General features: G+C 57.3%; 114 protein-coding genes, 7 tRNA genes and 1 pseudogene (1 of these 122 cut by a window edge). 55 read left to right on the top strand and 67 right to left on the bottom strand.

Annotated features, from left to right (window positions below):
* Nucleotides 1-203: 203 nt before the first annotated feature.
* Nucleotides 204-773 carry an outer membrane protein gene (locus tag ACN0TA_RS07565; protein WP_417581382.1) on the bottom strand — a complete coding sequence of 190 codons (570 nt, stop codon included), beginning with the start codon at nucleotides 771-773 and terminating at the stop codon, nucleotides 204-206.
* A gap of 482 nt (nucleotides 774-1,255) precedes the next feature.
* Here ACN0TA_RS07565 and ACN0TA_RS07560 point away from each other — a divergent pair, with 482 nt between their 5' ends.
* Together ACN0TA_RS07560 and ACN0TA_RS07555 are read left to right on the top strand one after the other, a co-directional pair.
* Nucleotides 1,256-1,882, top strand: coding sequence for a helix-turn-helix domain-containing protein (locus ACN0TA_RS07560; protein ID WP_417581379.1), 627 nt, complete (start codon nucleotides 1,256-1,258; stop codon nucleotides 1,880-1,882).
* A gap of 576 nt (nucleotides 1,883-2,458) precedes the next feature.
* Nucleotides 2,459-3,592 (top strand): hypothetical protein, encoded by a 1,134-nt coding sequence (locus ACN0TA_RS07555; protein ID WP_417581377.1) that lies wholly within the window; start codon nucleotides 2,459-2,461, stop codon nucleotides 3,590-3,592.
* 48 nt (nucleotides 3,593-3,640) lie between these two features.
* Here the strand turns inward: ACN0TA_RS07555 and ACN0TA_RS07550 are convergent.
* Nucleotides 3,641-3,714 (bottom strand) — tRNA-Cys (locus tag ACN0TA_RS07550).
* Nucleotides 3,715-3,987: 273 nt separating this feature from the next.
* On the opposite strand from ACN0TA_RS07550, the gene mobA reads away from it, so the two are divergent.
* The 6 genes from mobA to ACN0TA_RS07520 all read left to right on the top strand — a co-directional run bounded on the left by mobA (nucleotide 3,988) and on the right by ACN0TA_RS07520 (nucleotide 6,934).
* Nucleotides 3,988-4,599: a molybdenum cofactor guanylyltransferase gene (mobA, locus tag ACN0TA_RS07545; protein ID WP_417581375.1), complete on the top strand. Its 612-nt coding sequence runs from the start codon at nucleotides 3,988-3,990 to the stop codon at nucleotides 4,597-4,599.
* A gap of 73 nt (nucleotides 4,600-4,672) precedes the next feature.
* A tRNA-Asn gene (locus ACN0TA_RS07540) sits at nucleotides 4,673-4,747 on the top strand.
* Between the two features lie 92 nt (nucleotides 4,748-4,839).
* Nucleotides 4,840-6,093, top strand: a complete 1,254-nt coding sequence (locus tag ACN0TA_RS07535; RefSeq protein WP_417581373.1) for a hypothetical protein — start codon at nucleotides 4,840-4,842, stop codon at nucleotides 6,091-6,093.
* Nucleotides 6,093-6,251 (top strand): hypothetical protein, encoded by a 159-nt coding sequence (locus ACN0TA_RS07530; protein WP_417581371.1) that lies wholly within the window; start codon nucleotides 6,093-6,095, stop codon nucleotides 6,249-6,251. The genes ACN0TA_RS07535 and ACN0TA_RS07530 overlap by 1 nt, the downstream gene beginning before the upstream one ends.
* Before the next feature lie 150 nt (nucleotides 6,252-6,401).
* Nucleotides 6,402-6,686, top strand: a complete 285-nt coding sequence (locus ACN0TA_RS07525) for a hypothetical protein (RefSeq protein WP_417581369.1) — start codon at nucleotides 6,402-6,404, stop codon at nucleotides 6,684-6,686.
* Nucleotides 6,686-6,934: a hypothetical protein gene (locus ACN0TA_RS07520; protein ID WP_417581367.1), complete on the top strand. Its 249-nt coding sequence runs from the start codon at nucleotides 6,686-6,688 to the stop codon at nucleotides 6,932-6,934. Before ACN0TA_RS07525 ends, ACN0TA_RS07520 begins: the two co-directional genes overlap by 1 nt.
* 1,254 nt (nucleotides 6,935-8,188) lie before the next feature.
* Here the strand turns inward: ACN0TA_RS07520 and ACN0TA_RS07515 are convergent.
* Nucleotides 8,189-8,434: a hypothetical protein gene (locus ACN0TA_RS07515; protein WP_417581365.1), complete on the bottom strand. Its 246-nt coding sequence runs from the start codon at nucleotides 8,432-8,434 to the stop codon at nucleotides 8,189-8,191.
* 89 nt (nucleotides 8,435-8,523) lie between these two features.
* Here ACN0TA_RS07515 and ACN0TA_RS07510 point away from each other — a divergent pair, with 89 nt between their 5' ends.
* Nucleotides 8,524-8,946 carry a Rha family transcriptional regulator gene (locus tag ACN0TA_RS07510; RefSeq protein WP_417581363.1) on the top strand — a complete coding sequence of 141 codons (423 nt, stop codon included), beginning with the start codon at nucleotides 8,524-8,526 and terminating at the stop codon, nucleotides 8,944-8,946.
* 315 nt (nucleotides 8,947-9,261) lie between these two features.
* Complete coding sequence (locus ACN0TA_RS07505; protein ID WP_417581361.1) at nucleotides 9,262-9,810, top strand: recombinase family protein; 549 nt, start codon at nucleotides 9,262-9,264, stop codon at nucleotides 9,808-9,810.
* 370 nt (nucleotides 9,811-10,180) lie between these two features.
* Here the strand turns inward: ACN0TA_RS07505 and ACN0TA_RS07500 are convergent, their stop codons facing one another.
* On the bottom strand, nucleotides 10,181-11,017 hold the full coding sequence (locus ACN0TA_RS07500) for an IS5 family transposase (RefSeq protein ID WP_417581359.1): 837 nt from the start codon (nucleotides 11,015-11,017) through the stop codon (nucleotides 10,181-10,183).
* A 1-nt stretch (nucleotide 11,018) separates the two neighbouring features.
* Here ACN0TA_RS07500 and ACN0TA_RS07495 point away from each other — a divergent pair, with 1 nt between their 5' ends.
* From ACN0TA_RS07495 to ACN0TA_RS07465, 7 genes are all read left to right on the top strand, one after another.
* On the top strand, nucleotides 11,019-12,380 hold the full coding sequence (locus ACN0TA_RS07495) for an AAA family ATPase (RefSeq protein ID WP_417581357.1): 1,362 nt from the start codon (nucleotides 11,019-11,021) through the stop codon (nucleotides 12,378-12,380).
* Nucleotides 12,377-13,228: a hypothetical protein gene (locus ACN0TA_RS07490; protein WP_417581355.1), complete on the top strand. Its 852-nt coding sequence runs from the start codon at nucleotides 12,377-12,379 to the stop codon at nucleotides 13,226-13,228. The genes ACN0TA_RS07495 and ACN0TA_RS07490 overlap by 4 nt, the downstream gene beginning before the upstream one ends.
* A 324-nt stretch (nucleotides 13,229-13,552) precedes the next feature.
* The gene (locus tag ACN0TA_RS07485; RefSeq protein WP_417581353.1) at nucleotides 13,553-14,446 is read left to right on the top strand and encodes a siderophore-interacting protein; all 894 of its coding nucleotides are present in this window, start codon (nucleotides 13,553-13,555) and stop codon (nucleotides 14,444-14,446) included.
* Between the two features lie 141 nt (nucleotides 14,447-14,587).
* Nucleotides 14,588-15,628 carry a TerC family protein gene (locus ACN0TA_RS07480; protein ID WP_417581351.1) on the top strand — a complete coding sequence of 347 codons (1,041 nt, stop codon included), beginning with the start codon at nucleotides 14,588-14,590 and terminating at the stop codon, nucleotides 15,626-15,628.
* Nucleotides 15,629-15,732: 104 nt separating this feature from the next.
* Nucleotides 15,733-16,926 carry an MFS transporter gene (locus ACN0TA_RS07475; RefSeq protein WP_417581349.1) on the top strand — a complete coding sequence of 398 codons (1,194 nt, stop codon included), beginning with the start codon at nucleotides 15,733-15,735 and terminating at the stop codon, nucleotides 16,924-16,926.
* Nucleotide 16,927: 1 nt separating this feature from the next.
* Nucleotides 16,928-17,362, top strand: a complete 435-nt coding sequence (locus ACN0TA_RS07470; protein WP_417581347.1) for an SRPBCC family protein — start codon at nucleotides 16,928-16,930, stop codon at nucleotides 17,360-17,362.
* A gap of 74 nt (nucleotides 17,363-17,436) precedes the next feature.
* Nucleotides 17,437-17,826 carry an ArsR/SmtB family transcription factor gene (locus ACN0TA_RS07465; RefSeq protein ID WP_417581345.1) on the top strand — a complete coding sequence of 130 codons (390 nt, stop codon included), beginning with the start codon at nucleotides 17,437-17,439 and terminating at the stop codon, nucleotides 17,824-17,826.
* Between the two features lie 64 nt (nucleotides 17,827-17,890).
* On the opposite strand, the gene cysN is transcribed toward ACN0TA_RS07465, so the two are convergent.
* Nucleotides 17,891-19,786 (bottom strand): sulfate adenylyltransferase subunit CysN, encoded by a 1,896-nt coding sequence (cysN, locus tag ACN0TA_RS07460; RefSeq protein WP_417581343.1) that lies wholly within the window; start codon nucleotides 19,784-19,786, stop codon nucleotides 17,891-17,893.
* Nucleotides 19,787-19,853: 67 nt separating this feature from the next.
* Nucleotides 19,854-20,771, bottom strand: a complete 918-nt coding sequence (gene cysD, locus ACN0TA_RS07455; RefSeq protein ID WP_417581341.1) for a sulfate adenylyltransferase subunit CysD — start codon at nucleotides 20,769-20,771, stop codon at nucleotides 19,854-19,856.
* A 187-nt stretch (nucleotides 20,772-20,958) separates the two neighbouring features.
* Here cysD and ACN0TA_RS07450 point away from each other — a divergent pair, with 187 nt between their 5' ends.
* From ACN0TA_RS07450 to cls, 3 genes are all read left to right on the top strand, one after another.
* On the top strand, nucleotides 20,959-22,359 hold the full coding sequence (locus ACN0TA_RS07450; protein ID WP_417581339.1) for a cryptochrome/photolyase family protein: 1,401 nt from the start codon (nucleotides 20,959-20,961) through the stop codon (nucleotides 22,357-22,359).
* 156 nt (nucleotides 22,360-22,515) lie between these two features.
* The gene (locus ACN0TA_RS07445) at nucleotides 22,516-23,562 is read left to right on the top strand and encodes a cysteine synthase A (RefSeq protein ID WP_417581337.1); all 1,047 of its coding nucleotides are present in this window, start codon (nucleotides 22,516-22,518) and stop codon (nucleotides 23,560-23,562) included.
* Nucleotides 23,563-23,574: 12 nt separating this feature from the next.
* The gene (gene cls / locus ACN0TA_RS07440; protein ID WP_417581335.1) at nucleotides 23,575-25,014 is read left to right on the top strand and encodes a cardiolipin synthase; all 1,440 of its coding nucleotides are present in this window, start codon (nucleotides 23,575-23,577) and stop codon (nucleotides 25,012-25,014) included.
* Between the two features lie 10 nt (nucleotides 25,015-25,024).
* Here the strand turns inward: cls and ACN0TA_RS07435 are convergent, their stop codons facing one another.
* The 5 genes from ACN0TA_RS07435 to ACN0TA_RS07415 all read right to left on the bottom strand — a co-directional run bounded on the left by ACN0TA_RS07435 (nucleotide 25,025) and on the right by ACN0TA_RS07415 (nucleotide 30,579).
* Entirely contained in the window at nucleotides 25,025-26,101 is a 1,077-nt protein-coding gene (locus ACN0TA_RS07435; protein WP_417581333.1) for an amino acid ABC transporter substrate-binding protein, read from the bottom strand.
* Nucleotides 26,102-26,298: 197 nt separating this feature from the next.
* Nucleotides 26,299-27,090, bottom strand: coding sequence for an amino acid ABC transporter ATP-binding protein (locus ACN0TA_RS07430; protein WP_417581331.1), 792 nt, complete (start codon nucleotides 27,088-27,090; stop codon nucleotides 26,299-26,301).
* Nucleotides 27,091-27,093: 3 nt separating this feature from the next.
* Nucleotides 27,094-28,233 (bottom strand): amino acid ABC transporter permease, encoded by a 1,140-nt coding sequence (locus tag ACN0TA_RS07425; protein ID WP_417581329.1) that lies wholly within the window; start codon nucleotides 28,231-28,233, stop codon nucleotides 27,094-27,096.
* A 4-nt stretch (nucleotides 28,234-28,237) separates the two neighbouring features.
* Nucleotides 28,238-29,443 (bottom strand): amino acid ABC transporter permease, encoded by a 1,206-nt coding sequence (locus tag ACN0TA_RS07420; RefSeq protein ID WP_417581327.1) that lies wholly within the window; start codon nucleotides 29,441-29,443, stop codon nucleotides 28,238-28,240.
* 116 nt (nucleotides 29,444-29,559) lie between these two features.
* Nucleotides 29,560-30,579 (bottom strand): amino acid ABC transporter substrate-binding protein, encoded by a 1,020-nt coding sequence (locus ACN0TA_RS07415; protein ID WP_417581325.1) that lies wholly within the window; start codon nucleotides 30,577-30,579, stop codon nucleotides 29,560-29,562.
* 244 nt (nucleotides 30,580-30,823) lie between these two features.
* Between ACN0TA_RS07415 and metC the strand changes: the two genes are divergently transcribed.
* Nucleotides 30,824-32,014 (top strand): cystathionine beta-lyase, encoded by a 1,191-nt coding sequence (gene metC / locus ACN0TA_RS07410; RefSeq protein WP_417581323.1) that lies wholly within the window; start codon nucleotides 30,824-30,826, stop codon nucleotides 32,012-32,014.
* Here metC and ACN0TA_RS07405 read toward each other — a convergent pair.
* Nucleotides 31,990-32,784, bottom strand: coding sequence for a phosphatase PAP2 family protein (locus ACN0TA_RS07405; protein WP_417581321.1), 795 nt, complete (start codon nucleotides 32,782-32,784; stop codon nucleotides 31,990-31,992). The two genes, metC and ACN0TA_RS07405, sit on opposite strands and share 25 nt — an antisense overlap.
* A gap of 102 nt (nucleotides 32,785-32,886) precedes the next feature.
* Between ACN0TA_RS07405 and ACN0TA_RS07400 the strand changes: the two genes are divergently transcribed.
* From ACN0TA_RS07400 to ACN0TA_RS07390, 3 genes are all read left to right on the top strand, one after another.
* Nucleotides 32,887-32,963: transfer RNA gene (locus tag ACN0TA_RS07400), tRNA-Pro, on the top strand.
* 26 nt (nucleotides 32,964-32,989) lie between these two features.
* Complete coding sequence (locus tag ACN0TA_RS07395) at nucleotides 32,990-33,295, top strand: ETC complex I subunit (RefSeq protein WP_417581319.1); 306 nt, start codon at nucleotides 32,990-32,992, stop codon at nucleotides 33,293-33,295.
* Between the two features lie 23 nt (nucleotides 33,296-33,318).
* Entirely contained in the window at nucleotides 33,319-34,068 is a 750-nt protein-coding gene (locus ACN0TA_RS07390; protein ID WP_417581318.1) for a sulfite exporter TauE/SafE family protein, read from the top strand.
* Here ACN0TA_RS07390 and ACN0TA_RS07385 read toward each other — a convergent pair.
* Together ACN0TA_RS07385 and ACN0TA_RS07380 are read right to left on the bottom strand one after the other, a co-directional pair.
* Nucleotides 34,065-34,772: an anti-sigma factor domain-containing protein gene (locus tag ACN0TA_RS07385; RefSeq protein ID WP_417581316.1), complete on the bottom strand. Its 708-nt coding sequence runs from the start codon at nucleotides 34,770-34,772 to the stop codon at nucleotides 34,065-34,067. The genes ACN0TA_RS07390 and ACN0TA_RS07385 overlap by 4 nt on opposite strands.
* Nucleotides 34,769-35,320 carry a sigma-70 family RNA polymerase sigma factor gene (locus ACN0TA_RS07380; RefSeq protein ID WP_417581314.1) on the bottom strand — a complete coding sequence of 184 codons (552 nt, stop codon included), beginning with the start codon at nucleotides 35,318-35,320 and terminating at the stop codon, nucleotides 34,769-34,771. Before ACN0TA_RS07380 ends, ACN0TA_RS07385 begins: the two co-directional genes overlap by 4 nt.
* A gap of 188 nt (nucleotides 35,321-35,508) precedes the next feature.
* On the opposite strand from ACN0TA_RS07380, the gene ACN0TA_RS07375 reads away from it, so the two are divergent.
* Nucleotides 35,509-36,300, top strand: coding sequence for a DUF4394 domain-containing protein (locus ACN0TA_RS07375; protein WP_417581312.1), 792 nt, complete (start codon nucleotides 35,509-35,511; stop codon nucleotides 36,298-36,300).
* Nucleotides 36,301-36,360: 60 nt separating this feature from the next.
* Here ACN0TA_RS07375 and ACN0TA_RS07370 read toward each other — a convergent pair whose 3' ends face one another.
* The 9 genes from ACN0TA_RS07370 to ACN0TA_RS07330 form a co-directional block, all read right to left on the bottom strand.
* Nucleotides 36,361-37,506, bottom strand: coding sequence for a Gfo/Idh/MocA family protein (locus ACN0TA_RS07370; RefSeq protein ID WP_417581310.1), 1,146 nt, complete (start codon nucleotides 37,504-37,506; stop codon nucleotides 36,361-36,363).
* Between the two features lie 12 nt (nucleotides 37,507-37,518).
* Nucleotides 37,519-38,574 (bottom strand): sugar phosphate isomerase/epimerase family protein, encoded by a 1,056-nt coding sequence (locus ACN0TA_RS07365; protein WP_417581308.1) that lies wholly within the window; start codon nucleotides 38,572-38,574, stop codon nucleotides 37,519-37,521.
* Nucleotides 38,575-38,782: 208 nt separating this feature from the next.
* Complete coding sequence (locus tag ACN0TA_RS07360; protein ID WP_417581306.1) at nucleotides 38,783-39,919, bottom strand: Gfo/Idh/MocA family protein; 1,137 nt, start codon at nucleotides 39,917-39,919, stop codon at nucleotides 38,783-38,785.
* Nucleotides 39,920-39,928: 9 nt separating this feature from the next.
* Nucleotides 39,929-40,675 (bottom strand): sugar phosphate isomerase/epimerase family protein, encoded by a 747-nt coding sequence (locus tag ACN0TA_RS07355; protein ID WP_417581304.1) that lies wholly within the window; start codon nucleotides 40,673-40,675, stop codon nucleotides 39,929-39,931.
* 11 nt (nucleotides 40,676-40,686) lie between these two features.
* A complete protein-coding gene (locus tag ACN0TA_RS07350) occupies nucleotides 40,687-41,781 on the bottom strand; it encodes an ABC transporter ATP-binding protein (protein WP_417581302.1) in 1,095 nt (364 codons plus the stop codon).
* Between the two features lie 5 nt (nucleotides 41,782-41,786).
* Nucleotides 41,787-42,731, bottom strand: coding sequence for a carbohydrate ABC transporter permease (locus ACN0TA_RS07345; protein ID WP_417581300.1), 945 nt, complete (start codon nucleotides 42,729-42,731; stop codon nucleotides 41,787-41,789).
* Nucleotides 42,731-43,666, bottom strand: a complete 936-nt coding sequence (locus ACN0TA_RS07340; RefSeq protein ID WP_417581298.1) for a carbohydrate ABC transporter permease — start codon at nucleotides 43,664-43,666, stop codon at nucleotides 42,731-42,733. Before ACN0TA_RS07340 ends, ACN0TA_RS07345 begins: the two co-directional genes overlap by 1 nt.
* Before the next feature lie 173 nt (nucleotides 43,667-43,839).
* The gene (locus ACN0TA_RS07335; RefSeq protein ID WP_417581296.1) at nucleotides 43,840-45,081 is read right to left on the bottom strand and encodes an ABC transporter substrate-binding protein; all 1,242 of its coding nucleotides are present in this window, start codon (nucleotides 45,079-45,081) and stop codon (nucleotides 43,840-43,842) included.
* Between the two features lie 308 nt (nucleotides 45,082-45,389).
* A complete protein-coding gene (locus tag ACN0TA_RS07330) occupies nucleotides 45,390-46,679 on the bottom strand; it encodes a DEAD/DEAH box helicase (protein ID WP_417581294.1) in 1,290 nt (429 codons plus the stop codon).
* 433 nt (nucleotides 46,680-47,112) lie between these two features.
* Here ACN0TA_RS07330 and ACN0TA_RS07325 point away from each other — a divergent pair.
* Both ACN0TA_RS07325 and ACN0TA_RS07320 read left to right on the top strand, forming a co-directional pair.
* Nucleotides 47,113-47,189 (top strand) — tRNA-Arg (locus ACN0TA_RS07325).
* Between the two features lie 770 nt (nucleotides 47,190-47,959).
* A complete protein-coding gene (locus tag ACN0TA_RS07320) occupies nucleotides 47,960-48,187 on the top strand; it encodes a hypothetical protein (protein ID WP_417581292.1) in 228 nt (75 codons plus the stop codon).
* An 8-nt stretch (nucleotides 48,188-48,195) separates the two neighbouring features.
* Here ACN0TA_RS07320 and ACN0TA_RS07315 read toward each other — a convergent pair whose 3' ends face one another.
* Nucleotides 48,196-48,384 carry a hypothetical protein gene (locus ACN0TA_RS07315; RefSeq protein ID WP_417581290.1) on the bottom strand — a complete coding sequence of 63 codons (189 nt, stop codon included), beginning with the start codon at nucleotides 48,382-48,384 and terminating at the stop codon, nucleotides 48,196-48,198.
* 297 nt (nucleotides 48,385-48,681) lie between these two features.
* Here ACN0TA_RS07315 and ACN0TA_RS07310 point away from each other — a divergent pair, with 297 nt between their 5' ends.
* A complete protein-coding gene (locus ACN0TA_RS07310) occupies nucleotides 48,682-49,116 on the top strand; it encodes a universal stress protein (RefSeq protein WP_417581288.1) in 435 nt (144 codons plus the stop codon).
* A 39-nt stretch (nucleotides 49,117-49,155) separates the two neighbouring features.
* Here the strand turns inward: ACN0TA_RS07310 and ACN0TA_RS07305 are convergent, their stop codons facing one another.
* Both ACN0TA_RS07305 and ACN0TA_RS07300 read right to left on the bottom strand, forming a co-directional pair.
* Nucleotides 49,156-49,626, bottom strand: coding sequence for a DUF192 domain-containing protein (locus ACN0TA_RS07305; RefSeq protein ID WP_417581286.1), 471 nt, complete (start codon nucleotides 49,624-49,626; stop codon nucleotides 49,156-49,158).
* A 34-nt stretch (nucleotides 49,627-49,660) separates the two neighbouring features.
* On the bottom strand, nucleotides 49,661-50,287 hold the full coding sequence (locus ACN0TA_RS07300; protein WP_417581284.1) for a cold-shock protein: 627 nt from the start codon (nucleotides 50,285-50,287) through the stop codon (nucleotides 49,661-49,663).
* 233 nt (nucleotides 50,288-50,520) lie between these two features.
* On the opposite strand from ACN0TA_RS07300, the gene ACN0TA_RS07295 reads away from it, so the two are divergent.
* The 7 genes from ACN0TA_RS07295 to ACN0TA_RS07265 all read left to right on the top strand — a co-directional run bounded on the left by ACN0TA_RS07295 (nucleotide 50,521) and on the right by ACN0TA_RS07265 (nucleotide 54,584).
* Complete coding sequence (locus ACN0TA_RS07295) at nucleotides 50,521-50,937, top strand: VOC family protein (RefSeq protein WP_417581282.1); 417 nt, start codon at nucleotides 50,521-50,523, stop codon at nucleotides 50,935-50,937.
* Between the two features lie 109 nt (nucleotides 50,938-51,046).
* A complete protein-coding gene (locus tag ACN0TA_RS07290; RefSeq protein WP_417581280.1) occupies nucleotides 51,047-51,511 on the top strand; it encodes a YcbK family protein in 465 nt (154 codons plus the stop codon).
* 95 nt (nucleotides 51,512-51,606) lie between these two features.
* A tRNA-Glu gene (locus ACN0TA_RS07285) sits at nucleotides 51,607-51,682 on the top strand.
* Between the two features lie 154 nt (nucleotides 51,683-51,836).
* A tRNA-Glu gene (locus tag ACN0TA_RS07280) sits at nucleotides 51,837-51,911 on the top strand.
* 144 nt (nucleotides 51,912-52,055) lie between these two features.
* Nucleotides 52,056-52,289: a hypothetical protein gene (locus ACN0TA_RS07275; protein WP_417581278.1), complete on the top strand. Its 234-nt coding sequence runs from the start codon at nucleotides 52,056-52,058 to the stop codon at nucleotides 52,287-52,289.
* An 83-nt stretch (nucleotides 52,290-52,372) separates the two neighbouring features.
* Nucleotides 52,373-53,764, top strand: coding sequence for a dipeptidase (locus ACN0TA_RS07270; protein ID WP_417581276.1), 1,392 nt, complete (start codon nucleotides 52,373-52,375; stop codon nucleotides 53,762-53,764).
* A 67-nt stretch (nucleotides 53,765-53,831) separates the two neighbouring features.
* Nucleotides 53,832-54,584: an SDR family NAD(P)-dependent oxidoreductase gene (locus tag ACN0TA_RS07265; protein ID WP_417581274.1), complete on the top strand. Its 753-nt coding sequence runs from the start codon at nucleotides 53,832-53,834 to the stop codon at nucleotides 54,582-54,584.
* A 33-nt stretch (nucleotides 54,585-54,617) separates the two neighbouring features.
* Here ACN0TA_RS07265 and ACN0TA_RS07260 read toward each other — a convergent pair whose 3' ends face one another.
* The 6 genes from ACN0TA_RS07260 to recJ form a co-directional block, all read right to left on the bottom strand.
* Nucleotides 54,618-55,568, bottom strand: a complete 951-nt coding sequence (locus tag ACN0TA_RS07260) for an ABC transporter substrate-binding protein (RefSeq protein ID WP_417581272.1) — start codon at nucleotides 55,566-55,568, stop codon at nucleotides 54,618-54,620.
* Between the two features lie 35 nt (nucleotides 55,569-55,603).
* Entirely contained in the window at nucleotides 55,604-56,452 is an 849-nt protein-coding gene (locus ACN0TA_RS07255; RefSeq protein ID WP_417581270.1) for an ABC transporter ATP-binding protein, read from the bottom strand.
* Nucleotides 56,453-56,466: 14 nt separating this feature from the next.
* Nucleotides 56,467-57,519 carry a FecCD family ABC transporter permease gene (locus ACN0TA_RS07250; RefSeq protein WP_417581268.1) on the bottom strand — a complete coding sequence of 351 codons (1,053 nt, stop codon included), beginning with the start codon at nucleotides 57,517-57,519 and terminating at the stop codon, nucleotides 56,467-56,469.
* The gene (locus ACN0TA_RS07245; RefSeq protein ID WP_417581266.1) at nucleotides 57,516-58,565 is read right to left on the bottom strand and encodes an iron chelate uptake ABC transporter family permease subunit; all 1,050 of its coding nucleotides are present in this window, start codon (nucleotides 58,563-58,565) and stop codon (nucleotides 57,516-57,518) included. Before ACN0TA_RS07245 ends, ACN0TA_RS07250 begins: the two co-directional genes overlap by 4 nt.
* A 92-nt stretch (nucleotides 58,566-58,657) precedes the next feature.
* On the bottom strand, nucleotides 58,658-59,890 hold the full coding sequence (locus ACN0TA_RS07240) for a class I SAM-dependent methyltransferase (RefSeq protein WP_417581264.1): 1,233 nt from the start codon (nucleotides 59,888-59,890) through the stop codon (nucleotides 58,658-58,660).
* A 130-nt stretch (nucleotides 59,891-60,020) separates the two neighbouring features.
* The gene (gene recJ, locus ACN0TA_RS07235; RefSeq protein WP_417581262.1) at nucleotides 60,021-61,811 is read right to left on the bottom strand and encodes a single-stranded-DNA-specific exonuclease RecJ; all 1,791 of its coding nucleotides are present in this window, start codon (nucleotides 61,809-61,811) and stop codon (nucleotides 60,021-60,023) included.
* A 179-nt stretch (nucleotides 61,812-61,990) separates the two neighbouring features.
* Here recJ and ACN0TA_RS07230 point away from each other — a divergent pair, with 179 nt between their 5' ends.
* The gene (locus tag ACN0TA_RS07230; RefSeq protein WP_417581260.1) at nucleotides 61,991-62,524 is read left to right on the top strand and encodes a hypothetical protein; all 534 of its coding nucleotides are present in this window, start codon (nucleotides 61,991-61,993) and stop codon (nucleotides 62,522-62,524) included.
* A 137-nt stretch (nucleotides 62,525-62,661) separates the two neighbouring features.
* Here ACN0TA_RS07230 and glpX read toward each other — a convergent pair whose 3' ends face one another.
* The 4 genes from glpX to argC form a co-directional block, all read right to left on the bottom strand.
* Nucleotides 62,662-63,633: a class II fructose-bisphosphatase gene (gene glpX / locus ACN0TA_RS07225; RefSeq protein WP_417581258.1), complete on the bottom strand. Its 972-nt coding sequence runs from the start codon at nucleotides 63,631-63,633 to the stop codon at nucleotides 62,662-62,664.
* A gap of 3 nt (nucleotides 63,634-63,636) precedes the next feature.
* The gene (locus tag ACN0TA_RS07220) at nucleotides 63,637-64,950 is read right to left on the bottom strand and encodes a homoserine dehydrogenase (protein WP_417582088.1); all 1,314 of its coding nucleotides are present in this window, start codon (nucleotides 64,948-64,950) and stop codon (nucleotides 63,637-63,639) included.
* 278 nt (nucleotides 64,951-65,228) lie between these two features.
* Nucleotides 65,229-66,443: an LL-diaminopimelate aminotransferase gene (locus ACN0TA_RS07215; RefSeq protein ID WP_417581256.1), complete on the bottom strand. Its 1,215-nt coding sequence runs from the start codon at nucleotides 66,441-66,443 to the stop codon at nucleotides 65,229-65,231.
* A gap of 175 nt (nucleotides 66,444-66,618) precedes the next feature.
* Nucleotides 66,619-67,671, bottom strand: a complete 1,053-nt coding sequence (argC, locus tag ACN0TA_RS07210) for an N-acetyl-gamma-glutamyl-phosphate reductase (protein ID WP_417581254.1) — start codon at nucleotides 67,669-67,671, stop codon at nucleotides 66,619-66,621.
* Nucleotides 67,672-67,800: 129 nt separating this feature from the next.
* Between argC and ACN0TA_RS07205 the strand changes: the two genes are divergently transcribed.
* Nucleotides 67,801-69,087, top strand: a complete 1,287-nt coding sequence (locus ACN0TA_RS07205; RefSeq protein WP_417581252.1) for a glycosyltransferase — start codon at nucleotides 67,801-67,803, stop codon at nucleotides 69,085-69,087.
* Between the two features lie 59 nt (nucleotides 69,088-69,146).
* Here the strand turns inward: ACN0TA_RS07205 and ACN0TA_RS07200 are convergent, their stop codons facing one another.
* The 5 genes from ACN0TA_RS07200 to ACN0TA_RS07180 form a co-directional block, all read right to left on the bottom strand.
* Nucleotides 69,147-69,908, bottom strand: a complete 762-nt coding sequence (locus tag ACN0TA_RS07200) for an ABC transporter permease (protein WP_417581250.1) — start codon at nucleotides 69,906-69,908, stop codon at nucleotides 69,147-69,149.
* Entirely contained in the window at nucleotides 69,905-70,852 is a 948-nt protein-coding gene (locus ACN0TA_RS07195; RefSeq protein WP_417581248.1) for an ABC transporter ATP-binding protein, read from the bottom strand. The genes ACN0TA_RS07200 and ACN0TA_RS07195 overlap by 4 nt, the downstream gene beginning before the upstream one ends.
* Before the next feature lie 117 nt (nucleotides 70,853-70,969).
* Complete coding sequence (gene rpsI / locus ACN0TA_RS07190) at nucleotides 70,970-71,449, bottom strand: 30S ribosomal protein S9 (RefSeq protein WP_417581246.1); 480 nt, start codon at nucleotides 71,447-71,449, stop codon at nucleotides 70,970-70,972.
* A 1-nt stretch (nucleotide 71,450) separates the two neighbouring features.
* Nucleotides 71,451-71,915 carry a 50S ribosomal protein L13 gene (gene rplM / locus ACN0TA_RS07185; RefSeq protein WP_417581244.1) on the bottom strand — a complete coding sequence of 155 codons (465 nt, stop codon included), beginning with the start codon at nucleotides 71,913-71,915 and terminating at the stop codon, nucleotides 71,451-71,453.
* Between the two features lie 175 nt (nucleotides 71,916-72,090).
* Complete coding sequence (locus tag ACN0TA_RS07180) at nucleotides 72,091-73,248, bottom strand: COX15/CtaA family protein (protein ID WP_417581242.1); 1,158 nt, start codon at nucleotides 73,246-73,248, stop codon at nucleotides 72,091-72,093.
* Between ACN0TA_RS07180 and ACN0TA_RS07175 the strand changes: the two genes are divergently transcribed.
* On the top strand, nucleotides 73,247-73,453 hold the full coding sequence (locus ACN0TA_RS07175) for a DUF2842 domain-containing protein (protein WP_417581240.1): 207 nt from the start codon (nucleotides 73,247-73,249) through the stop codon (nucleotides 73,451-73,453). The genes ACN0TA_RS07180 and ACN0TA_RS07175 overlap by 2 nt on opposite strands.
* Before the next feature lie 29 nt (nucleotides 73,454-73,482).
* On the opposite strand, the gene ACN0TA_RS07170 is transcribed toward ACN0TA_RS07175, so the two are convergent.
* Nucleotides 73,483-74,454: a polysaccharide deacetylase family protein gene (locus tag ACN0TA_RS07170; RefSeq protein ID WP_417581238.1), complete on the bottom strand. Its 972-nt coding sequence runs from the start codon at nucleotides 74,452-74,454 to the stop codon at nucleotides 73,483-73,485.
* 85 nt (nucleotides 74,455-74,539) lie between these two features.
* The gene (locus tag ACN0TA_RS07165) at nucleotides 74,540-76,567 is read right to left on the bottom strand and encodes a GumC family protein (protein ID WP_417581236.1); all 2,028 of its coding nucleotides are present in this window, start codon (nucleotides 76,565-76,567) and stop codon (nucleotides 74,540-74,542) included.
* Nucleotides 76,568-76,710: 143 nt separating this feature from the next.
* Between ACN0TA_RS07165 and ACN0TA_RS07160 the strand changes: the two genes are divergently transcribed.
* The 4 genes from ACN0TA_RS07160 to ACN0TA_RS07145 all read left to right on the top strand — a co-directional run bounded on the left by ACN0TA_RS07160 (nucleotide 76,711) and on the right by ACN0TA_RS07145 (nucleotide 81,265).
* Entirely contained in the window at nucleotides 76,711-77,265 is a 555-nt protein-coding gene (locus ACN0TA_RS07160; protein ID WP_417581234.1) for a polysaccharide biosynthesis/export family protein, read from the top strand.
* Nucleotides 77,266-77,268: 3 nt separating this feature from the next.
* Nucleotides 77,269-78,390 (top strand): glycosyltransferase, encoded by a 1,122-nt coding sequence (locus ACN0TA_RS07155; protein ID WP_417581232.1) that lies wholly within the window; start codon nucleotides 77,269-77,271, stop codon nucleotides 78,388-78,390.
* A 161-nt stretch (nucleotides 78,391-78,551) separates the two neighbouring features.
* Complete coding sequence (locus ACN0TA_RS07150; protein ID WP_417581230.1) at nucleotides 78,552-79,997, top strand: undecaprenyl-phosphate glucose phosphotransferase; 1,446 nt, start codon at nucleotides 78,552-78,554, stop codon at nucleotides 79,995-79,997.
* Nucleotides 79,994-81,265 carry an O-antigen ligase family protein gene (locus ACN0TA_RS07145; RefSeq protein WP_417581228.1) on the top strand — a complete coding sequence of 424 codons (1,272 nt, stop codon included), beginning with the start codon at nucleotides 79,994-79,996 and terminating at the stop codon, nucleotides 81,263-81,265. Before ACN0TA_RS07150 ends, ACN0TA_RS07145 begins: the two co-directional genes overlap by 4 nt.
* On the opposite strand, the gene ACN0TA_RS07140 is transcribed toward ACN0TA_RS07145, so the two are convergent.
* Nucleotides 81,262-81,429 carry a hypothetical protein gene (locus ACN0TA_RS07140; protein ID WP_417581226.1) on the bottom strand — a complete coding sequence of 56 codons (168 nt, stop codon included), beginning with the start codon at nucleotides 81,427-81,429 and terminating at the stop codon, nucleotides 81,262-81,264. The two genes, ACN0TA_RS07145 and ACN0TA_RS07140, sit on opposite strands and share 4 nt — an antisense overlap.
* Before the next feature lie 235 nt (nucleotides 81,430-81,664).
* Between ACN0TA_RS07140 and ACN0TA_RS07135 the strand changes: the two are divergent.
* The 6 genes and pseudogenes from ACN0TA_RS07135 to ACN0TA_RS07110 form a co-directional block, all read left to right on the top strand.
* Nucleotides 81,665-82,215 (top strand): annotated as a pseudogene (locus tag ACN0TA_RS07135) (aldehyde dehydrogenase family protein); the annotation flags it as partial.
* Between the two features lie 104 nt (nucleotides 82,216-82,319).
* Nucleotides 82,320-83,996 (top strand): Na/Pi cotransporter family protein, encoded by a 1,677-nt coding sequence (locus ACN0TA_RS07130; RefSeq protein ID WP_417581224.1) that lies wholly within the window; start codon nucleotides 82,320-82,322, stop codon nucleotides 83,994-83,996.
* Nucleotides 83,997-84,129: 133 nt separating this feature from the next.
* The gene (locus tag ACN0TA_RS07125) at nucleotides 84,130-84,291 is read left to right on the top strand and encodes a Thivi_2564 family membrane protein (RefSeq protein ID WP_417581222.1); all 162 of its coding nucleotides are present in this window, start codon (nucleotides 84,130-84,132) and stop codon (nucleotides 84,289-84,291) included.
* 122 nt (nucleotides 84,292-84,413) lie between these two features.
* Nucleotides 84,414-84,578 (top strand): hypothetical protein, encoded by a 165-nt coding sequence (locus ACN0TA_RS07120; protein ID WP_417581220.1) that lies wholly within the window; start codon nucleotides 84,414-84,416, stop codon nucleotides 84,576-84,578.
* Between the two features lie 313 nt (nucleotides 84,579-84,891).
* Nucleotides 84,892-84,968 (top strand) — tRNA-Pro (locus ACN0TA_RS07115).
* A 104-nt stretch (nucleotides 84,969-85,072) separates the two neighbouring features.
* On the top strand, nucleotides 85,073-86,047 hold the full coding sequence (locus ACN0TA_RS07110) for a phosphotransferase enzyme family protein (protein WP_417581218.1): 975 nt from the start codon (nucleotides 85,073-85,075) through the stop codon (nucleotides 86,045-86,047).
* A gap of 3 nt (nucleotides 86,048-86,050) precedes the next feature.
* Here ACN0TA_RS07110 and ACN0TA_RS07105 read toward each other — a convergent pair whose 3' ends face one another.
* The 10 genes from ACN0TA_RS07105 to ACN0TA_RS07060 all read right to left on the bottom strand — a co-directional run bounded on the left by ACN0TA_RS07105 (nucleotide 86,051) and on the right by ACN0TA_RS07060 (nucleotide 94,080).
* On the bottom strand, nucleotides 86,051-86,809 hold the full coding sequence (locus tag ACN0TA_RS07105; protein WP_417581216.1) for an ABC transporter ATP-binding protein: 759 nt from the start codon (nucleotides 86,807-86,809) through the stop codon (nucleotides 86,051-86,053).
* Nucleotides 86,806-87,771, bottom strand: coding sequence for an iron chelate uptake ABC transporter family permease subunit (locus tag ACN0TA_RS07100; RefSeq protein ID WP_417581214.1), 966 nt, complete (start codon nucleotides 87,769-87,771; stop codon nucleotides 86,806-86,808). Before ACN0TA_RS07100 ends, ACN0TA_RS07105 begins: the two co-directional genes overlap by 4 nt.
* Nucleotides 87,764-88,723 carry an ABC transporter permease gene (locus ACN0TA_RS07095; protein ID WP_417581212.1) on the bottom strand — a complete coding sequence of 320 codons (960 nt, stop codon included), beginning with the start codon at nucleotides 88,721-88,723 and terminating at the stop codon, nucleotides 87,764-87,766. Before ACN0TA_RS07095 ends, ACN0TA_RS07100 begins: the two co-directional genes overlap by 8 nt.
* 100 nt (nucleotides 88,724-88,823) lie before the next feature.
* Entirely contained in the window at nucleotides 88,824-89,750 is a 927-nt protein-coding gene (locus tag ACN0TA_RS07090; RefSeq protein WP_417581210.1) for a siderophore ABC transporter substrate-binding protein, read from the bottom strand.
* Between the two features lie 133 nt (nucleotides 89,751-89,883).
* Nucleotides 89,884-90,384: a MerR family transcriptional regulator gene (locus ACN0TA_RS07085; RefSeq protein ID WP_417581208.1), complete on the bottom strand. Its 501-nt coding sequence runs from the start codon at nucleotides 90,382-90,384 to the stop codon at nucleotides 89,884-89,886.
* Nucleotides 90,385-90,407: 23 nt separating this feature from the next.
* Nucleotides 90,408-90,719: an integration host factor subunit alpha gene (locus ACN0TA_RS07080; protein ID WP_014130317.1), complete on the bottom strand. Its 312-nt coding sequence runs from the start codon at nucleotides 90,717-90,719 to the stop codon at nucleotides 90,408-90,410.
* Nucleotides 90,720-90,803: 84 nt separating this feature from the next.
* Nucleotides 90,804-91,781: a beta-ketoacyl-ACP synthase III gene (locus ACN0TA_RS07075; RefSeq protein WP_417581205.1), complete on the bottom strand. Its 978-nt coding sequence runs from the start codon at nucleotides 91,779-91,781 to the stop codon at nucleotides 90,804-90,806.
* Nucleotides 91,778-92,845 (bottom strand): phosphate acyltransferase PlsX, encoded by a 1,068-nt coding sequence (gene plsX, locus ACN0TA_RS07070; RefSeq protein ID WP_417581203.1) that lies wholly within the window; start codon nucleotides 92,843-92,845, stop codon nucleotides 91,778-91,780. Before plsX ends, ACN0TA_RS07075 begins: the two co-directional genes overlap by 4 nt.
* Nucleotides 92,846-93,016: 171 nt before the next feature.
* Nucleotides 93,017-93,556, bottom strand: a complete 540-nt coding sequence (locus ACN0TA_RS07065) for a YceD family protein (RefSeq protein ID WP_417581201.1) — start codon at nucleotides 93,554-93,556, stop codon at nucleotides 93,017-93,019.
* Nucleotides 93,553-94,080: a ubiquinol-cytochrome C chaperone family protein gene (locus ACN0TA_RS07060; RefSeq protein ID WP_417581199.1), complete on the bottom strand. Its 528-nt coding sequence runs from the start codon at nucleotides 94,078-94,080 to the stop codon at nucleotides 93,553-93,555. The genes ACN0TA_RS07065 and ACN0TA_RS07060 overlap by 4 nt, the downstream gene beginning before the upstream one ends.
* Nucleotides 94,081-94,233: 153 nt before the next feature.
* Between ACN0TA_RS07060 and ACN0TA_RS07055 the strand changes: the two genes are divergently transcribed.
* Nucleotides 94,234-94,680: an outer membrane protein assembly factor BamE gene (locus ACN0TA_RS07055; RefSeq protein ID WP_417581197.1), complete on the top strand. Its 447-nt coding sequence runs from the start codon at nucleotides 94,234-94,236 to the stop codon at nucleotides 94,678-94,680.
* Between the two features lie 93 nt (nucleotides 94,681-94,773).
* Here the strand turns inward: ACN0TA_RS07055 and ACN0TA_RS07050 are convergent, their stop codons facing one another.
* The 11 genes from ACN0TA_RS07050 to ACN0TA_RS07000 all read right to left on the bottom strand — a co-directional run bounded on the left by ACN0TA_RS07050 (nucleotide 94,774) and on the right by ACN0TA_RS07000 (nucleotide 103,508).
* Nucleotides 94,774-95,976, bottom strand: a complete 1,203-nt coding sequence (locus ACN0TA_RS07050; protein WP_417581195.1) for an MFS transporter — start codon at nucleotides 95,974-95,976, stop codon at nucleotides 94,774-94,776.
* A gap of 17 nt (nucleotides 95,977-95,993) precedes the next feature.
* Complete coding sequence (gene nusB, locus ACN0TA_RS07045) at nucleotides 95,994-96,485, bottom strand: transcription antitermination factor NusB (protein ID WP_417581193.1); 492 nt, start codon at nucleotides 96,483-96,485, stop codon at nucleotides 95,994-95,996.
* Nucleotides 96,486-96,488: 3 nt separating this feature from the next.
* Nucleotides 96,489-96,971 carry a 6,7-dimethyl-8-ribityllumazine synthase gene (gene ribH, locus ACN0TA_RS07040; protein WP_417581191.1) on the bottom strand — a complete coding sequence of 161 codons (483 nt, stop codon included), beginning with the start codon at nucleotides 96,969-96,971 and terminating at the stop codon, nucleotides 96,489-96,491.
* 59 nt (nucleotides 96,972-97,030) lie between these two features.
* Nucleotides 97,031-97,636, bottom strand: coding sequence for a riboflavin synthase (locus ACN0TA_RS07035; RefSeq protein ID WP_417581189.1), 606 nt, complete (start codon nucleotides 97,634-97,636; stop codon nucleotides 97,031-97,033).
* Between the two features lie 3 nt (nucleotides 97,637-97,639).
* Nucleotides 97,640-98,734, bottom strand: a complete 1,095-nt coding sequence (gene ribD, locus ACN0TA_RS07030) for a bifunctional diaminohydroxyphosphoribosylaminopyrimidine deaminase/5-amino-6-(5-phosphoribosylamino)uracil reductase RibD (protein ID WP_417581187.1) — start codon at nucleotides 98,732-98,734, stop codon at nucleotides 97,640-97,642.
* Entirely contained in the window at nucleotides 98,731-99,201 is a 471-nt protein-coding gene (gene nrdR / locus ACN0TA_RS07025; RefSeq protein WP_417581185.1) for a transcriptional regulator NrdR, read from the bottom strand. The genes ribD and nrdR overlap by 4 nt, the downstream gene beginning before the upstream one ends.
* 4 nt (nucleotides 99,202-99,205) lie before the next feature.
* Entirely contained in the window at nucleotides 99,206-100,504 is a 1,299-nt protein-coding gene (gene glyA / locus ACN0TA_RS07020; RefSeq protein ID WP_417581183.1) for a serine hydroxymethyltransferase, read from the bottom strand.
* A gap of 108 nt (nucleotides 100,505-100,612) precedes the next feature.
* Complete coding sequence (locus ACN0TA_RS07015) at nucleotides 100,613-100,810, bottom strand: DUF6898 family protein (protein WP_417581181.1); 198 nt, start codon at nucleotides 100,808-100,810, stop codon at nucleotides 100,613-100,615.
* Nucleotides 100,811-100,834: 24 nt separating this feature from the next.
* Entirely contained in the window at nucleotides 100,835-102,106 is a 1,272-nt protein-coding gene (locus ACN0TA_RS07010; RefSeq protein ID WP_417581179.1) for a L,D-transpeptidase family protein, read from the bottom strand.
* Nucleotides 102,107-102,357: 251 nt separating this feature from the next.
* A complete protein-coding gene (ldtR, locus tag ACN0TA_RS07005; RefSeq protein WP_338607073.1) occupies nucleotides 102,358-102,858 on the bottom strand; it encodes a transcriptional regulator LdtR in 501 nt (166 codons plus the stop codon).
* 260 nt (nucleotides 102,859-103,118) lie between these two features.
* Nucleotides 103,119-103,508: a hypothetical protein gene (locus ACN0TA_RS07000; protein WP_417581176.1), complete on the bottom strand. Its 390-nt coding sequence runs from the start codon at nucleotides 103,506-103,508 to the stop codon at nucleotides 103,119-103,121.
* A 148-nt stretch (nucleotides 103,509-103,656) separates the two neighbouring features.
* Between ACN0TA_RS07000 and hemB the strand changes: the two genes are divergently transcribed.
* Nucleotides 103,657-104,664, top strand: a complete 1,008-nt coding sequence (hemB, locus tag ACN0TA_RS06995) for a porphobilinogen synthase (protein WP_417581174.1) — start codon at nucleotides 103,657-103,659, stop codon at nucleotides 104,662-104,664.
* The gene (locus tag ACN0TA_RS06990) at nucleotides 104,657-105,169 is read left to right on the top strand and encodes an RES family NAD+ phosphorylase (RefSeq protein ID WP_417581172.1); all 513 of its coding nucleotides are present in this window, start codon (nucleotides 104,657-104,659) and stop codon (nucleotides 105,167-105,169) included. Before hemB ends, ACN0TA_RS06990 begins: the two co-directional genes overlap by 8 nt.
* Here the strand turns inward: ACN0TA_RS06990 and ACN0TA_RS06985 are convergent, their stop codons facing one another.
* On the bottom strand, nucleotides 105,170-105,577 hold the full coding sequence (locus tag ACN0TA_RS06985) for a MerR family transcriptional regulator (protein WP_417581170.1): 408 nt from the start codon (nucleotides 105,575-105,577) through the stop codon (nucleotides 105,170-105,172).
* A gap of 67 nt (nucleotides 105,578-105,644) precedes the next feature.
* Here ACN0TA_RS06985 and ACN0TA_RS06980 point away from each other — a divergent pair, with 67 nt between their 5' ends.
* From ACN0TA_RS06980 to ACN0TA_RS06965, 4 genes are all read left to right on the top strand, one after another.
* On the top strand, nucleotides 105,645-106,286 hold the full coding sequence (locus ACN0TA_RS06980) for a cation transporter (RefSeq protein WP_417581168.1): 642 nt from the start codon (nucleotides 105,645-105,647) through the stop codon (nucleotides 106,284-106,286).
* A gap of 85 nt (nucleotides 106,287-106,371) precedes the next feature.
* Nucleotides 106,372-106,896, top strand: coding sequence for an RDD family protein (locus tag ACN0TA_RS06975; RefSeq protein WP_417581166.1), 525 nt, complete (start codon nucleotides 106,372-106,374; stop codon nucleotides 106,894-106,896).
* A 175-nt stretch (nucleotides 106,897-107,071) separates the two neighbouring features.
* Entirely contained in the window at nucleotides 107,072-107,830 is a 759-nt protein-coding gene (locus tag ACN0TA_RS06970) for an arginyltransferase (protein WP_417581164.1), read from the top strand.
* Entirely contained in the window at nucleotides 107,831-108,844 is a 1,014-nt protein-coding gene (locus ACN0TA_RS06965) for an endonuclease/exonuclease/phosphatase family protein (protein WP_417581162.1), read from the top strand.
* A gap of 145 nt (nucleotides 108,845-108,989) precedes the next feature.
* On the opposite strand, the gene parC is transcribed toward ACN0TA_RS06965, so the two are convergent.
* Nucleotides 108,990-110,810, bottom strand: the 3' portion of a protein-coding gene (gene parC / locus ACN0TA_RS06960) for a DNA topoisomerase IV subunit A (protein WP_417581160.1). Its footprint extends 435 nt past the window's final position; only the last 1,821 of its 2,256 coding nucleotides appear in the window; its start codon lies beyond the right edge, outside the window; it ends in the stop codon at nucleotides 108,990-108,992.

The following is a 110,810-nucleotide window of genomic DNA, read 5'->3' as shown; positions in this document are numbered from 1 at the left end:
GTTGATCTGACTTCATATTGCCCAATCCTCGCCTGATTCCAATCCCTCCAACCCCTAAAACACCTCAAATCGGCACAATATTGCCATCAAATACCCTCGCTGTTGCCTTTCTGGCACAGGCAGTTCGGTAACCTTAGTAAATCGTATACAAAAAACGGCCCCGCGCTGGCGGGGCCGTTCGGAAATCGGTCCGTATGGATCGACTAGAAGTGGAAGTTCGCACCAATCTGGAACTTGTGGATGTCGCTCGATGTCGCATCGTTCGACTGATCCCAACCATAGAGGTACTGACCACGGATCGAAATGTCGTCGGTGGCAGCGTATTCGAGACCACCGCCGGCGAGAACGTGATCGCCTGTGCCGTTAGCAGCATCGAAGTCGGTGCCGTAACCGACAGCGCCGTATGCGAGCAGTTCTTCTGTGACCAGAACACCACCACGGGCCAGAGCCGAACCGTAAGCGTACATGTCCGGATCATCAAAGACGCCGTCGAGAGCAACTTCAGCACCGACCAGGAAGAAGTCGAACTGAGCGTTCACACCGGCCTGGGCACCAATTGTCCAATCGGTCGAGTCGGCATTGATGTCATTGGCGGCGCCAACGTTCGCACCAGCATAGAAACCGTTCCAGTCAAAGCCGCTACCTGCGTCATAGACAGGAGCGGGCGCCGGAATGGCTGGTGCTGGAATGCCGATGGCGTCAGCAGCGAATGCACCGCCGAAAGCGGTAGTGGAAATAACTGTAGCGAGAGCCACTGTCTTGAGCGAGTTCATGTTTGTTCTCCTTTGTACCGGCTGTGTGCAACTAATGGGTGCCGGTGAGCACTGGTTCCGATCCGAGAGCGCCAATTGGAAAGGCAGGACCGGGAGTGTTGCCCTGCTGCCACAACTGCGCCGAACGAGGTTCCGCACCAATGCGATGGGTCGGAATGTCGTTTCCGAGTGCGGACGAAGTGGGGCCACCTCGTGGCAGGATTAGGGCAAGCGCCCAATGTTGCTCAAATGCCACGTAAATATAGTTAAGCATCCGTAAACATTGTACTTTTCTAAACGGCGTCTATTCCCTTTCAAGCCCCGGATGGCCTGGGCTTTGGCCATTCCGACCCACCTGCAAGTTGGCATTGGCACTTATCGACCTCGGTAGCTTCATCTGCGCCTGTTTTTGATATCCCGTCGCGACGGGAACGATTCTGGTGGCACCTGGACGGCGAGAAAGTGCTACCGATTGTGTCGGGCCAGGCTCTTGGAGGGATGAAATGAACCGCGCAGAAGGAATCGCACAATCGCTGCAGGCTGCCAAAGTGGGTGCACTTATCCGCGCACGACGCCACGACTTGCGTATGACATTGCAAGCTCTGGGACAGCAGGCAGGCGTTTCAGTCGGCTATCTCAGTCAGGTGGAACGTGACCAAGCGTCCCCTTCCCTTTCCACATTGGCGTCGATCGCCCGCGTACTCGGCGTGCGGGTCGATTACTTTATTGCCACCCCCAGTGCCCAGGATTCCCTGACAAGAGCCGGCGAGCGCATGCGTTTTTCGGTCAATGATGCGCTCGTCAGCTACGAGCAACTTCATGCCGAGTTTCCCGGTAATGTGTTGTCATCGTTTCTCATTACCATCGCTCCGGGATATCGTTCGGAGGCCGCCCATCACGAAGGTGAGGAGATCGTCTATGTGGTCGAGGGCCATCTCACCCTGTGCATCGACGGGCAAGATACCGTGGTCGGGCCGGGCGATAGCCTGCATTTTCGCGGCAATCGCAGCCATAGTTGGTCCAACGAAACCGAGAGCCCGGTACGGCTGATGTGGTCGGGAACGCTTACAATGTTTCGCTCTAGCTCTGACGGGTCGGCCCTTCAAACGGCCGTTACCCGCGACGCCTGAATTCCATGTCCGAAAGCAATAAAGTCATCGCCCTTATTAGGGTTGGATGGCGCGTGTTGCCCCAATATCGGTAATCCACATTTCCAGAAGGTTGGAGATTTTGGCTTATTCGAGCCGCATGCGAGATCGGCCAATCTTAGATCTCGGCCGAGCCAGCCGGGTGAAAAAACCAGGCCTTGGGAACCGGGGCCGCCCACTGTCCAGCAGCCATTGGCTTAGCCTTTGGCCCGCCCCATTTGAATGCGGCGGCGTACGAGCCTAATTGGCCATGACAACAGACCGAGAGCGAGAAGCGCCGCCGCTATAAAAACGATGCCTGCCAACAACAAAGTACCGAGAATGACGGCAGGGATTGAATTGGCCTTGGGTATTTCCGCTGCGGGGGCATATGCGTGAAGGGGTGCAATTATTGTTGTCGTTTTCATCTTCGCACTTTCAATGGGCGGCCATTACTGAACGCAGCACACAGCGCACATGTTCCGCCGCCACCCGTTCCTTGATGCGCCACAAAGATTGACCAATACCGTCAAGTTGGTCAGCCTTGGTTGCGCTAGCATTACGCAAAGGGCGAACAGGATGTTTCATGCTTGGACGAAGCCGACCGGATTGGCCATCTGTGCCATATTGGCGACAGCGAGCCACGCGCTTTGCCAGGGCATCTATTATGGGCAGCGCGAATGGGATGGACCGAACAACGGCTTGATGAACATTTCGACTTTCGTTTTCCGCGATATCAATGCCAGTGGAAGCTACGATCTGGGTGATCGCGTCTTTGCCAATATCGCTGTCGAAATGCTTGCGCCTTCCGGTGTGGTTGCCGTCGCGCGCACCAATATCGGCGGCTATGCCAATTTCAACGCATCGGTTGCGCTCGCCGGAGCAGAAATTCCAGGCGAAGGCGCCTACAGCTTCCGCGTGGTACCGCCACCGGGCTGGGCCGTCACAACAGGCAATGGCGAGCAGAGCGTTTCAATATCGGGCCTGGCGGGGGCGCCAGGCGATCTTGTCGCCGATTCTGTGCCGCAACCTGTCGGGTTGGCAGCCATACCCGAAATTCGAGGGCGGCAGGACGAAGGCGACACGATTATTGCATCGAACGCATCGGGACACACCGTTCAGGCTCAAGCCGCCGAGGATGGCGTCTTTCGTATTCCCGCATCCCCTGGCCCCTGGACCATCGGTAACAGGGCGATCGAGGTGGGACACATACCGATCGTCTTGCCCGGGGACTGGTCTGCGGAAGGTCGAACACAAGGATCGACGAAGACGCTGGGGTTCGACGATCTTTTTGTCGGCGATGAGATCTTAAAGGTGCCCAATGGCTACGGAGGTTTACAGTGGGAAAACTGGGTCGCTGTTCACGCCCGCTTCTATGAGGGCGAAGGCTATATCAACACCGCCGTCTCAGATGAGTATGTCGCCTATACAAGCTCGGGACACCCCACTGCAGTCTTGAGCGACGTTCCCTTCGACTTCCTTGGCGGTTATTTCGGCGTGGCCTGGAGCAGCGCAGAAGGCGAAATATTACGCATTCGCGCCTGGCGCGACGGTGCATTGATTCACAGCGATAGGTTCGCTCTATCGGCCTATGGGCCCGTCTATTTTGCCGCCGACTACAAATCGATCACACGCCTCGAATTTGCTACCGAGCATTATTGGCAGGCCGTCGCTGACGATTTGCGTTTCGTGACCACAGAACGGGCGCAATAGCGAGAGCGCTGCAGCGCCCTGCAAGGCAGAATCGACAAGTTTGGGAAATGGAGGCCTCGACCGGAATCGAACCGGTGTGGACGGATTTGCAATCCGCTGCGTCACCACTCCGCCACGAGGCCTCTAGCCGCGGCTTTTAGAGCAATCCCCGGCACTTGGGCAAGACCGTAACTTCACAAACGCCAATTTTTTGCGCTGCCTGCTGCACAGGCGCCGGCCTTTGGAGAAGAAACGGCCAATACAATATCGCCCGCAGTTGGGTGTGCAGCAAATCCCGACTGGCGAGGTCGATCAACGCAGGCGCTACCATCTAAAATTTGTAAAAATCCGGGGTGGCGCAACCGCGGGGACTTATGTCCCTTATGTGCTGGCGATTGAATTTTCGGGACAAGGGCATGGAAATCGTTGGACTGATTCTCGCTGGCGGCGAGGGCCGACGGCTGGGCGGTGTGCGCAAGAGCGCGCTCAGAATCGGCAATCGGGCGCTGATCGATTGGGTCGCAAATTCGCTCGGGCAAACATGCCGTCAAATCCTCGTATCGAGCGGTTCCTGGCCAGCGTCGAGCGAATCGGAGTTCGTTTGTGTGCCCGACGCGCAAGGCGGAATTACCGGTCCGACAGCGGGGCTGCTGGCCGGCGCTTTATGGGTGAAGCAGCACGCCCCCGATTCGCTGATGCTTTCGGTGTCGGTCGATACGCCGTTCTGGCCCGTCGGTTTTGCCGACCATGCAGAGCCACTGCTCGGCCCTGCGACTCATTGTGTTGTGAGCGCCTATGAAAATCGAGACTACCCTACCAACGCCCTATGGAGACCCAAGCCGCTTATTGCGCATCTTGAGGGCATCCCCCCCGCTCCACGCGGTCCGCGGATCCGCGACGTTCAGGCGGCACTAGGCGCGCGCTGGCTCGATTACGGACCGATGAGCACTGAGAACCCCTTTGTCGGCGTCAACAAACTGGACGATCTGCTTGTCCTTTCGGGCCGTCTCGCACATATGCAGACATGAAAGGCAAATGGGGGGTTGGCAAGCGCCACCAAATTGGCTAGATCATCGCCACCTGCCAAGCAGGGCTACACGTTCCCCGGTAGCTCAGTGGTAGAGCAACCGGCTGTTAACCGGTTGGTCGCTGGTTCGAATCCGGCCCGGGGAGCCAATAGCCCGCCTAAAAGGCCTTAATTCCCAGAGTTTCAAGGGTTTTCGCTGCCCCCGAGGTACACTTAAAGGTACACCGAGGGGTACACTGACGTGATTATGGACGTGCCATATCTACAGCAGCGCGGGAATAGTTGGCGGTATCGCCGTAAGGTGCCACCTGCCCTCAAATCAGCTCTTGGCAAGGGCGAACTCGTTTTTCCTCTGGGAAGTACCAAGGCGCTCGCACTGAGCCGCTACGGCCAAATCCACAAGCAAGCAGAAGCGATCTTGGCACGGGCGGCACAGCCTGTGGAAAACGCATCCCCTACCGCTCTCGACCTATATAAACATGCCCTGTCGATTGCAGCGTCTTTTGGATTGAGTAACGACTGGACGGGGCGCGGCGGACCAGACGACCCGGAGGACCTTGCACGGGACGTCATCGCTGAGGATATCTTAGCGAAATACCAGCGTGATGAGGATGATCATCCAATCGGGGTCAGTCAGTCTGATAAGGCCTTGCTTCAGGTTCTGGCGCGAGGTGCCGAACCTGCGAAGCCGAAGGCAACCCTCGAAGATGCTCGGCGGGTCTACCTCTCTGAGAACATTAAGGATGACAAGAAGGCGAAGCTCCAGCTCGACAATATTTTCAAGCTCATCAGTCCTGTTCTCACACCAGAGCGTCCGCTTGCCAGCATAAGCCGTGCCGATGCCCGCGCCGTACGTGATTGTCTGCTCGATGGGCGCACGATTGAGTCCGCCAAGCGATACCTCAACACTGTACGCTCCATGCTGAACGTAGCGATCAGAGAACTTGAGCTGACCGGAAAAGTCCATAATCATTTCCTCAGCTTACCTGTGGGCAATAAGGAGCAAGCCACACCGGGCAACAAAAACAGAGACTCCTTCACTGAACAGGAGCTTGAGAAGACCCGCGCCCGGGTTCTTTCGATGGCACGGACTGACATTCAGCTCATATGGCGCATTCTGGAAATGACGGGATGCCGCCCAAGCGAAGTCGCAGGATTGCGGGTGGAAGACGTCTATGTACGCCACGCTATTCCACACATCGATGTCGAATGGCATGAGGTCAGGCGAGTAAAAACACTCTCTTCCCGACGCAAGGTGCCCCTGTTGGGTGACGCGCTCATGGCCGCGCGGGAAGCAGTTGCCCTCGCTGGTTCCAGCAAAGGTCTGTTCTCTGCCTATTTCCGTGAGGGCGGGCCGGACAGCTTTCGGCGGCGTTGGGGAAGCACGTACGTGCCTGCGTACCTCGTAAAAAGATTGTCCCCTACTCGCTACGTCATCGCATTGACGACAGACTGGAGTTGGCCAAGGTCCAGCCCTACACCGTTGATCTCGTGATGGGGCACACAGCTGGAAAGTCAGGCGAAACCTACGGCGGTGAATATGCTCGCCTTCTCCTCGCTCAGGAAGCGCTAGAGGCCGCACTTGCGCCGGAGATAACGGCCAAGCTGAAAGCCATTTCCGAATTCACCGAAGACTTCAACAGCCAGCTTTAGGAGCCCTTTGGCGGGCGCATGGGGCGGCGTTAAGCGCAGCTGGTAGCTCATCCCAGCGCGACGACTTCACGACTCCCACGCGTCCCCCTGAGGGCTCACCTCACGCTTCCCGAAAGCGGGCAGCGCCACCGCGAAACTTAGGGGCTTTCCATGCGCGGTCTTATCTCTTTTCTCTCCGGTCTGGTCTTCAACGTGCGCGAGGACTTTCGGGAGTTCGCCAGCCGCCACTTCAGCAATGGCCTTGGCGGGTCCACTTCGGGCATCTTCATTCGGCTCCCATTTACCCGCGTCAGCGCCTTTATCGAGTGGCGCGAAGTCAGCATCGGGATTGGTCACGGGCGCACCGGACAGCGTGACTGGTCATTCTACCTTGGGCGTGTCCAGGGCGTACTCTCAATTGAGCCGAAAGTTGGCACAACGCTCGGGAGGTCGTGATGGAAGTTAAGATCGCCGCGACCCTCGTGATGATGATCATCGGGCCTGATACTTCATCAGTCGCCATCGACCATCTCCAGTTCTCATCGCTGCAGGCATGTGAAAGCGCCGAAGGGGTGCTGGGTGTAGTGGAGGAGCCTTCCAGCGCCCAACGTAGGGCTGAGCTTCAAGCTCTATTCGAGGACATCGGGGCAGAATACCGACCTTTCCCGGGAGGCATATATACGGTCTGCCTGAGCGACCCGTGACGGTCGACACATAAGGATGCACTGGCAACCGGCTCTGGAGGGCGGCCTCATGCTGCCCGCCGAGGCTCACCGGGGCGAAGGCGCTGGAGTTCGCGTGTCGATCATCTGGCCACGGTCACGTGTATCGAGCGGCCCGTCGAGCCGGTACCGTGTATTTCGACCCAGACGAGAGCCTCTCCACTCATGATGTCACGGGCGGCTTGGGGGGTGATTGTGCCTCGATTTAGCATCCCCTCCATGATCGCCCTATTGGCATCCGAGCCAAAGAAGCTGTCCCATTGGTCAAGTGGGTCACGATACCCAAAGCGATGCTAGTTGGCCCGGTCCTGCCTTAACACCTGCCACGGATTGGCAAGCGGGACGCCACCGGAATTGAAAAGGTCCCTATAGGTGATCTGGGCAAAGTACCCCTCCAGCACCCGGTCCTGCATTGGCAACGACCGAATGGTTGACTGAGACGATGCCGGGCTGCTGAACGCGAGGCAGCATGCAAGGGCGAGGCTGGCTATAAACGGTTTCATGTGTCCCCCAAGTATTTCGACGATGCTATCACGAAGGGGCTGTGTTGCCGTTTCACAATTCTATCAATTTGTAGCTTCTTCGGCTGGGTGTTTCGGGCCACAGAAAGCCTTCCTATGACGACCACCTTCAAGCCCCTCGACGTTACCTCCGAGAGTGGGCTCCGGGCATTCGATTTCGCTAGCCTTGAGCTGCGCGTCCTGATGATGGACGGCGAGCCGTGGTTCGTGGGGGCTGATGTACTGCAGGGGATGCCGCTACGTGATTTACCGTCCTCGTCTACATATAGTAGACCTCACCCTCGGAAAAGCACCACATTCTGTATGCCAATTACCCCTCACAGTAGGAGGCCCCCGGGTGGTTACCTTAGGGTTATGTGGGGGTGAGCTGAGGTTTGCCCTGTGGTCCTTGAAGTGGACTGAAGTTTCACCCACCACCACCATTCCCCTCGATCATATTCTCATGCGCTCAGGGAGGGGGTCATAACCTTGGCCCTCCTTGATAAGCTGGTTCTTATAGAGCTGGTCAGGTCACCGCCCGGTCCTTCTTAAGTCGTCCCCTTAAGGGTGCCCCAAAGGTACACGGAATAAAAATTACCAAAAATGTGAGACGGCAAGATCGAATAACCAGACCGAGCACCCCCCCTCGGGGTGCCTCTTGGTGGAAATGATGGGGCTCGTGGTGGTCTTTTCCAACAGGGTCTCCCCCATGCCGCGTTTCCCCTTTGGTCGTGGCCTAGTTTTCAGCCAGCTTCCGAACCGCTCTGCCAATCTCAGCTAGTGTTCCTAGCGCCAGTGCAAAGACTATGACGAAGGCAGCTTGGTCTATCACTTCGCCAGAAGACGATGACGTGGTGTATCGAGCAAGCGCCTGCTCATAGGGTCCGATGACTCCAGTTGCGATTGCAAAACCTAGTGCAAGCCGGAACAAACCCAATACGAGGGCCAGCATGGCCAAGATGCGCGATATGTTTGAAAACAAGGTCCCCTCCCTCAATGCCAAACTGGCGAATGACCTCCTCTAAAGGGTACGGTCAGCCTCTTGTCAACTGAGGTGCCCGACCACGGGACATGACCAGCACCTCCCTCACTCAACCCGTAGTCACCTCTATGCGGGGCAAGGAGACCACCAACAGTCGCCACGTAGCGGCGCTGTTCGGGAAGCGTCACGCGGACGTGCTGCGGGCCATCGACGGGGTCGAATGCAGCGTCCCCTTCAACGAGCGCAATTTTGCGTCGGTTGATTATCGGGATGGCAAGGGCGAGATGCGCCGCTCAGTGGACATGACCAAGGACGGCTTCGTGTTCCTCGTCAGGGGCTTCACGGGCAAAGAGGCGGCTCAACGTGTCCGCAGAGGCTGCTTTGGCTGCGCGTCTCCGTATTCCGCTTCAGCAATCGCCGCTGAAATCCCGAGACGAAGCAACTGGTTCTTAGGTGACGCGAGCTTTACCAAGCCTATGATGTCATCGGTCGCTAGCTCGATTTCCAAGTAAACACCAGCTCCCTTCACACCCTCTTCGGCGCTGATCACCACCTTGCCGTCCTTCAGGTCAAGACCCAAGAATTTCAAGGCTTTCCCGCCCGATTTCGCACGTCGCTGCCTTGAGAAACCTTCCATCTTCCCCACCAATTCTCGTTAATTCGTTGGATAGTAGCGGAATCTTTCTTCCCAAACCAGTCTCGTCCCATAAGGTATACCCACAAGGGACATCGGCTTGCCTGTCCTTTTTGTCCGAATAGGATTGACTTTCGATTTATCGGACGGTATTCCGATTTCCTCTAAGACCTTTTCGGACACAGGTTCTCACATGAAAATCGGTTACGCCCGCGTCTCATCAACTGGCCAGAACGAAGCTGCCCAAGTGGACATCCTCACCCGCAATGGAGCGGAGGAGATGTTCATCGACAAGGCCAGCGGCACCAGCCGGGATGGTCGTCCCAAGCTCGCTGAGGCTATCCGCTTTGCTCGCAAAGGGGACGCCATAGTGGTGACCCGCCTAGACCGCCTAGCGCGTTCTGTGGGCGATCTCCAAGCCATCGCTCAGGAATTGGAGGGCAAGGGTGTAGACCTCATTGTCACCGAACAGCAGATAGATACCTCGACGGCTACAGGAAAGCTGCTGTTCAACATGCTGGGGGCGATTGCGGAGTTCGAAACCGACCTTCGGAAAGAGCGGCAGCTTGAAGGAATTGCCAAGGCAAAGGCTGAGGGCCGCTATAAGGGACGGCCCGCAAGCGTTGACGGAGATGCCATACGGGCCGCGCTGGCCGCTGGTGATAAGCCGGCTGTGGTGGCCAGGAGGTTCAATGTAGCGCGGTCGACGGTTTACCGCGTGGCATCCGACGCACCAGCTTAAGGCGGTGTGTCTATAGCCTTTTGCAGACATCCATTTGGACCCTCCACACAACCTGCGGACCGTCGCAAAAATGAAGGTCGACGTTAATATCTGATCGATCAGGCTCGTCGACTGGGGAGAACCCCCGTAATGGCTAGACGGATGTAGCCCGATCGATCTACAGTTTTCGTCTGACCAGTTTAGACAAAGCGTGATCGATTGGTTGCGCTCATCGTTTTTGGCCAACATCTAATCGGGGGGCGACATGGCTGAAACCGCAGCGGGCGAAGCAGGGATTGGTAGTGTTCGTCTGTCGACATTTGAAATCGAAAATCTATACGGCGAATTTTCGTATTTCATTCCGCTTAACCTAAGAGCCCGACTCGAAACTCTATGAGCAATTGCAATGCCTTGCGATGCGCCTTGTGAGAATTCGAATGTGTGCGATGAAGATCCATGCTTGGGCGCTAGCGACGGATCTCTCCCAGTCTTTGGCCAAGCGCCGACAGCGTCCCAACCATGCGAAGGTGCGTTCTACGACCCATCGGCGCGGCAAGAGCTCAAACCCCTTGGCAGTATCGGAGCGTTTGACGATCTGCAGGTCCCAGTGGCCTATCTTGGCCAGTGAACCGCGTAGTTTGGGGCCAGCATAGCCGCCATCGGCAAAGACATGGCGCAGCCACGGAAAGCTCGAACGGATCGATTGGAGCACGGTGGCAGCACCATCTCGATCCTGAACGTCGGCACTGTGGACGACCAGCCCCACCATCAAGCCGAGCGTGTCGGTGACGATATGGCGCTTGCGACCCTTGATCTTCTTTCCTGCATCATAGCCCCGGATGCCGCCGCTTTCGGTCGTCTTGACGCTTTGGCTGTCGATCACCCCCGCTGAGGGTGAGGCCTCTCGCCCTTCGATCTCGCGGGCGACCATCACCAGGTGGTGGTTGATGATGGCGAGCAAACCGGTGTCACGCCAGTCATAGAAATAGCGCTGCACCGTCGAGGGTGGCGGGAATTCTCCAGGCAGCAGGCTCCATTGGCAGCCGCTCGAAGCCATATAGAGCACAGCATCCATCACGGACCGCAAATCAGTGGTTCGTGGCCGGCCGATAGACCGTGCAGGTGGCATCAAGGGCACGATGATCGCCCATTCATGGTCGGTAAGGTCACTTGAATAACGACGCCCACGTCGCGCATACTCGCGTCGGGCAGTTTCGGTCCAGGCCATTGTGTTCTCCGTTCAGTCTCACAACCGAACTGAATCACAACCTGCTGAAACTGCTCAACTCTTTTCGGGTTGGGCTCTAAAGAGCCACGTTACGGCATTGATCGCCCCTAACGGAAGCGGAAAAACTATTTGCTTGAGATTGATTGACGCGCTTTTTCACAGCAACTGGTCAATATTCGAGGCAACTGATTTTCGCCGATGCGTGTTTTGTTTCACAGATGGCAGCGTGATCACAATCACCAAAAACGCCCATCAGCCCGATTTAATCAGTGACGAAGCCCCACGCAGCGTAAGTGTTAATTTTTCCCGTCCTGACGCCAAACCTATTAATTGGCGACCATCGGTACCAGAAATTCCGCTCTCGATGATCGAGCGGTACATCCCACATGTGACCCGCATTTCAAGCAGCTTGTGGGTCGATACCCGAACTGATCAGCGATTTACTGCTAGTGAGCTACTGCAAGTCTATCGTGAGTATCTTCCATCCAAGATGACACGCCGCCCTACGGGCGATCGCAACGCCACGATCGAAAAGTTTATCTCACAGATGAACTGTAAACTGATCGAAACGCAGCGTCTTTTCATTTTCAATGACTTAGAGGAGGAGCGGTACGGCAGTGCGAGCCGAAGACGCCCTCTACTGTATGCAATTTCCCAGAAGGCTGAGGCGCTGAGGAAGATCATTTCCGATCAGATCAATCGGTACGCAGTGATGTCTCAGTCACTCGACCGGTCGTTTCCTCGGCGTGTAATAGCGTCTCAAAGCGGCTATGATGTTGTTGACGTAGAAGGGGAACTGCGGTCGCTCGACGCTCGCCGTCAAGAACTGACAGAAGTTGGCATCCTGGATGTCGAGAACGACATGGCGATGGGACTGCCTGCAGCGCCCGTAGAAGGAGCCATTGCTCAGGTTCTTCGCGTTTACATCAAGGACAACAAAGAAAAATTAGCCACCCTCGACGAGCTTTACAACAAAATCAATTTGTTCAAAGGACTAATGGCATCGCGATTTGGGAGAAAGAATGTCGTCGTTAACAAGACTAAAGGTATAAAAGTTGAGTTTGAAGGAAGAGATGTCCCCATCGAGGCGCTTTCGAGTGGAGAGCAACATCAACTGGTTCTATTCTTCGAACTTCTTTTTCAGATCGGCAAAAATTCTCTCATATTGATAGACGAGCCAGAGATTTCTCTCCATGTAGCGTGGCAGAAGAAATTCATTTCCGATCTAATGAATATCATTGAATTAAATAACTTTGACGTTGTCCTCGCCACGCACTCTCCACAGCTAATCGGTAGATGGGCGGACCTAGTGGTAGAGCTAGGTGATGTCGAAGAAGGTGGCCTAGGCGGTGCCACCAGATGATATCTATTGCCCAACACCTTGACCCTGAAGATATTTTTGCCGAAATTCGTATGGAGCGACAGGCTCACAGGGGCGCGTTTCTTCTGCTTGAGGGCATCACCGACATACGTAGGTTCTCGAAGTTCCTCGTTGAGGATTGTTCAACGGTGAATTGCTGGGGCAAGCCGAAGCTGCTGCGAGTACTTGAGCTAGTTGATCACTATGACTTCGCTGGCGCGCTTGCATTGGCTGATGCGGACTTCGATCGATTTACCAATGATCTCCAACATTCCGCAAATCTCATATATTCAGAGACACACGACTTCGATCTTGACTGCATTCGATCGGGCGCTTTTTTCGCATACTTGGAAGAAGCAGGAGATCATGAAAAAATTGCGGCCTTGGGTGGTGCACAGGCGGTGCTGGAATTTGTTCTTGAGGCACTGCATCCCATTTCGTGTGCGCGCCTCTGCAATCGCAGAGGAGTAATCACATGCTCCCTATCTGACTTGGAATGGGACCCTTGCTACAGTCCCTTTAAAGTAAACCGTGGTATGTACGCCGCCAAAGCGCTAAAGAAGACCGGATTAACTCGGGAGGCTGTAGAGGCAATGCTTAGTGTCATGGCTGCAGAAGAGGAGGAAAACCACGATCTCTGGCAAATCACCAACGGGCACGACTTCTGTGTCGCGCTCGGCATTTCCTTGAGGGAAGCGTTGGGGTCAAGGGGTAAACAGCAAACTACGGGCCAAGAAGTGGAGATGCACCTCCGATTGGTATACCAGTTTCATCACTTCGATACAGGCGCAGTTGCGGCGGCAATTCGCGAGTGGGAGGCACAATCTGAGACGTTCCGTATTCTTCAATGAGTGAAGCTGTTGACACAGAGGTACACCAAAGCTAACGCTAGAGGTACACCAAGCGTGTAAACGTGATTTGGGGCAGCTCCCCTACCCTCTTGGAATACAAGAACTTTTCATGGGTCACGGCATTCGGTTCGGTCTTTCAATCACACCGGCCCGGGGAGCCATTTTTCTTTTTCTCGATAGTCGCTGTTGGCGTGCCAAAATATGTTGGCCCGCCCCTCTTGCGCCGCGCCCGAAAGGGAATCTTTGTCGGCGCATAATTGTTGACTAATACACTCATGATAAATTATGGCCATTGCGTAAGACGCCAAGGCGCCGGAGACCGCAATGGAAAAAATGTTTTACGATGTGACGCTGCTTGACCGGCAGGTTCTTACGCCGGGAATGGTGCGGCTGACATTTGGGGGCGAGGGTTTGCGCACGTTTCGCTCGACCGGGATCGCCGACGAATATCTGCGGCTGTTCTTTCCGAATTCCGAGACCGGAAAACTACACCTACCCCACATTTCGGACGATGGCCGCTGGACTTACCCCGACGGGCAGGATTCGATCTTGTGTTCGACCTACACAGTCAGGCGCTACGTCGAAAACGGCGATGATATCACCATCGACATCGACTTTGTCGTTCATGCGGGTGGACTGGCCAGCGAATGGGCACAAAACGCCCCATTGGGCGCTCACATAACCATCAACAAACCACGCGGGCTTTACGACCCGCCAAGCGACCTCGCCTGGCAATTGCTGGTTGCCGATGCGACGGGCCTGCCCGCGTTGTCTCGTATTCTCGAACAGACGCCGCAGCATGTGCAATCACGGGTATTCGTGGAAGTGGCCCAGGCGCAGGACGAGCAGATCCTGCCTCTCCATGAAGCGGCGACGGTGACTTGGCTGCATGGGTGCGGCAACGGCGTGGCGCCCAGCCGCCTCGAAGAGATCGTGCGCTCAGTGCCCCTGCCAGCCACGCCCGGCTATGTGTGGGTGGCAGGCGAGCAAAAGGTCGTGCGCGGCATCCGAAAATTCGTGCGCAAGGAACTTGGGTTTCCACCCCAGCGCTACGAGCTGATCGGGTACTGGATTGCCAATAGCGAGGATTGGGAAGCCAAGTGGGAGGCGCTCGACCCCGCAATCAAGGCGAAGATCGATGCAGGGTGGGATTCGGGGCGCGACCGGGAAACACTCATGGACGAATACAACGAAACGCTCGAAAAACACGGCCTTTAGGCACGGACCACGGCTGCCCTTTTAACCGCGCAAAAAAGGGCGTATATCTTGCCGCGCAGTGCCGGGCCCCTCTGGCGTAGCGCCTTTGATCGCTACGTGATGTCGGAACTGCTCCACTTTTACATGGAGAAGGTCCCGGCGATGGAAAATCTCGCTTCGTTTATGTCGACCCCGTTCCTGGATACACCTGCCTGGTTCTGGGTTGTTTTCATCGTGATCGTCCTGGCGATCATGATCTTCGATCTCGGCTTCCTGCATAAGGAGCAAAAAGAGATCAGCGCCAAAGAGAGCTTTGTTCTCTATGGTTTTTATGTCGCGGTTGCCGTGGCATTCGGTGGATGGGTGTGGATTGTGCGCGGCGCGGATGCCGGGCTGGAATATTTCACCGGCTATATCATCGAGCAGTCGCTTGCGATGGACAACATCTTCGTCATCGCAACGATTTTCGCGTTTCTGGGCGTGCCCCGCATCTATCAGCACCGCGTGCTGTTCTGGGGCATTATCGGAGTGCTGCTATTCCGGGCCATCCTTATCGGCGCGGGTGTTGCACTGGTCCGCTCATTTGAGCCGATCCTGTTCCTGTTTGGCGGCTTTCTCATCTTCACCGGGGTGAAAATGTTCACCAAGGTCGAAGAGGGCGAGGACATCGAGAACAACAAGATCCTCAAATTCCTACGCAAGCATTTCCGGATCACGCCGCAGTTTCACGGCAACAAGTTCGTCGTTGAAAAACCGCACCCCAAGACAGGGAAGCTCGTGCTCTGGCTTACGCCGCTGGCAGTTGCCCTGCTGATGGTCGAAATCGTCGACGTGATCTTCGCCGTCGATTCGGTTCCGGCGATATTTGCGATCACGCAGGATCCATTCATCGTCTACACGTCAAACGTATTTGCCGTTCTAGGACTACGCGCCCTGTTCTTTGCACTTTCGGCAGCCATGGCACGCTTCAGGTATCTTCAGACGGCACTGGCCATCGTTCTCATTCTGGTGGGGATCAAGATCTTCCTCGTGCCGCTGCATATCCATATCGACACGCTGCTGTCGCTCATCGTGACCATCTCGATCCTTGCTTCAGGCGTCGTCTACTCGCTCTGGAAAACGCGCAACGATCCGCCACTGGAGGAACAGGTGGACCATGTTGAGGCGCAAGACCTCAAGAGCGATAACCCGACCAACCTCTAGACTTAACGTCCGGCTCGCTTGACGAACCAGCGGGCCGGACGTAACGCTTCTGGAAAACGGGCGCGGCGTCGACACCCACGCCGCCTACTTTCCGGAATTGTTCAATGACTGCGACGACTGCGGCACATCCGCCCGCGCGACAGACCGCGTCCATGTGGGTCCTGTTCGCAATCAGCTTTTCGCACATGCTCAACGATTTGATGCAGGCGTTGCTGCCGGCAGTGTATCCGTTGCTCCGCGAAATCTATGCGCTCGACTTTACCCAGATCGGCTTGATCACGCTGGTCAATCAGCTCACTGCGTCCCTTCTGCAACCAGTTGTCGGCCACTACACCGACAAATACCCAAAACCGTTTTCCCTGCCGATCGCCATGTGTTCTACCCTCACCGGGCTGGTGGTCCTTTCCATAGCGTCGAGCTTCCCCATGCTGCTGCTCGCAGCGGCGTTGATCGGCGTGGGATCTTCGATTTTTCATCCAGAATCGTCTCGCGTGGCGCGCATGGCTTCGGGCGGCAAGCTCGGTTTTGCCCAGTCCCTGTTTCAGGTCGGCGGGAATGTGGGGACGGCAATCGGGCCGCTTTTGGCAGCGTTCATCATAATCCCGCGCGGCCAGGGCAGCGTGCTATGGTTCGCGATCGTGGCGCTGACAGCGATTGCCGTACTGTTTGCTGTGAGCACCTGGTATGCAGGTCAAAACCGGTTGCAAAAGCCCCAGCCCGCGGCCTCACGGTACGCCGCACTGTCGCGCAACCAGTTGCTCGGTGCCTTCGCCATTCTTGCTGTACTGGTGACCAGCAAGAACGTCTATATGGCGTCGATGACCAGCTTTTACGCTTTTTTTCTTATTGAGAAATTTGGTCTGGAGGCCTCCACGGCCCAACTCTACCTGTTCGTGTTTCTGGGCGCTGCGGCGGCCGGGACTTTGATTGGAGGACCTGTCGGAGACCGGTTGGGCCGCAAGGTTGTGATCTGGGTTTCGATCCTTGGCCCCCTTCCCTTTACGCTGGCCCTTCCCTATGTCGGGCTGGAGCTTTCGATTGTTCTGACGGCGATAATCGGCTTCGTCCTTGCGTCGGCGTTTTCGGCCATTCTCGTTTACGCGCAGGAACTTTTGCCGGGGCGCGTGGGCATGGTCGCTGGCTTGATGTTCGGCTTTGCCTTTGGCATGGCTGCTCTCGGAGCCGCCGTGTTCGGCGTTGTCGCCGACGCAACAAGCATCATTTTCGTATTTCAGCTTTGCTCTTTCCTGCCGCTGGCCGGACTTCTCACTGCATTGCTGCCCAAAACGGGAGACTGACATGACCGATCAGGCCGAAAAGTCCATTACGCTTTCACGCACCATAGCGGCACCGGCTGACGAGCTTTTCGCAGCCTGGACCGACCCGGCCCTGCTTGAACAATGGCAGGCCGAGCACGTCGAGTTCGAGCCGTTCGAGGGCGGCAAATTCCGCTTCGAGACGTCTGACGTCGACGAACCTTCGGTGAACCATGTCATCACCGGGACGGTTGCGAGTTATGAGCAGGATCGCAAGCTGGTCGAGCTTTGGCACATGGAAGGCGAGGACGCCGAACATGACAGCACGCTGATTGTCACGTTCCGACCGGTCGATGACACCAGCACCGAGATCACCATCGTTGAAATCGCCGAAGCGCATGGCGATCCCGAGTCGCGGATATTTTCGATAGAAGCCTGGCACGAGGCGCTGAATGAGCTGGCTGAGCTGCTTGAGTAGATTTCCACAAGGTTTCCGGCGCGAGAGCACCAGATTGTCTTGCGCGCTGCGCCTGAGTGTATAAATCGGCGCTTATGGACATTTTTGCTGTCGTTGCCGACCCTACCCGGCGCAAGATGATCGATATGCTGGTCGCTGGCGAGTTGCCGGCGGGTTCCTTTGTGGCTGCATTTCCCAACGTCACCCAACCAGCGATATCCCAACACCTCAAGGTGCTGCGCGATGCGGCGGTCGTGACGGTAAGACCCGACAAGCAGCGCCGTCTCTATGCGCTGGTCCCCGACGCCCTCAAGCCGTTACGGGACTGGGCCACGCCCCCGGCCCCTGCGGCTGAACACGCCGCTCATCCAGAGCCGGTCGAGAATATGGCGGTTGTACCTGAGCCCAAGGCCCGCCAGACCAAGGCGCGCCCGAAACCAAAGCCTGTTCCTGAGCCTGAACTGACCCTCGACCTCTTCGGCTGAGCCAAGCTTATCCGCGCCGATACGCCACGCGCGGCATTACGCGCCCGACGCCCCGTACATTGCCTTATGCGATCCGTTTATAGATCTCATCGGCCATCTGCTCGGGAGACTTGTGACCGCCGCTGAGGGTGATGTCGGGGTTTTGAGGCGCTTCAAACGGGCTGTCGATGCCGGTGAAATTGGTGATCTGACCGGCGCGGGCCTTGGCGTAAAGGCCCTTGGGGTCACGCGCTTCGCAGATTTCGAGCGGGGTATCGACATAAGCTTCGATGAAGGCAATGTCGCCGGCCACTTCGCGCGCCAATCGACGCTCGTTGCGGAAGGGGGAGATGAACGAAACCAACACGATCAGCCCCGCATCGGCCATGAGCCTTGCGACCTCGGCAACCCGGCGGATATTTTCCACACGTGCAGCGTCTGTGAAACCCAGATCCTTGTTCAGACCGTGCCTGACATTGTCGCCGTCGAGGATATAGACATGCCTTCCCTCCGCGGTCAGACGCTTTTCCAGAAGGTTGGCGACAGTTGACTTGCCGGAACCTGACAGGCCGGTGAACCAGACGATCTGGGGTTGCTGGCCTTTTTGCTGCGCACGCACCTCACGATTGACGTCGAACGTCTGGTAGGTGAGGTTTCGGGCGCGCTGCAAGCCGTAGCTTATGGTGCCAGCCCCCAAGGTAAGATTGTTGATCCTGTCGATAAGGATGAAGCCGCCGGTCAGCCCGTTCGTCGCGTACGGATCGAACGCAATTGCTTTGTCGGTGGCAAGTGTCAGCGTGCCCACTTCATTGAGGTCAAGGCGCTTGGCCGCTGATTTTTCAAGCGTGTTCACATTGGTCTTATGCTTGAGATCGGTAATGATGGCAGGAACCATCTGCGAACCGATCTTGAGCAGATACGAGCGCCCCGGATAGGCGGGTTCATCGGCCATCCAGACGATTTCGGCCTGGAACTGGTTTGAGAAATCGGGAGTATGGCCGGGATGAGACAGCATGTCGCCGCGCGAAATATCGATCTCGCGATCGAGCACCAGCGTAACAGCCTGCCCGGCAATTGCGTTCTGATGATCGCCATCCATTGTGACTATACGCGCAATTTTTGCCGGTTTGCGCGAAGCGGCGACCAGTACCTCTTCACCCACCGAGACTGTGCCCGAGGCAATAGTGCCGGAAAAGCCGCGGAAGTCGAGATTTGGCCGGTTGACCCATTGCACCGGAAAGCGGAACGGAGCCTGGGTGGTATCCTCGTGGACAACTATCTCTTCGAGATAGGGCAACAATGGCGCGCCTGTGTACCAAGGCGTCCGCTTGGAGTTTTCGACAATGTTGTCACCGCGCAGCGCCGAGATGGGTACGGCGGCGAGTGAAGCAAAACCCAGATCCTTGGCAAACGCTGTATATTCGGCGACGATCCTGTCGAACACCTCTTGCGAATAGTCCATCAAGTCGATCTTATTGATCACAAGCACCACATGTTTGACCCCGATCAGGGACAAAATGAAACTGTGGCGGCGGGTTTGGGTCAAAAGCCCCTTGCGTGCGTCGACAAGCAAAAGCGCCAGATCGGCGTTGGAGGCTCCGGTCGCCATATTCCTTGTGTACTGCTCATGACCGGGCGTATCGGCGACGATGAACTTGCGCTTCTCAGTAGAAAAGAACCGATACGCCACGTCGATGGTGATGCCCTGCTCACGCTCGGCGACCAGTCCATCGACCAGCAGCGAAAAATCGATACCCTCATCGCCCACATGGCGGTTGCGGCTGTCGTTCTTGAGTGTGGCCAACTGGTCATCGAGGATCAATTGGCTGTCATAGAGCAGCCGCCCGATGAGGGTGGACTTGCCATCATCAACCGAGCCACAGGTGAGAAAGCGCAACAGCGACTTGTCGGTCTGCTGGGAGAGCCAAAGCCCGATATCGGTATCGGCGGTGGGAAGGGACGCTGCTGTCAAACTCGACATTATCGTTCTCCCCGTCTCGCGTTCACCAACCGCGAAACAAGTTTCCACTCTTGCTGCGAACGCTCCATCAGAAATACCCTTCCTGCTTTTTCTTCTCCATCGAGCCGGCCTGGTCGGAATCAATCAGCCGTCCCTCGCGCTCGGACGTCCGGGAGGCCTGCATCTCCATGATGATTTCGGGAAGGGTCGCCGCCTGGGACGGGATGGCGCCAGTCAGTGGATAACAGCCCAGCGTTCTGAACCGCACGACCTCTTGAGTGGGCACTTCGTCCGCCTCAAGCCGGAAGCGACTATCATCCACCATAATCTTTGTACCCTGGCGTTCGACAACAGGGCGCGGCCGCGCGAAATAAAGCGGTACTATGGGGATGTCCTGGTCGTAGATATAGGTCCAGATATCGAGTTCGGTCCAATTGGACAGCGGGAACACGCGCATGGATTCCCCAGGATTGAGTCGCGTGTTGAACACTCGCCAAAGCTCTGGACGCTGGTTTTTGGGATCCCAGGCATGGTTTGCATTTCGATGAGAAAAAATGCGTTCCTTGGCGCGGCTTTTCTCTTCATCGCGACGAGCGCCACCGATCGCCGCGTCGTACTGCCCAGCACCAAGCGCCTGCCGCAGAGCCTGAGTTTTCATGATGTCGGTATAGCGCGCCGAGCCGTGATCGAACGGGTTTATATCGGCAGCGACGCCCTCTTGATTGGTGTGGACGCGCAATTCAAACCCGTATTCGGCTGCCATACGGTCGCGAAACGCGATCATCTCTGCAAACTTCCAGGTCGTATCAATATGAAGCAGCGGGAACGGGATACGCGAGGGGTAGAAGGCCTTGCGCGCCAAATGCAGAAGAACCGAGGAATCCTTGCCGATCGAATACATCATCACGGGACGCTCGAAACTGGCGGCAACCTCTCGGAAGATCTCGATACTCTCACTCTCCAGACGAGCAAGATGGGAAAGCGAAGAGGACATGTTTGTTTTCACGGTTTGGAACGTTTTCGAGCAAAGACATATTGCAGGCCGGAGGACCGAACAACTGCGCTGAACACACGCGAACTTGATCTGAACGCGAGGTTTTCACGTAACGGGCGATAAGCGCTTGTTTGTTTCAATTGCACAGAGCGCACGCATTTTTTGACTTGCACATTCAAACGAAAGAGAAAGTTTTTTCATGGCCAGTTCCACCCTGGTTTGGCTCCGAAACGACCTGCGTATCGGCGACAACCCCGCTCTTGCCGCCGCTCTCAAGAACGACGCACCCGTTCATGCAGTCTATGTGCTCGAACAGGACAAGGGCCTGCGCGCACTCGGTGGCGCCGCGAAAGCCTGGCTCCATGAGAGCCTAAAGGTGCTCAATAGCGATCTGGCCGGGCGCGGCGTTCGCCTTCACTATTGCGAAGGCGAAAGCAAAACGCTGATCCCTGAACTTGTTGGCACGACCGCGGCCGAGCGAGTGTATTGGAACCGGCGCTACGATCCCGGTGGGCGCGCCCATGACAGCGCACTCAAGACCGGTCTGCGGGCCGACGGCATCGAGGTGGAGAGCTTTAATGGCTCGCTGTTGATCGAACCTTGGGACATCGCCACCAAACAGGGGACCCCTTACGGGGTTTTCACGCCGTTCTGGAATGCGCTGCGGGACAAGCCAATTGCCGAGCCGATCGGGCGGATTGAAAAGCATGAGCCTATCGACCCTCCTGCCCTTGAACTCGGCATCACGCCGGGGTGGGCCGATGGCATGATGGCGCATTGGAGCGTGGGTGAAAATCGGGCAAAGCACATGCTTACCGACTTCCTAGACGACCTGCTGGTTAACTACCCAAGGGATCGCGATGTGCCCCGCAAGCACGGAACATCGCAGATGTCGCCTCACCTTCGCTTTGGAGAAATCAGTCCACGCCAGATCTGGTTTGCGGTGCGCCACCTTATCGATGCCAAACCGGCTATGGCTGAGGCAGGCGGCAAATTCTTGTCCGAGCTGGCCTGGCGGGAGTTTTCATATCATCTGCTTTATCACCGCGAGAATATTGCCAACCATTCGATGCAGGAACGCTTCGACGCTATCGACTGGCGGAGCGACACCAGTGCCCTGCACGCCTGGCAAAAGGGACAGACCGGAATTCCTATCGTCGACGCAGGCATGCGGCAGCTTTGGCAGACGGGCTGGATGCATAACAGGGTGCGCATGCTCACGGGGTCGCTGCTGACCAAAAACCTACTTATCGACTGGCGCAAAGGTGAGCGCTGGTTTTGGGACACGCTGGTCGACGCCGACCCGGCCAACAATCCGGCGAGCTGGCAATGGGTAGCGGGATGCGGCGCGGATGCTGCGCCATATTTCCGCATATTCAATCCCGTTACGCAGGGTGAAAAGTTCGATCCCGACGGCGAGTACGTGCGCAGATGGGTGCCTGAACTCAAAGATCTGCCGGACAAATGGGTTCACAAACCATGGATGGCGGATGCTGGAGTAAAGGATAAGGCGGGCCTTAAATTGGGCGCAACTTATCCTGAGCCGATAGTGGATCTGAAAGCCAGCCGATCGCGTGCACTCGACACACTCAAACGCTGACGCAATAGGTTTGCGGCGTTCGGCATTCCTTTGGCAGAAGATTGCGCGAAAAGCGGCGAACTGAAAAAGCACGACCTATCAACGTTTTGCGGCCTTGTTCGCGACTGTCGGTGTCACTACCATCACTGTTCACATTCACGAAGCTGCTGGCCCATTATGACCCGTAACAAAGACATGCCATCCGCCATCGGGAACACCCCGTTGATCCGCCTCAACGCCGTTTCCGAAGCAACGGGCTGCGAGATCTGGGGCAAGGCCGAGTTTCTAAATCCCGGACAATCGGTCAAGGATCGCGCCGCGCTCTACATCATCAAGGACGCTGTGGCCCGCGGCGCGCTGGGACCCGGTGGCACCATTGTCGAAGGGACGGCCGGCAATACCGGGATCGGGTTGGCGCTGGTGGGCAATGCAATGGGGTTCAAGACGGTCATCATCATACCTGAAACGCAAAGTCAGGAAAAAAAGGACGCAATCCGGCTGGCGGGTGCCGAATTGATCGAGGTCCCGGCCCAGCCTTACAAAAATCCAAACAACTACGTAAAAGTGTCCGGTCGGCTGGCCGAAAAACTGGCTTCCGAACTGCCCAACGGCGCGATCTGGGCCAACCAGTTCGATAACATTGCCAATCGGCAGTCCCATGTCGAAACGACAGGCCCCGAAATTTTCGAACAAACCGGCGGCAGGGTCGATGGGTTCATCTGTGCCGTCGGTTCGGGTGGAACCCTGGGCGGGGTGGCCATGGCCCTCAAGGGACGCAACACCGACATTCAGATCGGCCTGGCGGACCCGGAAGGGGCTGCGCTTTTCAGCTATTACACCCAAGGCGAGCTGAAATCATCGGGCGGTTCGATAACCGAGGGCATCGGACAGGGGCGGATCACTGCCAACCTTGCCGACCTTGATGTCGATCACGCTTTCCAGATTCCCGATCGCGAAGCCCTACCATATATTTTCGACCTTATCCGGCAGGAGGGATTGTGCCTGGGCGGTTCGTCTGCGATCAATATCGCAGGGGCCGTGAGACTGGCCCGCGAACTGGGACCGGGGAAGACCATCGTCACCATTCTGTGCGACTATGGCAACCGATACCAATCGAAACTCTTCAATCCGGCCTTCCTGCGTTCCAAGGAACTGCCGGTACCAGATTGGCTGGAGGCCGAACCCACGGTTGACATCAATTCGGTGCTGGAGGCCGCTAGTTAAGGCGAAATCGGCATGGATCTGGTCAGGGCAATAGCGGACAATTTCAGCTTCCTGGCCACTCTTTATCTTGCCAATTATGCCTTGGCGCTGGTCTGTGCCGTGCGCGAGATCATGAATTCGCGCACATCCCAAGGCACCATCGCCTGGCTGCTCTCGCTGCTCATTCTGCCCTTCCCGACAACGCTGATCTACCTGTTGTTCGGCTGGAAGCTGTTCGACGACTATGCTGCGTCCAGGATCGACTCCGGTCGCAGCTGGCGTTTAGCGCGGTCTGACGACCTCCGCATCGTCGACAAGCGCACTTGCGAAGACTGGCCCGTCTTGCAGCGCGTTGCCGAACTGCCGTTTCTCTACGGTAACGCTGCATCATTACTGATCGACGGCGAAGACACATTCGCGTCCATCATGGACGGCATTTCGCGGGCGCAAGATTATGTGCTCATCCAGTTCTACATCATCCGCGACGACGATTTGGGCCGGCGCCTCGCCGACGCTTTGATCGAGCGGGCCAGTGCCGGCGTGAAGGTCTATGTGCTGTACGATGACGCTGGCAGCCATGCCCTGCCCCGCAGCTATAAAAAGCGGCTGGAAGATCATGGGGTCCGCATCTACAGTTTCAATCACCGCCACCCATTCCTCCGATGGTACGGGCTGACCCGCATCAACTATCGCAATCACCGCAAGAATGTCGTCGTCGACGGAGTCGAATCCTGGGTTGGCGGACATAATGTCGGTGATGAGTATCTGGGCAAGGATCCAAAACTGGGACGCTGGCGCGATACTCATGTCCATGTCACCGGACCAGCCGCGCTGGCTTGCGCGCTTATGTTCAGGGAAGACTGGCTATGGGCAACCGGTGAGGAATTGCCTGCGCGCTATCCCAGCACCATACCGACGCCGGGAAACCAACCGATTCTCTTAATGCCGACCGGACCGGCCGATACCCTCGAGGATTGCGCCATAGCTTTTACCGAGGTGATCGCCCGGGCGCGCAAACGCCTATGGATCGTCAGCCCGTATTTTGTGCCCGGCATCGAAATACAAACAGCTCTGTACGCCGCGTCGCTACGCGGCGTGGACGTTCGCATCCTGTTGCCGCGCAAACCGGACCACATGATCGTTTGGCTGGCCAGCTACGCCCATGCCGACCAAATGGTGTCGCATGGCATCAAAGTGCATCGCTATGAAAAGGGGTTTCTGCATCAGAAGGTCATTTTGTGCGATGACCAGATTGCCGGGGTCGGAACCGTGAATTTCGATTATCGGTCCTTCAATATCAATTTTGAAGCAACGCTGTGGTTCACGGACAGCGACATGATCGCCAATGTGGCGGCAATGCTCGACACCGATTTCGCCGATTCATATCTCACCACGCAGCAAAATCTGAAGCGACGCAGTTATCCGTTCCGATTGCTGTGCCAGGGTGCCCGGCTCTTTTCACCAATTCTTTAGCGGGTTGGGATCAGTAAACGGGTGGCGCATACATCAACCCGCCATTGAGCCAGAGGGCATTCTGGCCACGCAGGAGCTGCGCACCGGCTGCCGCACCAAAATGGCGCGCGTATATTTCACCATAATTGCCCACACTGCGGATGACGTCGCGTATCCAGGTGGCGCGCAAGCCGATATCGTCGCCCACATCATCCTCGACACCAAGAAGGCGCCTGATGGCTGCGGTCCGGGCCGACATCATTGATTCGATGTTAACCGATGTGACGCCGTATTCTTCCGCATTGATGAGCGCATAGAGCGTACGGCGAACTATCGTCTCCCATTCAACATCGTCGCTACGCACAACGGGGCCGTAAGCCTCCTTGCTCAGGCGCTCAGGCAGAATAGCGTGAGATGTCGGATCGGGTGTGGTTCGGCGGATGGCCTGCAGCCAGCTTGCCGACCCGGTTATGGCGTCGCACTCTCCCGACCGGTAAGCGACGGCCAGATCTTCGCGATCTTCATAAAAGATCTCTGCATAACCAAGCTGATTGAAGAAAAAGAAGTCATCGAGATTACGTGCGGCGTCCGAATTCGATGCAACGCAGATGGTCACATCTTCAAGCTCATAGGCCGACACAACCCCAAGGCGATCGGGAACCATGAATGCTTGCCCGTCGAAGAACGAGGTCGCGACATAGGTGGCGCCATAAAGTGTATCACGCGACATGGTCCAGGGCGCATTTCGAATTACGAGGTCGACTTCGCCCATCGCCAGATGGGCAAAGCGGCTCTGTCCCGAAAGGGGGCGAAACTCGACGCGAGAAGGATCGCCAAACACCGCCGCAGCGACAGCGCGACACATATCGATATCAAACCCCGACCACAGCCCCTCGGGGCTGACCTGGGCAAAGCCGGGCAAGGGGCTGGTCGCCGCACAGATGACATAGCCGCGGGTGCGCACGGTTTCGAGCATTGAAATCGTGAATGGCGCGCTTGTCTCGGCGGCTTCTTCTTGGGCGAAACTCGCCTGCGGGGCACCTAACAGCAAAGCAGCGCAAAGCGCTGCCCCAGCAGAAATCCGCAATAGCCGCGTGAATGAACTCAAGTGCGATGCGGGCGAACCCGCTCCTTTGAAAATGGAGGGTAATATTGGCATGGGGGCACTAGGGGTCAAGGCGAGACAATTGTTTCCCCCGAACAATTGCGCCTAATGCCAATCTTGACATGAAAAAGCCCGCGCTGCTCGGCGCGGGCTTTGAAATTGGTAAATTGCTGGATCCCGACCGCCGGGGAGTGCCCGGCCTAATGCAGGATTTGGCTCAGGAACAATTTGGTGCGCTCGTGCTGAGGATTCGAGAAGAAAGCCTCGGGCTCGTTCTGCTCGATAATCTGGCCCTGATCCATGAAGATGACCCGATTGGCGACCTGACGCGCAAAACCCATTTCATGGGTAACGCAGACCATTGTCATGCCGTCTTCGGCGAGCTGAACCATCACATCAAGCACTTCCTTGATCATTTCCGGATCGAGCGCTGAGGTGGGCTCATCGAACAGCATGATCTTTGGATTCATACATAGTGAGCGTGCAATGGCAACGCGTTGCTGCTGTCCGCCCGAAAGCTGGCCGGGGAATTTGTTGGCCTGCTCCGGAATTTTGACGCGCTCGAGATAGGTCATGGCCTGAGCTTCAGCTTCCGCCTTGGGTGTCCCACGGACCCAGATCGGTGCCAGAGTAAGGTTCTGCAACACTGTGAGATGGGGAAACAGGTTGAAGTGCTGGAATACCATGCCAACTTCGCGGCGAACCTCGTCAATACGCTTGAGATCGTTGGTGAGCTCGATACCGTCTACGATGATATCGCCTTGCTGATGCTCCTCCAGTCGATTGACGCACCGGATAAGTGTCGACTTCCCCGACCCAGAGGGGCCTGCGATGACGATGCGCTCGCCACGCATGACCTTGAGGTCGATGTCGCGCAGCACGTGGAAATCGCCATACCACTTGTTCATGTTGCTGATTTCGACGGCCACATCGGTGTCCGAGACCGTCATTTTTGTCGGATTGGCCGAAGTGGCCTCCATGCTTGCGGTCATTGTCTATCTCCTGTGGCCGGTGTGCAGCCGGTCTTCCATGTAGATCGAATAACGAGACATTCCGAAACAGAATATCCAGAACACAAACCCGGCGAACACATAACCGGTCACCGCATCGCTGGGGAACTGCCATGCGATGTCGGAGCCGGCAGCCCGCACTGTATTGAGCAGTTCGAAAATGCCGATAATCGATACCAGCGTCGTGTCCTTGAACAGCGCAATGAAGGTGTTCACGATACCCGGAATCACGTGCTTGAGGGCCTGCGGCAGAATAATCAGTGCCGTTGTCTTGAGCTTGCTCATGCCAAGCGCATACGACGCCTCCCGCTGTCCGCCAGGGATAGCCTGAAGCCCGCCACGGACAACTTCGGCCATATATGCCGATTCAAACAGCACGATGCCGATAATCGCCCGCAACAGCACGTCGGGATTTGTCCCTTGCGGCATGAAGAGCGGGAACATGACCGAGGCCATGAACAACACAGTGATCAAGGGTACGGCACGCCACAATTCGATGAAGGCGATACAGAACCCCTTGATGACAGGCAGTTTGGACTGCCGCCCAAGCGCAAGCAGTATGCCGAGCGGCATCGACACGATGATGCCGATCAACGAGATGATCAGGGTCAGCGTCAAGCCACCCCACTGGCGCGTTGGAACAACATCGAGCCCAAAAATTCCGCCATACATGAGGAAGTAAGCGACGAAGGGATAAACGCCGAAGAACAGGATAGCAGCCGTGCGCACAAAAGGAACACGCGGTGCAAGCAGCGGGATCAGCAGGACGATCCCGATAATGAACATCAGATTGATGCGCCAGATCTCATCGGGCGGGTAAAAGCCATAGATAAAGAAGTTGAAGCGAGCGCGGATGAATATCCAGCACGCCCCTACGCCTTCAAAGCGGCAGGCTTCGCCACGCAATCCCTCCGGATCGGTGAACACGGCATCGCCGATGAGAAAATTCCAGATCGGAATCAATGCCCAGATCACCAGGCCCAACCCGACAATCGTCAGAATGGAATTTCCCGGGGTGGAAAACAGGTTGGTGCGCATCCAGGCGCCGATGCCCGTCATCTGCTTTGGGGGCGGCATGGGATCGGCGATAGTGGTGCGAACAAAGCTGAGGTGGTTTGTGCTCATGATCTCAACGCTCTACCAGCGCGACGCGCGAATTGTACCAGTTCATAAACAGCGACGTTGTCAGCGAGAATGTCAGATAGACCGCCATCGTGAGCGCCACGATTTCCACAGCCCGACCACTCTGATTGATCGCCGTTCCCATGAACACGTTGACCAGCTCGGGAAAGGCGATAGCGGCGCCCAGCGACGAGTTCTTGGTCAGATTGAGGTATTGGCTGGTCAAGGGCGGCACGATAATCCGCATGGCCTGGGGGATTACCACCAGCCGTAAACGGTCACCTTCCTTGAGCCCAAGCGCCGAGGCTGCTTCAACCTGGCCGTAATTGACGGCCTGAATCCCTGCGCGCACGATTTCGGCGATGAATGCTGCGGTGTATATGACCAGTCCGGTGATCAATGCCGTCAACTCAGGTGGCACCACAAAGCCGCCAGTGTAGTTGAAGCCGGTGAGTTCGGGATAGCTGAACGCGATTGGAACCTGCGCCCCGAACAGCGCAATGGCCGTCGGGATCAGCACAATGCCCAGCATCGGCAAGACAACAGGCAGCCGGTCGCCCTTTTCTTCCATCTTCCGAATTTGCCGCGCCCGCCAAACGAAAGCGACGATCAGCGCGACGACAAAGATGCCGAGCGCAATGAGGAAGCGGCCGTCGGACTGGAGAAGCGGAAGATAAAGCCCGCGCTGGTTGAGTACGGCGCCAAGTGGCAATTCATAGCTCTGCCGCACGCCGGGCAAGGCGTTGAGGGCCATGAAATACCAGAAGAACAGCTGCAACAGCAGCGGCATGTTGCGCATCACTTCGACATAGACTGTCGCAAGCTTGCGGATAATGAAGTTCGACGATAGGCGCGCTATGCCGATAATAAAGCCCAGTATGGTGGCCAGAACGATGCCCACGACTGCAACGAGCAGCGTGTTCAGAATGCCAACGATATAGACTTCGAGATAGGTTGAGCTGCGATCGAACGGCAGCAGAGAGAAACCGATATTAAAACCGGCTGTTTGAAACAGGAAACCAAACCCGGTGGCCCTGCCCTGTGCTGCCATGTTTGCCGCTGCATTGGACTGCAGCCACCAGAACAGAAACACGACCCCTATTAGCAACGCCGCCTGATAAACTATTCCGCGTGCAGTGGGGTTGTAAAAAAGCGAAGCGTCGATCCCCGATCGTGCCGATGTGCCCGATCGCTTCTGCGAGACGTCTGTCATGTTGATCCCTTAACCCTTGGCCAAACCATTAGCGTCCGCGGCACATGGGTGCCGTTCGACCAACGGTTTGGAAATGCCCGGGCGCGGAGCGCCCGGGCCGAAAGGTAGTTCGGCGATTAGCGGATCGGCGGAGCGTACATAACGCCGCCATCGGTCCACAGGCTGTTCACGCCACGCGGGATATTGATCGGTGTGTCGGGACCGACATGCATGGCGTAGAGCTGGCCGTAGTTGCCCACGTGCTTGATGATACGGTATGCCCAATCTGCCGAGAGGCCGATCGGTGTACCGAAATCGCCTTCAACGCCCAACAGACGGCGGATCGAAGGGTTTTCCGAGCCGAGCATGTCGTCGACGTTTTCAGATGTCACGCCAAGTTCTTCAGCATTGAGCATTGCGAACAGAGTCCACTTTGCAATGTTGAACCACTGTGTATCGCCCGAGCGAACCGAGGGGCCAAGCGGCTCTTTGGAGATGATTTCGGGCAGGATCATGTGGGCTTCGGGATCGGGGAAACCCGAACGCTCAGCAGCCAGGGCCGACGAGTCAGTGGTGTAGACGTCACACCGTCCGTCGAGATAGGCCTGAACCACTTCGTCCTGATTGACGAACACAACAGCGTTGGAAAGATCCATACCCTGAGTTGCGAAGTAGTCGGCAGCATTGAGCTCTGTGGTCGTGCCGGATTCGATGCAGACCGCGGCACCGGAAAGTTTGGTTGCCGAGGTGACACCGGACTCTTCGCGAACCATGAAGCCCTGGCCGTCATAGAACATCGTACCGGTGAATGTGATGCCAAGATCGGTATCGCGGCTCATCGTCCATGTCGTTGTACGCGAGAGAACATCGATGTTGCCGTTTGCAAGGCTTTCAAAGCGAACTTGCGAGGTCAGTGGCGTGTAACGAACGGCTTCGGGATCATCGAAAATCGCAGCGGCCATGCCGCGGCAGAAATCAACTTCAAGTCCCGTCCAGTTGTTGTTTTCGTCAGGGAATGAGAACCCTGGAACGCCTTCGGTCACGCCGCACTGCAGAAAGCCACGCTCCATCACCTCGTCGAGCGTCTGCGCGAAGGCAGCGGATGAGGTGGTCGCCATTGCGGCTGCCACAGCGCAAGTGATGAGTTGTTTTTTCATAGGATTGCCTTTGTTTCCTAACCCTTTAGATGGAGCTGGTGCGTTGCCGCCCAACCCTCTTCTTCCACCGTTCGGCGGAAAGCATCGCCCTATTGCCATCGAGCACAATGCTGTTCAGCATCGAAGCGCAGTTTTACTGTTTGCGTCAAGGGCAAAAGCGATACGAAAATAGTCACTTCCCAAAGCGCGCCTAAATTAGAAGCAATAATACTGACCTTTTGTCAGTCATTCGGACCGGGGTAACATGTCAGAGTCAAAAAAAGCCGCTATATTCCAATCGGGTACGGAAACGTTTCTTACCCATGGTGGCAGAGATCCCAGCGCGCAACATGGTTTCGTCAATACCCCAGTCTATCGGGGCAGTACGGTCATTTTCGATACTCTTGCCGATCTTGACGATACCAAGATCCGGTACCGCTATGGCCGACAGGGCACGCCGCTCACCGACGGACTGGAATCGATGATAACCGAGCTCGAAGGCGCCGCCGCAACGGTGCTGACCCCATCTGGCGTATCGGCAATTTCTTTGGCATTTCTTACGTGTTTGTCGGTAGGCGACGAAGTTCTGATCACCGATTCCGTTTACCAGCCGACTCGCAATTTTGCCGACAACATCCTCAAACGGCTCGGAATCACCGTGCGCTATTTCGATCCTCGGCTCGGCCGGGCAATCGCCGACCTTGTCAGCGACAATACGCGCGCTGTGTTTCTCGAGAGCCCTGGATCTCTGACCTTCGAAATTCAGGATCTGCCCGCTATCTGCCAGGCCCTTGCCGGACGCGATATCGCCGTGCTCGTCGACAATTCCTGGGCGACACCGCTATTTTACAAACCGCTGTCGCTTGGCGCCGACATCGTCATTCACTCGGGCACCAAGATGTTTGTGGGCCACTCTGATGTGATGATGGGAACGGTTTCGGCAAATGAAGCCTATCGCGAGAAGCTGGCGCACACTCATTATACATTCGGTCTTACAGCTTCGCCCGACGACACCTATCTTGCAACGCGCGGCATGCGGACGCTTGGGGTCCGCATGAAGGAGCATCAGGCACGCGCACTTGAATTGGCGCATTGGCTCGAACAGCGTAGCGAGACTACTGTGTTCCATCCCGCCCTGCCCTCACACCCCGATCACGCTGTGTTCAAGCGCGACTTTGCCGGATCGGGCTGCCTGTTTTCGTTTACCCTGCCGCCAGCGCCGCGCGATGCAATCGCCGCGATGGTGGACGCAATGGCCGTATTTGGCATGGGATATTCATGGGGCGGATTTGAAAGTCTTATCCTGCCGACCGATCCGAGACCAATCCGCACCTCGGTGCCATGGGAATTGGAGGGCAATTTGTTTCGCGTTCATGTCGGTTTCGAAGACATCGATGACCTCAAAGCCGACCTCGATAGCGGAATTGCGCGCTACTTGAAAACTGCGGGGATATGACCGCGACGTAGCCAGCGCCAAAGCGGCCTGAAGGCACCGAACATCCGGAACTTGACCTGACCCGACTCAGTTTTCATTCCCCAGCGGCGGGTGGCGAAATAATCGCGGACGAGGATTGCGGATGCCAGACCGACAAACGAGCCGGCGACCACATCTGATAAATAGTGATCGCCGACCACTATGCGGCTCAAGCCTATGGCGAACCCGAATGCAATCAACCAGCCGTGCAAGCGCCGGTTGGTCAACGTATGAAGCACCAGGGCAAAAGCGACGGCTGTGGTTGCGTGGCCAGATGGGAAGCTGTGAACGCTCCAATCGAGCAATTCGAATGGCTCAAAGTGCAGAACGCCGAGATCGTCGAGATACATCGGCCGTGCGCGGCCAATAATACGCTTGAGAATCACGGTCACGAGACCGGAAAAGGCGATCGTCACAAATATATAGGCCGAAATGACCGTGATTCCTCGGGCGGCCCATGCCCAGCTATATGAAAGTTTGAGCTGCAATGCGCACGCGCACAGCACTCCGGCAACCAGCGTAGGCACAAGCAACCAGTCCGATTTGCCCAAATCCGTAATGAAACGAAAAAACGCGCGTTCGCCTGACGGCCAGTTACGCACAGCCTCGGTGACCGGACCATCGAGCATGACGGCCAGCGCCAACAGGGCCAGAAACGTCCAGAATGGCCACCAAAACAGGACTTTGGTCTGCCGGTGCCGCACGAGAACGGTCTTGACCCATTGGGCGGTAAACGTTTCGGGAGCAAACAATTTTCCCCGGTCTCCATATTTTTGGGCAGATTATGCCTGCGCGCCCGTATCATGCCTTGCCCTGCCAGAAAAGAATGTGTATCGCAACACCAATGGCCATGTCGGGGTATAGCTCAGCCTGGTAGAGCACCGGTTTTGGGAACCGGGGGTCGCAAGTTCGAATCTTGCTGCCCCGACCATTGGCCAGCCATGGGATTTGTTGATTATGGTTGCACGCATCTACCGCCCTGCTCGCAACGCGATGCAGTCGGGCAAGGGAAAAAGCCAGGACTGGGTTCTGGTGTTCGAACCCGAGGTGGCCCGTACAATCGATCCTTTGATGGGATATACGTCATCGGGCGACATGAAGCAGCAGATCAAACTGCGCTTTGATACGCTGGAAGATGCAGAATCTTATGCCCGGCGCGAAGGCATCGCCTATTCGGTCCAGCCCGCGCAGGAGTCGACCATCAAGAAGGTCAGCTACCCCGACAATTTCCGATTCGACCGCAAGGCACCCTGGACCCATTGAGGCGTCAGAGATAGGGCTGGACCTTGGACAGCTATCTGCTCATCGTTCTTGGCGGCGCAGCCTTGGCCGGCTTCGTGCAGGGACTTGCAGGTTTCGCTTTTGCGCTGGCCAGTCTGAGCATCTGGGCATGGGCCGTCGATCCTGCACTAGCAGCCCCCATGGCGGTATTCGGATCTCTGGTCGGGCAGCTGGTGACGCTGCCAATCGTCGGTCGCCATTTCAACCTTAGAGGCATGCTGCCGTTTATTGCCGGCGGCGTTCTGGGGGTGCCAATCGGCATCGTCCTGCTCAGCGTGCTCGATCCGCAAGGGTTCAAACTGGCGCTTGGGATATTCATGCTGATCTACTGCCCCATCATGCTATTGGTCCCCGCAGGTTTCAAAATCGACATCGGCGGCAATTGGAGCAATGGCATTGCTGGCTGGCTTGGCGGAATCTTCGGTGGTCTCGGCGGCCTCTCCGGCCCGATCCCAACGCTTTGGTGCACGCTGAAAGGCATGGACAAAGACAGCCAGCGCGGCGTGATGCAGGGCTTTAATATCGCCATGCATGTCACGACAATGATTGGTTATTTTATTGCCGGATCAATCATTACCGGCGAGACTTGGCGGCATTTTGGCCTGATCGCGATGGCTCTGGTGATACCGGCTCTGGTAGGCGCCATGCTGTTCAGACGCCTCGACACGCGGGCTTTCCGGCGTGTCGTGCTGCTTTTGCTGTTTGCCTCGGGAATGGTTCTAACCAGTTCGACAGCTCCGGCCCTCTTTAGCTAGACAACAGGCGCGCGGGCAAACCCTTTGAGCAAAATCGGCCCGGTTGGACGTCCGGTTGGCGAGCCACCAGCCGGTTCGAGCGTGATTTCATAAAGCTGATCGGGCTGCGGCGCTGGCAGATCGGGCCCTCCGAGCACAAGATCACGCGCTTCGCGGAACGTACCGAGCGAGACAGGACCGGTCTCGGCGTCGGGCAGCGTCCAGACTTCCAGAATCGAATCGGCGGGAGCGACCAACGCTTCAAGCGGCACTATGCGAATGCTGTCATCGGCAAATGCCTCGATAATGGCACCGGGCTCCATGTCATCCCCGACCAGAACCGCGACCACGAGGGGCGCTTGCGGCGCCGGACCAAGCGACTGGCCGCCGAAAAATCCTATGCCGAGCGATACGACAATAGCTGCAGCCATTCCCGCCCACGCCGGAATGCCGCCCAACGACCGTTTGGTGTTGGTATTTGCAGCTTTCGGCGCACCAGTGGCTGCATTAATCGATGTTTCGATACGCGACCACAGCCGGTCTGGGACCGTGTCGGGGCGTGCCGTGTCATCGAGCGCTTGAAACTGGTGCTGAAGAACTGTCACTTTGCGGGCCAGGTCGGGTTCGACAGCCATGCGGCTTTCAAACCGGATCTGCTCCTCGGCTTCGAGCAGGCCGAGCACATATTGTGCAATCAAGTCGTTGCTGTTGTTCGGTGCCGTCATCCCAGGCACTCCTGCAAAGCGCTCATGCCGCGTCTGATCCATGCCTTTACCGTGCCCAGCGGCGCGTCGAGTTTGGCTGCGACTTCGCCATGGGTAAGACCGGTCACATAGCACAACAGAATTGCCGTGCGTTTTCTGGCATCGAGTTGTTTCAGGCAGGATTTGAGCGCGTGTCGCTCGGGAAGCACCTCATAGGCGTTGTTGGCCTCCCCTGTCCTGTCACCCATGGCTTCGAGGGTCTCGCTATCGACATGATCGACGCGTCCGGAATCGCGCAGCAAATTGAGCGCGCGGTTACGCACGATGCGGGTAATCCAGCCACGCGCCTCGCCATATTTCGGATCGTATTGCCCCGAACGCTGCCAGATCGAAACAAAGGCCTCCTGAACGACCTCTTCAGCCAGATCGGAACGGCGAACGATTCGACGTGCGACGGCGAGCAAGCGGCCCGCCTCCATACGAAACAGAGCTTCAAGGGCGGATTTGTCGCCTTTGGCTATGTCGAGAACCAAGAGATTCACCTTTGTTGCCGCGCCCTGTTCGTTCATCGCTCCCCGCACTTCGGCATCACCTTTCCAGCCACTCTACACGCCAGAAACAGCTACAGATGCAAAAAAATAAAAAAGTCATCGCGTCGGTGCATCCGGTTGGCGATCTGGCGGGTAGAGCCGGTGTGACCATCACGCGCTCCGCGGCAAACGGGGAGCATAAACGTTGAAAAATCAGGAGAAACTCAATGTCTAAGCGTACTCTTACCCGCGCAGCTCTTATCGGCACCAGCTTTTTGGCACTGACCGGCGCGGCCCTGGCTCAACCCGCTGTCGGCCTGGCCGGCGATAAGACACTCGTCATGTTCGACACCGAAACGCTTATGGTCGACGGCATGATTGAAGTTTCGGGTGTCGACAGCCTGTTCGGCATCGACCAGCGTCCTGCTGACAACATGCTGTATGGCGTCGATTCAGACTACAACATCGTTACAATCGACGTTACCAGCGGTGAAGCGACTGTCGTTTCGACAATCACCGAAACCATCGGCGGCGATTACGCCATGGTCGATTTCAACCCGATGGCCGACCGCCTGCGCTTCATGGGTTCGGATGGCACCAATCTGCGCATCAATGTGGATACGGGCGAAACAACCGTCGATGGCAGCCTGCACTTTGCGGAAGGCGATGAGAGCGCCGAGGCCGATTTTACTGTCGTAGCAACCGCCTATATCAACTCGATCGGTTCGCCTGAAGCGACAGCGATGTATGACATCGAATGGTCGATGCTGTCGCTGCTGCAGCAGACTGCACCGAACGACGGCACGCTCGAAACCCGCGGCCCGCTAGGCATCGACATGGCAGATGCCATAGCATTCGACATCTTCGCCGAAGAGATCGACATGAACACTGCGTACCTGGTCACCAACAAGACCCTCTACACTGTCGATCTGGAATCGGGCGCTGCAAGCGAAGTGGGGATGATCGACGGGCTCGACGTGAGCCTGCGTGACGTCGCCGTTTGGCACGAAGGCATGTAATTGATCGCTGCATCAGCGATAAGATCGGGCGGCGCACTGCGCCGCCCTTTTTCGTTTCAATCAGCCCAGAGGCGTCCAACGGCTGTCATCGTTTGAGGACTTCACTGCTGCCATTATGAATTCCATGCCCTCGACACCATCATCGAGCGTGGGAAGAAGCCCTTCAAATTCGGCTCCATCGCCCCGGATGATCGCCGCGAACTGGCTATAAAGCGTCGCGAACGCTTCAAGATAGCCTTCGGGGTGGCCTGCTGGGATGCGAACACCCATGGCCCCGGCAGCCGAGCCGTCGATCGCGCCGCCACGGGTCAGAAGCTGCTTGGGCTTACCGAACTCTGTGAACCACATATAGTTGGGGTTGTCCTGCCGCCATTCGATGCCGGCCTTTTCGCCATAGACACGAAGCTGGAGACCATTTTCGCAGCCCACGGCGACCTGGGACGCCCAGAGCATGCCTTTTGCGCCGCCATCAAACCGCATCATGATGTGGACGTTGTCATCGAGCTGGCGGCCAGGCACAAAGGCGTCGAGGTCGGCGGAAACGGCGCTGGTTTTCAAGCCAGTGACATAGCGAGCCAGATTGTAGGCATGGGTGCCGATATCGCCGATGGCACCGCCCGCGCCGGATTTGGACGGATCGGTACGCCAGGCTGCCTGCTTGTTGTCGTCGCCCGCCTCGACGGCCAGCCAGTCCTGCGGATACTCGACCTGCACGACACGCAGTTTGCCCAGCGCGCCGGACTGCACAAGCTCGCGTGCCTGGCGGATGAGCGGGAAACCAGTGTAATTGTGGGTCAGCAAAAACCTGGCGCCGTTTTTGGGCTGCACTTTTTGCAGCGCGTACGCGTCCTCTATCGACGCCGTGAGCGGCTTATCGCAGATGACATGGATGCCGGCTTCAAGAAACGCCTTGGCCGGCGCAAAGTGCATGTGGTTTGGCGTTACGATGGCGACAGCTTCGATTCCGTCCTCGCGCGCCGATTCCGCCTTAGCCATTTCGGCGAAATCGGTGTAAATCCGATCGTCCGCCAAGCCGAGATTTTTGCCGCTTTCCCTGGCGACCTGTTCGCGGGACGACAGCGCGCCGGCGACAAGTTGATAATCGCCATCGAGCCGCGACGCGATACGGTGGACATAGCCGATAAAGGCACCGGTGCCGCCGCCGACCATACCGAGGCGGATGGGGCGTTTTCCGTTTTCTGCCATTGATTTTTCTCCTTAATCGAGCCCGAGCATCTTGCGATTGGCTGCACGGTCGGTACCGGCACCGGCAAAGTCATCAAAGGCTTTTTCGGTAACGCGGATGATGTGGTTGGCGATGAACTCAGCGCCCTCGCGCGCGCCATCCTCTGGATGCTTGATCGCGCACTCCCATTCGAGCACTGCCCATCCGTCAAAGTCATAGGCCGCCAATTTCGAGAAGATGGCAGAGAAATCGACCTGGCCGTCGCCCAGCGAGCGGAAGCGCCCTGCCCGGTCCACCCAGCTCTGGAATCCACCATAGACGCCTTGCCGACCCGTTGGGTTGAACTCTGCGTCCTTGACGTGGAACATCCGTATCCGCTCGTGATAGATGTCGATGTAGTCGATATAATCGAGCTGCTGGAGCACGAAGTGGCTCGGATCGTAGAGCAGATTGGCGCGGGTGTGATTGTTCACGCGCTCCAGGAACATCTCGTAAGAAACGCCATCGTGCAGATCTTCACCTGGATGTATCTCATAGCAAAGATCGACGCCGGCTTCATCGAATTTGTCCAGTATCGGAGACCATCGGCGGGCCAGTTCGTCGAATGCTTCTTCCACAAGACCAGCGGGACGCTGGGGCCAGGGATAGATGTAGGGCCAGGCAAGGGCGCCCGAGAACGTGGCGTGCGCGGTCAGACCCATGTTCTCTGACGCCTTGGCTGCCCATAGCAATTGCTGCACCGCCCATTGTTGGCGTGCCTGGGGATTGCCACGAACTTCTGGCGCTGCAAATCCGTCAAATGCCGCATCATAGGCTGGGTGGACGGCAACAAGCTGACCCTGCAGATGGGTGGAGAGTTCGGTGATTTCGACACCGTGCTTGCCCGCGATGCCCTTCAGCTCGTCGCAATAGTCCTTGGATTCGGCTGCCTTTTTCAGGTCAATGAAGCCAGACACCCAGGTGGGAACCTGCACGCCCTTGTAGCCAAGACCGGCCGCCCACTTGCAGATATTGTCGAGTGTGTCGAACGGTGCCGTGTCCCCGGCAAATTGGGCCAAAAAGAGTGCTGGGCCCTTCAAAGTGCGCATGAAATTGTCCTCCTCGGTTGTGGCGGTCTTTTCCGCCCCCGACAAAATAACGTCAGGTGAAAACGTTTACACGATAGATGGCCTGTGACGACAGTCAAGCGACTGGAGACAGCGCAATACCCGAAAAAACGCGACGCATGGTTCCCCAACCATGCGTCGCGACGGGAGGAGCCCGGCGACCTCAGCGCGACCACGCATACGCCCGGAGCTAAACCAGAAGAGCCTGCGCCTCAACTGGTCCAAGCGCTTCCGGACGCTCGCATGTTGTCGTCAGCGTGATAGCCTGTCCGGTCTCTCCCGATTTGAGGATCGATGTCATCACATCAACACCGTGCAGGGTGGTTTCGAGCGAACAGCGCGGTTTGCGCCCAGCGTCTATGGCGAGCATCATGTCGGCAAGACCTGCCGTACGGTAGTTCGCGAATGGTGAGCCATTGGGACGCTCCCAATTGGGCACGCCAAGCGGATGCTTCCACGGCTCGACAACCTCCCGCGTCCCGTCGCGGCGGGCCAATGTCAGCTCACCACCAAAGAAGTTCGGATCAGGGACATAGAGCGATCCATCGGTACCGTAAATTTCCATGTTGGAGTGCTGATGGGCTTCCACGTCCCAAGATGCGCCAAGCGTAACCAGCGCACCGGATTGAAATTCAAGAACTGCATGGATGGTGGTTGGCGTTTCGACGGTGACGAACTCGCCCTTGCGCGGCTCGCTCGAAATCTCACGCCGCGTTCGCGGCGTCGATGAAAACGCTGTGACGCGTTTTACAGGCCCGATAAGATTGATGAGATTGGCAACATAGTATGGTCCGATATCAAGGACCGGTCCTGCCCCGGGCTTGAAAAAGAAATCGGGGTTCGGATGCCAATGTTCCAATCCAAAACTCATGACATGGCAGGTGCCCGACGTGATCCTGCCGATTGCGCCTTCATCGATCAGTGAGCGCGCCTGCTGGTGTGCGCCACCGAGAAATGTGTCTGGCGCGCATCCAATCTGCTTGCCGGCGTCTTTCGCCGCCTTTCGAAGATCCTCTCCCTCTTCAAGAGAAAGAACCAGAGGCTTTTCCGAATAGGCATGCTTGCCCGCTGAAACGATCTCCTTGGATATGCGGTAGTGCACGTCGGGAATCGTCAGATTGACAATTACATCGAGTTCGGAATTTCCCAAAAGCTGATCGGGGGTTTGGGCCGTGACGTTGAATTCGTCCGCCCGCCCCTTGGCAGCATCGGGATTGATGTCTGCGACCGCCCTGACCTCAATACCCTTGAACAAGGGCGCGAGCTTGAGATAGGCCGCTGAGATATTGCCGGCACCCAGAATGCCGACGCCGTATGTTTTGCTCATTTTTCGGTCCTAAAGAGCCTTTGCCGTCGCGATCGAGCGCGCTGCAAAGCGTTCGAGATCATTTGGGTTATCGTGTTCCATCACGAAGTACTTCGCCTTGGACTTGGCCTTCAGGTCGGCGAACAAGTCTTTCCAGGGCACGACGCCGTGACCGAGATCAGCCCAGCCGTCTTCGTCGGCTGCTTCACCTTCCGGAGCGATGTCCTTGAGATGAACTGAAACAATCCGATCGCCAAACTTTTCGATCCAACGCTTCGGATCGTCCTCACCGCGCACGACCCAGGCCACATCCATTTCCCAATCAAGCTCGGGCGCCTCAGTGAGCAGGATTTCCATGGGTGTACGGCCACCTTCGAGCGGCCAGAATTCAAAGTGGTGGTTATGCCAGCCGAAACCGAACCCCTGATCGCGATAGTACTTGGCGAGTTCACCAAGCTCACGCGCAAGTTCGGTCCACTTTTCATCGGACTGCTTCCAGTATTCCTGACCGATGAACGGACAGAAGATGGTTTCCAGGCCCAGGGTACGCGCGAGTTCGGTTGCTTTGGGTTTGTCGCGCAACTGATCAAGTCCAATGTGACCGGTCGGCATTGTCAGTCCAGCGGCATCGAGATCGCGGCGCAAGCCGGCTGGATCGGTATAGAGTGCGCCGAAGCCTTCGACGCTGGCGTAACCAAGCCGCGACAACAATGCGAACACATCGGTAAACGGGGGGAAGTTTCTGGCACTGTAGAGCTGAAACGAAAAGTCAGTCATTGGATATTTCCCTAAATACGGTCGCCGCTATCGGCATTGAAGATTGATGCACGGGCTGGATCAAAGCCCAGCCTGATCTTCTGTCCGACAGCGAGATTGAGTTCGCTGTCAGCCCGGAACGTGAATTCGTGCTTGCCGAGCTTGGTCCATGCAATCGTGTCCGAGCCCATCGGTTCGACGATTTCGATTTCGGCTTCGAAGTTCACGGCCTGGGATTGCGCCGCCTCGCCCACGATGACGTGTTCGGGACGGACGCCCAGCACGGCCTTGGTTTCGTGGGCATCGTTGCCGGCCGCGAAACCGTATCGGTCGACGTCGAACGGCACGCCATCGGCCGTGAACGTCTTGCCGCTCAGCGTACCCTCGATGAAATTCATGGAGGGAGAACCGATAAAGCCCGCCACGAAAAGATTGACCGGATGGTTGTAGATCACATTTGGCGTATCAAGCTGCTGGATGATCCCATCGCGCATGATGGCGATCCGGTCGGCAAGCGTCATCGCCTCGATCTGATCGTGTGTGACGTAGATCATAGTATTCTCAAGCCGCTGATGCAGGCGCTTGATTTCCACACGCAAATCCGAACGCAGCTTGGCATCGAGGTTGGAGAGTGGCTCGTCGAAAAGGAAGACCTCGACGTCCCGCACCAGAGCGCGACCGATGGCGACACGCTGACGTTGACCACCCGACAAATTGGCTGGCTTGCGATCAAGCAACGGTTCAATCTGGAGCATTTCGGAAGCGCGCTTGACGCGCTTTTCTATCTCCTCGCGCGGCAGGCCAGCTACGCGCAGACCAAACGAGAGGTTCTTTTTGACCGTCATTTGCGGATAGAGCGCGTAGGACTGGAACACCATGCCGATGCCCCGGTCCTTGGGCTCTTCCCAAGTGACGTTCTTGCCCGAGATGTGGATCTGTCCGCCAGAAACATCGAGCAGTCCGGCAATGCAGTTGAGCAGAGTGGACTTGCCACACCCCGACGGCCCCAAAAGGACCAGGAATTCGCCCTCGGCGATATCGAGGTTCATTTCCTTAAGAACCTGAATGGCGCCAAAGTTAAGCGAGAGATTCCGGATCGATACGGAAGTGTTTGATTTATCGGTCATTATACTCACCCTTTAACCGCACCTGCCGCAACGCCGCGAACGAACAGGCGTCCCGAGACGAAGTAGACAATGAGAGGTACGAGGCCGGTCAGCATCGTTGCTGCCATGTTGACGTTATATTCGGGCGTGCCCTGAGCCGAGTTGACGATGTTATTGAGCTGCACAGTCATCGGCAGGTTCTGGGTGCCCGCGAAGACGACACCGAACAGGAAGTCGTTCCAGATGCCGGTGACCTGCAAGATCAACGCCACAACGATGATGGGAAGGCTCATCGGCAACATCACCTCAAAGAAGATGCGCCAGAAGCCTGCCCCATCGACACGTGCCGCCTTGAAGAGTTCGGGCGGAAGCGAGGCGAAATAATTCCTGAACAACAGGGTCAGGATCGGCATACCGAAGATCGTGTGAACCATGATGACGGCGGGAATGGTGCCGAAAATGCCCAGTTCGCGCGTAATCATCACCAGCGGATAAAGCATGACCTGGTAGGGAATGAACGAACCGAAGATCAGGACGGCAAAGAAGATTTCCGAGCCCCGGAACTTCCAGTTGACCAAACCATACCCATTCACAGCGGCCACAGCCGTCGAGATGATCACCGAAGGGATCAGGATCTTGACCGAGTTCCAGAATCCGGGGGAAAGGCCGTTACAGGTCAACCCCGTACAGGCTGAGGACCACGCGCGCACCCAGGCATCGCCCGTGAACTCACGCGGCGGAGCAAAGATGTTGCCAAACCGGATTTCCGGCATGGTTTTGAACGAGGTCATCACCATGACGTAGAGCGGGAAAAGATAATAAAGGCATGCCACGAACAGGATGGAATACATCACTATCCGCCTTGGCGTGAAGAAGGGCTTGGGGCGCGGCCCGTGAGGATCACCGAGATTGATTTCAGGCTTGACCGCATCCAGAGCGACATTTGAGGAAAGTGTGGCTGGGTTGCTCATTACTTCTTCCCCCGTCCGCCAAATTCAAGATAGGCCCACGGGATGATGATGATCATGACCGTGAGAAGCATGATGGTCGATGCCGCAAGGCCCTGCCCGATGTTGCCGGCGGTAAACATGTAATCGTAAACGTATTTGGCTGGCACTTCGGACGAAATACCGGGACCGCCCTTGGTTAGTGCCACCACAAGATCGTAGAGCCGCACGATGCCCGACCCGGCCAGTACGACTGCAGTGACGAGCACGCCACGCATCATCGGCAGGATTATGAACAGATAGGTGCGCCAGGTAGGAATGCCATCGACACGAGCGGCCTTCCAGATTTCCTCGTCAACGCCGCGCAGGCCTGCAAGCATCAGGATCATCATGAACCCGGTGCCCTGCCAGAGACCGGCGATCAGCAACGCGTAGATCACCATGTCCGAGCGAGCGATCCAGTCGAACGTGAACCAATCGAACCCAAGATTGCGCATGGTGCCCTGCAAGCCCAGCGTCGGATTCATTATCCACTGCCAGACCAACCCCGTCACGATAAACGAGAGCGCAAACGGGTAGAGCATGATGGTGCGGAAGGCACTTTCAAAGCGGATCTTCTGGTCCATCAGCACGGCAAGCAGAAAGCCGATGGTGAGGGTGAAAATCAGCGAAAAGCTGCCATACCAGACGAGATTCCAGACCGAGACATTCCAGCGCGACGTTCCGAAAAGTCGCGTGTACTGGTCGAAACCGACAAAGGACCCTGTCGGCAACAGCCTGGAGTTTGTGAACGAATAATAGATCGTCCAGATGGTGCATCCGATAAAGACCACCAGCACTGTCACGATCATTGGGGTTGCAGCGATCTTTGCAGGAATGTTTCGCGTGAACAGCTGGCGAACGAAACGCCGCGCTCCCGATTCCTGCCGCTCGCTGCCGCTTGCCGTAACGTCAGTCAAGTTAGACCCTCCTATACGAACCGAAACTTCGAACGACGCGAAGATCCGGCTCCGAGACATTTTCCTGATACCATTCCATCCCGCTTTATCGCGGCTATTGCGCGGAACGGTGCCAAGCGAGACACAGCCGGAACGAGCCCGGCCGTGTCACCGTCTTCGTGCAGCGAAATCGCTTAGTCGGCGCTCTCGATGATCGAGGCGTAGCGATCGATATAATCGTCGACCGAGATGCTATCGTTGTCGATAAACTCGATGGACAGATCCTGCAGCTGCTGCTGAGTATCGCTCGACAGGGCAAAGTCGCCGGAGGGCAGCAGACCGTTGTCGAGGAGGGGAATTGCCTTCTGCATGCAGGCATTGGCGCCAGAAAGATCGATGTCGGTACGGATCGGCATCGAACCCTTCTTGAGGTTGAAGGCCAGCTGAGCCTCTGGCGAGATCAGCAGACGGGCAAGCTGGGTCTGAGCTTCGACAACTTCGGGGTCTGTCCCATCGGGCAGAACCGGGAAGTAGAAGCTGTCACCGCCACCGGTAAGCTGGTCGTTGAGACCAAGGCCGGGCAGGCATTCGTAGTCTTCACCGGGCACACCACCGGCAACCTGAAGATCGCCCTGCAGCCAGTCACCATGGATGTTGCCAGCCACTTCACCTGCGAGAATCTGGTTCCCCACGTCACCGAACGAGGGCACCATCATATCGGGGCTGAGCACGCCACGAAGCGCGTCCATGGCTTCTGCAACCTTGCGGAACTCTTCGCCGCGCACAGCTTCGACATCCTTGTCACGGTTGACCGCGAGAACGAGATCGGAACCGCCGATACCGGCCATCAAGACGCCGGGAACGCCGGAAATCGGCCAACCCGAAGCAAGGCCGAACGGAAGAATGCCAGCCTCTTCAAGCGCGGGCCAGGTTGCGACATATTCATCCCAGTTGGTGGGAACAGGCTGCCCAATTTCTTCATAAGCAGCAGTCGAGAGCCACAGCCAGTCCCATGAATGGATGTTGACCGGGAAGCAGTAGATGCGACCTTCATATGTGCAGGGCTCAAGCAGAGATTCATCCACGTAGAAGTCGCGAACGCCCATCTCATCGGCAATATCGGTCAGGTCCCGCATCAAGCCGGCCTGAATGAGTTCCTCGGCATCGCGGCCGGTGTTCATCTGGGTGGCGCCCATCGGGTTGCCGCCCAGAATACGGCTGATGATCACGGGGTTGGCGCCAGTACCCGATCCGGCAAGCGCGCTATCGACCCAGGTGTTCCCTGTTTCCTCTTCGAAAACACGGGCGAACTCGGCAACGGATGCAGCTTCACCGGCGGATGTCCACCAATGCGTGACTTCAAGATCTGCCGCCGAAGCGGCGGTGGTGGACATTAGGGCAGCCGCAAATGACGCGGCCACGACAAAATTTTTCATCGGATAATCCTCCCAAGGGTTTCCTCAAGGCGGCACTGGGGCCACCCCTCCTCCATCAACCGTACCGTGGCTCCTCAACACACGGTCTCCGCGACACGGAGATGTAATCGATTACAAAGGCATTGGCTGCACTGGTTGCAATCGATTACAAGCATCACATTCCATTATATAAACGATGTCAAGGGGGCGTAATACCAAAGTCGAGTATGAGAACCGTCCGGGAGCAGTCGCGCCAACACCATGGTCCACAAGCGAAAAGGGCAGTCGCCGAAGCAACTGCCCTTTCCAAAGTACTGTGTATAATTGGCTTAAGCGGCCTGACGGGCCCTTTTGGGACGCGACTTGGCTCGGTTGCGCTGCTGCGCGGGTTTTGCCGGATCGAAAGGCTTTGCGCCCTGCCCTTTTGACTGGGGCTTGCCGTTGCGACCCTGCGTGCGCTTTTTTGCAGGACCCGAAGAGGTCTTGCGCAGCGGACGCTCGCCACCAGCAGTCTCAATCGACAGCCCGGTCAAACGTTCGATATCAAGAAGCAATCCGTATTCTTCGCCCGAAACAAGCGCCACGGCCTCGCCTTCGGCGCCGGCGCGCGCCGTGCGACCAATGCGGTGAACGTAGTTTTCGGCAACCTGGGGCAGTTCGTAATTGTAAACGTGGCTCACACCGGGAATATCGATGCCTCGGGCAGCGACGTCGGTAGCGACCAGAACGCGGATTTCACCACCGCGGAACGCCTTCAGCGTCCGATCCCGCTGACCCTGACTCTTGTTGCCGTGGATTGAGCCAGACGCAAATCCAGCAGCGCCCAACGACTTGGAGAGCTTTTCAGCGCCGTGCTTGGTGCGGGCAAAAACCAGCGACAGCGAATCCTTGTCGGCAGATAGCAACTGCTTGAGCAGCGACAACTTGCCAGCAGGTTCCACGAAGTGCGCACTCTGCGCAATCTTGTCTGCGGTCTTGCCCGGAGTGGACACCTGAACGCGAACGGGGTCTTTGAGATAAACAGCGGCGATCTCGTTCATCTGCTTGGGCATGGTGGCCGAAAACAGGAGCGTCTGACGCGGCTGGCCGACAAGGCGCGAAATCTCGCGCAGTGCGTGAATAAAGCCGAGATCAAGCATCTGGTCGGCTTCGTCGAGCACGAGGTGCTTTGCCGAATCGAGTCGAAGAGCCTGGCGCTTGACCAGGTCGAGCAGACGGCCTGGCGTTGCCACAACAATATCGCTGCCATGAGCCAGCGCCTTGATCTGGGTTCCAATGGACATGCCGCCGACGACGGAATTGACCTTGATCGGCGAACCTTTGGTGAAGGCGCGCAGATTGACGGCGATCTGGTTTACCAGTTCGCGGGTTGGTGCCAAGATCAAAGCCTTGCAGGTCTTGGGGTCAGGTTTGCCGGTCTTGGCCAGAAGCTGCTGAATGATCGGGAGACCAAAAGCTGCAGTCTTACCGGTGCCGGTCTGGGCAAGGCCCATGATGTCGCGGCCGTCCAAAACGAGCGGGATCGCGCGTTCCTGAATGGGCGTAGGATCAGAAAACCCCATACCTTCCAGGGCCTTGAGGATGTGAGCGTCTAGGCCGAGGGCCTGGAACTGAGTCAAATTATGTCCTTTTCCGGCAGCACCAGATGCGCACCGGACATTATACGGCTTACCGCGCCAACCGTTGCGTTGGGCGTGTACCGTTGCGGTTGCAGATCCAGCCAAACCCGCGGCGCCACATTGCGCACAGGCGTTGGACCTGTCAGAACCCCGCGTGATCTGGGAACTTGGGAAAATCATGCCGGCTCAAGGGTCACCCATGACGGAGACGCGATGGCTGCTCACGCGGCAGCACCTAGCATTGCGTCCATATCTGCGCTTGTGACCTGAAAGTCAAGCGCCGTCGCGCTCACAGGCTGACAAGCGTCGTGTTTTGCGATAGATCGGGGACCGCTCCGCCAGATTCGGAGTAGCGCTGTTAGATTTTGTCTTGCCGGGAGTGCGATTGGAAATGTCTCTGACCTTTCCCAAAGATGCTCCCAACGCCGCGCACGGCCCCGTAGCTCAGCTGGATAGAGCAGTAGCCTTCTAAGCTATTGGTCACAGGTTCGAATCCTGTCGGGGTCGCCACCTTCTCTCCCTTCAAATGGAACGCGAGTGGTCGTCCGAGGGCATCAGCCAGGCTGTGAAGCTTACTGGTGTACCCGCCCGTTGATCAGCCTCCCTTTTCCGCCGGCTGCCGAGACGTGGGCGCGAACGGTAGTGCTGTCGATGCTGTAATGGCCGCTGTCCGCATGACTTCGGCGAGCGTTACAGCAACGGCCTCCCGGACCCGGCCTCGCTCCATCGCCGGAACCACCGGTAGATAGTGTCCAACTCCCGTATTTGGGCGGAACGTCGCGCCACGGAGCTGCCAGAGGATGCCATTGATGATTGATCAGTTCTGCTCGGGCGGTTTGCCTCGACCACGGTTCTCAGGCTCAATGGGCAGCAAGCCTTTCAAAATGCGCCGTTCCACTTCTGTGAGATCGCCCCTGCTCAAATCTGCCTCCAGAAGGAAGCCTTGGATCAATCCTTGCCGACGGCGTGGATCCAGCACTTCTCAAAATCGGGCTTGTTGATCGCCTCGGCCTGAAATTGCGGGATCGGGAAGTTTGCCGAACCGGGTTCATCCGCAGACTGCCTTCAGGCCAGAGAGCATGCAACGCTCCTGTGAAAACGGCTGGCGAATTTGTCGACGCTGCCTAGCCGACCCGATGAGGCCCTGCTGCGCAGCCGATTAACGGGCGTTTTCTGGAAGTGTTTCCGGCTTTCTCTACCCACACTCAAGTCACGCCCTGGGGCTTGCGGAATGATGGCATGGAGGCGCACTCTGGGGGAGGCAAGCTATGGAGGATGAGATGGAAAATCACAAGAAGGCCGCTCTGGAAATGAATGCGCTGGCAACCGAAATGAATAGTTTCGGTGACAGCCACACTGACCTTATCGGCCGATTGATCGGCCTAACCGACGAGGTCAACACTGGACCTACGGCAGACACGCTGGCTGCAAAAGCCGAGCTGGTTGTGGACTTTCAATCTGAGGGTTTGAACGACTGGGCCGATCAGTTGCGCAAGATTCAGTGGTAGGGCTGAACCTAGCGGGTGTGTGCTTTCTGGCGCTCCAGTATTATCGTCCGAAGCTGGCGCATCAGAACCCGGCCAGTGATTTGCTGAACAGAGTATCCCTCTTGCAGCAGCGCCCGTTTGATGTCGGCGGTTCCTGTAAAACGACCGCTTTCGGCCAACTGGAAAGCCCGTTCCAGTGCAGTGACATTTTGATCCATGCAGCACTTATAGCATCGAAGTTTCCGACTGTCCTAACCAAGCACGCCAAAAACCCAAACAAAACAACCGATATCAGAGTTTGAGGGGGTCAAAAGCCGAGAGGCACAAACAGCTTCAAGGATCGATAGTTTCGCTTCGAGCATTGCCGAAATCGCTGGCACCAGTTGCGGTAACAGTGCGTTTCCAACACGGTAGAACGCGTCAAAGCTACCTTTGGCGACTCGTGCATATTGACCCAGATCAACGCGCAACGGAACGCTGTGGGTTAGCATTGTTATATAAGAAGGAGACGCGCGATGTATAAGCACATTCTGATCGCAACCGATGGTTCAGAGCTGTCCACCAAGGGGCTCGATCAGGGCCTGAAACTGGCCAAGAAACTCGGCTCGAAAGCGACTGTTATCACCGTCACAGATATGTGGGCTTCAGGGGCATTGGCAGTTGCCGGACCTGCCACCATCGCCGAATACGATGAATCGATGCGTGCTGCGGTCAAGGATATCCTTGAAGAAGCCGCCCGGTTTGCCTCCGAAAGCGGTGTCGATTGTGAGACGCGGCATATTCCGAACCGCTACCCGGCCGACGCCATCATCGAGGTCTCGCAGGAAATCGGTGCCGATCTGATCGTCATGGCCTCCCACGGTCGCCGCGGCTTTCGCAAGATGCTGCTGGGCAGCCAGACAACAGAAGTGCTAACGGCCAGCACAGTCCCTGTGCTTGTCGTGCGTTAGACCCCAACGCTTTGGTGCATCGACAAAAAGGCGGCGGAACTACTCCGCCGCTTTGACTTCAGCTTCTACTCGGGGGTGATCGAGTTGCGCGCCTGCTTGCAGCCCCAATTCAGCCGAGCGCCCCCCTGGGATTTCAAGCACGAAACGCACCGGCTCTCCTGATGGAATCGCCGTGGTATCCATCGGAACCGCGTTCTCATGGATTCTGACGATCTCGCCATCGGCCTTGATGAACAGCATATCGAGCGGAATCAAAGTGTTCTGCATCCAGAAACTGGTCGGGCGTTCTTCGAGAAAATCGAACAACATGCCGGCATCGGGAGCCAGCTCTTCGCGGAACATAAGGCCACGGGACGTTTCTTTCGGCGTATCGGCAATTTCGACTGAGAAGGTGAAACTGTCTTCGCCTGAATGGATGACCGCGACATCCTCGGCATCCTGAGCAACTGCCGGTGCAAGCGGGGCGAGCACAAGCAGCGCCGAGAGAATGAAATTTCGTGTAGCGCACATGCAAATCGATCCTGGCTGAAAGGGTTGCTTCGCCCTAGTGTGACGACGGGGCGTCACCCCAACCATCGGGGCGGATTTCGGCAACCATGAGGCCCTTGGGCCCATCACCATACCGGCACAGCACAAATTGCCCCGGACGCAGTTCAGTCATGCCGAACTGGCGCAGTGTTTCCATGTGAATAAATATATCCGGGTGCCCCTCGCCTGCAGACAAAAAGCCAAAACCACGGACACGGTTGAACCATTTCACTTCAAGCCGCTCTAGCTTGGACGTCGGTTCCACATGAACGTGTGTGCGCGCCGCAGGCATTTGTGCGGGATGGCGTGCAGTCGATTCGTCCATGGAGACAATTCTGAAGGCCTGAAGACCGCCAGGGCGATTGAGTGCCTCGACAACAATGCGCGCACCCTCATAGGCAGTCTGGAAGCCATCGCGGCGAAGGCACGTGACATGCAGCAGCACATCCGCGCCCCCAGTGTCGGGCACAATGAAGCCAAAGCCCTTGCCTGCGTCGAACCACTTGATTGTCCCGACGACTTCTATGACGTCGAAATCGGTGGCGGGATTCTGGAAATCCCTCTCGCCGTCTTCGCGGTGCGCATCATCCTGCCTCACCGTTCTGGACTCGGGTCCGGTGCCGGAAATGTCTTTCGCCCCCATGCTCAACGCCTTTTCCACACACGCGCCTGCAAACCGCAGGTACTCATAATACTGTGCGACACTCTGGCCGATTCAGAACCAAAAGTTAAGAACCATTCATAAATTTGTTGGCGACAGTTAACTCTATTGTCGTCGACGCCCTGTCTTGGCCATTGCCGCGCGCTTCTGCTAGCCTCAGCAGCGCCCCTGCTCCGATGGTAAGGGGCGCAACACCACCATGGCGGAGCCTTGCTTTGAAATATCTTCACACAATGGTGCGCGTAACCGACATCGAGAACAGCCTTCGTTTCTACTGCGAAGGCCTCGGTCTTGTGGAATCACACCGCATTGAAAACGAAAAAGGGCGATTCACGCTCGTTTTCCTCAACGCCCCCGGCGATGAGGGCGCGAAGGTCGAGTTGACCTACAATTGGGACCCCGAAGAGTATAGTGGCGGCCGCAATTTCGGACATTTGGCCTATAGGGTCGACGACATTTACGCGCTTTGCCAACATCTTCAGGACATGGGGTACACAATCCACCGTCCGCCACGCGACGGGCACATGGCCTTCGTCAAATCCCCCGACGGTATTTCCGTAGAATTGCTCCAGGAGGGCAATCTCGAAGCCAAGGAACCCTGGGCTTCCATGCAGAACACCGGAACGTGGTAAACGCATAACCAAAAATTAACCACGCTAATTGACCGGCGGTTAGGCAACCGCCGGTATTTTTGTGTCCGTGGCTTGGGAATCTTTTCACCCCGACACGGAAGTGGTTTTGATGCGTTTACTGTCCAGTCTGATCGTCATGGTGTTATTGCTCGGCGCCTGCGCTCCGATGGCCATGTTCGCCTCCGGTAGCGGAAGCGGCTACAATGGGTTGCGTTCTGACTGGGGCACTTATGTGTCGCACAGCAACGTCAACGCCTTCTGCCTGTCCCCCAAACTTCGCCTGCTGATTTGGGATATCGAGGGCCATTTCGGCAAGAAAGTCGTTATGAACTCGGGCTATCGCACGCCCTGGCATAACGCGTCGGTGGGTGGCGCCGAATCGTCGTTCCATACGAAATGCATGGCTGCCGATTTCTACATCCCCGGCGTCGCCAAGTCGCGACTCATAGCCTATGCCCGCAACAACGGGCTGGTCGGCGGCATGGGGTGCTACCCTGGTCGGAACTTTGTGCATGTTGATGTGCGCGACCGTCCGCGCGGCTATAGTGGCCCCGTAACATTCAGCGGCTGTTGAAATTGAAATAAAATCGAATTTGGGTATTGCGCAATCGCAAAGCCCCCCCTATACACCCGCTCACTGGCCGACGCGGTGATCCGCAGACGCCCGCCGCGCCCTTCGTCTAGCGGTCTAGGACGCCGCCCTTTCACGGCGGAAACACGGGTTCGAGTCCCGTAGGGCGCGCCATTTCTTCTTGCTTGAGGATTTGGCCGTTTCCCGTTGCATCATGCGATGCGCGCCACTATCTATAGTGGCAATTCACGGCCCGGAGCTTCCGCTGTTCCATCCATTGCGGTAACCGCTCCCAAACATATCTCGGCGCTTCCTAGAGGCGCTCTAGGCGCCCTTCGTCTAGCGGTCAGGACGCCGCCCTCTCACGGCGGTAACACGGGTTCGATTCCCGTAGGGCGCGCCAATCAACTCCCCACATATTTTTGCTTCATTCCCGGACCGTCTCCAGAGACATTTCCGGTCATCTATTTGCTGCTACGGGAATCAGCAAAGAAAACACCTTCGCTCTGCGGCGGGTGATAGAGTGCGTCTCAACCAGTGAGGCACCATGACCACGAATTTCCTGATCCAGTCATTCCAACAGCGCGGACGCAAGCTGGTGTCTGATCCCTTGCAGCGGGCCAAGACCGCCGAAAGTGCGATTGCGACGGCCGAGCGGATCGCGCCGACAAAGGCCGGCGTGGTTGCGTTCTCCCAAGAGGTCGACCTCGAAACCGACTGTTACGACGAGCCTCTTGTGCTTTTCAAAATCGGGACATTGCCCGCGGAACTCATGGACTGATCGCAGCCATTGAAATTTCTTTACTGGGTTTGCGCTGCTGATAAGGTCGGTGGACTTGCCAACCAATTACGGACCTCTCCGCAATGACTGACGCCAATGCTCCGCTCGATGCCGTGCTTTCCCATGTCGATGCCAATATCGATGCGAGTCTCGAGCGGTTGTTCACTCTTTTGCGGATTGCATCGATTTCGACCGACCCTGCCTATGGCGGCGAGTGCCTCAAAGCAGCAGAATGGCTGACCAACGAGCTCAACGGACTTGCCTTCGATTCGACTGTGCGTCCGACACCGGGGCACCCGATGGTTGTTGGCCATCAGCGCAGCAACCATGGGCCTAACGTCCTGTTTTACGGTCATTATGACGTTCAGCCTGTTGACCCGATCGAGCTTTGGACGAATGAGCCGTTTGAACCGACAATCGGCGACGAGAATGGCCGAAAAGTGATTCTGGCGCGCGGTGCATCGGATGACAAAGGTCAGCTGATGACGTTTGTGGAGGCCTGCAGGGCCTATAAAGCTGTGCGCGGCGCGCTGCCGGTCGGCGTCACAATACTGTTTGAAGGCGAAGAAGAATCCGGCTCACCTTCGCTGGACGCGTTTCTCAGGGAAAATGCCGAAGAGCTCAAAGCAGATATTGCCCTGGTTTGCGATACTGACATGTGGGACGAGCAGACCCCATCCATCATCACTATGCTGCGCGGGCTCATGGCCGACCAGATCGATATACAGGCCGCCGACCGCGATCTTCATTCGGGAATGTATGGCAACGCTGCGCGGAACCCCAACCAGGTTCTCGCCGAGATCATCGCCTCGTTGCGCAATCACGACGGCTCTGTGGCTGTTGAGGGATTTTATGACGATGTACCCGAACTTCCAGCGGACGTTGCCGAGCAGTGGGCGCGGCTACCGTTTGACGAGCAGGGCTATCTGAGCGCTGTCGGTCTCTCCGAGCCTGCGGGTGAGAAAAACCGTACGGTGCTTGAACAGATCACATCGCGACCGACGTGTGAGATCAACGGCATGTGGGGCGGCTATACCGGTGACGGGTTCAAGACTGTCATCCCGGCCAAGGCCTCGGCAAAAATCTCCTTCCGCCTCGTGGGCAATCAGGACCCGCACAAGATTCGCAAAGCGTTCCGCGCCCATGTGGAGGCGCGTGTTCCAAAAGATTGCACGGCGACATTCCACGAGCATGGCGCCAGCCCGGCCTCTGTCGTGCCCGCAGATGGCGCAATGCTGCAAAAGGCTCTGGGCGCATTGACCGAGGAGTGGGGCCGCGAGGCTGCGATTGCGGGGTCAGGCGGATCGATTCCCATCGTCGGTGACTTCAAGCGCAAGCTGGGTATGGATTCACTTCTGATCGGCTATGCCCAGACCGACGACCGCATCCATTCGCCGAACGAGAAATACAACCTTGAGAGCTATCACAAGGGAATTCGGTCATGGGTGCGCGTACTCGAGGCCCTGTCGAAATAATTACGGCAACCTGATCCGGCGCAAACCAATTTCGTATTGAGACGATATCGAAAGAAAGGTTTTGCGAATGGCGAAAGTGGCATGGGTGCTCGGCGGCGGTTCTGGAATCGGCGCCGAGACTGTAAAACAATTGTCCCAACGTGGCTGGACAGTTGCCATTTCCGGCCGACGCGAACAGCCTCTGAATGCGCTGTCTGCAAGTCATGGCGCTCGTCCCTACCCGCTCGACGTCACTGATTTCGCGGCGGTCAAGGCAACTGTGGCCCGCATCGCAGAGGACCTGGGCAAAATTGATCTCGTCGTTTTTTCAGTCGCTGCCTGGGAGGTTACGGAGCCGGGACGCTACGACTACGAAAGTTTTGCGAAAATCATAGACACCAACCTGCTCGGTGCGATGCGCGTCATCGACCCTGTCGTTGCCCAGATGCGCCGACAGGGTTTTGGCGAAATTGCACTTGTGGCGTCCGTGGCAGGCTACTTTGGATTGCCACGGTCGGCGGCCTATTCGTCGGGTAAGTCGGCCATGATTGCCCTGGCAGAGACGATGCGAACTGAACTGGCTGCTGACAACATAGCCGTGCGGCTGATCTGTCCGGGGTTCGTTAAGACCGACCTGACAGCGAAGAACGATTTTCCCATGCCGTTCCTGATGGAAGCCGAGGATGCTGGCAAGCGTATCGCCGACGGGTTGCTGAAATCTCGCAAGTTCGAGATCGCATTTCCGTTGCCCTTCGTCCTGATCCTGAAGACGATACGGCTATTGCCCTACCCTGTTTTCTTTGCCCTGATGTCGAAGTTGATCTCCGAACCTTCCAAATAACAAAGGGCGGCGTGATGGCTGCCCTCTCTAATTTCAATCGGTAACCACCTCCGCCGCATCGACAAGCGCCGTGAGCTTTTCAAGCTGTTCTGCGTAGGCGCTATAGGTCCGGATCCACCACGCCGGCCAATCGCCCACTTGCCCTGCTGCGATTGCTGGACTCAAATCGGCAAGCGGTTGCGCCTGAACCGCTTCGCGCGTTGCCGAACCAAACCGATCGTCGAGCAAGAGAACATCGGCGGGGTAAGCATCTGCATTCTCCCAACTCAGGATCCCCCAATATTCCCCTGCGGGCACCGCGGGTTCGATGACGTTCAGCCCCCAATTGGCAAAATCGTTGAGTTCTGCGGCACCGTCCGGCGTCGCGACATAGAGGCTTTCGGCATCGGCCCATGCCGCCATCACTTTCAAGCCCGGCTTTGAATCTGCGGCCGACGAGAAGGCCTCACGCGCCTGAAGAAAGGCCTCACGCTGCTGCTGGATCTGTGGCGCATCGATGTCAGCGCCAAGCGCCTGGGCGAGATCGGCATAGTCTTCGATGAGTCCAAGAATCGAATCCATTTGCGACACGCCAAGAATCGGCGCGATGCCACCAAACTGGCCATCCGGCGTCATTTCGTCGCCACCGCTATAGCCACCGGTGCGAGGCCAGTACTCTGTAACGATCAGGTCAGGCTCCAGAGCCAGCAGGCTCTCCGCCTGCAACTGATTATAGGCTGTGCGGATCACTTCAATTGTGGACAGGTCAAAATCTGCGTAGCTTTTGTCCGAGGTACTTTCATCTGTAAAAACGCCGACAGGCACGATCCCAAATTGCATCAATCCTGCCGCGGACGACGAAAATGCGACGATCCGTTCAGGCGGGCGTTCCAGGGTGATGGTATTGCCTGTACCGTCCGTATAGCTCCATTCCTGCGAAACCGCAGCCGAGGCGTTTGTCACCAGTAAGGCAGCCGTCATCAGGCCGAGTAGCTTCTTCTTCATCGAAACTTCCTTTGAATGTGATGAACGTCAGTCGGTTATGCTGGAACCGGGCTAACCTGCGCTTGGGGGATCGATCCGCGTGGAATGACCATCGGCGTCCTGGCCAGTGGATCTTCGATGATGATGCAAGGCAAACCGAAAACATGCTCTACGAGCTCGGCGGTGACAATCTCTTGAGGTGCGCCCTCCGCAACGATGTCCCCCTCGCGCATGGCGATGATGTGGGTCGCATAGCGGCACGCGTGATTAAGATCGTGCAAGACAGCAACGACTGTGTGCCCTTCCCGCTTGTTGAGCATGCTGAGAAGCTCCAGGAGCTCGATTTGGTGGGCAATATCGAGATAGGTTGTCGGCTCATCAAGCAGCAGCATAGGTGTCTGCTGGGCAAGCACCATGGCCACCCAAACGCGCTGGCGCTGACCACCCGAAAGCTCGTCGACGAGTCTGTGGGACAAAGGCGTGATCTTGGTCGCCTCCATGGCGTCCAGCACAGCAGCCTCATCGCCTTCAGACCATTGGCGGATAAACTTTTGATGGGGATAGCGGCCACGTGCCACGAGATCAGCAACAGTGATGCCTTCTGGAGCAATCGAGGTCTGCGGCAACAAACCCAGGCGACGCGCGACCTCTTTGGCAGGGTATTGTGAAATCGCCTTGCCATCGAGCATAACCTGCCCCTGGCTTGGCCGGATAAGGCGCGACAATGCCCTTAATAATGTTGATTTGCCGCAGGCATTGGCACCGACAATCACCGTAAAACCATTGTCGGGAATTTTGACCGAAAGCTCATGCGAGATTATCCGATCGTCATAACCGATCGTCGCCCTTTCTGCCGATAGGCTTGCGGTTGACGCGATCGCGGTCGGAGCGAAATGCTCGTTCATGCTCAATCTCCCGGTCATTGGCGCCTGGCCTCCCGCATTAGCAGCCACACAAAATACAGCCCACCTACAGAAACTGTGACTACGCCCACGGGCAGTTGGGTCGGTGCAAAGGCCCGTTGCGCCAGAAAGTCGGCGAGAGTGAGCAGCAGAGCGCCCATTGCAGCCGAAGGTAGCAGCGCCACGCCTGCCGCTCGGGTCACCCTGCGTGCGATTTGCGGCGCAGCCAGTGCCACGAATGCGATGGGACCGGCGACGGCGGTTGACGTTGCGGTCAGCGCGACACCGAGCACCAACAGCGCGACGCGCACCGGTTCGGCACGGATGCCGAGCGCGCGGGCGGTATCATCACCCATCTCGAGTTGCTTCATCGGTCGCGCCAGCAGGACTACAAGCGGCATGAGCACGCCCAGTACGACGAGCGTAGGCCAGAATTGATCCAGGCCAAGGCCATTAAGCGAGCCTGCGCCCCACACCGCGGCCGCCATCGCCACTTCGAGCTTGGCGCGCAGCATAAGCCAGGTGTTCAGCGACGAGAGCATGGCGCTCATGCCGATGCCGACGATGATGAGCCGGAACCCCTGCACTCCGCGACGCCAGGCAAGCGCATAGACAGCAAGCGCGGTAAGGACACCGCCAAGCAAAGCACCGCCAGCAACCTGATAGTAGTTGCCCGAAAAGGCGATTATGGCGATCAGCGCGCCTGTATAAGCTCCCGAGTTGAACCCGATCACGTCCGGACTACCCAGGGGATTGCGTGTCAGAGACTGGAAAACAGCGCCACTCATGCCAAGGGCAGCGCCCAGAATGACAGCCAGCAGCGCGCGAGGCAGGCGCCATTCCACAACAACCATGTGGGTGCGTCCATCGGCTTGCCCGCTAAGAGCTGCAAGAACATCGGGCAGCGCAACCGGGTATTCGCCGCTGGCCAACGCCATCAGCGTCACAACAGTAGCGATGGCCAGCAGGATCCCCACCAATGCCATGACACGCAAGTCCAAGAGCATCGTTACCTTGCCGCCAAACACGCGGAGGATCCTGATGGGGCGACCGAAATCTATTGCGCTCATAGCCCACTCACCTTGCGACGGCGCGCCAGCAGGATCAGTACGGGGGCACCAAGGAAAGCGGTGACGATGGCAACCTGGATTTCGCCCGGTCGCATGACGATCCGACCGATGATATCGGAAACCAGAAGAAGCACAGGGGCGAGCACCAGTGTATAGGCCATGATCCAGCGCTGATCCGGCCCAACGATCCACCGGGCAACATGGGGTACCATCAACCCGACGAACCCAATGGGTCCGGCCGCGGCAGTGGCGCCACCGGCGAGCAGTGTCACAGCAATAACGACGATTGTGCGAACCCGCGTGATATTGGCACCGAGTGATTTTGCAAGGTCGTCGCCAAGTGCGACCGCATTGAGCGGACGTGCAACGATGGCGGCCAGCACAAGGCCGAAAACGATAAACGGCGCTATCGTTGTCACCGTCTCATAGGTGCCGCCACTCAGGGCACCTGCGCTCCAGAACCGCATGCGGTCAAATGCTGTCGGGTTGAGCAGTGTAAGCGCCGTCGACACCCCGCCCAGGATCGCACCGATGGCGACACCGGCCAAAGTGAGCGTCACAGGCGTCGCGCCATTTCGGCCGGACGAGCCGACGACATAGACCATGACCGTCGTGACAATAGCGCCCAAGAAGGCAAACCAGATGTAAGATTGCAACGAAGTCATGCCCAGATAGCCCACGGCGATCAGCACGAAGAAGCTCGCGCCGGCATTGACGCCCAGAATGCCCGGATCGGCCAATGGGTTACGCGTCAGCGCCTGGATTAAGGCGCCGGACATCCCCAGCGCCATTCCAATGAGCAGCCCCAACACGGTACGGGGAACGCGCAGGCTCTGGACGATAGCGTGGTCGTTTGAGTCATCGTAAGCGAAAAGCGCGTCGAGCACTGTTGGCAGGGCGATATCGCGCGCACCGATTGCGATGCTGGCAAGCACAGCTAACACCAACACCGCCAGGCATATGAGCAGACCCGCCAAGCGCCGTGCATTGCTTGCGGCAACGCCGGGCCGACGGGTGGCTTGAGCTTGTTCGGCAATAGCAGTCACGGCGCCAATCGCTCCGGCGATAGTCAGCGGGATCGGGCCTAGCTATATTTTATGATTATCGCAGTCAAGTTATTTGCATAACCGAACAGGCGCTATTGCGGGCGCCTGTACTGATAGATGCCGACATCGATGGTGCCTTCGGTAAATCCGGCTTCGCAATAGGCTAAATAATAGAGCCATTTGCGCTTAAATGCCTCGTCATAGCCGAGTTTGGCGATCGTGTCCCAGCGCTCAATGAACCGCTTGCTCCAGATGCGGAGCGTTCGCGCATAATCGAGACGAAAACAATCAGTCGCTTCTAGTACCAGCCCCACTTTGGCGGCTGCGTCTTTCATCACGCTCTTTGTCAGCAGCATACCACCGGGGAAGATATAACGCTGGATGAAGTCGGGCGCCGATTTATAGGCGTCGAAATCGCGCTCCGTAATGGTGATGGCCTGGATGGCCGCAGTACCGCCGGGCTTTAGCCTGTCATGGACCATTTTGAAATAGTCCGGCCAGTGCTCTTCACCCACGGCTTCGATCATTTCAATCGACGCTACGTGATCGAACGAGCCTTTGGTGTCGCGATAATCCTCGAATACCAATTCCCCGAATTCGGAGAGGTTTAGCCGCGCGAGTCGCTCGATACCGTATCTAAGCTGCTCTTTCGACAGGGTGATACCGCGTAGATGCGCGCCTGCCCGCGCAGCCGTTTCGGCAAAACCGCCCCATCCACACCCGACTTCAAGGATGTGGTGACCCGGCTGAATTCCCGCCATTACCATGATACGCTGGTATTTTGCGCGCTGGGCCTCTTCGAGCGAAATGTCCTGACCGGCAAAATAGGCCGAAGAATAGGTCATCGATGGGTCGAGCCACTCGGCGTAAAAATCGTTCCCCAGATCGTAATGCTCGGCAATGTTCTTCTGGCTGCCTTCACGGGTGTTTGGCCGGGACATGTGATAGGCCAGATCTTGCGCGGCCCGACGGAAAATGCCCGGATTTGCCTTGTCGAAGATGTCCTGGTTCTGGAGAAAGAACCGGAACAGGGCTGTCAGGTCCACAATTTCGATGTCGCCGCTGATATAGGCTTCCGCAAAACCCAAAGTGCCACGCCGCATCGCCGCTTTGAGGACATTGAAATTGTTGAGTTTCAGATAGGCATGCTCACCAGTCGACGCATCGCCCAATGTCCGCGCGCGGCCACTGGGAAAGGTCACTGTGATGGCGCCCTTGTGCGGGATTCCCATCAGAGCGGCACCGGCCTTTTCAAGCAGGAATGACTTTAATCGCGTTCCCCATCCGGGCTGGATTTGCTCTCGATCGAAAGTTGCTTGACTCATTATTGACCCTCATCCCCGCCTGGCTGGACATTCGAAACTGCTGTTACAGATACGATACGAATGTGAGCCGGTTTCAGATTGCTGCCTTAAAACATGATCTTAACGGCCAGAACCGGCGATGCAAGAGCGGTTAGCCAGGCAGTGCGGCATCGATAATCCGCAACTGTACGGTCTCGCGCCCCTGCCAGTGATCAAGGTTTAGTGTGCCGGCAACGTGGATACGCTGCCCATCCTTGGCTTTGAGCAAGGCATCGCCCAGAGGCGTCCCGGCGGCGAGGAAAGCAATCGCCTTGAGGTTTGCGCCATCGCCCGAGCTGACTGTACAGCGCACATGGCCTCCTGCGCCCACGATATCGGCAAACCGGATCTGGTGGGACGGCAATGCGAAAATCGGCGTCGGATTGCCCGACCCGAACGGCCCTGCCCGCTCGATCTGATGGATAAAGTCTGGGTTGGCGCCCCGTGCCGTCAACGCGGCATCGATCTTTAGTCCATCTTCGGCGCGGGCAGCCTGGACTTCGTTAGTCAGGGTGTCGTTGAGATATTGGCGGAACGGGCCGAGTTGGCCGGGCGCAATGGTCACCCCAGCTGCCATGGCATGCCCGCCCCCCTTGGTGATGATGCCGCCGCGTACGGCGTCGACAACTGCCGCACCGAGGTCGACCCGGGGAATGGACCGGCCCGAACCCGTGCCCCCGCCATCCGGGCCGAGCGCAATTGCAAAAGCTGGCCGCCCGAAACGTTCTTTGAGACGCGCTGCGACGAGCCCCACAATACCCTGATGCCAGTCCGATGAGCCGGTCACCAAAACAGAAGGTCCGGGACCTTCCCCAATCTCCATTTCCGCTGTGGCCATGGCCTGTTCGACGGCTGCCACTTCGATGCGCTGGCGCTCGGCGTTGAGTTCGTCAAGGCGTTGCGCAATGGTCAACGCTTCGTATTCATCGTCTGTCGCCAAGAGCCGTGCGCCAAGGCCGGCATCACCTATCCTTCCACCGGCATTGATGCGCGGGCCAAGCAGAAACCCCAGATGATAGGCGTTGGCTGGACCGGAGACGCGCGCCGCAATGGCGAGGCTGGCGAGGCCCACATTCTTGCCCGCACGCATGACGTCCAGGCCACGCAGCACGAATGCTCGGTTCAACCCTTTGAGCGGAACGACATCGCAGATCGTGGCCAGCGCCACGAGATCGAGCCATTCCATGAGGTTTGGAAGCCCGGCCCGGCCCTTTTCACGCAAGATTCGGTTGGTCGCGACCATGACCATGAAAGCGACACCCGTAGCGCACAGATAGCCGAGCCCCGATATATCATCGCGTCGGTTGGGATTGACCAACGCATCAGCGTCCGGGAGCGTATCGGGGGCCAGGTGGTGATCGATCACCAAAACATCAGCACCAAGGGATTTCGCGTGAGCGATGGGGCCATGACTGGCGGTGCCGCAATCGAGGGTAACGATCAAAGAAACGCCCTGCTCGACAAGGCTTTCCATTGCGGCGTTGTTGGGACCGTAGCCTTCAAAAATTCTGTCAGGAATGTGAGTGGGCGGATTCAAGCCGAAATGGCGAAGATAGCGAACCATGAGCGCTACGGCACTGGCACCATCAACATCATAATCGCCGAACAGTCCGATGGAGGTGTTGTTGGATATCGCATCGGCCAGCCGCACCGCCAAATCGTCCATGCCCGCAAGAGTCGAAGGGTCGGGCATCAGGTCGCGCAGTGTTGGGGCTATGAAGGTCTGGGCGTCTTCTACAGCAACGCCGCGAGCGGCGACGATCCGGGCGAGAATTTCGGGCAGGTCCGTCTGCTGGGCGATAGCGCCAGCCATACGGTTTGCAGCAAAGTCCAGCCGGTCGATCCAGCGTCTACCGCCGACCGATCTTTCAACGTTGAGAAAGGCTTGGGGCTCTGGCTTCATGGACTATCCATAGACGCTGACGGAGGCAACTCGATAGCCCGAAACCAGAATTTTTGCACTAAATTCCCCCATATCGACCTTGCGGCCAGCGACCGAGGGAACATCCGCCGCCTTATTGCCGTTTTTCTCCCAGACGGGTTGAAAATTGTTTGACCCATGAATTCTCGAGGGAATTGCCAATGAACGCCAAACTCGTATTGCCATTTGCATTGATTTCCGCCTTGACGCTTGCGGCTTGTGAAAACCGCACCGAAGCGCCCGAGGCCCCCAACCCCGATGCTGGAAACCCGGAATCAATGGCGGAGACTGTCGAAGAGACAGATGCGCCAGACGTGAATATTTCGACCGAGGACATGCAGCAGCGTCGCGAGGAAATCGAGCAAGATGCGCAGCAAACATTCGACTCGATCATGGAAGACACTCAGGTGGCCGGCGACAATCTGGTGCAGATGGGCGATGACGCCATGAGTGCACTGAGCGATCAGATGACTTCGGCGTCCGACGCCATCGCTGTTCAGATCGATGGGCTCGTCGCAAATGCCGCTGAGGTGCGGGACGAAAACATGGACGACGAGCAAAAACTCGAGATCGTAACCAATGTCCGCAACGCTGCCGAAGAGGCTGCCCGCGCGCTGGGACAGACCCCGCAAGAGGTCATAACTGCCGGCGACACTGCTGAACAGCGCACGCGAGAGGTGCTGGGTCTGGAGTGATCCAGATTTCCGTGATCATCGCGTAACACCAACTACTTACAGGCCAACCCATCATCGGTTTGCTGGAAATGATTTGGGCCACGACGCACTGAGTTTGCGGCGTGGCCCAAAGTTTTTCGCTAATTTGTAAAATGACCTTATGCGGCGCGCCCGTGCTCGGCAGTTATCCAGCGAATTGTGTGCGACCACGAGCGCATTACGACGCTGGAGGTGACCAGCTTGCGCGGGAGCAGTTTGACGCCACGCAAAAGGCTGCCGTCGGTCACGCCGGTTGCGGCAAACAGCACATCACCCTTTGCCATATCCAGGGCTGAAAATTTGGCCGAAGCATCCGTATGTCCCATTTCGCGTGCTTGGGCGCGCTTGTCCGCCGTGTCGAGGATCAGGCGCCCCTGCATCTGTCCGCCCATGCACCTCATCGCGGCTGCGGCCAAGACGCCTTCTTGCGCACCTCCTGAGCCCAGATAGATGTCGATGCCGGTATCGTCGCTGTTTGCTGCATGTATGACGGCGGCGATATCGCCGTCGGGAAGTAATTTGACTGCAACACCGAGGTCACGGAGTTCAGCGATCAATGGCGCATGGCGCGGGCGATCGAGGACGCAGGTAACGATGTCGGTCACCGCCACGCCCTTGGCTTCCGCCAATGCAGAGACATTGTTTGTGGCCGAATTGTCGAGATCAACAATGCCTTCGGGATAACCCGGCCCTATTGCGATCTTTTCCATATAGGCATCGGGTACCCGCAAGAGCGCGCCGCGCTCGGCAAACGCCATTACCGAGAGCGAGTCGGCGAGATTTTTTGCACAACCGGTCACGCCCTCAAGAGGGTCGACAGCCACTTCAATTTCCGGTCCACGGCCTGTTCCGACAGATTCCTCGAAACCGAGCAAGGGCACGTTCCTGCCTTCGCCTATGACAATTGTGCCCGAGATGTCGATATTGTTGAGGGCCTGATGCATGGCCTCAACCGCCGCCTGATCGGCGCGCATTTCGTCACCCCGCCCACGCCAGCCGGCGGCTGCAATTGCAGCGCGCTCGGTGATGCGGGCGATCTCAAGCGTGAGATTGCCGTCGACCTTGGCTTGGACGGGCTCGGACTTGGCCACTGCTCAGAACTCCTCGATGCGGATCAATTGCGGCTGTCCCACGATAAACCCATCCTTGGCAATCCGCTCAAGCGCTTCGCGCACTGCGCTTTCGATAGTTTCGTGGGTGATCAGCACAACCGTACGCGAGGTTTCCTCCTCAACGCCGGGTTCGCTGACCCGCAGATCGGGGCGCTGAATGACGCTTTCGAGCGAGATGTTGCCTTCCCCCATGCGCGTGGCAATGGCAGCAAGCGCACCGGGAACATCCCTTGCATTGAGCCTTATATAATAACCGCCTTCATGAATGCGCATCGGTGCACGTTCACAATTCTTGAGTTCCGAACTGGGCACGCCTAACGGCGGAACCTGCGTTCCCCGCGCAATATCGAGAATGTCGGATAGCACCGAAGCCGCCGTTGCCTCGCCACCAGCGCCAGGGCCGGCAAGCAGCAATTCCTGCACGTGATTGGTCTCCAATGCCACGGCATTGAGAACGCCATCGACTCCGGCAATCGCGCTTGATTTTCTAACAAGTGTCGGATGCACGCGCTGCTCGATCCCATTTTCAACCTGGCGGGCCATGCCCAACAGCTTGATCTTGTAGCCCAGATCTGCAGCCACTTTTATGTCAGCCTGCGTTATCCGCGTGATGCCTTCGACAAAGACCTGATCGGCCGAAATCTTGGTTTCAAAGCAGAGGCTCGCCAATATGGCCAGCTTGTGAGCGGTATCGAATCCTTCAACGTCGAATGTGGGGTCTGCTTCAGCATAGCCAAGCGCCTGTGCATCCTTTAGGCACTCGTCAAAACCGATGCCCTCATTACCCATGCGCGTCAGGATGTAATTGCATGTCCCGTTCATGATGCCATAGACGCGGGTAATTGCAGCTGAACCCAGCCCCTCACGAAGCGTCTTGATGACCGGGATACCGCCCGCAACTGCTGCCTCAAAGCCAAGCTGGGCATGGGCGGCTTCTGCGGCGGTGGCCAGCGCAACGCCATGACGCGCCAGCAACGCCTTATTGGCCGTAACGACCGGACAGCCATTTTCGAGTGCCGCAGTGACAGAAGCCAATGCCGGGCCGTCCTCTCCGCCGATCAACTCTACGTAAAGGTCGATTTCGCCAGATCTTGCGAGCGCAACGGGATCGTCGAACCATTTGAACGGAGAAATATCGACGCCACGATCACGCGAGCGCGACCGTGCCGAAACTGCCGACACCACGAGCCGACGGCCCAATTTACGGGCAATGGCATCGCCATCATCAATGAGAATACGAATGAGGGCGGCGCCCACAGTACCCAAGCCAGCGACACCTACCCGCAACGGGCGCATTTCCTCGCCCTCACCGGTTGCATAGACCTGCATAGCCCGCGCGATGCGCTGGCGGGTCTCGCTGCGCGGCTCGCGGCCTTCGCGCAGATCGAAAACGAAGAGTGGGTCTCCGGCAATCTCGCGTCCGAAACGGGTGGGCGTCCAGCCGCGCTCGGAAATAAAGGACTCTACTGTTGCCTTGAAACTATCGATATCACTCATGGTCGCACGCTATGTTTTTAATGCGCGCGACCATGAATAGGAATTTACCTACGCGTCAACCCTTGTGACGGGCAATATCAGGATTTGGCCAAGGGAACGACGTTTCCGTTGCTGGCCAGCCCACCCAGAAACTTCTTGATTGCGCGCGCTGCCTGGCGAATACGCTGCTCATTTTCCACAAAAGCCAAGCGCACATACTGGTCGCCATATTCGCCGAAACCAACCCCTGGCGCGACGGCCACACCAGTCTCCCGGATCAAAAGCTTGGCGAACTCAAGGCTACCAAGGTCCGCGAACTGGTCGGGGATGGGCGCCCAAGCAAACATTGTTGCTGCAGGCGTGGGAATATGCCAACCGGCTCGCCCGAAACTCTCCACCATCACGTCGCGCCGATGTCTGTAGATATTGCGCACTTCCTCTATGCATGAATCATCACCGTTCAGCGCCGATGCGGCAGCAACCTGAATTGGGGTGAACGCACCGTAATCGAGGTAGGACTTCACCCGAGCGAGGGCTGCAATGAGCCGTTCGTTGCCTACGGCAAATCCCATGCGCCAACCGGGCATCGAAAACGTCTTGGACATAGAGGTGAACTCGACAGTCACATCCATCGCGCCCGGCACTTCAAGAACCGAGTGAGGCGGTTCTTCTTCAAAATATATCTCTGAATACGCCAGATCGGAGAGGATAAATATCTCGTTCTTGCGGCAGTAATCCACGACTTCCTTATAGAAATCGAACGACGCGACGTAGGCGGTCGGGTTGGCCGGGTAATTGAGAATCAGAGCGATCGGCTTGGGAATGGAATGGCGAACTGCCCTGTCGAGCGAGCGCATGAAATCTTCGTTGGGGTCGGCAGGCATCGAGCGCACGACGCCGCCTGACATGATGAACCCGAAAGAATGGATGGGATAGGTCGGGTTGGGAACCAAAACGACATCGCCCGGCGCAGTGATCGCCTGGGCCATATTGGCAAAGCCTTCCTTGGATCCCAGTGTCGCAACGACCTGGGTATTAGGATCGAGTTTCACGCCGAACCTGCGACCATAATAGGAAGCCTGGGCCTTGCGGAGCCCTGGAATACCGCGTGATGTCGAATAGCGGTGCGTACGCGGGTCCTTGACCGTTTCCTTGAGCTTTTCAACAATGTGAGTCGGGGTCGGCAAATCGGGATTTCCCATACCCAGATCGATAATATCGACGCCTTCGGCGCGCGCCTTGGCCTTGATCGGGTTGATATGCTCGAACACATAAGGTGGCAGGCGGCGGATGCGATGGAATTCTTCGCTCATTTTGTCCTCGATGGGATCGTGTTCGATCCCGTTGTGACCCGATGCTGCGGCGCGAATTGGACGCGCGGCACGCAAGGGTGATTATCTGGCTATCATGGTGTTCAAAGTATGAACGGGCGTCCGCCTGGCAACAAAAGACCGGCCCGCGCCGTGGTATTTACCGGCCCTGTCACTCTTATGGAAAGAGCGGCAGAGCCTCGATAGCGGTCGCCTCGGGATAACCGAAAGCCACGTTGAAGTTCTGGATCGCCTGCCCGGCGCTCCCTTTCACCAGATTATCAATCGCGGCGATAACGATGACCCGACCGGGGATGCGATCGTCGAAGACGTTGATGACGCAATAGTTCGAGCCGCGCACATGTCCAGTCGAGGGAATTACACCCTTTTCCGCTATCCGAATGAACGGCTCACCGGCATAGGCATCACTTAGAGTCTTGCGGACTTCGTCGGCGTTTTTTGCGCCGTCGAGCCTGACATGGGCCGTAATCAGCTCGCCCCGGCTCATAGGAATGAGGTGCGGGGTAAAATTGACAGCAACCTTCTTGCCAGCGGCCAGCCCGATTTCCTGCTCAATTTCGGGGGCGTGACGATGCACACCGACACCATAGGGGGTCAGGCTTTCGCCCGCCTCGGCCATCAGCGTATTCTGCTTGGGCGCCCTGCCCGCGCCGGTAACGCCGGACTTGGCATCGATAATCATATCGTCGGTGGAAATTGCACCCGACGTCACCAGAGGCAGCAAAGCGAGCAGCGTTGCCGTTGGATAGCACCCGGGGCACGCAACAATCGAGGCACCACGAATTGCGTCGCGGTTGTGCTCGGTCAGTCCGTAAGCGGCCATTTTCTGAAGTTCAGGCGCGACATGATCCGCACCATAGACCGGGCCGTAGTCATCGGCATTGCGGAAGCGAAAATCGGCTCCCATATCAATGACACGCACTGAAGCGTTCTTCTGGGCGATTTCGGCCACCAGCTTCTGGCTGTTTCCGTGCGGCAGTCCACAGAAGACCACATCGATGTCGGAGAAATCCACGTCTTCATTGGAAACCAGATCGGGAAGATCCGCGACGGCGAGATGCGGAAACACAGACGCCATGGGCTTGCCAGCATGGGTGTTGGCGGTCAGGGCCACAAATTTGAGACCCGGATGGCGCACACCGAGTCGCAAAAGATCAGCCCCGGTGTATCCGGAAGCACCAAGAAGTGCTGCTGTCTTAGGCGACTCCATCTGACTTGCCCTCGTTGTCCGATTATGTAAATGAAACACGCGAGGGGTCGTCATAATGCTCTGTAACGACAATGTAAATGACCCACGCGCCATTGGCGCACCCGCCGCGGCTGGGGTATCGAGGTGAAGATGACAAAGCGCATTGCGATGGCCACACTGGGCACGCAAGGTGACGTTCAGCCTTATGTCGCACTGGCTCGTGCCATGATCGCGCAAGGCTATTCAGTCGTCATCGGCACGACCGATGATTTCGAATCAATGGTCACAGGCTATGGCATCGAATTCTGGAGCCTCGGCCCGTCGATGCAGGAATTCGTCAAGCAGAGCCAGTTCGAGCGGGCGATGAACCAGAATCTTCTGGTCAATGCGCCTGCCCTGCTCCGTCAGGGCCAGAAGATCGTGGATCGGGCGGCACGCGCCGCCTGGGACATGGCCCAAGGCGCCGACTGCATCATGCTCAACATGAATACGAGCTTTTCCATCGATATTGCCGAAGCGCTCGATATCCCCGCCATCGTCGCGGCGTTGCAGCCGCTCAATTCAACCAGCGAATTCCCGCTTTGCATCTATTACGGTCCGACGTTCGGGAAGACGATCAACCGCCTGACCTATTCGACGATGACCGTGCAGCAGATCTATTACAATCTGCCGCGCAACAAGTTGCGCCGCGAATTGATGGGGCTTGGACCGCGCAAGAACGGCGGTTTCTTTAAAGACACCGACGGTACCCCGCTTTGGACGTTGAATGCTTATTCGGAAATCCTGTCGCCGCGCCCGCGCGATTGGCCGAAGACTTCAATCGTCACCGGGTACTGGATGCTGCCGGACAATTCGGATTGGCAGCCATCCGATGAGTTCAAAACGTTTATCGAGAACGGTCCACCACCGATCTATGTGGGCTTTGGTTCGATGCCGTTCGGTGCCGACCGCAACACCGATATCCTGCGCGGCGCCCTTAAGCATTGGAATGGTCGGGTCGTCGTGGGTCGCGGTTGGGGCGGCATCAAGCCCGACGACCTCGCAAGCGACCAAGTCTATGTCATAGACCGGGCGCCGCATGACCAATTATTCAAATATGTGAAAGCCGTTGTCCATCACGGCGGTGCAGGCACAACGGCCTCAGGACTGCATTTGGGCAAGCCCACCTTCATCGTGCCACAGATGGTCGATCAGCCCTATTGGGGCGGCCGGGTACATGAACTGGGATGCGGCCCCAAGCCGGTGCGCCGCCGCAAACTGACTGCAGAGGCTTTGGCCGATGCCCTGAGCCAGCTCGATTCAAACCCGGGTTTCGCGCGCAATGCGGAAAAGCTCGGCGAACAATTGCGGGCCGAGAATGGCACAGGCAAAGCGATCAAGGTCATTGAACGCGTAATGAGCAATTATCAGCCACGCAGCGCCCGAAAACTCGCGTAGAAAAACGGCGGGGCGCTCGATAAGAGCGGCCCCGCCAGCGTTCTATTTGCTATCGATAGTCAGGCGCGGAGCTTATATCCGGTCTTGAATATCCATGTGATGATGCCAAGCGCGACGGCCATGAAGGCCAGCGTCATGCCAAGGCTGATCCCGACATCGACGTCGGCCACCCCGTAAAAGCTCCAGCGGAACCCACTGACCAGATAAACAACTGGGTTGAGCAGTGCGATATTCTGCCATGTCTCTGGCAGCATGGTGATCGAATAGAACGTGCCTCCCAGGAAGGCCAACGGCGTCACGATCAGCAACGGAATGAGCTGAAGCTTTTCAAATCCGTCGGCCCAAATGCCGATGATGAAGCCAACCAGCGAGAAGGTCACCGCTGTAAGCACCATGAAGGCGACCATCCAGATCGGATGCTGGATTTGAAGGTCAACAAAGAAGCTGGCCGTCAGAAGGATGATCAGAGCCAGGATCACCGATTTGGTCGCAGCAGCCCCCACAAAGGCGATCACGGTTTCCACGTGGGAAATCGGGGCCGTGAGGATTTCATACACAGTACCGGCGAATTTGGGGAAGTAGATGCCAAACGAGGCGTTGGATAGCGATTGCTGGAGCAGCGACAGCATTATCAGCCCCGGCACGATGAACGCTGCGTAGCTGACGCCCTCAACCGACTCGATGCGCGAGCCGATGGCAGCGCCGAACACCACGAAATACAGGGAGGTCGAAACGACCGGGGAAATTATCGACTGGGTGACTGTGCGCCACCACCGTGCCATTTCAAACGTATAGATGGCCTTGATCGCGTAATAGTTCATGTCCGGTCCCTCAAAAGGCCAATGAAGATTTCCTCGAGCGAAGACTGGTGGGTCGAGAGGTCCTTGATCCGAATGCCCTCGGCGTTGAGAGCGCCGATCAACGTGGCGATGCCTGTGCGGTCGGACTGGCTGTCATAGCTGTAACGCAGCTCTTCGCCATCTTCGGACAATTGGAGTCCGAGATCTGTTAGCGACTGCGGTAGGGCGTTGATTGGTTCCTGGAGCTGAACCGCAAGGTCCTTCTTGCCCAGTTTGCGCATCAGTTCGGTCTTTTCCTCGACCAGAATAATCTCACCGTTCGATATCACCCCGATCCGGTCGGCCATCTCTTCGGCTTCTTCGATATAGTGGGTGGTTAGAATGATGGTGACGCCATTCCCGCGCAATTCCCGCACGACGTTCCACATATCACGCCGTAACTCGACATCGACACCGGCGGTCGGCTCGTCGAGAAACAGGATTTTCGGCTCATGGCTCAACGCCTTGGCGATAAGCACGCGGCGCTTCATGCCGCCCGAAAGCGTGATGAGCTTGTCGTTGCGCTTGTCCCATAGCGAGAGGTCGCGCAAGATCTTTTCGATGACCTCGTCGTTGCGCGGTTTGCCAAAAAGGCCACGCGTGAACGACACAGTCGCCCAGACAGTTTCAAACCGGTCCGAACTCAGCTCTTGGGGAACCAACCCGATCATGGCGCGCGTTTTGCGGAACTCGGTCACGACGTCATGCCCGCCGACGAGGATTTTTCCGTCAGTGGGACGGACCAGTCCGCAAATCGTACCGATCAGCGTGGTTTTGCCGGCGCCATTTGGCCCGAGCAGCGCAAAAATTTCGCCCGAACGGATTTCGAGATTGATATTTTTCAGTGCTGAAAAGCCCGTATCATAAGTCTTGTTCAGCCCCAGAACCGCTACAGCGGGTTCTGCAGTCTTAATTTGCATATTCATGGAAATTGCCCTCCGGCCAGAGGTGCCTATATAGGGTTCATTCGGTCGATGACCACCCCTCGCTCAAACAAAAAAGGCCCGCCAGAAGCGGGCCTTTCGAAATCTTGGAGCAGTAGCTTAGCGCTTGGAGAACTGGAACGAACGACGGGCCTTGGCCTTGCCGTACTTCTTACGTTCAACAACACGGCTATCGCGGGTCAGGAAGCCACCCTTCTTGAGGACCGGGCGAAGCTCGGGCTCGTAGTGGGTCAGCGCCTGTGACAGGCCGTGACGGATAGCACCGGCCTGACCGGACAAACCGCCGCCAGCGACAGTTGCGATCACGTCGTACTGGTCGACGCGCTCGGTTGTCACTATCGGCTGCTGCAGGATCATCTGCAGAACCGGACGGGCGAAGTAAGCAGCAAATTCCTTGCCGTTGACAGTGATCTTGCCCGAACCAGGCTTGATCCACACGCGGGCAACAGCGTCTTTACGCTTGCCAGTGGCATAGGCGCGACCGTAGCTGTCGAGCTTCTGGGTATAAACCGGCGCGTCATTGGCCACTGTATCGGTGGCTGTGCCGAGGTCTTCGAGGGAGTTGATGGTCTCGGACATATTACTTCACCCTCACATTCTTGGTGTTGAGCGCGGCAACATCGAGTGTTTCGGGCTGCTGGGCTTCATGGGGATGCTCGCCACCGGCATATACGCGCAGGTTCTTGAGCTGAGCACGGGTCAGCGGACCGCCCGGCATCATACGACGCACTGCATTTTCAACGACACGCTCAGGGAAGCGTCCCTCGAGCAGTTCGCGCATGGTGCGGTCCTTGATGCCACCGGGGTAGCCGGTGTGCCAATAGAAGCGCTTGTCATCAAGCTTTTTGCCAGAGAACTTCACCTTATCGGCATTGATGACAATAACATTGTCGCCCATGTCCTGATTGGGGGTGAAGGTCGGCAGGTGCTTGCCGCGCAGTCGGGTGGCGATGACCGCAGCGAGACGGCCCACGACCAGGCCCTCTGCGTCGATCAAAACCCACTTCTTGTCGATCTCGCCAGCCTTGGCCGAGTAGGTTTTCATTGTTCTTGATCCTTTTGGATATCTCTTGCGAGACAAGGACGCCAAATCCGGCGACCCATCCCCGGCCATCCTTGCGAACAGCCATTTCGAGGCGGGTGATACAGGCGTCGCGCAACGCCGTCAAGCGCAAAGTATTTTCTGCTTAAAAACAACGACTTAAGAGCGCGGTATAATTTTACCGCTCAGAAAGTCTATACATATCAGATAGATAAGCGACTGCCATTGAGATCAACGTGAACGCTAGTCCCTGATGAACCAGCGCAACGGGAATATTGACTACCGACAATAAAGTAGCGATCCCCACACCAACCTGAAGCACAACCAATAGCGCGATACGCGGCATCCACGCATGTACCCCGGAAGTTCCTGAGTTTTTGCGACCGCGCCACCACAAGATCAAAGCGTAGATGGTAATGAGATAGGCAAGGTTGCGATGGTTGAACTGCACGGCGAGAATATTCTCGAATGCATTCTTCCAGGCAGGGTCGATTGCAAACAAGCCGTCGGGAATGATGGCCCCATCGATCAGCGGCCAGGTGTTATAGATGAAGCCCGCATCGAGACCGGCCACAAGCGCCCCTGCCCCGATCTGAAGGAACAGCAGGCCGACAAGCGCCCAAACGGCGACCAGCCAGCCGCGCGATGGCGAAGTTCCGACTGCTGGCGGCTCGAGTGTTCTGGCAACCCAGACCAGTGCCATCATCAAGACGCTGGCGGCACTCAGATGCGCTGCGAGCCGATATTGAGACACAGAAGTCAACTCTGAAAGTCCTGATGACACCATCCACCAGCCCAGAAAGCCCTGGAAAGCGCCCGCGACAAACAGACCCGCCATTGGCCAGACGAGACTTTTGGGAATACGGCGCTGCAACAGGAAAATGACGAAGGGGATTGCGAAGGCAAACCCGAGCATACGGGCCAGAAAACGGTGCCCCCATTCCCACCAGAAAATTGTCTTGAACTCTTCCACACCCATCCAGCTTGCAACAAGCGCGAACTGCGGAATCTGTTGGTACGCCTCGAACTCCACCTGCCAATCGGCAGCGGAGAGAGGTGGGATGATGCCAGAAATCGGACGCCAATTGGTGATCGACAGTCCGGACTCGGTCAGCCGCGTCCCCCCACCCACGATCACGATCAGCAAGACAAACGCGGCAAGGCAATAGAGCCAGATGCGGACGGGCTTGATGCGATCATAATCGAGCGATGCGGGCGTAGAGGTAGCTATGGCAGACACAGTGAACGTACCGGAGTTGTCAATCTTGACCGAAGTGCTAATGGGGTGCCCGGCAAATGGCAATGATAACAAACGCCGCAGCATGGAGACGGACATGACCCAGCGCCAGCGCAAGGCTATCGGTATCGTATTGACACTTCTGGTGCTCGTTCTGTGGGCAGCGCTGGGAATGTGGATCTACGAGTTATGGCTGGTAGGCGCTCACAATCTTGTTTTGCTCGCGTTCTTCGTTCTTTTCGGTCTTGCATGGGTGTTTCCCGCCATGGTGGTCATCCGCTGGATGCAGCGCCCAGACAGCTGAACCCATTTGGTAATCGCAGCGTACGGCACTTATTCCAGATCGAGCCTTCGCCCACGACGCATGAGCGTAAACACTTCCGCCGTCAGAAATACGTCTATGAAGCGCTTTTCCTGAAACCGCCCATTGAGCGAGACGCGCGGCAGCGCCTTGAGATGACTGGCATGCTCTGCGTAAAGGCCACCGGGCCGGGTTGTTACTGCTGTCGAAAAACCGAGATCGGACGCAGCCGCAAACTCGCGCGGGCCAGCGGCGGCTACCCCGCCGATTGGGTAAGAGAGATGTTTCGGTCGACGCCCAAACTGAGCCTCGAGCACATTGGCTGACTGCTCGATCTCCGCACGCATTTCGTGGTCGGGCAGTTTCGACAACTCATAATGATAAACTGTGTGCGCCCCGATCGTGCACAGCGGATCCTCGGCAAATTCCTTAAGCTCGGACCAGTCCATTATAAGGTCACGGCAGTGCCCGCCCAAGTCAAAGCCATAGCGGGTGGCCAATGCTCGGATCGATGCTTCGCGATCGGGCTCGGGCATCTTGCGATAGCACTCATAAACACGGGCGAACGTCGCATTCTTTTGCTCGAGCGTTCCAGCATCGCCGTAGTGCGGCCCCTTGGGCATTTCGAAAACCACGACATCATTTGCCGCTATGATATCTTCGAGCGCCTGCCACCAGACCAGACCAACACCGTCGATGAGCCCGGTCGGAACGTATAGCGTAAAAGGTGCGGCATGCTTGCGCAGGATGGGCAGCGCGTGGACAAGATTATCGCGATAGCCGTCATCGAACGTCAGCACGATGAACGGCGCCGTCTCGTCTGCCGCAATTCGTCGCGCGGCCTCATCGAGATCAACAATATCAAAACCGGCCCTGCGGGCGCGCACGATCACGGCTTCGAGGAAATCAGGGCGCACCTGAAGGATGGAATTGGGAGAAAATGCTGCCGGGGGCTTGGGCACGACCCTATGGAGCGTGAAGATTACCCCGCGCGCAGACGACATGCGGCGCAGCCCTGCTGACACACCAGGCAAAGCCAGCGCCTCGAACGCTGCTCTATAGAGTCCATAAGGCGGCACAGTCGGGCGCTCAGGCGACTTCGGACTGCGGCTGGGCAGTCGTGATGACACGAATGTCAGAAAAGCCCAATGCAGCGATTTCGCGCGACGCTGCACAGTTGCTCCCACCGGCAGACGAGAGCAACACGCATTTGCCCTCGATGCCGACGAATAGCGGCAAGCTCGATGTCATGCCGACACGCCCGGTGACGATCACGATCACCTCGTAGATGTCCGAAAGCGCCTCAACCAGGGTCGCCACACGCTCTGTATTGCGATTGAGACGAAGCCCTTGCCCCCAGGGCACGAAAGCAAAACGCTCATCATCGCCGCGATGCACGACGTCACCAAAATCGGCGCCGGCCGAGCACAGATCGGTGAGACCCATCTCGATTCCCTGCTTGCCGCTGGCCGCGTCAATTTCCGCAACGCTCTGGCCGTTCTCGACCAGCGCCGCAGTCAAGCGCTCGGCAAATTCAAGGCTTTCTTCGTCATCACTATCTGATGCAACAAAGATCAGGCGGTCGAGCGCTGCCAGCGCCCCGACAGCAAGGGCCTCAATCTCGGTATCAATAACTTCGCTCGGCTGGCGCGACGTCGTGACCAGCAAAGGTTCAGGTTCGCCAGGCTCTTCGGCTACAGCAATTTCTTCCGGCTCGCCTTCATCGTCCTCAAAATCCGAGACAAAAACGGCGTCATCGAGTTCGTCTTCCCGATTTACGCGCGCGACCAGCGCCCTGCCCGACAGCAATTCTGAAAATATCACAGCGCCAACCTGCAACAGGATTGCTGCAATGGCGACAGCGACAAGAACGAGGCCAGACTTCGGTGACACCGGCGACGATGACGGCACAGCCTCGCTGACGATCCGCACATCGGGAAGCGCCGAACTCACATCCGAGCGCGCCGAGGCTTCGGTAAACCGCAGCAGATAGGCATTAAGCAATTCGCGCTGCGCTGCCGCTTCGCGTTCAAGTTCTGCAAGTCCAACGCCCTCGATTGTATCCGATCCCGCAGTGACTTTCACGCGATCAAGCTCTGCCTGCAGCGAGCGTTCGAGATCGGCTTCGATTTGAGCCTGCGCTTCGAGCGCCTGAGCGACTCTGCCCCCTTCATTGGATATTTGGGAATTGATTTCTGCAATCTGGGCGTCCAGCGCCCGTATCGTAGGGTGACTGGGCAGGAACGTAGCAGCCTGCTGGGCGCGCTCACCCTGCAATCGCGCCAGTTCCTGACTGAGCTGCTGGACGACCGATGACGCCTGAACGTCGGAAACGCCGCCAACCGACTGCCCGTTTTCGAGCAGGCTGCGGATCAATTGCGCACGTGACTGGGCTGCATTGCGGCGCTCGTTGGCTGCAGTTATCTGGGACGAATAATTGGAAAGCTGTTGATTGGTCAGGCTCTCATTGTTGGAGCCAGTGAACAGATCGTTCTGGACCCGGAAATCAGCGATCGCACGCTCGGCAGCGACGACGCTCCCACGAAGCCTGTCGATTTCCTGCTGCAACCATGCTGTTGCGTCGACAGTATCGGAAATCTGTTGTCCCGCACGCCTCTGGACATGCGCCTTCACGACACCGTTGGCGATTTTGGCGGCCAATTCGGGATCAGTGTGACGGAAAGCAACAGATATCAGGCGCGACGAGCGCTCTTGCGTAACAACCAACCCGTCCCCGATTTCGGATACGATGTCATCGTCGTCCCATCCTTCGAACTCTGGCTCGTCGCGCAGTGCAGCAATATCGATAGCCGCAAGGATTGTACCGCGCGACTTGATGAGCTCGATCTGGCTCGAAACAGTGGCAATGTCGATGTAATAGGTTTCGGCATTCTGGTTGCTCGTCGAGCTGGTGTAGGCCGTACTGCGCGGCTCAACGAGCAATTCGGCCCGCGATTCATAAAGCCGCGGCACAAAAAGCAACGCGGCGTAGGCAGCCGCCAATAGCAAGACAGTAACAAATCCAATGCGCAGCAACTTTGAAAGCACGGCTTTCAGAATCACGCTGGCATCTATGCTTTCCTCGGCCCTGTTTGACCCGGATGCAGAATCGCTCATGTCATGCCCTTCGTTCGTCACGAGCTTATCGCCCCGCCATGGTAAGCATTCGGTTAAGCACCCCAGTCACCCGAGCCGTGATAAGGGCTTTTTAACCATGACGTGGGAGACCTAGCGTTATCGAATAACATGGGACGGATGTGATGGGTCGGCTGCGCCTTGCCTTGCTATTGTTGCCGCTTTTTTTGGGCGCCTGCGCCCACAGCGGACGCCCCGCGACCTATCTGGTTGAACAGAGCGGCCCCTACCTGCTTGATAGTGGCGACATCTTGCGCGTTAGCGTTTATGGCGACGAGAACCTTTCCAATACGTATCGCGTCGACGATTCCGGCTCTATCGCCATGCCATTGGTGGGCGCTGTTCCTGCACGCGGCACAACCACCGAGGCGCTGTCACGCAAAGTGGCTTCGACACTTGCGGCTGGCTACATGCGAAACCCGAACGTTGCCGTGGAAGTTGCTGAATACAGGCCATTTTTCATCCAAGGGGCCGTCGGTTCTTCCGGGCAATTCTCATACTCCTACGGCATGACAGTGCGTGCAGCAATCAGCGCCGCAGGTGGTTTCACCGACACAGCAAACCGCAACACGGCGACTATCTATCGCCGTCAGGGCAACGAGATGGTCAAAGGGAATGTCGAACTCGACTTCCCTATCCTCCCCGGCGATACAATCGTCATCGCTGAACGCTGGATCTAGTCAATGTCCAATAATCGCCTGCGTATTCTGCAGGTCATGCGCGCACCGGTCGGCGGCCTGTTTCGCCATGTATCGGATCTGACCCGTTCGCTGGCTGAACGTGGACACCAAGTCGGAATTGTCGCCGACTCCGATGGCGATGCCCAATCCGATCACAAACTCGGCATGCTCGAGCCTTATGCGCAATTGGGCATCCACCGGCTTCCCATGCCACGCGTTCTGGGGCTCAACGACATAACGACCCCCGCCCGCATAAGGGCGCTGGCCAAGTCGACAGGCGCACAGATCGTTCACGGCCACGGCGCCAAAGGCGGCTTCGGCGCGAGACTGGCGCGTATCGGACGCAAACAAACCCGTGCTATTTACACGCCTCACGGCGGGGCTTTGCATTTTGATCCGCGCAGTCTGTCTGGCGGCGTGTTTATGACCATCGAGCGCTCGCTCCTGCGACTGAGCGATGCGCTGATCTTTGAAAGTCACTACGCACAAAAGACTTTCGCCTCTCATGTGGGCGTTACGGCCGGCCGGCAAGAGGTCATTCACAATGGCCTGGACGATGCCGAGTTCGTGCCCATCACGCCCGATGCGGACGCTGCAGACTTCGCGTTTGTCGGTGAACTGAGAACGCTCAAGGGGATCGATCTCATCATTGCGGCTCTTGCGGGTCTCACAACGCCCGACGGCCGCCCCGCCACCATTATCATGGCGGGCGATGGTCCCGATGGCGCTGCCCTGCGCGAGCGCATCGAGCATCTTGGGATGAGCGATCGCGTGGCGCTTGCCGGCATCCGGCCAGCGCGCGAAATTTTCGCCAAGGGCCGGTGTGTATTGGTCCCGTCCCGCGCAGAATCCCTCCCCTACATCATCATGGAAGCAGCAGCGGCTGGCCGCCCGATCATTGCGACCAATGTCGGGGGGGTCGGCGAGATATTTGGCCCCACGTCGCCGAGTCTGATCGTGCCAGGCGATGCCGATCCTCTCAGGCAAGCCATGGCCGCATTTCTCAGTGAACCTAAAATCTTTGAAATTCAGGCGGAAGAACGGCGCGATTTTGTACGGTCGCGCTTCTCTTTGACACACATGGTCGACCAGATCGAAGCTCTCTACGACTCGCTAACCATTTGAACAATTGCGAGGGTTGGCTTTAACCCCTCTTCACATCCAACGCTCCATAGTCCCGCGCACGAACTCTATGACTATCAGTGCGAGGCTAACCCGTGTTCAGGGTCGATCCAAAACAAGCCGTTCTCAACCATATTTCTGCAAGCGCGGGGGCCTCCTGCGCCTTGGGCGCCGATGCGGAAGCGGCTGTTCACGCGCCGGTTGCGCCGACTCTATCGCATAAGCTGGTCTCAGGCTTTGCCCAACTGATCGAGGCACTGCTGCTGCTGACATTGGGATTGGGTATCTATCTGTACTATCTCGGCGGGGCCGATGCCGTTTTGTACGTGCCGCTTTCGCTCAGCATCGTGGCAGCGGCCAACATAGCCTTCAACATCGCGAGGACCCACAGGATCGCCGCCTACAGGACGCTCTTCAAGCAGATCCTGCGCGTTCTCGGCGGTTGGACTGGTGTGTTCCTGTTAGTTGTCGCCGGCCTGTTCGTCTTCAAGGCAGGTGATCTTGTATCCCGCTTCTGGCTGGGCAGCTGGGCGCTGTCGGGAGGCGTTGCCCTGGTTTGCTTCCGTCTCGTACTGCGCGCCCTGGTCCTCGACTGGTCGGCTAAGGGACGACTGCGTCGCCGTACGGTTATCGTGGGCGGCGGCCCGAGCGCCGAAGCGCTTATCGATGCTATCGAGACAAGCGCGACCAGCGATATCGATCTTATCGGGCTGTTTGACGATCGCTTTGACGAGCGCTCGCCGGAAATGATCGGCAAGGTCAAGAAATTGGGAAAAGTCGCCGACCTTGTTGAGTTCGCGCGGCGTGCGCGGATCGATCTGGTCATTGTGTCGATGCCACTTTCTGCGGAGTCCCGACTTCTCCAGATGCTAGGTCAGCTCTGGGTACTGCCTGTCGATATTCGCCTAAGCGCGCATATGAGCAAGCTGCGCTTTACCGACAAGACCTATTCCTATGTCGGCGACCTGCCGGTTTTCGAGATGGCCGACCGGCCGATTTCAGACTGGAATCTTGTTTTCAAATGGATGTTCGACAAGCTTGTTGCACTGTTTGCATTAATTGCCCTGTCACCGGTAATGCTGGCGACCGCCATCGCCGTTAAAATGACGAGCAAGGGGCCGGTGCTCTTCAAGCAGAACCGACACGGCTTCAACAACGAGTTGATCGGCGTCTATAAATTCCGCTCGATGTATACCGACATGGGCGATGCCAAGGCTGCCAAGCTTGTGACGCGGAACGACCCACGGGTCACCGCTGTCGGTCGCTTTATCCGCAAGACCTCGATCGACGAACTGCCGCAACTGTTCAACGTGCTCAAGGGGGAGCTGTCGATTGTCGGGCCGCGCCCCCATGCTTTGGAAGCGAAGGCTGCAAACCGGCTCTATCATGATGCGGTGGACGGCTATTTCGCACGGCACAAGGTCAGGCCCGGCATTACCGGCTGGGCGCAAATCAACGGTTGGCGTGGCGAAACCGATACTGTCGACAAGATCATGGCACGCGTCGATCACGACCTCTATTATATCGAGAACTGGTCTATCCTGCTCGATCTCTACATTCTTGCGATGACGCCGGTTTCCCTGTTCACCAAGAACGAGAATGCGTTTTGACCCTCGCTCTGCCAGGCCAGACAGCGCTTGCGCAGTCCGATCGCGGTCGGGCCTGGTTCGGCGCGAGCGCCAACAAGGCACTCGGGCTGATCGTCGGGATATGGATTTTTTCAGGCGGCTTCGTGATCGTCGAACCCTCACCCTATGAGGTGATGTTTCTACTCGCCTTTGCCGTTGCCCTGGCCGGCGGATTGCAGTTGCGGCGCGAAACGCTGCCGCTGCTGGTCGTCATCATCATGTTCACGCCCTTCGCGCTGATTTCGCCCTTCTTCATGCGCTACCAGGACATCACCGATGGGCTGATCTTCAACCTGGTGACGATCTTTCTTATGGTCACCAGCTATTTTGCAGCCAATTTCGTGGCCCAGGCGCCCCTTGCGCATATGCGGCTTATCGCCAAAGCCTATATCGGGATCGCCCTAATCACTTCCGTCGTGGGAACGCTCGCTTATATGGGTCTGCTGCCGGGCGAAGATGTGTTCTTGCGGTTTGGACGCGCCAAGGCATTTTTCAAGGACCCCAACGTTTACGGCCCCTTCCTGATTTTGCCTGCCATGTTCGTGTTGCAGCGCGTTTTGCTAAGCACCAACAGACGCACTGCCATTCTTAACGGACTGGCTTATCTCATAATCTTCGTTGGCGTATTTGTGAGCTTTTCGCGCGGCGCATGGGGCCATCTGGCCGCATCTTCGCTTCTGATATATGCGCTGGTGTTTATTCTCGAAGCATCGGCGCGCGAGAAGGTGCGCCTGCTGTTGCTTGCCGTGGGCGGATTGATGGTTCTCGCCTTCGCAATGTCAGTCCTGCTATCGATACCCGTCGTGGCGGACCTGTTTACCCAGCGCTTCTCACTGACCCAAAGCTATGACACAGGCGAATTGGGGCGCTTTGGCCGCATCTGGTACACGCTCGACCTGGCGCTCACAAATCCTTGGGGCATCGGGCCGCTGGAATACGGCTATTTGCGTATTACCGAACAGCCTCATAACACCTATCTCAACATCGCCCTGACTTATGGTTGGGGCGGCGCAATCGCCTATTACCTTCTCGTCGGCTCAACGCTTGTCGCTGGCAGCAAGGCACTGGCGGGGGCCACATACCGCCCATTGTTGATACCGGTCTTTGCCACGTTCGTACCAATGATCGCTTTGTCCGGCATCATTGATACCGATCACTGGCGGCACTGGTTCCTGGTGACGGGACTTGTCTGGGGCATTTGTGCCGCATCATCCACCGGCAAAGCTGTCCCCGGACGTCAGCTTCCCTAAAACGCCTTACGAAACAGCCACATTACAACAATAATTCCAGTCGCTACGATCAGCACCCAGAACAGGCCCATGAGCACAACAGCGCCGAGTAATGCGCCAAGAGCATCCCAGAAGCCGATTGTTCCAATGAGCATGGCGAGCAGTATGATCAAAAGTATGGGCATCGGATAAATCCCTGTTTCAATTGGAAAGAAACGGCTTGGCAGCCAACATGTTCCCCAAACTGGCATTATCAAGCCCAGTGCCCTGGTTCACCCCAAGCGACCAATTGGATCAATCAGCAAAGGCGCCCGGCCAATTGGTTGAGCGCCTTGAATTTCATGACGACAAACTGTCCGACGTTGCGACGCCGAGCCACCCTACTTCATCTTGCCGATCTTGCGGCGCAGGAAGCTCGAGTCGGACGACGATCTTGGACAGGCCGCCGATCTGGCTGTCGCCGGCGCGACAAAGAATTCGGGTCAGCGGTGTACGGCGGTCAAACGCATCCTCGTTCAGGAAAGTGTCGCAGATCGCTTTGTGCATGAGCGTGCGGCCAAAATGTTTTAGGACCGGGTTCACATGGCCGCCGAACAGGGCGCAGATATCCTCTCGCGATGCTGCCCCCTGTTGTGGTCGACCATGTGCCCCACACTTCCGAATGGAGGAAACCTTCGGCCCGGTCATTCCGATCGTACGTGCGCCCGATGATGATGATGCCCTGATCGCTCTGTTGAACTCGACGGCATTCGGGCTGTCTTCTGGTGAATGTACCAATGATTATCGCCGTATCCGCAAATATATCGCCGGGCTCAAGGTTGGTACTGTTAACATCTGGGAAGTCCCTGGCTACCGAATCGAGATGCGCCCCGTTTGGCGGCATCAAGGATTCAGGATACGGCTACAAGGAAGGTGTGATCCAAGCCATGAAGAGCTTCACGAACGTCAAAACCTTCTCACTTCCGTGGTGAACGTGATAGGCGCTGCGCTCTATCGATTTTGACGATCAGACAACCGGCGCGCGGCCTCCGCGCGTCGTATTCTTTATTCAGGCAACAGAATACAGGAGAGCCAAATGACCCCAGTGCTGACCGTCATTCATATCGCGGCTGCCGTCATGCTCCTGCTGTGGTCTGTTCGCATGGTACGGACCGGCATGGAGCGGGCTTTCGGCTCCGCGTTGAGAACGGCGCTGCGAAAGCCTCCTGGCGGATATGTCGGGATGGCCGTGGTAGGCACCGGCCTTGCCATGATTTTGCAGAGCGCGACTGCCGTAGGCATTCTGGCTGCGGGCTTCGCAAGTTCAGGCGTTCTGACCGTCCCATTGGGCATTGCCGCGATGGTGGGCGCCGATCTGGGCTCTGCCATTGTTGTCAAAATCCTGTCCTACGATTTGAGCGAAGCTATCCCTATTCTTCTGCTGATCGGGGCCACTCTGTTCCTTAAATTTGAGTCAAGGAATGTTCGCCAGATCGGCCGTGTACTTTTGGGTGTTGCATTCATCCTGCTCTCGTTGAGCATGATCGGTGATGCCACCGACCCTCTGCGTGACAACTCACTGATGCCGCTGGTCGCCGGCTATCTCCAAGGCGATCCCATAACCGCATTGCTACTCGCCGCGATCCTGGCTTGGGCAATGCACTCCTCTGTCGCTGCGCTGCTGTTATTGGCGGGCCTGACCCAATCGGGTGCGTTGCCGATCGAGGCGGCGCTGCCCATGGTTTTGGGGGCAAATATCGGTGGCGCGCTTGTTGCAGTGTGGTTGACCCGTGGCAGCACCCCGATAGCTCGCCGTATTCCCATTGCAAACCTGATATTCAGATGCGTCTGGGTTCTGGCTGCGATCCCCAGTATCGGTTTCATGGCAAACCAGCCCTGGCTGGGTTCGGGTGGCGCTGCTCTTGTCAACTTCCATGTCCTGTTCAACTTAATCCTGACGGTGACCGCCCTGCCCTTCGTCGGTCTGGTTGCCCGGCTTTGCGCTCGGCTTCTACCTGAACGTCCCGAGCCCGAGGATATCGATCAAAGTCCCGCCAGCGTACTCGACCGGAACGTGCTTCACGTTCCAGGATTGGCACTGGCATCGGCCCGACGGGAAGTGCTCGCCATGGGTGAAGTCGTCGGGCGCATGCTCGCGCCTGTTATCGATCTTCTCCAGAGCGGAAAGAAGGAAGAAATTACGCGCGTTCGGCGCCTCGACGAGGCCGTAAACAAGAAGCACTCGGCAATCAAACTGTTCATAGTGGAAGTCAATCGTGGTCAACTGAGTGAAGATGAGGCACGCGCCGGGCTCGATCTTGTTGACTTCGCCATCAGCCTCGAACATGTCGGCGACATCGTCGCTAAGACGTTGATGCCGCTCGCCGATGCCCGCGCCCGCAACAAGCTGAGTTTTTCCCGTGAAGGCTGGGAGGAAATATCGGCATTGCATGCGCGCGTGGAAGCCAATCTGCAATTGGCACTCAACGTTCTCCTCTCGGGCGATACCGAGAGCGCCCGCCAATTGGTGCGGGAAAAGGAAATTGTCAGGCGCATGGAGCGCCAAAGTCACGACCGCCATCTCGACCGACTGCGTGCAGCAAAGCCTTCCAGCATTGAAACCAGCGACCTGCATCTGGAAATCCTGCGTGCGCTCAAAGAAGTCAATTCGCTTCTGGTGACCGTCGCCTACCCGATCCTAAACGAGGCTGGCGAACTGCGCGAAACCCGTCTTGTCGAAGACGATGATAGCAGACTGTCCCTGTCCCACTGAATCTCGGCGGCGCGGCGCCACGTCGTGTTTTTTATAAGAACTTCGACTGTCGTCCGCCTTTTAATCAGTATGATGGAAACAAAAGTTCGGGCAGGACGTTTAAACAGTCTCGATCTTTTGGAGTATTTATTGAATGTCCGTACTTATCAGCATTTTGATCACTTTCCTGGTTGTGGTCTTGGTTCTCTGGCTGGTCCAGCGCCTGCCCATGGAGGCCCGGATCAAGCAGATTCTACAGATCGTCGTGATCATAATCGGCGTCGTTTCGCTCCTCCGCTATCTTGCCGTGTTCTAGTCGACAGCAAACACCAATCACGTAACTTTCAGCCCCGGCAGACCGGCCAATCTTGCTCTTTCAGGAACACGCGGTCGCCGGGAGCGTTTGGATTACAGCATACCGCTGAACAGGAGATCCAAATGTCCAAAGAAGACCGACAGACGGAACGCCTCGAACATGCCGGCATTGGCGGGCATCTCGGTGGAACAAAGTTCGGGCAGCAACCCGGCACAGCCGAAGCCAACCACGCCCAGCCACCCAACCAGGTGGACAATTCGAAAAACGACAAGAAAAAGAACGACTGATCCGACAGTTTAGGATTGGCCGATGAAGGGTGCGGCACGCCGCATCCTTTTCTGTATCTGGCTACCGATATGGCACAGAGATTCTTTCTGGATGAGACGTGTAGAGCAGAACTGCAAATGTCGTAGAGAACGGCATAAGGGGCTATGTCCTCGCCGGCGAGCAGCCAGCTAGAGACAGGCCATCGTTAGAGCGGCTGCAGCACTTCCGGGGCCACCCGAATTCACAACGTCCAAAAAAACTTCGTTTATTCACATCGCCCTGCAAAATCGGGGTTGCACCAAATCCCCCGCTTCTCTATGTCTCCGGTCTAGTCGGGGCGTAGCGCAGCCTGGTAGCGCATTTGTCTGGGGGACAAAGGGTCGTCGGTTCAAATCCGGCCGCTCCGACCATTCATCAAAGGGCCTGGCGTTTCAGTACGCCGGGCCCTTTCTGATTCATGCGTGGACATGCCCCCTTTTTGTGGTCGATAAGGCGTTCATGCAGGGGGAAATGCATGACACAACACTGGAAGGGGCTGTCCGACGCCCTCTCGTTATGGCCCGGTTTGGCACTGGGTACGCCAACGCTCATCAATCTTTCGGAAAACCATACGTTTCGCATCGACTGTGTTGACGGCGGCAAGGCCATTTTGCGGGTTCACCGGCCGCGCTATCATTCGCGACTCGCTATCGAAAGTGAATTGTCCTGGATGCAGGCGCTTCGGCGTGATGCCGACCTTTTCACGCCCCGCCCCCTGCCGGCTGTGAATGGCAAACTTGTTCAGGAAGCAATGTTTCTTGGCGAGATGCGCCACATGGTTGCCTTCGTTTTCGAAGACGGCGGAGAACCCAATGAGCAAGACGACCTTGCGCCCGTGTTTGGACAATTGGGAGCACTCGCTGCCCGATGTCATGCCCATATCATCCAATGGCAACCGCCCGCTTCATTCGAGCGCCAGACATGGTCTGCCAAAGCGATTCTCGATCCTGATGCCATCTGGGGTGACTGGCGCGTTGCTCCGGGCGTCTCTGGCGCCGTACGCGCGACGCTGGACAATCTCGATGCCCGTCTGCGCAGCCAGCTTTTTGCTTATGGCAACGGACCCGACAGGTTTGGGTTGATCCATGCCGACATGCGACTGGCCAACCTTCTGATTTCAGAGGGTGTGACGCGGCTGATCGATTTTGATGACTGCGGGTTTTGCTGGTTCGGATATGATTTTGGTGCTGCAGTCTCGTTTTTCGAGGACAGTGACACAATCCCTGCCCTGCGGGCTGCATGGCTCGCTGGCTATCGCCAACACCGACCCTACGAGCCAGAGCACGAGGCAATGCTCGATGCCATGGTCATGCTGCGCCGAATGGCGCTTCTCGCCTGGACGGGATCACACGCCGAGACCGATTTGGCCAAGAGCCTTCACGCGACCTACGCCACAGGCACTGCCGAGATGGCCGAACGCTACCTTTCCAGAGGCACGATCGACCGCTAGCGATCAATCGTAGAACAATGATACCCGGTGCCCGCCGATCTCGTGGACGTTGATGTCCATGTCATAGATGTCTTTGAGCGCCTCTGGCGTGATGATGTCGTCCCTTGAGCCATGACGGATGACGCGTCCATTTTTCATCGCGATGATGTAGTCGGAATACCAGGACGCAAAATTGATATCGTGCAGAACGAGTACGACCGTTTTGCCCAGCTCCTTACACGCGCGCTGCATGAGCTTCATCATGCCCATGGCGTGTTTCATGTCGAGATTGTTCAGTGGTTCGTCGAGCAGGACGTAATCGGTGTCCTGACACAGAACCATCGCAACAAACGCCCGCTGGCGCTGGCCACCTGACAGTTCATCGAGGAACCTGTCCTTCAATTCACCGAGATTGAGATAGGCGATAGACTGATCGATATGGGCCTTGTCCTCGATGGTCAGTCGTCCCTTGGAGTAAGGGTAGCGGCCAAATGAAACGAGGTCATGAACGGTCAGGCGCGCAGTCATGTGATTATCCTGGCGCAGAATGGACAGTCGCTTGGCTAGCACATCGCTCGGCGAGCTCGAAACATCCAGCCCATCGACAGTAACCGATCCGGCATCCATGCCTAAAAGCCGCGAGACGATGGAGAGCATCGTCGATTTTCCAGCACCGTTCGGTCCAATGATCGAGGTTATGCCGCCAGCGGGCAACTCGACGGAAACATCGTCGACGACAGCCGTATCGCCATAGTATTTCTTGAGGCCGGAAGTGATGATCATCGGGCCGCTCCTCGGAGAATGAGAATGATAAACACGAGGCCACCAAGGAACTCGACGATGATGGACAACGCAGTGTCGAACTCGAACACGCGCTCAAACAATGTCTGACCACCAACCAATGCGACGATGCCGAGCAGCACTGCCGCAGGGAGGATGTATTTGTGTTTGGAGGTACCAACAAGACCGTGCGCCAGGCTGGCCACCAACAGGCCAAAAAACGTAATGGGACCAACCAGTGCCGTCGAAACCGACACAAGCACGGAGACCATGACCAAAATAATTACCACGCTGCGCTTGTATTCAACGCCCAGATTGACCGCGTTGTCCCGGCCCAGTGATAACACATCGAACGTATGCCCCATTCGCCAGAGCACCAGCGTCACAGCGGCGATGATGCCAATCGATACGCCCAGCAGGGTGGTGTCGATTGTGGAAAAGCTGGCAAAGAAACTGTCCTGCAAGACCTGAAACGCATTCGGATCGAGCATTCTTTGCATGAAACTTGAAAGCGAACGGAAGAATATCCCGAACACGATCCCGACAAGTACAAGCAGGTGCAAACTCCTGCCCTCGCTGAGAAACAGCCACTGAAACAGGATCCAGGAGAAACCGATCATCAGGACGATTTCGACGCTGAATTGCATGTAGGGATTCATCAGAGCCAGCATCTGCGGCCCGATGAAGAAAACGATCGAGGTCTGGAGCAGAATGTAGAGCGCGTCGAACCCCATGATCGAGGGCGTCAAAATGCGATTGTTGGTGACCGTTTGAAACAGGACCGTCGAAACAGCGACCGAATAGGCAACCAGCAACAGGCCGAGCAGTTTACGACCGCGGAACGGGATCACAAAGCTCCAGCTTCCACGAGCGCCCAGGGTCATGAAACACACGACAGCGATCAGCGCGAGCACCGCCAGGATGGTCAGCACTATGGTCGGACGCGACCAACGCAGTTTAGCCATTGTGACGCTTCCTCAGCAAAAGATAGAGGAACAGCCCGCTGCCGATGGTGCCGACCACAACGCTGATCGGTATTTCGTAGGGAAAACGCAGGATGCGCCCGAGAATATCGCAGGCCAGCACAAAGGCCGCCCCCATGACGGCGACCCAGGGCACAGTGCGCCGCATATTATCTCCCACCATCAGGCTCACAACATTGGGTACGATCAATCCCAGAAACGGAATCGAGCCCACCGAGACAAGAACGACAGCACTGACGATCGAAACGATCACCAGCCCAAGACGCATAACGAGTTTGTAGTTCAGCCCGAGATTGGTGGTGAAATCCTGGCCCATGCCAGCAACGGTGAACCGATCGGCTGCAACGTAAGCCATCACTGTGCCCGCAAGCCCGAACCATAACAATTCATAGCGACCGCGCAACACGCCGGAGAAGTCGCCCATACTCCAGGCCAGGAGCGATGGCATCAGGTTGAACCGGTATCCGAAAAAGGTTGTGACGGCGCCGATCACGCCCCCCAGCATGATGCCGACCAATGGAACCAACAACACATCGCGCAGCGGAACAAACCGCAGCAACCGCAAAAACAGCGCGGTACCGGCAAGCGCGAACAGTGCAGCGATGGCCATCTTGGCCATCAAGGGCCAACCGGGCGCAAAGAGCGTGACGACGAGAAAGCCCAAGGTCGCGGATTCGGTGGTGCCGGCGGTCGAAGGTTCGACAAACCGGTTTCGCACGATCATCTGCATGACCAGCCCGGCAATAGCGAGCGACGATCCGGCAAGAAGAATGGCCAAAGTGCGCGGGACACGACTGATCAGAAGGACCTGCGTCGCCCGTGATTGCTCGTCTGCAGCAAACAGAGCCTGCATGGACACGTCACTGACGCCGACGAACAGACTGACAATCGCGAGAATGAATGTCAGGGCAATTGCCGCAAATAATAGCCGCACTGGCCTGCCTTGAAAACAACCCGGCGCCAAAAGAAACGGAGCCAGAAATACAAAGAAGGCCCGGCGGGGTCACCGCCGGGCAAAATGGGTCGCTACGGAATTACTCGGCGGTATAGCCGGCAATGACCTGGTCAAGCATGTTCATAAGACCGGTGTAGCCGTGCATGGTGATATAGGCGGCCTGCGGGTCGAGGTAGATGATGTGATCTTCCTGCCATGCAGTCGTCTGGTGCATCAACTCGTTGTCGAGCAGAGCGGCCGCAGCGCCTTCATTGCCCACGCCAGCGTCACGGTCGACGACAAAAAGCCAATCGGGATTGGCTTCGAGCAAAAACTCGAACGACACACCGTCGCCGCCATGATCGCCATCCTCGACCTCATCCATCACCGAGGGAATGTTGAGTTCATTGTAGATCCAGGCGACGCGCGAATCCGGACCGTAGACGCCCAGATTTCCGGCATTGGTGACGAGCACGAGACCGGTGCCCTGCCCTTCGGCAGCTGTCCGGGCTTCTTCGATCTTGGCATCGAGGTCTGCGATGAGCGTGGCAGCACGGTCCTGAACGCCGAAGATTTCACCGAGCTGTTCGATATTGGCTTCAACGCCTGCAACCAGATCGGTATTGTTGATCGACATATCGATAGTCGGCGCAAACTCGGTCAGCGTCGGGTACGCCGCAGCGGAGCGTGCGGCAACAATCACAAGATCAGGCTGCTCGGCGGCGATGCCTTCAAAGTCGGGTTCAAACAGCGAGCCTACATTGTACATCTCGTCGCTGACGCCATCAGCCAGATAGCCGGGAACATTCGAGCCAGGCGCACCGGCAACTTCAACACCGAGTGCAGTGAGATTGTCGTAGGCTGCCCAGTCGATGACGAAAACCTTTTCAGGCACACCCGAGATTGTGGTTTCGCCCTGGGGATGGGCAACGGTCACGTCCTGTGCAGACGCTCCAGCGGTGAGGGCGAGCGAGGCTGCTAGGGCAAGGGCCGCAGTGGCGGTCCGGAAATTGTTCAAAGAGATCACGATTACGATCCAATCGTTGGCTAAAGGTCAAATGCGCAGACAAATAATGACTGCGAGCATCAGGTTATTAGCCAGCATGGACGTCAGCGTCAATATAGTTGATCGCAACTGTCAGCTTTTAATTTAACAAAGCCTATAACCGGGCTTTTTGCAGAATCGCCCGACATTCTTCGAGTGCCTCAAGGGCGGAAGCGAGTGTGTCGCGCTGGTGCTCGGAAAGCCCGGACTGTACCTGCGGCGGCGAAGGCTGCTGGTTCACCGGTGCTGCGAGCGCATGGCCGGCGTCGAGCTCAACAAACTCAACAGCATCCACAGCTTCAGCGCGTTCGACTTGGGGTTGCGGCGTGATTGGACGGATCGACCCGGTTTCACCAATAGCCACGACATGGCGCGCGCCCTGCTCCTTAAGGATGCGCTGCACGCCCTTAATGGTAAAGCCTTGATCGTAGAGGAGGTGACGGATGCCCTTGAGCAGTTGAACGTCATCGGGGCGATAATAACGCCGCCCGCCGCCACGTTTCAGTGGCTTGATCTGCGTGAACCGCGTTTCCCAGAAACGCAGCACATGCTGTGGAAGATCAAGTTCGTCTGCCGCTTCGGATATCGTCCGGAAGGCGTCTGGCGATTTGTCCAACGCAAGTGCCCCGGTAAAAGTTGTTATTTTCCAGATCGAACCATAGATTTGTTGATCTTCGATTTCAAGACATTGGATGGTTTGAACACAAGAACCTGCCGCGGAAGGATCGGAACCTCCTCGCCGGTCTTTGGATTCCGGCCAATTCTCTCGTTTTTCGAACGCACTTGAAACGATCCAAAGGACGACAGTTTGACGTTATCGCCCGATGCCAGAGCGTCGCTGACAATCTGGAGGACGCGCTCGACAAGTTCCGCCGATTCGGTGCGCGACAATCCGACGGACTGATAGACTGACTCGGCGAGATCGGCACGAGTCACGGTTTTTCCCGACATAGTGTTCCCCTCAACCTCATTGGCAGCCTCAACAGCTCCCAAGATTTCAACCACTTAACGCCCAAATTCAATCGGGGTCAACGCCTACCACACAATGAGCGCAGCGCCCCAGGTGAACCCACCCCCCATCGCCTCGATCATCACGAGATCGCCTTTCTTGATTCTTCCGTCCTCATTTGCCACCCAAAGAGCCAGTGGAACCGAAGCTGCCGACGTGTTGGCGTGCTTGTCCACAGTAACGATGGTCTTGGCTTCGGGAATGCCCAGCTTTCGGCCCGCACCATCGATAATACGCTTGTTGGCCTGATGGGGGACGAACCAGTCGAGGTCGTCTGTCGTCTTGCCGGTTTTGGCCAGCACGTCTTCAACAACGTCGGAAATCATGCCCACTGCGTGCTTGAAAACCTCGCGGCCCTCCATACGCAAATGACCGATAGATTTGGTCGTTGATACGCCGCCGTCGACATAAAGCTTGTCCCAATGGCTGCCGTCTGTGCGCAAACTCGATACCAGCACACCGCTATCGGCAGCGTCGTCATCGACATCGCGTGCTTCGAGAATGATTGCCCCTGCCCCATCGCCGAACAAAACGCAGGTCGTTCTGTCGTTCCAGTCGAGGATTCGCGACGCGGTTTCAGCGCCGATCACGAGCGCGCGCTTGGCCATACCGGTCTTGAGGTAACTGTCGGCTGTCGCCACGCCGAACACGAAGCCCGAGCAAACGGCCTGAACATCGAAAGCCGATCCCTTGGTGATGCCCAGCTTCTGCTGAACGAGTGCGGCAGTCGCCGGAAACGTGCGGTCGGGCGTTGTCGTACCGACAATGATCAGGTCGATCTCGCTGGCATCCATCCCGGCATTCTCAAGCGCACGTTTGGCGGCGCCCAAGGCCAGATCGGATGTATATTCGCCTTCCGCAGCAATGTGGCGCTGCCGGATACCGGTGCGCTGGACGATCCATTCGTCAGAAGTATCGACGACCTTTGCAAGATCGGCATTGGTCATAATGCGTTCGGGCAAATAACCGCCGACGCCACGCACAACAGATTGTATTTTGGTCACGCGGAAGGTGCCTCCAGATTGGACGGTTCTGCCGGCACAGCCAGCGCGGGGAAGCGCTTAACGCCATCCCCGATCTTTGCAAGCAGATCATTGCGTGCCATTTCATAGGCCACGCTAAGTGCGCTCTTGTAGCCGATCTCGTCGGTTCCACCATGGCTCTTGATAACGACGCCATTGAGGCCGAGAAACACGCCGCCATTGACTGTGCGCGGATCCATCTTTGAACGGATCGCGTTGAGCGCGCCGCGCGCGAAGAGAGCGCCGATCTTGCTCATCAGCGAAGAGGTCATTGCATTGCGCAGATAGGTGCCGACTTGCCGGGCGGTGCCCTCTGCAGTTTTCAGCGCGATATTGCCGGTAAAGCCCTCAGTGACAACGACATCCACCGTGCCCTTGCCAAGGTCATCGCCTTCGACAAATCCCTTGTATGTGAAGCCGGCACCCGAGGTTTCCGCAAGGATCTTGCCTGCGTCTTTGACCCATTCATTGCCCTTGGCTTCTTCGACGCCGACATTGAGCAACCCGATTGTGGGGCTTTCGATATCGAACAACGCTCTGGCCAACGCCGAACCGAGAATCGAGAAATCGACGAGTTGCTGCGCATCGGCCCCTATGGTTGCGCCAACATCAAGCACAACGATATCGGAACGCAAAGTCGGCCAGATCGCCGAGATGGCCGGCCGCGAAATGCCTTCCATTGTCCGCAGGCAGAACGTCGCCATGGCCATCAGCGCGCCGGTATTGCCGCCAGAGATCGCCACATCGGCTTCGCCATCCTTGACCGACTGGATCGACGCCCACATGGACGACGTTCCCCTGCCCTTGCGCAGGGCCTGGCTGGGCTTGTCATCCATGGTGATGACGTTTTCGCTATGGCGGATTTCGGAAACGGATTTGAGTTCGTGAAACTCTTCGAGCAATGGGGTCAGCACGTCCTGGCGCCCGTGAAAAATAAATCGCGCGTCCGGATGCTCACGGAGCAGCAATTTGGCGCCGTGCAAAGGAGCACGGGGCGCGTTGTCTCCGCCCATTGCGTCGACGGAGATCGTTATGGTTTCAGTCATTGCCTGCCTTAGAGCGTTTCCAGAAAAGGTGAGCCGCCTTTTTCGGTTCGGAGACCCGGCATATCGAAACATCACAGTCTCGAAGCAAAGCGCCAGGCTCCTCTACCCCGCGCTCACAATAGTCAATGAACGCGGTCATGCAAGCGTGTCAACCTGCAGGTGCACCTTGGCTCAGTCCTTTTTCAGCGTCTTGAGTGCTGCAAATGGAGAGAGTTCAACCGGATCGTCGCCCGCCTGCTCCCCGGCAAGCGCGGCACCGGGTTTGCGCGGATAGAGATCGATGGCGAGGGCAAACACCTCAAGCACCAGGTCGGCAAGGTCGATCTCGTCGCCTTCAAAATAGTCGGGCAGATCGTCGTCTTCGAGGTTGACGAAAATTTCGGCGCCGGCAGTCGCTTCGCTTGCAGCATCGTGGCCAGGCAGAAACACACGGTCGATCGGCTCACTGATGGTCTGGCTGATCGGGTCACCGGTCACAACGCAGGGTTGAATCACAGTTCCGCTCACATTGCCTTTGGCCTGAATGCCACCACGAAACCGAGTCGCCGTCACTTCGGCGGAAAAATCTGTGACTTCGCTCACCTTGAGCCGTTCGGCCAGCACCTCGCGCTGCTCGGCATCGGTCTTGATCACAGTTACGCGGCCTGCGGTCGGTATCTTATCGACCCGGATTTTTGCATCTAGGTCGAACTGATCTGGTCTTTGCGTCATTTGGGGTCTCCGAACGTCACCTTGCCGTCCATGATCTGCTCGACAAGCTGGGATTTGAGTGCCGTATCGCATTCCACAATATAATCGGCAAACCGCTCAACCTGCGGATCGGTTGCACCGGCGTGAAAGTTTCGCGACACGAAATCGATGAGTCGCGCCCTGTCGCCTGAGTCCAGAATCGATGACAGATTTGACAGCATGCCGTAAAACAGGCTGCCCATCTTTTCGATACGCTTGCCAACCGAGAGGTCGCCGACGCCCATTTCACGCAAAGAGCGATCCATGTCGTGAAAAAAGCAGTCGAAGACATTCTGAGCGAAGTCCTTGCTCTGCTTCTCGCTGGAGCGCAATCGCCGGAAAACGAGGGCCGCATGCAGCGAAATCATGTCGAAACGCCCAGTGAGCGTATCGGAGACACCCCATTGTGCGTAGAAAATCTCACGCCGGGATTGCGCCACAATGGCGTTGTAGACGGCATAAACGGGCTCGGAGAGCTTGGTCTTGCGGAACAATGACAGGATCATTCTTGGGGTCTCACACAGAGAAAGGCCAGCCGATTACAAGTGGAATTCGATTGGCCGCTTGCCAGAGTCGGGCTTGGACGGCTAAACAACACGAAAATCCCTGGCGCATTTGTCGCGAGGCTATAGTCGAGAGAGCTGAGGAAAGTCAATTCCATGACCCTGCGTCCCGCCCTTGTCCGCCTGTCCCCTATTGCCGCGGCAATCGCGCTTGGCCTGACCCTGTCGGCCTGTTCGGGTACAGGCTTGGTCTCCCAACGTACCCAGGGCTACGTGCTGCCCGCCGATGCGATCACCCAGGTCCGTCCCGGTTCGAGCCAGGATTTCGTCAGTGTCGTTCTTGGATCGCCGCAGACGACAAGCACCTTTGGTGGTGAAACTGCCTGGTACTACGTCGAAACCAAGGTGACACAGACTGCATTCGGCCTGACCAACGTTCAGGAACGCACAGTACTGGCCGTCTATTTCGGTGCCGACAAGCGCGTTACCGATCGGGCGCTTTACTCGCTCGAGGATGGGCGCGCCTTTGCCATTGAGCAGCGCCGCACCGGATCGTTCGGCGAAGACCGCAACTTCGTGGAATCGCTTCTGTCCTCGATTTAGGTTTCTGACTGTCCCGGATTATCGGGACAGTCACCCTCTTCATTCAGATTGTCGTGCAACGCTCAGGGGCGGATAGTTTATCTCCCGCCCCGGCTATGGCGTTGCTGTAAACCCGGTTTTGCCGATGCGGCGGCTGCGCAGGTCGTCCCAGCCCAGAAGCAGTATGGTCGCCACGGCAATCGGCAAGGCGATCAAGTTCACAGCTTCCCAGCCCAAAAAATTCAATGCAAGCCCGGCGCCGATCGAGCCGATAGCGTTCGAGCCGAAAACCAGTTGCTCATTGAGCGCTTGAACCTTTGCGCCTTCTTCTGGACGATAGCTTTTTGTCAGCATGACTGTGGAGCTGATGAACCCAAAATTCCAGCCGACGCCCAGCAGGACCAGACCAAGGTCGAAATGGAGGGTCGAGGTTCCCATCAGGGCAGTGCCGACACTAGCGATGATCAGCAGCATTCCGATAGCGGCAGTGAGGTGGGAGCCGATCCGCTTGACGATCTCGCCTGTGATAAAGCTGGGCGCGAACATGGCCACGATATGCCACTGGATGGCATTGGCCGCCTCTGCCGGGGCATGGCCGCAAACGTGGACCATTGCAAGCGGTGCCGCGACCATCACGAAGGTCATGAGCGAGAAACTCGCCATGCCTGTCAGAACGGGCACGAACACTGCCGGTGTACGGATCATGTCCTTGAGAGGCCGCCCCTGCTCAGAAGCGGGACGCTTGGGTTCGCCCTTGGGCAACCGCGTGAAGCTGAGCAACAGCATGGCGACAAGCGAGAGACCGGCAAGACCGATGAACGAGCCCGCATAGAGCGCGCCCGGAATGGCCTCGGAGGTCATCGAGGCGAGGCGCGGCCCGAGAAAGCCCGCCAGCACCCCGCCAAACAGCACCCAGGAGACGGCACGTGCTTTTGCGCCTTCAGGCACGCTATCGGCTGCTGCAAAGCGATATTGCTGGCCAAACGCTCCTGCAGCGCCGATGAGCAGCATCGACGCGGAAAACGTCAGAAAATTGTGCAGGTAAATGCTGATCGCGGCCAATATGCCGCCACTCCCGGCTATTGCAGCGCCGAGCAGGAAGCCGCGCGTACGGCCAAGACGATGCAACGTGATCGCTGCGGGCCCCGCCATAATGGCAACCCCGAGAATCATCATCGTCGTCGGCACAGTGGCAAAGGCAGGATCGAAGGCAAGGTAAGCCCCGGCCAAAGCACCTATTGCCATCACCATGCCTTGCGAAGAGCCTGCTATGGCCTGCGCGCCCGAAAGCAGGAGTATATTGCGCATATTGGCCATTGGAATGCTCTTAAGAATCAGGAAGTTGGTTGTTCTCCGCCAGCATAGCCTTCGGAGTATTTTCGCGCTACGGCATCAAGCACGCCATTGACCATGCCGGGCACGTCGTCTTCGTAAAACGCGTTGGCGACGTCGACATATTCGCGGATCACCACCTTGAACGGGATGTCCTTGCGCATAGTCAATTCAAACACGCCGGCGCGTAGCAACGCCCGCAATGTCGCATCGATGCGCGTCATCGGCCAACCGCCTTGCAAGGCGCTGTTTATGACAGGATCGAGCTTGACCTGGTTGGTGACAACGCCCCGGACGATATGCCGGAAATAGTCTGCGTCAGCGGGCAGATACTGGTCGCCTTCCAACTCACGCCCGAGCCGATGGCTCTCGAACTGGCTCAAAGTTTCTTCGAGCGTTTGTTCTCCAACATCCATCTGATAGAGCGCCTGTACGGCGGCAAGACGTGCAGAGCCGCGTTGGTTGGCAGGTCTGGGTTCAGTGTGATCGACCATCGATCAGTCCTCCATCAGCAGCGCCTGCAGCGCCGCCATGGTCATCGCGGCAACCGCTGCGCCGCCGCCCTTGTTCTGCTCGGAAAGCTTTGCGCGCGCCCAAGCCTGGGCTTCATTTTCCACGGTCAGAACACCATTGCCTAGCGCCAGGCCATCAGCAACCGAAAGGTCCATCAAAGCCCGAGCACTTTCACCGGAGACAATGTCGTAATGGCTGGTTTCACCGCGAATGACGCAACCAAGTGCAACGTATCCATCATACTCGTCGCCCTTGAGCTCGGATGCCATGGCGATCGCAGCTGGAATTTCGAGAGCGCCCGGTACGGTCAGCACCTCATAAGTGGCCCCGGCCTGTTCGAACGCCGTCTTGGCGCCCTCGAGAAGCGCATCAGCAAGTTCGGAATAAAAGCGGGCCTCAACGATGAGGTAATGCTGCCCCTCGGCCGAGCCGGGCGCAATCGCAAAGGTGTCGCCAGAACTGGCCATCGTAATTTCCTGTCGGGTTCAAAAAGCGCTGCGCCAGGACTTACCTGCGCCGCGCCAATCTAGTGGGATTTTTCCATGAGGCGCGCGGCATAGCGCGCCATCAGATCGACTTCAAGATTTACCACGTCGCCCTCGCCATAGTCAGGCCAGTTTGTCGCGGAAAGGGTGTGAGGGATCAGATGAACCGAAAATCGATTTCCGTCCACCCAATTGACGGTCAAAGATGTGCCGTTGAGCGCTACGCCGCCTTTTTTGGCTATAAAGTGTGCCAGCTCGTCCGGCGCTTCGAAGGTGAAGGTGATCTGGTCACCGAGTTCCACACGCTCTACAATTTCGGCAAGGCCATCGACATGGCCCGAAACGATATGACCACCCAGTTCGTCCCCTACCTTGAGCGAACGCTCAAGATTAATGCGCCTGCCCTGCGCCCAGTTTCCAACGCGGGTCACGTCGAGCGTTTCGCGGGCTGCGAATGCCTCGAACCAATTCTGCTCATCATCGCTCCCCTTGTCGATTACGGTCAGGCAGATGCCCTCGCACATGATCGAGGCGCCCAGTTCGATACTTTCGGGCGCGTAGCGTGTCGCAATGCGTAGCTTGCGACCGTCATTGCGATCCTCGACCGAGGATAGCACTCCGATGTCGGTGATGATGCCGGTAAACATGAGTCAGTCTTTCTCGAATGTGGTCAGCATATCGCACCCCAACGCGCGGCTTTCAACCACGCTGAACCCCAGCTGCGCCAATCGCTCCCGCAATTTGCCATGCGCCGTTGCCGGAACACCGCCAATGCCGATCTCAACATCACCCTCAAGTAGATGAAAGCGATCGATAATGCCGGCGTCGAGCAGGCTGTCGTTGAGACTTGCGCCGCCCTCGACAAGAGCACTGCCGATGCCCCGCGATGCAAGGGCAGCGAACGCGGCGCGCAGATCGGGCCGCCCATCCCGACCGGCAACACCGATGGCGGACCCATGGCTTTGTACCGGTTCCATTTTCGACGTTTCAGCAATGACTGCAGTGGCTTGAGCCGCTTGTGTAGCAAATAGATTCAACGTGTCCGGCAGTGCCGTCCGACCAGAGATAACCACGCGCAATGGCGCACGCGCTTCCAAGCCGGACAATCGAACGTTCAGTCTTGGGTTGTCCAATCTGGCAGTGGCGGCACCCACGACAATCGCGTCGGCGAGCGCTCTTTGCATATGCGTCCAACGCTGTGCTTCAGGTCCGGTGATCGCAACATTGCCTTTATCGGCGATCCCGACCATGCCATCGCGCGACACAGCGAGTTTGGCGGTCACAAATGGCTTTCCGCGTCGTGCAGTTGAGAAAAATCCTTCATGCAGCCGTTCGATGAACGCTAGGTTTTCTCCAACGGTCACATCGATGCCTGCAGCCCGCAGCTTAGCAATACTTAGCCCCGCTGTCCGCGAATCGGGATCAGTCGCGCCGCACACGACTCGCGCAACGCCTGAGGCAATCACGGCATCGACGCAAGGTGGGGTCTTGCCCCAATGATTGCAGGGTTCAAGTGTGACATAGAGGGTAGCGCCGATCGCAGCCTCACCGGCCATTGCAAGAGCCGGCGGCTCGGCATGTGGACGCCCGCCACACGCTGTCACGCCTCGGCCCAGCACCCTGCCCTGTGGTGAAACAACAATCGCCCCTACCGTGGGATTTTCCGCAGTCGTGCCGCGATACGGCATGGCGATGCGCGCCGCTGCCTCGAGCCAGCGCAAATCGGCTGGCGCGAGTTCGCTCACCCCCGATCCTCGGGATGAACACTGCCCATTTCGGTCAGAAAGGACTGAAAATCGTCGGCACTGGCGAAGTTCTTGTACACCGAGGCAAATCTGACGAACGCCACGTCATCAAGGCCCTTGAGCCCTTCCATGACATATTCGCCGATCTGGTCCGAGGTCACTTCCACATCGCCAACGCTTTCGAGCTGACGCACTACGCCCGAAATCATCCGCTCGGCAGTTTCGGGATCGACCTGGCGCTTGCGCAATGCGGTATTGACCGAACGCGCCAGTTTCTCTCTGTCGAAAGGCACTTTGCGACCCGATTTTTTCACAACGATCAGGTCACGCAGTTGTACGCGTTCGAACGTTGTGAACCGGCCGCCGCAGCCGTTACAAACACGGCGGCGACGGATGGCATTAGAATCCTCGGTGGGCCGGGAATCCTTGACCTGCGTATCATCGTTCCCGCAATAGGGGCAGCGCATGGGCTTATCCGTAGATGGGGAATTTGGAGGTCAGCTCAAGGACCTTTTCCTTGACCTGCGCTTCGACGGCACCATTGTTGTCATCGCCATTTGCAGCCAGACCATCGACAACTTCGACCATAAACTGACCGACGAGGCGGAACTCCTCGACACCGAAACCGCGCGATGTCGCAGCCGGCGTACCGACGCGGATGCCTGAAGTGATCGCCGGCTTTTCCGGATCGAACGGCACTGCGTTCTTGTTGCAAGTGATGTTGGCGCGTTCCAGCGCTGCTTCGGTGGCCTTGCCGGTGACCTTCTTGGGCCGCAGATCGACCAGCATCAAGTGGTTGTCAGTTCCGCCAGAGGCAATCTCAAGTCCGCCCTTGACCAGCGTATCGGCAAGAGCCTGCGCATTGTCGACGACCTGACGGGCATATGCCTTGAACTCAGGCGTCAGCGCTTCGCCGAATGCCACTGCCTTGCCGGCGATGACATGCATGAGCGGACCGCCCTGAATGCCTGGGAAAATCGCCGAGTTGACCTTTTTGGCGATCGCCTCGTCATTGGTGAGGATCAGGCCGCCGCGCGGCCCGCGCAATGTCTTGTGCGTAGTTGTGGTGGCCACATGCGCATGCGGGAACGGGTTGGGATAAACGCCAGCGGCAACAAGCCCGGCAATGTGGGCCATGTCGACGAACAGATACGCACCCACTTCATCGGCGATCTTGCGGAATTCCGCCCAGTCGAGAATGCGCGAATACGCCGAAAAACCGGCAACGATCATCTTGGGCTGATGTTCGAGGGCAAGCTGGCGCACCTGATCCATATCGACGCGATCATCCTGCTTGCGAACGCCGTACTGAATCGCATTGAACCATTTGCCCGACTGGTTCGGCTTGGCGCCATGGGTCAAATGCCCACCGGCATCCAGGCTCATGCCCAGAATGGTATCACCCGGCTGCAGCAGCGCCTGATAAACGCCCTGATTGGCTTGCGAACCGGAATTGGGCTGCACATTGGCAAAGTCACACCCGAACAATTCCTTGGCGCGATCGATAGCGAGCTGCTCGACGATGTCGACGAACTGACAACCGCCGTAGTAGCGCCGACCAGGATAGCCTTCCGCGTATTTGTTCGTCATCACCGACCCCTGGGCGTCCAGGACGGCTTTGGAGACAATGTTCTCCGAAGCGATCAGTTCGATTTCATGTTGTTGGCGGCCAAGTTCGTCGGCAATCGCCTTGGCGATTACCGGATCGTGATCGGCAATCGTGCGGGAAAAGAAATCCGGGAAAAGCGGTGCTGTTGCGGTGGCGCTCATTGGCGGGCCCTCGACCTGTTGCGGAAAGATGCTGGTGGCAAGCAAGCGCGATCCGCATAGCACGGAGGCTCTTGCGATTCCAAGCACAGATCGGGAGTCGGAGTGCCTTTAGCGCTCCTGTTGAGCCTCGCGCTCCATGCGACGGCGAAGCTTGGCAAGTGCAAGGTTCTTCATTTGCATCTCTGTGGCTGTCGTGGGGGCTATGGCCACAACCTCGATGCCAGTTGCGACATCTATAGCCGCCACACGTATCTGGGGGCCGGCCTGGCGAAACTCGAAAAGAACCTCGCGGCCTCCTGCCCCCATTTCAAAACCCTCGCTTGATGTCCGTCAGACGCCGATCTCAGGGAAGTCGACTTTGCCCTGTGCGTCGTACTCGTAAACGTCGTCGCGGAAACTTACGACGCCGTTTCGGTTTGCCCAAGCCGTAAAATAGGTCATCAGGATCGGCACCGGATTGGACACCGAAGCATCGATCCGCTCTCCAGAAGCGAAATTGGCGTTGACGTCGATGATGTCATAACCGGAATCGCGCAGCACCCAGGCGACAAACTCGGCAACATTGGCAACGCGAACGCAGCCTGACGAGTGGAACCGGGCATTTTCGTTAAACAGGGCCTGCTGCGGGGTATCGTGAAGATAGACTGCGTGCGTGTTGTGGAAGTTGATCTTCACGTTGCCCATCGAATTCTGGGCGCCGGGATCCTGGCGGAACGTGTAGTTCACTGCCTCTTCGGTCGACCAGTCGATAGAGCTCTGCGGCACTTCGTTGCCGCTGCCGTCAAGAATACGGATCGAGTATTCATTGAGGTAGTTGGGGTTTTCATTGACCAGGCGAATAATGTCGCGCCGAATGATCGACACCGGCACTGTCCAGTATGGATTGAAATTGATCTGGTGGATGCGACTGCGCAGGATGGGTGTCTGACGGTCGATCTTTCCGACAACGGCGGTATGCCGACGCGCAACCTGTCCATCCTCGGTCGCTTCGATGGCCGCCGCTGGGATGTTGACGTTGACGTAGCGGTCCTCGAGCCGGCCTTCCAGATTGCGTACGCGCTCAATGTTGAGCTTGATCTGGTTGAGGCGTGTAGAGGCAGGAACCTTCATCGCCCAATAGGTGTACTCGTCGACCATACCGTTGATCTGAAGGCCGTGGCGGGCCTGAAAACCGCGAACGGCGCCGTCGAGTTGGGCGTCGAACGTTTCGTCCAACGGTGTATCGCGCGGCAAATCGCCAGTGTGGGCCAGATAGGTGCGCAGATCCTTGACCGGCGCACGATCGGACCCAAGGCCGAGCCGAAAGACAGATTCCGGCACATCGGGCCAGCCGCCGATGGCATTGAGGCGCTCGTAATACTCAGCAACCCTTTGAAGATTGTATTCGGTGTCGACCGAAACGATTGGATCGGTGCCGCCAATGGCATTCATGGCAGTGCTGGAATTGAGCTCAAGCTCTTCCTGCGTCACTGTCTTGCGCCCGCCCAAACCGCCAAACAGGGATTGAGATAGAGCTGGCATGGGAAAAGCCGCAGTCGCCGCAAGGGCGGACAGACCCGTCACGACCGAACGCCGATTGAGTTTTCCTTTAAAGTCGCGCATCGCCTAGTTTCACCTATCGAAAGAGTCGGGGTGCCGAGCGAACCTTTTGCCTGATGGCGTGCAAGACCACAACGCCGCTCACCGGACTTTGACCACTCAGCAATTGGTCAACAATATCCAACGAAATATCCGGAGGCGCCATACTTCGACGACTTGCCAGCTAAAAGGAGTTTGCGGCGCAAATGAGAAACGCCGGCTGTTGAGCCGGCGTTTGATCTTGGAGTGTGGCGACAATACCACAAATTTGGGGCTTAGAGCTTATAGAGGATCTGATCGACCCAGAAACGCTCGAGGCGCGAGAGGGCGGTGTTGAGGCCCGAAAAATCCGATTCGCCGAGGCCGCCGACCTTTTCGATCGAGTTCAGATGACGGTCGTAAAGCTCATCGATAACTTCGGCTACTTCTTCACCCTTCGGAGTCAGGCGAATGCGCACCGAACGGCGATCAGTCTTGGAGCGCTCCTGGAAGATGTAGCCAGTATCGACCAGCTTCTTGAGATTGTACGAAACGTTCGAGCCCAAATAGTAGCCGCGGGTTCGAAGTTCACCGGCTGTCAATTCGCTGTCGCCGATGTTGAACATCAAGAGGGCTTGAACCGGGTTGATGTCGTCCCAACCCATGCGGTCGAACTCATCCTTGACCAAGTCGAGAAGCCGGCGGTGCAGACGCTCGACACGGGAGACTGCTTCAAGATAAAGCGGCTTCAGGCTCCGGGGTTCGTCGGCCTTTGCAGCGGAAAGATTGTTAGCCATTGGTTCTGCCTCACTGTATTTTTTAAGCGCGATTTTTCGCGTCTGTGAGGACAACTTAGCGCCGCCCCGATAAGATCGGTTTAAGAGACAGCCTTAATGTTATCTTACGGGGAAACTTGGGTTTTTTTGGTTTTCAGTTCGTTACACCCGTATCGAAAAATGTAACCTTTACGACGTGTTACCCGCTCAAAGCACCGCCTACCGTGAGCCATGGCAAGCTCGGGCATTGAGCCGCGCCTGTGGATAGAGAATAACGAAATTCAGTCGGCCAGCCGCCTTTGTGCAGAAAGCTGGGCAATAGCCAAGAGTCCAAAAGTTGCCAGCATGGCAGCAAGTTTGAAGATAAAGCTCCACAAACTCAAACTAACCCAGGCGCTACCGGCTAGATAGAATCCCAGTTCAACGACAAGGGAGGCCATCAGCAACATGGCGCCCCACGAAGACTGTATCCAGAGTCCGACGGCAGCAAACAGCCTCATCAGCGTCAAACCCGCGAGCAACACGAACCCCATGGTGCCCATAAGCGCGATCGGGCTGACAGCCCCCGCACCCAGCCCAAGAAGCCGCCCAGCATCAACCAACCCGATAAACAGGGCGAATAGAGCCAATAGCCGGGCAAGGAGCCCGAGTGGCTGGTTTCTGAAGTCCATGCACTATCCCCCGGTTGCATTGAGCTAACGTGATTTGGGCGCGTCGGACAAGGTTTGATTGGCCAGACCGGCGCGGCGTCTGGTCCCTTTGCGCCAACGCTTTGGCCTGATAATGAGCGCAGCAACACTGTGCGGAATGGACGGATCGATGACAAAAGAAAAGCACGACATGGAATTTCTTGGTGGCCGGCGCTTGCGCAGACCACGCATGGCGGGCTGGAGCCGGAACCTGGTGGCCGAGAACGTGCTCACTCCGTCCGATCTAATCTGGCCACTCTTCGTGATCGAAGGTCATAACGAGCGCCAACCGGTCGCGACAATGCCGGGCGTCGAACGCCTGAGCATCGATCTTGCTGTCGACGCGGCCAAGGCTGCCCATGCGCAGGGCATCCCGGCCATCGCGCTGTTTCCAAATACCGATCCCTCCAAGCGTACAGAAGATGGAGCCGAGGCCACCAATCGCGATAACCTCGTGTGCCGTACACTCTCGGCAATCAAGGACGCTGTGCCCGAGATCGGCCTCGTTGCGGACGTGGCTCTGGATCCATACACGAGCCATGGCCACGACGGTGTCATGGCGGGCGAAGAAGTTCTCAACGACGAAAGCGTCGCCATTCTGGTCAAGCAGGCGCTGGTTCAGGCGCAGTCCGGCGCCGATGTCATAGCACCCTCAGATATGATGGACGGACGGATCGGCGCTATTCGCGGCGCACTCGACGACGAGGGTTTTGAAAAAACCATCGTTCTGTCTTACGCCGCCAAGTACGCTTCGGCTTTCTATGGCCCCTTCCGTGATGCCGTGGGCTCGGGTGCCCGTCTCAAAGGCACCAAACTCTCCTATCAGATGGACCCCGCCAACGCCGAGGATGCAATTCGCGAGGTTGAGCAGGATCTGGCTGAAGGCGCCGACTGGATCATGGTCAAACCCGGCATGCTCTATCTCGATATCTGCCGCATGCTCAAGGACCGGTTCGACATTCCGCTCTTCGCCTACCAGATCTCCGGAGAGTACGCGATGATCGCTCACGCGGCACAGGCAGGCATTCTGGATCGCGAGGCGGCGATGGTGGAAAGTCTCATGGCCTTCAAGCGCGCGGGCTGCTCAGGCATCCTGACCTATTTTGCACTCGACATGGCCCGCAAGATCAATGGCTGACACAGCGGGCAACGTCGCGATCGTCCGGTCCGCCGATGGCTTCTGTTCGGTGTCCGGGCGCGTGTATCGGGCCATCTTCGCTTCAGATCAGGACCATGTCCTGTCCGGTAGCGCCCGACCCGGGCGCTTTACGCCTCCCGGATGCCGGACACTTTATACAAGCACCACTGCGGCCGGCACATTGGTTGCGTTGAAGCCCTACCGTCGCCCCGATGATCCTGAGCGGATTGTGATCGGCCTGGAGGTGGACGCCCATCATGTCTGCGATCTGCGCGATGCCGAAAATTGTGAACGCCTCGGGTTCGATGCAAGGCAGGCCGCACTGCCTTGGCGTGAAGCGTCAGCCTCGGGCTCCCAACCGCCAGCCTGGGCAATTGTGAAGCGTCTCATGGCAATGGGCGTAAACGGTGTGCTTGATCCCTCGCGAACGCAGCCAGACCTCGTTCACCTCGCGTTGTTCCGTTGGAACATGCCGGGCGCCCCATCCGTAGCGGTTGCGGGCTAATCAACCCCTTGATGGCGTCGAGAGGGTTTCGATCACGTGGCATTGGGCAATTCGACCCTGCCGGCATGCATCCAGCATATCGGAAAGTTCAGCCTTGAGCGCCGTCAGCCGCTCGATACGCATTTCGATTTCGGCTATGCGGCCCGAAGCGATAGCGTCGACTTGTGCGCATGATTGTTCCGGATCGTCCTGAAGGCCAAGCATGGCGCGGATCGAGTCGATTTCAAAACCAAGCTGGCGCGCATGAAGGATGAAAAACAGCCGGCGGACACTCTCTTGATCATAAAGGCGTCGATTGCCCGCGGTGCGGATCGGCACAGGTAAAAGTCCGATCTCCTCGTAGTAGCGGATTGTCGGCACCTTGACGCCGCTGCGCCGCGCTGCCTCCCCGATCGAAAATTCGTGCATTTCACGCTTGCTCCTCTAGCGACTAGAGGTTCTAGCATCCGCATGGTTTCAATTGAAAGTGCCTTCAATGAGCGGATCTTGCTGCAGCCAGAATGATACGAAATCCGCAGCCCGCGCGCAGGCTGATAAAACATACCGTCGCGTGCTTTGGGCCGTACTGGCGATCAACGCCGTAATGTTCGTCGTAGAAATCGGCGCGGGCATCGCGTCGCGCTCGGCGTCCCTCCAGGCTGACGCAGTGGACTTCCTTGGCGATGCAGCCAATTACGGCATCAGTCTGTTCGTGGTGGGCCACGCCTTGCATATCCGCGCTCGCGCCTCCCTGGCCAAGGCGCTCACGATGGGGGCGTTCGGTATTTGGGTCTTGGGTATTGCGAGCTGGAACCTCATGACCGGGGCGACTCCGCATGCCTACACGATGGGCGTCGTCGGGTTCAGCGCACTTGTCGCCAATGCGGCTAGCTTTTGGCTGCTGTGGCGCTTTCGCGATGGCGACAGCAATATGCGCTCGGCTTGGATATGCACCCGGAACGACGTCGTCAGCAATTTGGCGGTGCTTCTTGCCGCCCTCGGCGTTTTTGGAACCGGCACTGGCTGGCCCGACATCCTGGTCGCCTCAATCATGGGGGTTCTCGCATTGCAGGGCGCTGCCGTTGTCACACGACAGGCAATGGCCGAATTGCGCCCTTCCAACGCAGATCTAGCTTAGTAAGAATTAGACCGATATCGCGATAAACCTCTTGTCATTTTGCTTCTTGAACCACATCTGTTGGGCAATCTTGGAGCTTTGAACGATGCCGACTGATTTCATCGGACGTATTTTGCGCGACGACCTTCCTAATCCCGACAACGCCCCTGAGTTGTTTGACGGGATTTTGACGCGGCGCGTCATCGCCTTTTTTATCGACTGTGTGATCATGTTCGTCATCATTTTGGCGGTGACGGTGATCGCCAGCATTTTAGCTTTTATCACGCTGGGATTGGCCTGGCTGACGCTGCCGCTGATCGTGGCGCTGACCTTCGTCGCCTATTACGCAGTCACGCTGGGCTCCTCTTCGCGCGCTACACTGGGCATGAGAGCGACTGACATCGTCATGACGCCAACGCGGGATACGACGCTCGACGGATGGATGGCCATGATCCATGTCGTCGTGTTCTGGATAAGCTGCTCGCTTCTGACTCCGTTCATCTTGCTCATTGCGCTGTTCACGCCGCGCCGCCAGTTGCTCCACGATATGGTCGTCGGCACGCTGATGGTGCGCCGTTCGCCAATGGTCCGCCACTGGCATGCCTATGCGGGATCAAGCGACGCCGCCTGATTTCGCATCTGGCCAAGCAATCGAATTGCCGCGTTGCACACCCGGTTCGGTGCGATTACAATCGGCACCGGCCCGTAGCGTTTGTAAACTCGGCTGATGGGCCGATCATTTGTTTGATTGCCGCGTTATGTGAGTAAGGGCGGCAAATCTCCTTGCGGGCCAGGTGAGTATCCTCATGGACCATACGCCGGAAAGTGCGCAGTTCTTTCTGACAGCCCCCTCGCCCTGCCCTTATCTTGAAGACAGGCAGGAGCGCAAGCTGTTCACGCACCTGTCGGGCCGCCGTGCGACGGCGCTGCATCACCTGTTGTCAGATCACGGTTTTCGCCGTTCGCAGAACCTTATCTATCGCCCAGCCTGTCTTGACTGTGATGCGTGTCAATCTGTACGCGTGCGCGCAACTGATTTCCTGCCCGCCACCCGCCACCGGCGCAATCTCAAACAGAATGCCGACATTGTCGCTGAAGTTGTCGCGCCCATAGTGTCGTCCGAGCAGTACGGGCTGTTCAAGCGCTATCTCGATTCCCGCCACGATGGGGGCGGCATGACCCAGATGAGCTATCTCGATTATGAATTCATGGTTGAAGATACACCTGTCCAGTCTGTGCTCATCGAATACCGTCTGACCAAGGACGGCCCCGACGGTGCGGCCGGGCAGCTTGTCGCCGCTGCGCTGACCGACCCCCTCCCTGACGGACTCTCCATGGTCTACAGTTTTTTCGATCCAGCCCTGTCGAAACGCGGGCTTGGCACCATGATGATCCTTGATCATATCGCCCGCGCGCGGCTGACCGGCGGCTATCTCTATCTGGGGTATTGGGTCAAGGATTCTCCCAAAATGGCCTACAAGTCTGCTTTCCAACCCCTTGAAGTGCAGCGCGGATCGCGTGGCTGGGTGGATCTCGACCCCGAGACTGGCGCGGAACTCGAATAGGTGCGCACCATAGGCAAGATCGTGGCAGCGCTGACTGCCGCAGGCTATCTGCTCGCCTGTTGCCTGATGGCAGCAATGGCCATTGCTGCTGTCCTGGGCTTCATCTATCCCGCCATGGATCTGTTCAACCATGTCCAGCCGATACTGTTCTTTGGACTTCTGGCGCTTATGGTCGCCACACCGGTATTTGTTCGCTTCCGCATCATCCGCGCCCTTGCCCTGAGCATTGCCGCAACCGGTTTTGTCGCATCGAGCGTCATCTATATTCCCGAACTTGTCGCAGGTCTGTTGCCCCGGACGGCACCGCTCCAGGCCGAGCAGACCTACAGGCTGATGACGTTCAATGTGTTCGGACGCAATGAAGAGCCCGAAAGCCTCGTTGCCAACATACTCGATGTCGATGCCGATATCGTCGCCTTGCAGGAATACGGCCCCGGATTGCGCAGCGCGGTTCATCCCGACCTGACCGAACGCTATCCGCATTTCCAATATTGCGCAGGCGGGCAGCGCGCCTTTGTCGGCCTTTATGCGAAACTGCCATTCGAACCACTCGATGCCGACGCGTGCTCATCTTCAATCATGAGCACCGACCGCACGGCCCGCATCATCGTGCGTTTCCAGACTGAGAACGGCCCGGCGTTTTCGCTGGCCACCACACATAATGACTGGCCAGCGCCCATTACGCGTCAGGCTGAACAGTTCGCTACGCTGCGTGAAGCGCTTTCGACAGTAGAGCCGCCGCTGATCATTGTTGGAGATTTCAATTCAACGCCATGGTCGTACGCGCTGAGGAGCTTTGTCAGCGCGGCAGAGTTGACCCGCCACACCTACAATCTGCCAACCTTTCCAACGCTTTGGTATTATTTGCGGGACTGGCGTGCCATGTTCCCCATCCTGCCCATCGATCACGTAATGACACGCGGCCAGATTGCCATCCACGACCTGCGCGCGGGCCAGCCCAGTGGCAGCGACCACCTGCCGATCATCGTGGATTTCTCTGTCGGGCCCGAGTAACAGGCGCCCGGAGGGCAAGAAAACTAGCGCGCAAAACCCTCTTGCTGTCGCCTGCCAACCCTAGCTGCGCGCCCCCGTTTCAACAAAGGCACTGTGACTTAAAGCTATATGAGTCGGCTGTATCGACGACGCGCGACCCGATAGCTTACCCCACAAACTTGTTGTTGCGCGGGAACCCCGTTGGCGGCTGACGCCCAGCTTGCGCGCGATCACCGATCCAGTCGAGCAGCTCTTCCATGGATTTCGAATAGGTCCGACCCGATGAATCTGTCCAGGTTAGTCCGTCTGCCGCGTTGAACAGCTTTGCATCGGATATGCCGCCGTCCTTATATTTCTGCAGCCGAACGCCCTTGCCTCGGGTCATTTCGGGCAGTTGGGCGGCAGGAAACACCAGCATTTTGCGGTTCTGGCCCATCACGGCAACTGAATCGCCATCGGCCCGGACGCAGAGCTTGGCTTCGCCAGTTCCAGAGACATTGAGAACCTGTTTGCCCTTGCGGGTATTGGCGATCAGATCATCCTCGGCCACTACAAAGCCATTGCCGACATTGGATGCCAAAAGACGCTTGGTACCGGGCTTGTAAACGAAAAGGTCGACGACATCCTGACCTTCTTCGATATCGACCATGATGCGAACCGGCTCGCCATGGCCACGTCCGCCCGGCAATTTGTCGGCGCCGATCGTATAGATCTTGCCGCCGGTGGTCAGCATGAGCAGTTTATCGGTCGTCTCGCAGGTCAACGCCAGTTTGAGCTTGTCGTCGGTCTTGAAGGTCTGAGCAGAAACATCATTGTTGTGCCCCTTGAGCGCCCGCACCCAACCTTTTTGCGATAGGATCACCGTAATGGGTTCGCGCTCGATCATTGCACTTTCGATATCGGCAAGGTCGGTTTCCGGCGCTGCGGCAAATTGCGTGCGTCGCCGGCCGAGCGGAGTTTCGGGGCCATAGGCCTTCTTGAGTTCGCCGATTTCGGTCGTGATCACGCCCCACTGTTTTTTCTCCGAAGCAAGGATCGTTTCGATGTGGTTCTTTTCCTCGCTCAGCTTGTCGAACTCGCTGCGGATTTCGATCTCTTCGAGCTTGCGCAAGCTGCGCAGGCGCATATTGAGGATGGCATCGGCCTGCACATCGGTCAGATCCCACTTTGCCATCATGACGGCCTTGGGATCATCGTCCTCGCGGATAATGCGGATCACTTCATCGAGGTTGAGATAGGCGACGAGATACCCACCAAGCACTTCGAGGCGGTGTTCGATCTGCCCAAGCCGAAAGCGTGACCTGCGAACCAGAACGTCCTTGCGGTGGTTGAGCCAGGCGCGAAGCACTTCGGCAAGGTTCATGACCCGCGGGATCATGCCCATGTCCAGGACGTTCATGTTCAGCGAAAACCGGCTCTCGAGCTCGGTCAGTTTGAACATAGATTCCATGAGCAGCACAGCATCCACTGTGCGGGTGCGCGGTTCGAGCACCAACCGGATGTCCTCGGCACTCTCGTCACGCACATCCTTGAGCAGCGGCAGACGACGGGCCAGCAGCAGTTCGGCAATTTTTTCGACGAGCCGGGACTTCTGTACGCCGTAAGGGATTTCGGTGATAACAATATTGTAGGTGCCGCGACCGCTGTCTTCCACCTCCCACTTGGCACGCACGCGGAATCCGCCGCGACCGGTGGTATAGGCGATCTCTGTTGCAGTCGGGTCATCGACCAGTATGCCCCCGGTTGGGAAATCGGGACCGGGCACGAAGCGGATCAGATCTTTGGCCGTTGCGTCCGGATTGGCCAGCAAATGCAGCGCTGCATCGCACAGCTCCGACACGTTGTGCGGCGGAATATTGGTGGCCATTCCCACTGCAATGCCGCTTGATCCGTTGGCTAGCAGATTCGGAAAGTTGGACGGCAGAACCACTGGCTCTTCGTCCTCGCCATCATAGTTGGGCCTAAACTCGACGGCGTCTTCTGTGAT

The organism is Pelagibacterium sp. (genome assembly GCF_048264985.1).
Lineage (GTDB): Bacteria > Pseudomonadota > Alphaproteobacteria > Rhizobiales > Devosiaceae > Pelagibacterium.
The sequence above is the reverse complement of the archived record's forward strand: the minus strand, read 5'-3'. Positions and strand labels throughout refer to the sequence as shown.

Excerpts from the sequence above, each read along its gene's own strand:
- cysN (WP_417581343.1), bottom strand. The coding sequence starts at position 19,786 with ATGTCGAGTTTGACAGCAGCGTCCCTTCCCACCGCCGATACCGATATC.
- ACN0TA_RS07565 (WP_417581382.1), bottom strand. The coding sequence starts at position 773 with ATGAACTCGCTCAAGACAGTGGCTCTCGCTACAGTTATTTCCACTACC.
- ACN0TA_RS07505 (WP_417581361.1), top strand. The coding sequence starts at position 9,262 with ATGAAAATCGGTTACGCCCGCGTCTCATCAACTGGCCAGAACGAAGCT.
- ACN0TA_RS07175 (WP_417581240.1), top strand. The coding sequence starts at position 73,247 with ATGACCCAGCGCCAGCGCAAGGCTATCGGTATCGTATTGACACTTCTG.
- ACN0TA_RS07195 (WP_417581248.1), bottom strand. The coding sequence starts at position 70,852 with ATGAATATGCAAATTAAGACTGCAGAACCCGCTGTAGCGGTTCTGGGG.
- glyA (WP_417581183.1), bottom strand. The coding sequence starts at position 100,504 with ATGAGCGCCACCGCAACAGCACCGCTTTTCCCGGATTTCTTTTCCCGC.
- nrdR (WP_417581185.1), bottom strand. The coding sequence starts at position 99,201 with ATGCGCTGCCCCTATTGCGGGAACGATGATACGCAGGTCAAGGATTCC.
- ACN0TA_RS06990 (WP_417581172.1), top strand. The coding sequence starts at position 104,657 with ATGGCTGACACAGCGGGCAACGTCGCGATCGTCCGGTCCGCCGATGGC.
- ACN0TA_RS07010 (WP_417581179.1), bottom strand. The coding sequence starts at position 102,106 with ATGCGCGACTTTAAAGGAAAACTCAATCGGCGTTCGGTCGTGACGGGT.
- ACN0TA_RS07520 (WP_417581367.1), top strand. The coding sequence starts at position 6,686 with ATGGAAGTTAAGATCGCCGCGACCCTCGTGATGATGATCATCGGGCCT.
- ACN0TA_RS07380 (WP_417581314.1), bottom strand. The coding sequence starts at position 35,320 with ATGAACGAACAGGGCGCGGCAACAAAGGTGAATCTCTTGGTTCTCGAC.
- ACN0TA_RS07200 (WP_417581250.1), bottom strand. The coding sequence starts at position 69,908 with ATGAACTATTACGCGATCAAGGCCATCTATACGTTTGAAATGGCACGG.
- hemB (WP_417581174.1), top strand. The coding sequence starts at position 103,657 with ATGACAAAAGAAAAGCACGACATGGAATTTCTTGGTGGCCGGCGCTTG.
- ACN0TA_RS07420 (WP_417581327.1), bottom strand. The coding sequence starts at position 29,443 with ATGACAGACGTCTCGCAGAAGCGATCGGGCACATCGGCACGATCGGGG.
- plsX (WP_417581203.1), bottom strand. The coding sequence starts at position 92,845 with ATGACTGAAACCATAACGATCTCCGTCGACGCAATGGGCGGAGACAAC.
- rplM (WP_417581244.1), bottom strand. The coding sequence starts at position 71,915 with ATGAAAACCTACTCGGCCAAGGCTGGCGAGATCGACAAGAAGTGGGTT.
- ACN0TA_RS07050 (WP_417581195.1), bottom strand. The coding sequence starts at position 95,976 with ATGGCCAATATGCGCAATATACTCCTGCTTTCGGGCGCGCAGGCCATA.
- ACN0TA_RS07525 (WP_417581369.1), top strand. The coding sequence starts at position 6,402 with ATGCGCGGTCTTATCTCTTTTCTCTCCGGTCTGGTCTTCAACGTGCGC.
- ACN0TA_RS07370 (WP_417581310.1), bottom strand. The coding sequence starts at position 37,506 with ATGGCAGAAAACGGAAAACGCCCCATCCGCCTCGGTATGGTCGGCGGC.
- ldtR (WP_338607073.1), bottom strand. The coding sequence starts at position 102,858 with ATGGCTAACAATCTTTCCGCTGCAAAGGCCGACGAACCCCGGAGCCTG.
- ACN0TA_RS07060 (WP_417581199.1), bottom strand. The coding sequence starts at position 94,080 with ATGATCCTGTCATTGTTCCGCAAGACCAAGCTCTCCGAGCCCGTTTAT.
- mobA (WP_417581375.1), top strand. The coding sequence starts at position 3,988 with ATGGAAATCGTTGGACTGATTCTCGCTGGCGGCGAGGGCCGACGGCTG.
- ribH (WP_417581191.1), bottom strand. The coding sequence starts at position 96,971 with ATGGCCAGTTCTGGCGACACCTTTGCGATTGCGCCCGGCTCGGCCGAG.
- ACN0TA_RS07350 (WP_417581302.1), bottom strand. The coding sequence starts at position 41,781 with ATGACCGATAAATCAAACACTTCCGTATCGATCCGGAATCTCTCGCTT.
- ACN0TA_RS07035 (WP_417581189.1), bottom strand. The coding sequence starts at position 97,636 with ATGTTTACCGGCATCATCACCGACATCGGAGTGCTATCCTCGGTCGAG.
- ACN0TA_RS07230 (WP_417581260.1), top strand. The coding sequence starts at position 61,991 with ATGAACGCCAAACTCGTATTGCCATTTGCATTGATTTCCGCCTTGACG.
- ACN0TA_RS07500 (WP_417581359.1), bottom strand. The coding sequence starts at position 11,017 with ATGGCCTGGACCGAAACTGCCCGACGCGAGTATGCGCGACGTGGGCGT.
- ACN0TA_RS07015 (WP_417581181.1), bottom strand. The coding sequence starts at position 100,810 with ATGGGGGCAGGAGGCCGCGAGGTTCTTTTCGAGTTTCGCCAGGCCGGC.
- ACN0TA_RS07485 (WP_417581353.1), top strand. The coding sequence starts at position 13,553 with ATGGAAAAAATGTTTTACGATGTGACGCTGCTTGACCGGCAGGTTCTT.
- recJ (WP_417581262.1), bottom strand. The coding sequence starts at position 61,811 with ATGAAGCCAGAGCCCCAAGCCTTTCTCAACGTTGAAAGATCGGTCGGC.
- ACN0TA_RS06975 (WP_417581166.1), top strand. The coding sequence starts at position 106,372 with ATGCCGACTGATTTCATCGGACGTATTTTGCGCGACGACCTTCCTAAT.
- ACN0TA_RS07450 (WP_417581339.1), top strand. The coding sequence starts at position 20,959 with ATGGCCAGTTCCACCCTGGTTTGGCTCCGAAACGACCTGCGTATCGGC.
- ACN0TA_RS07290 (WP_417581280.1), top strand. The coding sequence starts at position 51,047 with ATGCGTTTACTGTCCAGTCTGATCGTCATGGTGTTATTGCTCGGCGCC.
- ACN0TA_RS07445 (WP_417581337.1), top strand. The coding sequence starts at position 22,516 with ATGACCCGTAACAAAGACATGCCATCCGCCATCGGGAACACCCCGTTG.
- ACN0TA_RS07475 (WP_417581349.1), top strand. The coding sequence starts at position 15,733 with ATGACTGCGACGACTGCGGCACATCCGCCCGCGCGACAGACCGCGTCC.
- ACN0TA_RS07365 (WP_417581308.1), bottom strand. The coding sequence starts at position 38,574 with ATGCGCACTTTGAAGGGCCCAGCACTCTTTTTGGCCCAATTTGCCGGG.
- ACN0TA_RS07000 (WP_417581176.1), bottom strand. The coding sequence starts at position 103,508 with ATGGACTTCAGAAACCAGCCACTCGGGCTCCTTGCCCGGCTATTGGCT.
- ACN0TA_RS07425 (WP_417581329.1), bottom strand. The coding sequence starts at position 28,233 with ATGAGCACAAACCACCTCAGCTTTGTTCGCACCACTATCGCCGATCCC.
- ACN0TA_RS07530 (WP_417581371.1), top strand. The coding sequence starts at position 6,093 with ATGGGGCACACAGCTGGAAAGTCAGGCGAAACCTACGGCGGTGAATAT.
- ACN0TA_RS07360 (WP_417581306.1), bottom strand. The coding sequence starts at position 39,919 with ATGAGCAAAACATACGGCGTCGGCATTCTGGGTGCCGGCAATATCTCA.
- ACN0TA_RS07220 (WP_417582088.1), bottom strand. The coding sequence starts at position 64,950 with ATGCGCCCGTTGCGGGTAGGTGTCGCTGGCTTGGGTACTGTGGGCGCC.
- ACN0TA_RS07240 (WP_417581264.1), bottom strand. The coding sequence starts at position 59,890 with ATGAGTCAAGCAACTTTCGATCGAGAGCAAATCCAGCCCGGATGGGGA.
- ACN0TA_RS07275 (WP_417581278.1), top strand. The coding sequence starts at position 52,056 with ATGACCACGAATTTCCTGATCCAGTCATTCCAACAGCGCGGACGCAAG.
- nusB (WP_417581193.1), bottom strand. The coding sequence starts at position 96,485 with ATGGTCGATCACACTGAACCCAGACCTGCCAACCAACGCGGCTCTGCA.
- ACN0TA_RS07105 (WP_417581216.1), bottom strand. The coding sequence starts at position 86,809 with ATGATCATCACTTCCGGCCTCAAGAAATACTATGGCGATACGGCTGTC.
- ACN0TA_RS07335 (WP_417581296.1), bottom strand. The coding sequence starts at position 45,081 with ATGAAAAATTTTGTCGTGGCCGCGTCATTTGCGGCTGCCCTAATGTCC.
- ACN0TA_RS07215 (WP_417581256.1), bottom strand. The coding sequence starts at position 66,443 with ATGAGCGAAGAATTCCATCGCATCCGCCGCCTGCCACCTTATGTGTTC.
- argC (WP_417581254.1), bottom strand. The coding sequence starts at position 67,671 with ATGGAGTCGCCTAAGACAGCAGCACTTCTTGGTGCTTCCGGATACACC.
- ACN0TA_RS07125 (WP_417581222.1), top strand. The coding sequence starts at position 84,130 with ATGTCCGTACTTATCAGCATTTTGATCACTTTCCTGGTTGTGGTCTTG.
- metC (WP_417581323.1), top strand. The coding sequence starts at position 30,824 with ATGTCAGAGTCAAAAAAAGCCGCTATATTCCAATCGGGTACGGAAACG.
- ACN0TA_RS07155 (WP_417581232.1), top strand. The coding sequence starts at position 77,269 with ATGTCCAATAATCGCCTGCGTATTCTGCAGGTCATGCGCGCACCGGTC.
- ACN0TA_RS07300 (WP_417581284.1), bottom strand. The coding sequence starts at position 50,287 with ATGGGGGCGAAAGACATTTCCGGCACCGGACCCGAGTCCAGAACGGTG.
- ACN0TA_RS07345 (WP_417581300.1), bottom strand. The coding sequence starts at position 42,731 with ATGAGCAACCCAGCCACACTTTCCTCAAATGTCGCTCTGGATGCGGTC.
- ACN0TA_RS07140 (WP_417581226.1), bottom strand. The coding sequence starts at position 81,429 with ATGCCCATACTTTTGATCATACTGCTCGCCATGCTCATTGGAACAATC.
- ACN0TA_RS07430 (WP_417581331.1), bottom strand. The coding sequence starts at position 27,090 with ATGACCGCAAGCATGGAGGCCACTTCGGCCAATCCGACAAAAATGACG.
- ACN0TA_RS07100 (WP_417581214.1), bottom strand. The coding sequence starts at position 87,771 with ATGGCTAAACTGCGTTGGTCGCGTCCGACCATAGTGCTGACCATCCTG.
- ACN0TA_RS07320 (WP_417581292.1), top strand. The coding sequence starts at position 47,960 with ATGGAAAATCACAAGAAGGCCGCTCTGGAAATGAATGCGCTGGCAACC.
- ACN0TA_RS07180 (WP_417581242.1), bottom strand. The coding sequence starts at position 73,248 with ATGTCCGTCTCCATGCTGCGGCGTTTGTTATCATTGCCATTTGCCGGG.
- ACN0TA_RS07130 (WP_417581224.1), top strand. The coding sequence starts at position 82,320 with ATGACCCCAGTGCTGACCGTCATTCATATCGCGGCTGCCGTCATGCTC.
- cls (WP_417581335.1), top strand. The coding sequence starts at position 23,575 with ATGGATCTGGTCAGGGCAATAGCGGACAATTTCAGCTTCCTGGCCACT.
- ACN0TA_RS07510 (WP_417581363.1), top strand. The coding sequence starts at position 8,524 with ATGACCAGCACCTCCCTCACTCAACCCGTAGTCACCTCTATGCGGGGC.
- ACN0TA_RS07355 (WP_417581304.1), bottom strand. The coding sequence starts at position 40,675 with ATGACTGACTTTTCGTTTCAGCTCTACAGTGCCAGAAACTTCCCCCCG.
- ACN0TA_RS07470 (WP_417581347.1), top strand. The coding sequence starts at position 16,928 with ATGACCGATCAGGCCGAAAAGTCCATTACGCTTTCACGCACCATAGCG.
- ACN0TA_RS07310 (WP_417581288.1), top strand. The coding sequence starts at position 48,682 with ATGTATAAGCACATTCTGATCGCAACCGATGGTTCAGAGCTGTCCACC.
- ACN0TA_RS07120 (WP_417581220.1), top strand. The coding sequence starts at position 84,414 with ATGTCCAAAGAAGACCGACAGACGGAACGCCTCGAACATGCCGGCATT.
- ACN0TA_RS07255 (WP_417581270.1), bottom strand. The coding sequence starts at position 56,452 with ATGAACGAGCATTTCGCTCCGACCGCGATCGCGTCAACCGCAAGCCTA.
- ACN0TA_RS07465 (WP_417581345.1), top strand. The coding sequence starts at position 17,437 with ATGGACATTTTTGCTGTCGTTGCCGACCCTACCCGGCGCAAGATGATC.
- ACN0TA_RS07055 (WP_417581197.1), top strand. The coding sequence starts at position 94,234 with ATGACCCTGCGTCCCGCCCTTGTCCGCCTGTCCCCTATTGCCGCGGCA.
- rpsI (WP_417581246.1), bottom strand. The coding sequence starts at position 71,449 with ATGTCCGAGACCATCAACTCCCTCGAAGACCTCGGCACAGCCACCGAT.
- ACN0TA_RS07265 (WP_417581274.1), top strand. The coding sequence starts at position 53,832 with ATGGCGAAAGTGGCATGGGTGCTCGGCGGCGGTTCTGGAATCGGCGCC.
- ACN0TA_RS07395 (WP_417581319.1), top strand. The coding sequence starts at position 32,990 with ATGGTTGCACGCATCTACCGCCCTGCTCGCAACGCGATGCAGTCGGGC.
- ACN0TA_RS06980 (WP_417581168.1), top strand. The coding sequence starts at position 105,645 with ATGAGCGGATCTTGCTGCAGCCAGAATGATACGAAATCCGCAGCCCGC.
- ACN0TA_RS07490 (WP_417581355.1), top strand. The coding sequence starts at position 12,377 with ATGATATCTATTGCCCAACACCTTGACCCTGAAGATATTTTTGCCGAA.
- ACN0TA_RS07480 (WP_417581351.1), top strand. The coding sequence starts at position 14,588 with ATGGAAAATCTCGCTTCGTTTATGTCGACCCCGTTCCTGGATACACCT.
- ACN0TA_RS07385 (WP_417581316.1), bottom strand. The coding sequence starts at position 34,772 with ATGACGGCACCGAACAACAGCAACGACTTGATTGCACAATATGTGCTC.
- ACN0TA_RS06970 (WP_417581164.1), top strand. The coding sequence starts at position 107,072 with ATGGACCATACGCCGGAAAGTGCGCAGTTCTTTCTGACAGCCCCCTCG.
- ACN0TA_RS07270 (WP_417581276.1), top strand. The coding sequence starts at position 52,373 with ATGACTGACGCCAATGCTCCGCTCGATGCCGTGCTTTCCCATGTCGAT.
- ACN0TA_RS07160 (WP_417581234.1), top strand. The coding sequence starts at position 76,711 with ATGGGTCGGCTGCGCCTTGCCTTGCTATTGTTGCCGCTTTTTTTGGGC.
- ACN0TA_RS06985 (WP_417581170.1), bottom strand. The coding sequence starts at position 105,577 with ATGCACGAATTTTCGATCGGGGAGGCAGCGCGGCGCAGCGGCGTCAAG.
- ACN0TA_RS07415 (WP_417581325.1), bottom strand. The coding sequence starts at position 30,579 with ATGAAAAAACAACTCATCACTTGCGCTGTGGCAGCCGCAATGGCGACC.
- ACN0TA_RS07260 (WP_417581272.1), bottom strand. The coding sequence starts at position 55,568 with ATGAAGAAGAAGCTACTCGGCCTGATGACGGCTGCCTTACTGGTGACA.
- ACN0TA_RS07555 (WP_417581377.1), top strand. The coding sequence starts at position 2,459 with ATGTTTCATGCTTGGACGAAGCCGACCGGATTGGCCATCTGTGCCATA.
- ACN0TA_RS07315 (WP_417581290.1), bottom strand. The coding sequence starts at position 48,384 with ATGGATCAAAATGTCACTGCACTGGAACGGGCTTTCCAGTTGGCCGAA.
- ACN0TA_RS07110 (WP_417581218.1), top strand. The coding sequence starts at position 85,073 with ATGACACAACACTGGAAGGGGCTGTCCGACGCCCTCTCGTTATGGCCC.
- ACN0TA_RS07305 (WP_417581286.1), bottom strand. The coding sequence starts at position 49,626 with ATGTGCGCTACACGAAATTTCATTCTCTCGGCGCTGCTTGTGCTCGCC.
- ACN0TA_RS07065 (WP_417581201.1), bottom strand. The coding sequence starts at position 93,556 with ATGACGCAAAGACCAGATCAGTTCGACCTAGATGCAAAAATCCGGGTC.
- ACN0TA_RS07165 (WP_417581236.1), bottom strand. The coding sequence starts at position 76,567 with ATGAGCGATTCTGCATCCGGGTCAAACAGGGCCGAGGAAAGCATAGAT.
- ACN0TA_RS07250 (WP_417581268.1), bottom strand. The coding sequence starts at position 57,519 with ATGAGCGCAATAGATTTCGGTCGCCCCATCAGGATCCTCCGCGTGTTT.
- ACN0TA_RS07170 (WP_417581238.1), bottom strand. The coding sequence starts at position 74,454 with ATGTCGTCTGCGCGCGGGGTAATCTTCACGCTCCATAGGGTCGTGCCC.
- ACN0TA_RS07080 (WP_014130317.1), bottom strand. The coding sequence starts at position 90,719 with ATGTCGGGAAAAACCGTGACTCGTGCCGATCTCGCCGAGTCAGTCTAT.
- ACN0TA_RS07205 (WP_417581252.1), top strand. The coding sequence starts at position 67,801 with ATGACAAAGCGCATTGCGATGGCCACACTGGGCACGCAAGGTGACGTT.
- ACN0TA_RS07560 (WP_417581379.1), top strand. The coding sequence starts at position 1,256 with ATGAACCGCGCAGAAGGAATCGCACAATCGCTGCAGGCTGCCAAAGTG.
- ACN0TA_RS07375 (WP_417581312.1), top strand. The coding sequence starts at position 35,509 with ATGTCTAAGCGTACTCTTACCCGCGCAGCTCTTATCGGCACCAGCTTT.